Origin of the sequence: Halomonas heilongjiangensis (genome assembly GCF_002879645.1) — a bacterium.
GTDB classification, from domain to species: domain Bacteria; phylum Pseudomonadota; class Gammaproteobacteria; order Pseudomonadales; family Halomonadaceae; genus Halomonas; species Halomonas heilongjiangensis.
In genome coordinates this window covers 1-112,694 of sequence record NZ_PNRE01000052.1, presented here as the reverse complement: position 1 = coordinate 112,694, position 112,694 = coordinate 1, and the positions used below count along the sequence as shown (strand labels likewise).

Below are 112,694 nucleotides of genomic sequence, written 5' to 3'. Positions count from 1 at the left end.
GGCGATGCCGCCACGCGTCGAGGTCAGGCCGGCATCGACGCGCTCGAACTGCTCCTGCTGCCAGGCCTCGATATCGCGATCCGCGTCGACCAGCTCGACAGCGACGTCGGCCAGGGCCTGCCGCGCCTCGGCGGCCACCGGATGCTCGCGCCCCAGCGCCAGGCGCCTCACGCCCTTGGCGGTCAGCACGCCGGCCAGGGCCGTGGTCCAGTCATGCGCAGCGACATGGATCACCTCGCCGTGCACCGAGGTGATCCAGCGCTCGAAACGCGCGAGACGCTCCTCATGGCTCCAGCCGCGGCGGGTCACCACCGCGAAGTCGCTCTCGGGCACCGCCAGGGGGCCGTCCGCCCGCTCGTACAGCCGCTTGAGAATGGCGTCGCGGGCACTCATGGGCGTTTCTCCTCTGCGGCCTTGTCGGCCTGGTGACGCTTGGCCTCGTGCTGTTTCACCAGCGCATGCAGGGTGGTGCCGGCCGGCTTCGGTGCGCTGCGATAGTCGGTCCAGGCGCCCAGTCGCGAGGGCGTCAGCGCCCTGAACTTGCCGGCCATGGAGGTTCCGGCGCGCCAGACTCCCGGGTGGGTGGCCAGCCACTGGAAGCCCTTCCAGGCCGCAGCCTCCTTGCGGGAGCGCTTGACGCCGGCGCCGGGCACGTTGCCACGCCCCTCGCCCACCGACTCGCGGCGCAGGCGCACCAGCAGGTCGGGGATCGGAATCTTCACCGGACACACCTCGCCGCAGGCCCCGCACAGGCTCGAGGCGGTGGGCAGGTCCTTGGTGTCTTCCAGGCCCATCAGGTGTGGCGACAAAATGCTGCCGATGGGGCCGGGGTAGGTGGTGCCATAGGTATGGCCGCCGACCCGAGTATAGACCGGGCAGTGGTTCATGCAGGCGCCGCAGCGGATGCAGCGCAGGGTGTCGAGCAGCTCGTCGTCCTGGTAGATGGCCGAGCGTCCGCTATCGACCAGCACCAGGTGCACCTCCTTCGGCCCATCGTGCTCTTCGGGTTTTCTGGGCCCCGAGATCATATTGAAGTAGGTGGTGACGTGCTGGCCGGTGGCCGAGCGGGTCAGCAGGGCATAGAGCGGCGGCACGTCGCGCAGGTGCTCCACCACCTTCTCGATGCCGGTCACCGCGATGTGCACCGGCGGCACCGTGGTGGTCATGCGGCCATTGCCCTCGTTCTCCACCAGGCACAGGGTACCGGTCTCGGCCACCGCGAAGTTGACGCCCGAGATGCCCACGTCGGCGGCCATGAAGCGCTCGCGCAGCTGGGCGCGGGCGGCGGCGGTCATGGTATCGACATCGCGGGTCCGTTCGATCCCCGTCCGGTCGTGCATGATCTCGGATATCTCATCGGTATTGAGGTGAATCGCCGGCATGATGATATGCGAGGGCGTCTGCTCGTTGAGCTGCACCAGGTACTCGCCGAGATCGGATTCCAGCGCCTCGATGCCGGCTTCCTCCAGCCGGGCATTGAGATGCATCTCCTCGGAGACCATGGACTTGCCCTTGATCACCGCTTTCGCGCCGCGCGCCTCGCACAGCTCGCGGATGATCCGGCACGCCTGGTCACCGTCCTCTGCCCAGTGCACCTGGATGCCGTTGGCCTGGCAGTTGGCCTCGAGCCGCTCGAGGAGACTCGGCAACCTGGCCAGCGCCCGCATACGGATGTTGGCGCCCAGCTCACGCAGGATCTCCAGGTCCCAGTCGCCGAAGCTGTCGCGCCGCTTGGTCATCAGGCCATCCATGGCCTTGCGGAAATTGGCACGGATCTGCGGGTTACCCAGGGCATCATGGGCCTGGCGGTGGAACTCGCGGGGGCTGTAGGTTTGTACGGGATGGGTCTGGACCGAATCGCTTTGTACGCTCATGAGGTCCTCCGCCACAGGTAACTGGCGATATGCTCGCCCTTGACCGGCTTCTTCTGATGCGCGAAGCGCCCGCTGATGTTCATCATGCAGCCGCAGTCGGAGGTAACGAAGCGGCGCGCACCGGTGGCCTCGATGGCCTGGGTCTTGTCCTCGACCATGGCGGCGGAGACCTCCGGATGGCGCACCGCGAAGGTGCCACCGAAGCCGCAGCACTCGGCCGCCCGCGCCTGCTCCACCAGCTCGACCTGGCCGAGCTGGGCCAGCAGCGCCGGACCGGTGTCGGCCAGCCCCATCTCGCGACGGGCGCCGCAGGAGGTATGCATGGCCACCTTCTCGGGCTCGCCACGATCCTCGAGCCTGAGATGACAGACATGCACCAGGAACTCGGTGAGCTCGAAGACCCGATCGGCTACCCCCTTCGCCTGGGCTTCACGCTCGCTGCCGGCGAACAGCTGAGGGTAGTGGGTACGCATCATCCCCCCGCAGGAGCCGGACGGCACCACGATCGGCCAGGGCTCGGGGAAGAGCTCGAGCTGTGCTGCCGCCACCGCCCGGGCCTCCTGCTGGTAGCCCGAGGTATAGGCGGGCTGGCCACAGCAGGTCTGATCCTCGGGGAAGACCACCTCGATGCCCTCCCGCTCCAGAAGGCGAATACCATCCAGCCCCGCTTCGGGGTAGAACAGGTCGATCAGACAGGTGCCGAAGAAGTAGACCTTCTCCGGTTTCGACGGGTAACACTTGACTGGCGTCATCGGCAGGATCCTCGACGATGCCAGGGGCCGTGTCCGGCGAAGGCATCGGGATGGTGGTCGTTCAGACTGGTAAATTGGTAAAACCAATTTACGGCAGCGGTGTTGCCGCACCTTAGGAGGCGCCCCTCACAGTGTCAAACCCCGCCCCGGTTTTTTCTCATCCATCGTTGCTATACTTTGGTAGGGCATCACGAATGACGACAGCAACCCCTTGATCAAGCTGGGAATTCAGGGCCTCCTACTGACCAGGACATCTCGCCGAGATTGGTAATACCAATTAAGTGGCGTTACCATGATGTCCGCTTCATGCTCCCAGGAGGCAACCATGGCCTACCAACCCGTCCGACAGCCCCGCCTCGCCGACGTGATCACCGAACGCCTCGAGGCCCTGATTCTGGAAGGCAGCCTCAAGCCCGGCCAACGCCTTCCCCCCGAGCGAGAGCTGGCGGAGCGTTTCGGCGTCTCGCGTCCCTCGTTGCGCGAGGCGATCCAGAAGCTGGCCGCCCGCGGCCTGCTGTCGAGCCGTCAGGGCGGCGGCACCTTCGTCACCCAGGAGCTCAACAGCAGTTACAGCGATCCGCTGCTGGAGATGCTCGCCCGCCATGGCGAGTTCAACCTGGACCTGCTCGAGTTTCGCGATGCCATGGAAGGCATCTCCGCCTACTATGCCGCCCTGCGCTCCACCCCCACCGACAAGGCGATGCTGATCAATCGCTTCGAGGAGCTCGAGGCCTGTTTCCAGGGCCGTGATCCGATGCTCGAGGCCAAGGCCGACGCCGCCTTCCACATGGCCATCGCCGAGGCCGCCCATAACGTGCTGCTGCTGCACACCATCCGCGGCATCTTCCACCTGCTGGAACGCAGCATCGTCGACAACCTCGCCCACCTGTTCGAGAAGCCCGACTCCCGGCCCCTGCTGATGCAGCAGCACCGGGCCCTGCTCGACGCCATCCTCGAGGGCCGCGCCGAGGACGCCAGGGCCCGGGCCCACGAGCACCTGGTGTTCGTGGAGGAGAACCTGCTGGAACTGGAGCGGGCCGAAACCCGCGCCCAGCGCGCCCTGCGCCGGGCCCAGGGGATGCCCTCCCCGCAGCGGGACCCGGTGAGATGAAGGCCCGCACACGGCCACCGCGACTCTCCCGGGCCTGGCGGCGCCTGCTGATCCTGCTGGTGCCCCTGGGGCTCGCCCTGAGCATGTGGCAGGCCGCCCAGTTGGCCCGCGAGCAGGCCCTGCAGAGCCTGGTCCGCGAAGCAGAGAACGAGCTGCGCCTGTCGGCGGCGGGGCTCGATGGCCACCTCTCACGGCATGATTACCTGCCACGGCTGCTCGCCTCCCGCGAGGAGGTCAAGCGCTTCCTGGCCGGCCACGGCCATCAAGACCCCATACCGCTTAATCGGATGCTGAACCGCTTCCGCGCCGTCGCCGACGTCTCCGACGTCTACCTGCTCGACCGCGACGCCAATACCCTGGCCGCCAGCAACTGGCAGCATCTCAACACCTTCATCGGCCAGAACTATGGCTTCCGCAGCTACTATCAGGATGCCATCGCCGGCCACCGTGGCCGCTTCTTCGGTCTCGGCACCCAGTCCCTGGAGCGTGGCTACTACTTCTCCGCGCCGGTGTGGCTCGACGACACCTCCCCCGACGCCACCCCCGACGGGGTGATGGTGGTCAAGGTGCTGCTCGACGCCGTGGAGGAGAGCTGGGCCGAGCAGGACGCCGAGCTGCTGGTCACCGACGAGGACGACATCATCTTCATGGCCAGCCGCCCGGAGCTGCGCATGGCCGCCCTCCACCCGCTCTCGGACACCGAGCGCCAGGCCCTGCTCGATACCCGCCGCTATGCCGATGAGCCGCTGTCGCCCTCGGGCATCGAGGTCCTCGATTCCCGCGGCGACCAGAGCCGCCTGGTGAGCTTCTCCCGCGGGCCGCTGGACGAAGGCAGTTACCTCAGTCTGTCGCGCCCTCTCGAGGACCTCGGCTGGGAGATGCACATCCTCAAGCCCCTGACCCCGGTGATCCGTGCCCAGTGGCTCTCTGCCCTGCTCGCCGGCGGGCTCTACGGCGTGGTGGTCCTCGGCGGTGGCATCGGCTGGCAGCGCCTGCGCCTGCGTCGCGAGCGGGAGCAGTTCGCCGAACGTGAGCGCCAGACCCTCGCCAACGCCCGGGACCAGCTCGAGCGTAGCGTCGAGCGCCGCACCCGCGACCTGGTCGAGACCAACCGGCGCCTCTCCGACGAGATCGAGGAGCGTCGCCGCGCCGAGGCCAACCTGCGCCAGACCCGTGACGAGCTGATCCAGGCCGCCAAGCTCGCCGTGCTCGGTCAGCTGGCCGCCGGCATCAACCATGAGCTCAACCAGCCGCTGGCGGCGATCCGTGCCTACGCCGAGAACGCCCGCGCCTTCCTCGAGCGCCAGCGTCTCGAGGCGGCGAGCAGCAACCTGGAGCAGATCATCGAGCTGACCGCCCGCATGGCGGAGATCAGCTCCCAGTTGCGACAATTCTCGCGCAAGTGTGGCGACAGCCTGACCGCCGTCTCGGTGCCCTCCTGCTTCGACTACGCCCTGCGGCTCTTCCAGGCCCGGCTGCGCGAGGCCGGGATCGCGGTGGAGCGCCACTGGCCCGAGGGCGACGTCTGGGTGCGGGCCGACCTGGTCCGGCTCGAGCAGGTGCTGGTCAACCTGATCGGCAACGCCCTCCAGGCGATGAGCGAGGCACCCGACCCGCGGCTGACCCTCTCTATCGACCAGGACGCCGAACGCGTCACCATCGGCGTGGCCGACAACGGCCCCGGCATCGCCGACGAGAACCTGGCCCGCATCTTCGAGCCGTTCTTCACCACCAAGTCACCGGGCAGCGGCCTGGGGTTGGGGCTGTCGATCTCCTCGCGCATCATCGACGACCTGGGCGGGCGCCTCAGCGCCGGCAACCGCCCTGGCGGCGGCGCCCAGTTCACCATTATCCTGCCCCGCGACAGGGACGCCCATGGCACCGACCGGACCCACGACCAGGAGAGTTCATCCCATGCATGACCAGGCGGCCACGCCGGTAATGATCATCGATGACGAACCCCATCTGCGCATCACCGCCGGCCAGACCCTGGAGCTGGCCGGCTACGCACCCGTTCCCCATGCCAGCGCCGAGGCGGCGCTGGAACACCTCGCCCCCGACTTTCCCGGCGTGGTGGTCAGCGATATCCGCATGCCCGGCATGGACGGCATGACGCTGCTGCGTGAGGTGCGAAGTCGCGACCCGGACCTGCCGGTGATCCTGATCACCGGCCACGGCGACATCTCCACCGCCGTGGAGGCGATGCGCGACGGTGCCTGGGACTTTCTCGAGAAACCCTTCGCCGGCGAGCGGCTGGTGGAGGTGGTGCGGCGCGGCGTCGAGAAGCGCCGCCTGAGCCTCGAGAACCGCCGCCTCAAGGCCGAACTCGAGGCCCAGCAGAATGCCCCGGGGCCCCGCCTGGTCGGCCGTACCGAGACGATGCAGCGCCTCGCCTCGATGGTCCAGCGCATCAGCCAGGTGGAGACCGACGTGTTGCTGTTCGGCGAGACCGGCGCCGGCAAGGACCTGGTGGCCCGCGCCATCCACGAACGCAGCCGTCGCGGTGGCCGCCCCTTCGTCGCCATCAACTGCGGCGCCGTGCCCGAGAGCATCATCGAGTCGGAGCTGTTCGGCCACGAGAAGGGCGCCTTCACCGGCGCCGTGGAGCGTCGCATCGGCAAGTTCGAGCATGCCGAGGGCGGCACCGTCTTCCTCGACGAGATCGAGTCGATGCCGCTGGCGCTGCAGGTCAAGCTGCTGCGGGTGCTGCAGGAACGCTGTGTCGAGCGCCTCGGCTCCAACGTGCCGGTGCCCCTGGACATCCGCGTGATCGCCGCCACCAAGGTCGACCTCAAGGTCGCCGCCGAGGCGGGACGCTTCCGCGAGGACCTCTACTACCGGCTCAACGTCGTCACCCTGCCGATTCCCGCCCTGCGCGAGCGGCGCGAGGACATCCCGCTGCTGTTCCAGCACTTCGCCGTGGTCGCCGCCAACCGCAGTGAGCTGGAGTGCCCGCCGCTGGACGCCGCCGGCATCTCGGCGCTGCTGGCCCACGACTGGCCGGGCAATGTGCGCGAGCTGCGCAACCTGGCCGAGCGTTATGTGCTGCTCGGGGCCACCTGCGACTATCGCCTCGATGCGCTGCTCGAGGGGGTCGAGAGCGACACCGGCGACATGGCCCTGCCCCAGCAGGTCGAGCTGTTCGAGAAGAGCCTGATCAGCCAGTCGCTGGCCCGTCACCGCGGCCGCATCGGCGAGATCTGCGAGCAGCTCGGGCTACCGCGCAAGACCCTCTACGACAAGCTGAAGAAGTACGGGCTCAAGGCCGAGGACTACCGCCAGAGCGCCGAGCCCTGAGCGAGCAGCTCGCGCAGCGGCGGCCAGGGTGGCAGCCAGGGTATCAGGGCGGCGGCGGACGCCAGCATGAGCACCGAATTGACCGGCTCGCGATAGTCGAACAGCTTGAACGCCGTGCCGAAGGAGCGCTTGAGCCGCGCGCCGGTGAGATCGACGCTGTAGAGCTCGTCGAGCAGCAGGTGGATCAGCGTACCCAGGATCAGCGCCAGCCCCTGGGCCCAGGCCAGCCAGGCGCTCTGCGAGAACCACTGATAGCCGGCCGCCGTGGTCGCCAGCCCGCACAGCAGCGATGCCAGCAGCGAATGCCAGATCCCGCGATGCACGGAGAAGCGCTTGAACACCGCACTCAGCGCATAGCGCACGCCGATATACAGCCCGCCGCAGGCGACGACGATCGCCCCGGGGCTGAGCCGCCCCTGCAACAGCAGTGCGCCACCCACCACCGTCAGCACGGCAAACAGGTTGAAGATCAAGCGGATGGCATGGGAGTTGTCGGCGTCGATATCCGGCAGTATCCCGCCGACGGCGGTCAGCACGGCCAATGAAGCGGCTTCGGTGGCCGACAGCTCGGTGGCCTGCCAGCCAGCGAAACCAAGCAGCGCGCCACCGGCCACGGCGACGCCGAGGTGGGTACGAAAGTCGGCCATGTGTCGAGATCCGTGAAATACTGGATGAAAATCCAGATTATGCGCAACATGGCCTGAAAAAACAAACAGTTGCCAATTAGCGACAGGCTCAGGCGGACAGGTAGTCGTCCTTGAGCCTGACGTAGTTGCCGGCGGTATAGGGGAAGAAGGCGCGCTCCTGCTCCTTGAGCGGGCGCAGCGCCTTGGCCGGGTTGCCGGCATAGACGTGGCCGCTCTCCAGCCGCTTGCCCGGCGTCACCACGGCACCGGCGGCGATGATCACCTCGTCCTCGACCACCGCGCCGTCCATGACGATGGCGCCCATGCCCACCAGGATACGGTTGCCCAGGGTGCAGCCGTGGAGGATCGCCTTGTGGCCGATGGTCACCTCCTCGCCGATGGTCAGCGGAAAGCCATCGGGGTTGAAGTCGCTGGCATGGGTGATATGCAGCACGCTGCCGTCCTGCACGCTGGTGCGCGCGCCGATGCGGATCCGATGCATGTCGCCGCGGATCACCGCCATGGGCCACACCGAGCAGTCGTCGCCCAGCACCACGTCGCCCAGCACCACGCTGGCCGGGTCGATATAGACCCGCTCACCCAGTTGCGGCTCGACGCCCTTCCAGGACCGGATCGCCCCGGCCCGACTCTCGACTGCCTCACTCATCGCTCACCTCCGGTCGTCAGATAGGCGCTTCACCACAGGCCCGCCACCAATACTACCAGCGTCAGGGGAATCGACACCCAGCGCACCAGGACGCGCCAGGCACGGAACCCCGCCGGCCCCGCATCGAGTGCCCGCAGCGCGCTCTGTGCGGGCATCACCCAGGCGGCGAAGATGGCGATCGCGAGTCCGCCGACGGGCAGGAAGATCTCGGTGGGCACCGTGGTCACCAGGTCGAAGAAGTTCATGCCGGCCAGCGGGCGCCACTCGGCCAGGGTCGAGAAGGAGAATACCGAGAGCAGCCCCACCAGCCACACCGCCACGGCGATCACCGCCGTGGCCGGGCCGCGCTTGAGGCCGATGCCCTGCAGGGTGGCGACCATCGGCTCGGCCAGGTTGATCGACGAGGTCCAGGTGGCGAGCAACAGCAGCAGGAAGAAGACGCTCAGCCACAGTGCCCCCCAAGGCAGCTCGGCGAAGGCGATCGGCAGGGTCACGAACATCAGCCCGGGCCCCTCGCCGGGGTCCATGCCCTGGGCGAAGACCACCGAGAAGATCGCGATCCCGGCCAGCAGCGCCACGCCGATGTCCAGCAGGGCGACCGCCCCGGCGGCCCGGGGCAGGCTCTGGTGGTCCGGCATGTAGGCGCCGTAGGCCATCAGGGCGCAGGCCCCCACCGCCAGGGTGAAGAAGGCATGGCCCATAGCGTGCAGCACCACCAGCGGCGTCACCGCCGCGACGTCCGGCATGAACAGCCAGGCCAGCGCCTGGCCGAAGCCGTCGGTGGTGGCGGCATAGCCGGCCAGCATCAGCAGCAGCAGGTAGAGCAGCGGCATCAGCAGGTTGTTGAGTTTCTCCAGCCCCTTGGCGACCCCGGCGGCCACCACCGACATGGTCATGAACAGGAAGAAGGTGTGGTTGAGGGTCATCCGTCCGGGATCGGCGAGAAAGGCCTCGAAACCGGCACCGATCTCGGCCGGGCTGGCGCCGACGAAATTGCCGTTGACCGACGCCACCAGGAACTCGATGGACCAGCCCGACACCACCGAGTAGAACGACAGGATGCAGAACACCGTGAAGGCGCCGAACAGCCCCAGCCAGCGCCAGTGACGACTGCCCCCGGCCAGGGCGGCCAGGTGCCCCAGCGATTGCATCGGGCTTCTGCGTCCGGCCCGGCCGATCATGATCTCGGCCATCATCACCGGCAACCCCAGCAGCAGCACGAAGGTCACGTAGAGCAGCAGGAAGACGGCTCCACCGTTCTCGCCGGCGATGTAGGGGAAGCGCCAGATGTTGCCCAGCCCCACGGCGGCCCCGGTCACGGCCAGAATGAAGGCGCGCCGGGTGGTCCAGCGCTCCAGCGTCTCGTTCATGGTGTCCTCTCCCGCTCCGCGGGCCCGGCAAAGGCAGCAAGACTAGCAGGCCGCTCGAAGGGGGCCAAACGCTTCCCGCCCCCGGGGCGACATTGAAACCCTCGCCCGGCGCCCGCATCTAAGGTCACGATCACTCTCCTGACCCCGAGGTGCGCATGTCCCGCAACCCGCTGCTCGAACCCCATGTCCTGCCCCCCTTCGCCGAGATCCGGCCCGAGCACGTGGTGCCCGCCATCGACGAGCTGCTGGCGGAGAACCGCACCGCCGTCGAGCGGCTCGTCGCCGAGGCCGAGCAGGGCGAGCGCCCGCCCACCTGGGACAGCCTGGCCGCCCCGCTGGAGGCGCTCAACGACCGCCTCTCCCGGGCCTGGTCGCCGGTCTCGCACCTCAACGGCACCATGAACAACGAGGCCCTGCGCCAGGCCTACCAGGCCTGTCTCGCCAAGCTCTCCGACTACAGCACCTGGCTCGGCCAGCACGAGGGGCTGTTCCGTGCCTGGCAGGCGCTGAAGGACGGCCCCGCCTGGGCCGATCTCGACGAGGGACGGCGCCAGGCGGTGGACAACACCCTGCGCGACTTCCGCCTGGCCGGGGTCGACCTGCCGGCAGAGCAGAAGCAGCGTTACGGCGAGATCCGCGCCCGTCTCTCCGAACTCGGCAACGCCTTCTCCAACCATCTGCTCGACGCCACCCAGGCCTGGCACCTCGATCTCGCCGACGACGGCCGCCTGGCCGGCCTGCCCGAGAGCGCCCTGGCCATGCTCAAGGCCAATGCCGAGGCCAAGGGCCTCACGGGTTACCGCATCACCCTGGACTTCCCCAGCTTCTTCCCGGTGATGACCTATGCCGAGGACCGCGAGCTGCGCAGCGAGGTCTATACCGCCTTCGTCACCCGTGCCTCCGACCAGGGGCCCCACGCCGGGCAGTTCGACAACGCCCCGATCATGGAGGAGACCCTGGCGCTGCGCCATGAGCTCGCCGGGCTGCTGGGCTTCGCCACCTACGCCGACTACTCGCTGGCCACCAAGATGGCCGAGACGCCCCGCGAGGTGCTCGGCTTCCTCGAGGACCTGGCCCGACGCGCCGTGCCCCAGGCCCGCGAGGAGTACGCCGAACTCGAGGCCTATGCGCGGGACGAGCTGGGCATGGGCGAGCTGGCCCCCTGGGACGTGGGCTACGCCAGCGAGAAGCTGCGCGAGGCGCGTCACGCCATCTCCCAGGAGCAGCTGCGCCCCTATTTCCCGGCCCCCCGGGTGGTCGACGGCCTGTTCCGGGTGGTCGAACGCCTCTACGGCGTGACCTTCGAGGAGGACACCAGTGCGCCGCGCTATCACCCCGACGTGCGCTACTTCCGCATCATGGAGGACGCGGCCCCCATCGCCGGCTTCTACCTCGACCTCTACGCCCGCGAGGGCAAGCGCGGCGGCGCCTGGATGGACGAGTGCCGGGTGCGCCGCCTGGAACTGGGCGAACTGCAGCTGCCGGTGGCCTACCTGACCTGCAACTTCACTCGCCCGGTGGGCAACCAGCCGGCGCTGCTGACCCACGACGAGGTCACCACCCTGTTCCACGAGTTCGGCCACGGCCTGCATCACATGCTGACCCGACAGACCATCGCCGATATCTCCGGCATCAACGGCGTGGCCTGGGACGCCGTGGAGCTGCCCAGCCAGTTCATGGAGAACTACTGCTGGGAGCGCGAGGGGCTCGACCTGATCGCCGGCCACGTGGAGAGCGGCGAGGGGCTTCCCGCCGAGCTGCTCGAGAAGCTGCAGGCGGCCAAGAACTTCCAGTCGGCCATGGGCATGGTGCGCCAGTTGGAGTTCTCGCTGTTCGACTTCCGCCTGCACCATGAGCTCGCGGCGCCTTCCGCCGCCGAGATCCAGGCACTGCTCGACGCGGTACGCGATGCCGTCGCCGTGGTGCCCCGCTCCGACTTCAACCGCTTCCAGAACGGCTTCGGCCACATCTTCGCCGGGGGCTACGCCGCGGGCTACTACAGTTACAAGTGGGCCGAGGTGCTCTCCGCCGATGCCTGGAGCGCCTTCGAGGAGGCCGGGATCTTCGATCCCGAGACCGGGCGACGCTTCCGCACCGAGATCCTCGAGCGGGGCGGCTCCCGCGATGCCGCCGAGCTGTTCCGCGCCTTCCGTGGCCGCGAACCCAGCGTCGAGCCGCTGCTGCGTCACAGCGGCATTCGTGCCGCCTGACGCCCCGCTCCACCGCCACGGTGCCGCCGGGGACGTCTCCCGGCGGCGCCTCATCAGGAGGCCTCATGGCCGTTCAGAAACGCTTTATCGCCGGTGCCATCTGCCCGCGCTGCGCCGAGATGGACCGCATCCGTGCCTGGGAGCAGAACGGTATCCGCTACCGGGAGTGCGTCAGCTGCGACTTCTTCGAACAGCTACCGATCGAGGACGAGGCACTGCCCGAGCTGGAGACCCGGGTCAGCCGCCCCCGTGACGACCAGACCCGACAAGACTTCCAACCGGTGAAGATCCTCGATCCCAAGGGCCGCTGAGGTGCCCGGCCAGGGAATGGCCCTCGTCCCCCCTGATCGCTGGCTGCACGCCGCGACCCCCCATCCGGCCGCCTGACGACAGACCTGAGGAGTGCCGCATGCCGCCCAGCCCACGCGGCCGTCTCACTCCGACCAAGGCATGGAGGCGTTTCCTCACTCATGGCTATGTTAGTAGAAGACGCTGAAGGCTCAGCCCCACACGGTGCCGACGCGGGCCCCGGTCCTCCCCGGCCAGTTGGACATGAGTGCGACCACCTCAATGGAGTCATGCCATGCACCACACCACTACCAAGCTGCTCGCCGGCCTGCTGTGGGTCGCCGCCACCGCCGCCCTGGCCGACCGCAGCGACTGGCCGTCGGACTTCATCGTGGGCACCGCCAGCCACGACAGCACCTACGACGTCTACGGCTCCGGCTGGGCCAACCTGATCGCCGACGAGCTGGGCCTCTCCGGCAGTGGCGCAGTGACCGGCGGCCCGCTCCAGAACCTGGCGCTGGTCAACGGGGGTGACCTCGCCTTCGGCCTGACCACCCTGGGCCCCGCCGCCGACGCCGTGGCCGGCCAAAGCCCGCTGGCACCAGGCGTACCCATGGACAATGCCTGTGCCCTCTTCCCGATGTACGCGACGCCGTTCTCGATCACCGCGCTGTCGAGCTCCGGCATCACCTCCATCGCCGGAATCCCGGACGGTACCCGCATCGGCTTCGGCCCTTCGGCCTCCACCGCTGACGCCTACTTCTCGGCCATTCTGGAAGCGCTCGGTGTAAGCTTCGAACGCCGCAACGGTAGCTGGAACGAGCTGAGCGCTCAGCTTCAGGAGGGGCAACTGGATGTGATCGCCTTCGCCGCCGACCTCCCGATTCCCGTCGTCAGCCGGCTCGCGGGCCAGACCGACGTGAACATCATCGCCTTCACCGAGGAGGAGCAGGCCCGGGTGCTCGAGACCTTCCCGGTCTCCGAGTACTGGATTCCCGCCAGCGCCGACACCACGCTCGAGGAAGATGTCAGGGCCGTCGCCATGTGGAACTTCGCCATCGCACGTTGTGACCTGCCGGAGGACTTCGTCTACGAAGTGACCAGGGTCACCATGGAAAACAACGACAAGTTGCGCGACGTGCATCACGTCGCCGAGACCACCATTCCGGAAAACATCGTGCACAACGCCGTGCTGCCCTTCCATCCGGGTGCCGCACGCTGGTACACGGAGCATGGCTACGAGATCGATGAGTCACTGATCCGGTAGCTCCGTCCCTCCTGGTCCGGCATGTGCGGATTTCCGCACAACCGTTGACAGGCAGCGTGCGGACTTCCAGCCAGCACCTCTCGGCCAGTCCTCGACTTTGGTCGCACACCAGTACCCCAACGCATTGAAAGAAAATACCCATCCAGGAAATGGCATGAATAATGCCCGTGGGTACTGCGTTAGACAACAAGCCTTGCCGGGGCGAAGCGCGATGGATCAAGTGCAGCCATACTGATGTACAGCCACCCGCGCTAGCCCCCGGCGGCCAACGCCAATCGGGGCGTGAACAGGATGACAATCAACAACGCAATGTGGAGAAACGCCATGCGCAACTCAACCATCGTGATGACCGGTATCGTGGCTGGTGCCATGCTGATGGCCGGCACCGCCAATGCTGACCGTGACGACTGGCCCCGCAGCCTGACCGTGGGTACCGCTAGCCAGGGCGGCACCTACTACATCTACGGTTCCGGCTGGGCCAACCTCGTGGGCGACGCCATCGGCGTTTCCTTCGGCGCCGAAGTGACCGGCGGCCCGGTGCAGAACGCCACCCTGGTGCAGATGGGCGAGCATGACTTCGGCATGGTTACCATGGGGCCGGCCTACCAGGCCTGGATCGGCGAGAGCGAGCTGGCGCCCGGCGTCGAGCACACCGACATCCGTGCCGTCTTCCCGATGTACCAGACCACCCTGCAGATCATCAGCCTGGAAGGTTCCGGCATCAACTCGGTGGCCGACCTCGACGGCAAGACCGTGGGCGTGGGCCCGGCCGGCGGCACCTCCGACATGTACTACCCGCAGCTGTTCGACAAGCTCGGCATCGACGTCACGACCCGCAACGGCGGTGCGGCCGACCAGGCCGGCCAGCTCCAGGACGGCCTGCTCGACGCCTTCGCCTTCGCCGCCGGCATCCCGATCTCCGCCTTCAACCAGCTCGAGGCCCAGGCCGACGTCAACATCTTCTCCTTCTCCGAAGCGGACATGGAGCAGGTGCTGGGCGACTACCCCGAGCTCTCCCCGGCCACCATCCCGGCTTCCGTCTACACCAGCATGGAAGAGGACCTGCCGGCCATCTCGATCTGGAACTTCGCCATCACCCACAAGGACATGCCGGAGTCGCTGGTCTACGAAGTGACCAAGACGGTGATGGAGAACAACGAGCGCATGGTGCAGATCCACGGCGCCGCCAGTGAGACCCTGCCCGAGAACGTCGAGCACAACACCTTCCTGCCCTGGCACCCGGGTGCGGTACGCTGGTTCGAAGAGAACGGCTACGAGATCCCGGAAGACCTGCGCGGCTGATCCGCCTTCCGACGCCGGCCGACAGGCCGGCGTCAACGCCCGTCCCCCGGGCACCCGTAACCCTCAAGGCATCCCGGCATGACCCAAGACACCCAACCCCACGAGGCAACTCCGAAGCTCGGCACCGAAGGGGTCGCCGATATTCCCATTGCCCATAACGAGCGCGCGCTCTCCGGCCTGGTGGGCCAGACGGTATTCGCCGCCTGCGTGCTGTTCACCGCCATGCACCTCTATGCGCTCAACGTATCGCCCATCGAGACCTGGGCCTTCCGGATCATTCACGTGGCCGGCGGCCTGGCCGTCGGCTTCGCCATCACCGCGGCCATGACCCTGGACCGCAGCCCCGGTGATCTCCGTATCGGGCGCTCCGAGTGGTTTGCCCTGATTCCCTCGGCCGTCGCCATCGGCTACGCCAGCTTCTGCATTCTCTACGCCTGGTTCTTGCGCGAGGCCAGGGGCACGGCCCCCGCCGACTGGGTGATGGTGCACCTGAGCTGGTCGCTGGTCGTGGCCACCGCCATCGCCATGCTCAGCAGCTGGGTGTGGCGCAGCTCCAGTCGCTCGATCCACTGGGCCGATGCGGTGCTGATCGTCGCCTCGCTCATCGTTGCCGCCTACCTGCTGTTCGTGCTCCAGCGCTGGCGCATGTCTGCCGGCACGCCCTTCGCCGGCCAGACCGAGTTCCTGGTTGCCGCCGTGGGCGTGGCGCTGATCATGGAGCTGACCCGCCGGGTGGCCGGCCTGGCGCTGATCGCCATCACCGGGGTGTTCCTGGTCTACGCCTTCGCCGGCCCCTATCTGCCGGGCCTGCTGGAGCACCGCGGCTACTCTGCCGCGCGCTTCTTCACCTATCTCTATACCGACAACGGTATCCTCGGCGCCACCACCGCCGTGTCGTCCACCTACATCATCCTGTTCATCACCTTCGCCGCCTTCCTGCAGGCCTCCCGCGTGGGTGACTACTTCGTCAACTTCGCCTTCGCCGCCGCCGGCCGCGCGCGCGGTGGCCCGGCCAAGGTGGCGGTGTTCGCCTCGGGCCTGATGGGCATGATCAACGGCACCTCGGCCGGCAACGTGGTCGCCACCGGCTCGCTGACCATCCCGCTGATGAAGAAGGTCGGCTACCACCCGCGCAGCGCCGGTGGCATCGAGGCCGCGGCGTCCACCGGTGGCCAGATCGTGCCGCCGATCATGGGCGCCGGTGCCTTCATCATGGCCGAGATCACCGGTATCCCCTATACCGAGATCGCCGTGGCCGCGCTGATTCCGGCCGCCCTCTACTTCCTCTCCATCTACCTGATGGTCGACCTGGAAGCGCGTCGTGGCGGCATGCAGGGCCTGCCCCGGGACCAGTTGCCGGTGTTCAGTCAGATGGTCAAGCAGGTCTACCTGTTCCTGCCCATCATCATCCTGATCGGCACCCTGTTCATGGGCTACTCGGTGATTCGTGCCGGCACCCTGGCGATGATCAGCGCCGCCGTGGTGTCCTGGTTCACCCCGCACTGGATGGGCCCGAAGGCACTGCTCAACGCCCTCTCACTGGGCGCGCGCATGGCCATCCCGCTGATCGCGGTGTGCGCCTGTGCCGGCATCATCGTCGGCGTCATCGCGCTGACCGGGGTCGGCGCCCGCTTCGCGTCCATGCTGCTGGGCATCGCCGACACCAGCCACCTGCTGGCGCTGTTCTTCGCCATGTGTATCAGCATCCTGCTGGGCATGGGCATGCCCACCACCGCGGCCTATGCGGTGGCCGCCTCGGTGGTCGCCCCGGGCCTGCAGCAGATCGGCATTCCGCCGCTGGTGGCACACTTCTTCGTGTTCTACTACGCGGTGCTCTCGGCGATCACCCCGCCGGTGGCCCTGGCCGGCTACGCCGCCGCCGCGATCTCCGGCACCGATCCGCTGAAGACGGCCATGACCTCCTTCAAGTTCGGTCTGGCCGCCTTCATCGTGCCCTTCATGTTCTTCTACAGCCCGGAGCTGTTGATGCAAGGCAGCTGGGGAGGGATCCTGCGCGTGGTCATCACCGCCAGTCTCGGTATCTACCTGCTGGCGGCTGCCGTGCAGGCCTGGTTCCTGAACGGCAGAGTCAACCTCATCCAGCGTGCCTTGCTGCTCGTGGCCGCGTTGTCGATGATCGCCGGTGGCTGGATGACCGACCTGGCCGGCCTCGGCATCGGCGCCCTGGTCTTCGCCTGGCAGGCGGCGGCCCTGAAGACCAAGCCCAAGACCTCGGCCTGAACCGAGCTCGGGCGCGAGCCAAGGTGGCCTCGGCCACCTTGGCTTCACCGCCCACCGCATCGACAGGAGGTACGCCATGAGTGCTGGACGGTTCCCAACCCTATGTCCGCTAGTCACCGCCTGCGCCCTGCTGGTCGGGAGTGTCGCCACCCTGGCCGACGACCGGGCGGGCTGGCCGGAGGAGGTCCTGCTGGGTACCGCCTCCCTCGGCGGCACCTACCAGGTCTACGGCGACGGCCTGGTGACCCGTCTCATCGACGAGCTCGGCGTCGAGGCCGTCTCCCAGGCCACCGGCGGGCCCTACCACAACATGACGCTGGTCCATACCGGCGTAGCGGATCTCGGCCTGGTCACCCTGGGCCCGGCCCGCGAACTCTGGGACGGCGAGGCCGAATTCGCCCCCGGTGAGGAAATGCGCGACGTGCGCGCCCTCTTCCCCATGTACCAGACGCCCTTCCATGTGGTGACGTTGGCCGGCTCGGGCGTCGAGAGCATCGCCGACCTGAGTGGCAAGCGAGTCGGGGTCGGCCCCATGGGCGGCACCTGTGCCGCCTACTGGCCGCAGTTCCTGGAAGCGCTGGGCGTCGAGGACGTGCACCTGCAGTATGCCGGGGCCAACCACCTGACCGACTACCTGACCTCGCGGCTCAGTGACGCCTTCGCCTTCTGTGCCGGCCTGCCGATCGGCGCCTTCGAGCGCCTCGAACGGCGTCGTGAGGTGCACATGTTCGGTCTGACGGAGCAGCAGCAGGCCACCCTGCTAGAGAGCTTCCCGGTCTCGCCCTTCGAGATCCCCGCCGATGTCTATGCGTCGATGGACGCCCCCCATGCGTCGGTGGCCTTCTGGAATTTCGCCATCGGCCACAAGGACCTGCCGGAGAGCTTCGTCTACGAGGTGATGAAGCTGGTGCTGGACCACCCCGAAGCCATGGAGGCGATCCATCCCGCCGCGGCCGAGACCCGGGCGGAACACCTCGACAAGAACAGCGTGATCTGGTTCCACCCCGGGGCGGTACGCTATTACGAGGAGCAAGGCCTCGAAGTGCCGACCGCCATGCTGCCACCCGAGATGCGCCCGGACGAGGAAGCCGAGGATGCGGCCGACGTCGCCGCCGATGACGCCAGCGACGAGACGCCAAGCGACACCGCCGACTAACCACCGGCTCCAGTGCCACCAAAGGATGCGGCCCCGCCTTGGCGGGGCCGTCTGCGTTCTCGGCCATGCTGCCGGCCGTCAGGACTCGACCACGCCACACGCCATGCGTCCACCGCCGCCACCCAGCGGCTCGGGGTCGTCGGCGTAATTGTCGCCCCCTTCATGAATCATCAGGCTGCGCCCGTGCATGTCGGCGAGGCTGAGTCGCGGCGCCAGCACCGGCAGCGTCGCCTGGCCGTCCCGGTCGACGGTCAGCACCGGTAAATCCCCGAGGTGACCGTCCCCGTAGGGGCCCTCGTGGCGGCCGGTACCGTCGGGATCGTAGTGTCCACCGGCCTGACGGGCGGCCCCCATTTCCCCCGCATCGTCCTCACCTGGCTCACAGCTGGCGTGCTCGTGTACGTGGAAGCCATAGATGCCGGGCGGAATCTCGCTCAGCTCGGGGGTCAACAGCAGGCCGTGGTCGGTATCCTGTAGGGTAATGGTGCCGATGGAGGCTTCGATGCCATCGGCACTGACCCAATGCATCTCGACCTCAAGGCTGTCTTCGGCATGGCTGGCGGCGGCCGCCAGCAAGAGGGAGGCGGTGGCGACTCCCGAAAGAATGGCATGGCGCATCTAGCGTCTCCTGTTCCCGATTCCATGGATAGGCAGGGACAAGGCTAGACACTGACGCCTGAGGCCGCCAGGAGAGGATCCGCTCAGGTTGTCGAGGCCCCCCCGGGTCAGCCACAGATGTTATCCAGCACCCGCAGGGTCGGCCTGGCCTGGTTGAGGCCGGTGTAAAGAGGGAAGTGCAGCCGGACGGCACGCCCGGCCACGCCTGGGTCAGCCACAGATGTTATCCAGCACCCTCAGGGTCGGCCTGGCCTGGTTGAGGGTATAGAAGTGCAGGCCCGGGGCACCACCATCGAGCAGCCGCTGGCACAACCGCGACACGACCTCCTCGCCGAAGTCGCCGATGGCCTCGCTGTCGTCGCCATAGGCCTCGAGCTGCTTGCGGATCCAGCGCGGGATCTCGGCGCCACAGGCATCGGAGAAGCGCGCCAGCTTGGTGTAGTTGGTGATCGGCATGATGCCGGGCACGATCGGCGCCTCCACGCCCAGGGCACGGGCACGCTCCACGAAGTGGAAATAGGCATCGGCGCTGAAGAAGTACTGGGTGACGGCGAAGTCGGCCCCGGCCTTCATCTTGCGCGCGAAGTTCGTGAGGTCGTGCTCGAAACTGGGCGCCTGGGGGTGAGATTCCGGGTAGGCGGCCACGGCGATCTCGAAGTGGTCGCCGGTCTCCTCGCGGATGAACTCGACCAGCTCGTTGGCGTAGCGCAGCTCGCCGATGCCGCCCATGCCCGAGGGCAGGTCGCCGCGCAGCGCCACCAGGCTGTCGATACCCGCCTCACGGTAGCGGGCAAGCAACTCACGCAGCCGCGCCTTCTCGCTGCCGATACACGACAGGTGGGGCGCGGTGGTGATGCCCGACTGGCGAACGGCCTGCACGGTATGCAGGGTGCGCTCCTGGGTGGAGCCACCGGCACCATAGGTGACCGAGAAGAATCGAGGCCGCCGCTCGGCCAGGGCATCGCGCACCCCCATCAGCTTGTCGCGCCCGGCCTCGGTGTTGGGCGGAAAGAACTCGAAGCTGATACCCAGCGGATGCTCTTGTGCACTCATCGATTCAACCCTCGTCGGTCGCCGGTCTCGGGCGACGCTGCTCTGTCATTGACGTAACCGTATAGGTGATAGGGTCGCATTGTGCCGACCGGGTGTTCCCCCGGCCAATGAAAGTTTCCGGGCAGCTGTATCGATTTCATTCATACAGCCGGCCAGAAGACCATCAGCCGGCCCGTGGCCAGCGCAACCACCCGCTACCGACCAGCATCCCCAGGGTGATCAGTATCGCCGCCAGCGCCAGCAGCGGCGAGGCCGTGGCATAGCCCGCCGCGATCAACACCAGGGTCGAGAGCAGTGGCGTGAAGTAGGCCAGCAGCCCCAGCAGGCGCAGGTCGCCATGTTTCACGCCCAGGTCCCAGGTGAAGAAGGCACTGCCCACCGGGCCCAGGCCGAGGCCGATCACCCCCAGCCAACCGATGCCCTGCGGCCAGCGGCTCGGCTCGAAGAGCAGGTGGCACAGCGCCGCCAGCAGCGCCGTGGCCAGGCAGAAGCCGCCTACCGCCGCGGTCGGCACGCTGCGCGTGGCCCGCGACAGCACCGAGTAGCCGCTCCACACGAAGGCACAGGCGAAGGCCGCCACGTAGCCCAGCGTACTGCCGCCGACATCGACATCGCCACCGACCAGCAGCGCCGCCCCGGCGAAGCCCAGCAGCGCGCCGACGAGATGAATCGCCTTCAAGCGCTCTCCGGGCAGCAGCGCCACGAAGATCACGATCAGCAGCGGCCACAGGTAGCTGATCAGCCCGGCGTTCGCCGGTGGCGCGTTCTGCTGGGCGACGAAATAGAGCGCGTGATAGCCGAATAGCCCACCCACGCCCAGCGCCCAGACCGCCGGCGGCTGCCTGAGCGGCGCCACCAGCGACTCGCCGCGCAGCCCGAGCCACACCGCGAAGCAGGCGAAGGCGATGGCAAAGGCCAGGGCGGTGAGCAGGAAGGGCGGCACCGGACCGGCGAGCTGGGTCAGCGTCGCCAGCAGGGCCCAGTTGAGCACGGTGGTGGCGCCGATGGCGGTGGCACGGGAGTCGGGAACGGGGACGCTGGTCGTGGTCATGGGGGCATCGTGCGACAGACAGTGGAAGAGACAGCCTGCCAGATGTGGCACGCCGGGACTTGTCGAATCCTGACTTCCGGCCCCTGACAGCCTGGCCGCCAGCAGGCATGATGGGCCTCTTTACATGAGAGAATTGCGATCGTGGAACTCGACCTCGGCGCCACCCTGCTGGGCCCCCTGTGGATGCTGCTCGCCTTCGTCGGCCTGGGCTGGCTATGTTCACGGCGGCTGGCCATCGACCCGCGGCCCATCGCCACCCTGCTGATCTACATCGTCGCCCCGCTGACCTTCTTCCGCGGCCTGACCCTGGGCGGGCCCACGCCGGGTTACCTGCTGCTGACCCTGGGACTGTTCGCGACGGCCAGCCTGATCGCCATCGCGGTCGGCCGCCTGGCAAGGCCCGTCTTCCCCGCCCAGGAGGCCGCCGTGCTGGCCTTTTCCGCCGGCACCGGCAATACCGGCTACTTCGGGCTGCCCATCGCCATGGTGCTGCTGCCGCCGGAGGGCGTGACCCAGTACCTGTTCTGCCTGCTGGGCATCACCCTCTATGAATTCACCGTGGGCTTCTACCTCAGCGCCCGAGGGCAGTTCTCGGTGCGCCAGAGCCTGGTCAAGATCCTCCGCCTGCCGCTGATCTATGCCTTTCTGGCGGCGCTGCTGGTCAGTGGCCTCGGGCTGACGGTGCCGGCGGCGGTGATGGATGGCCTCGACGTCTTCCCGTCGACCTACACCCTGCTCGGCATGATGATCATCGGCATGACGCTGGGCCGGGTCTCCATCCGGGAGTTCGACATGCGCTTCATCGGCGCCTGCGTGGTCGTGCGCTATGGCCTGTGGCCGCTGCTCGCCGGCGTCGCGGTGCTCGCCCTGCAGGCCACCCTGGGCATCTCTGCGGAGCTGGCCCTGGCGCTGCTGCTGGTCGGCGTGGTGCCGATGGCCGCCAACGTGGTGGTGGTGGCCATGGAGCTCGCGATCCGCCCGGAGAAGGGCGCCATCGCCGTGCTCCTGACCACCCTGGCCGCGCCGCTGCTGATCCCGCTCTACCTGGCGGGGCTGCTGGGGCTCACCGGGCTGCGCTGAAGGCCGCGCCACTGGCGGGGGGAGAGCGCATGCCGCGCGCGGAAGACCCGCGAGAAATGCGCCGCATCGGCGAAGCCGCAGGCCAGGGCGATCTCGGTGAGACTGGCGGTCGACGCGCGCATCAGTTCCCGCGCCCGCCCCAGGCGCCGCTCCACCAGCCAGGCATGCGGTGAACGACCGGTGAGCGCGCGGAACTGGCGGGCGAAGGCGGCCTCGGCCAGGTGACAGCGGGCCGCCCAGTCACGCACCCGCCAGGGCCTGGCCAGGTCGGCCTCGATCTCGGGCAGCAGCCGCAACAGCCGCAGCCGCGGCTCGTGCACGAACGGTGCCGCCTCGCACAGCACCGCGCTCAGCCAACCCACCAGCGCCGGGGCGCCGGTGGCCCCGAGGTGCCGCCCCCGGGCCACCAGCGTCGCCGGCAACCGCCGAGGCCGGCCCTCGAACAGCGCCTCCAGCTGCAGCGCCTGGCACCAGGCCGGAGGCAGGTCCAGCACCAGGGTGGCGTTGTCGCGTGGCGCCAGGTAGTGATGCTCGTCGCCCGCGCCGATGGGGGCCAGCACCCCCGGCTCGACCCGCACGCCACGACCGCCGACCTCGAGCTCCACGCCCCCCTCCAGCCCCAGCAGCAACTGGTGGAAGGCGTGGCGATCGGTCAGCACGCGGTCGGGGTAGGCGCGCGTCTCGATGACGGGGCGAGCCACGCTCATGGGGCAACCCTCTGATGATCAGCCGAACGAGAAAACAACGGGCACCATGTGGCACCCACTGCCTTATTCTGGCACAGCTCACCGACGGAGGCGCCCCATGGGGGCATCCCGGCAGGGCAATCGCAGTTGGACATGACGAGAGGCGCCGGGGACAGGTCGGAGAGGAGGTCATTTGCCATGGATGGCAAATGTAGCGCCCAAGGACGGGTTTACAGCGCCTCCTCGCAGACCTGTCGACGGATCAGCCTCGAGTGCAAACTAACAGCGATAGTCCTGGGCCCGCCTTGCAGCTCACCCGGGTGCGGCTAGCCTGAAGGAACACCCACAAGCGGAGGACTCGAGCATGCGACGGCGATCCTTGTTGCTGGCGGCCTTGAGCGCCCTGCTGCTGGCCATCGCCCCGGCCCAGGCCCACCACGGCTGGACCGGCGGCGAGACCATCGAACTGACCGGCACCATCACCGCGGCGCGCCTGGGCAACCCCCACGGCGAGCTGACCCTCGACGTGGAGGGCGAGCAGTGGACGGTGGAGGTGGGCCAGCCCTGGCGCAATGCGCGGGCCGGGCTGGAGGACGGCGACCTCGCCGAAGGCGTCGAGATCCGGGTCTCGGGCGAGCACGCCGGCGAACGGCTGATGAAGGCCGAGCAGTTGTGGATCGGTGACGCCCACTACGTGCTCTACCCCGGGCGCATCTGAGCCCCGCGGGTGGAAGAGCTGCTCGCCCGGCTGGCCGGCACCTCGCTCGCCGAGTGGATGCGGCTGTCGCGCTGGGGCTATGCCGGCGTCAATGCGCTGCATGTACTGGGCATCGCCCTGCTGGTCGGCGCCATCGTGCCCCTCGACCTGCGCCTGCTGGGGTGGCGACGCCGGCTCCCGCTGGCGGCGCTGGGGCAAGCGCTGCAGCCGGTGGCCATCGCCGGGCTGCTGCTGGCGCTGACCACCGGCGCGCTGCTGTTCCTCGCCGATCCCACCGGCTATGCCGCCACGCCGCTGTTCCTGGTCAAGCTGACGCTGATCGGCCTGGCCGTCGCCAATGCGCTCGCCCTCAACCTGGGTCCGGGGCTGGCCGGTGCCGCCCCCCGGCGGCTGCGCCTCGCCGGGGCGCTGTCGCTGGGGCTGTGGCTCGCCGTCCTGGCGGCCGGACGCTTCCTGGCCTTCGTCTGAGCCCCTAGGCATTGTCCGGAAAGTGTCTGCGCTCGGCCATACGGCGTTAAAAATCAGCTCAAAGTACTCATTTACACCCCGTAAACTCCGTCTTTTCGCTGATTTTTGCCTTGTCTGACCATCGCTCGCCGACTTTTCAGACAGTGCCTAGTAGCGGTAGGAATCGGGCTTGAAGGGCCCCTGGGCCGGCACGCCGGTGTAGCGCTCCTGGGCCTCGCTCATGCGGGTGATCACCCCGCCGAAGCCCGCGACCATGTAGCGGGCGACCTCCTCGTCGAGATGACGCGGCAGCACGGTGACCGCCAGCGCCTCGCGCTTCTCGTCGTCGGGCAGCTCGGCGAAGCGCCGCTCGAAGAGGTGGAGCTGCGCCAGCACCTGGTTGGCAAAGGAGCCGTCCATGACCCGCGACGGATGGCCGGTGGCATTGCCCAGGTTCACCAGGCGCCCCTCGGAGAGCAGGATCAGGTAGTCGTCGCTCTCGGGGTCGAAGTCGCCTGGGGTGCTGTCGCGGTAGATCTTGTGCACCTGGGGCTTGACCTCCTCCCAGTGCCACTCGCGGCGCATGTGGGCGGTGTCGATCTCGCTGTCGAAGTGGCCGATGTTGCACACCACCGCGCCCTTCTTCAGCACCTCGAGCATGGCGGCGTCGCAGGCGTCGATGTTGCCGGTGGCGGTGACCACCAGGTCGATCCTGGCCAGCAGGGCACGGTCGACGCTCTGCGCCCCGCGGTTGATGCCGTCGACATAAGGCGAGACCACCTCGAAGCCATCCATGCAGGCCTGCATGGCGCAGATCGGGTCGATCTCGGCGACCTTGACGATCATGCCCTCCTGGCGCAGCGAGGCCGCCGAGCCCTTGCCCACGTCGCCGTAGCCCACCACCAGCGCCTGCTTGCCGGCCAGCAGGTGGTCGAGGCCGCGCTTGATGGCGTCGTTGAGCGAGTGCCGACAGCCGTACTTGTTGTCGTTCTTCGACTTGGTCACGGCGTCGTTGACGTTGATCGCCGGGACCCTGAGGGTGCCGTCGCGCCGCATCTCCTGCAGGCGATGCACCCCGGTGGTGGTCTCCTCGGAGATGCCGTGGATGGCCTCGAGCAGCTCCGGGCGCTTGTCGTGCAGCAGCGCCGTCAGGTCGCCGCCGTCGTCGAGCACCAGGTTGGGCGCCCAGCCGTCGGGGCCCTCCACCGTCTGTTCGATGCACCACCAGAACTCCTCCTCGGTCTCGCCCTTCCAGGCGAACACCGGGATGCCGGCGGCGGCGATGGCGGCGGCGGCGTGGTCCTGGGTGGAGAAGATGTTGCACGACGACCAGCGCACCGTCGCGCCCAGGTCGATCAGGGTCTCGATCAGCACCGCGGTCTGGATGGTCATGTGGATGCAGCCGGCGATGCGTGCGCCGGCCAGCGGCTGCTGCTCGCGATACTTCTCGCGGATCGTCATCAGCGCCGGCATCTCGGACTCGGCGATGCGGATCTCGCGTCGGCCCCAGTCGGCCAGGGCGATATCGGCCACCTTGTAGTCCTGGGCCTGCAAGGCGGATACGGCGGACTGACTCATGCGTCACCTCTTTTCCGAGCGAAAAGCGAGACCTTCACTATAGGCAGGGAACCCAGGCACCGACAATCAACGCGCAAAGCCCTCGATGCCGGCCTCGCCGAGCCGCCCCGCCAACCGCTGCACCTCGGGATGGGCGAAGAAGTCGGCGAGTGCCCGGGCCCGTTGCGGCCCGACTCCCGGTAGCGCGAGCCAGTGCGCCTCGTTGCGTTCAACCAGTGACGACCAGGACGCGCCTTGCCCTGCCTCGAGGCCGGGTGGCACTCCCAGGGCCGACAGCCAGGCGGCGAAGGCGCGCTCCCGGGCCCCGTGGAAGGCCACCGCCAGGCGCTGGGCGCGGGCCTCGCCGATGCCCGGCACCTCGACCAGGGCCGCGGGGTCGAGCGTCATCCAGGCCAGCAGGCCATCGAGCAGGCCGGCGTCGAACAGCGCCTGCCAGGTACCGGGCCCGACGCCCGGCAGGTCGAGCCCCTGCCGGCCGCCGAGCCAGGCCAGCCGCTCGAGGAACTGCCCCTCGCAGCCCGGGGTCGGCCGCCAGCAGCTCAGCGCATGGAACGCCGCCTCGTCGGGCGGCGTCACCGCCAATCGCTCACTCCCCCGCCAGACCACGCCCTCGAGACGCGGGATGGTCAGGCCCGCCAGGACGATGGCCACCTGGTCGCCGGGGCGAATGTCCAGCTCGCGCCAGCGCGCGAGCGAGCCGACACCGACCCGGCGGATGACGCGATCGTCCAGTTGGACGGGGACCAGGTGCAGCAGCGGCGTGATGCGTCCCGTGCGGCCGACCCGGAACTCGACGCCGCGCACCTCGGCCAGGGCCTCCCGGGGAGGGTGTTTCCAGGCCACGGCCCAGTCGGGCGGCTCGGCTCGCCACTGGCCACCCGCCGGGCGGCTGCCCTGGCGCAGCACCACGCCGTCGCTGGCGAAGGGGAGCGGCCCCCGGTACCAGGCCTCCCGCCAGCGCCGAACCTCGTCGAGGGCACCGACCGGATGGGTCAACGTCGTGCTGTCGGTGAACCCCATGGCGGCCAGCCCCTCGAGACGTTCGCCCAGGGCCGCCGGGCCGTTCGGCCAGTCCCAGACGAAGAGCCCGATACGGGCGGCATCGGTGTCGTCGAGGGTATCCCTGGCCATCAGCCCGGCCACCGCACTGCGCGCCCCGGCACTGCCCTGCTCGGCCTGCACATGGGCATCCCGACGGAGGAAGAGCTCGCCCTGGAGTAGCGGCGAGCCATGCGCCGCGAGCCGCTCCGGCACGGCCGGGATCCGCCGCGCCTGCGCGGTCCAGTCCTGGCCATGGCGGCCATCGCCGCGACTGATCGCCCGAACCAGCCGGCCCTGCTCGTAGACCAGGGTCACCGCCACCCCGTCCACCTTGGGCTGGATCCAGGCGTCGGTGCGGCGCGCCAGCCAGGCCCGCACCGCGCGCTCGTCCGTCAACTTGGCCAGCCCCGTCTGGGGCACCGGGTGGCGGAGCTCGCCGCCCTCCCGGGGCGGCTCGGCCGTGGCGGCCGGCGCCACCTCGGGAAAGCAGCGCCGCCAGAGGTCGAAACGGCCCCGCGCCTGGTCGTAGAGGTCATCGCTGACCGGCGACTCACCGTGGCGATAGTAGGCGTCGTCCCATTCGGCCAGGCGGCGTTCCAGGGCGACCAGCTCGTGCTCGGCGCGGGCCGCGGGCCAGTCGGGGCAGGCATCGGCCGGGCCCGATGCGGCCGCCGGCGTGGCCAGCAGCCAGACGACAAGACTCAGCAGGACAGGCATGGCGGGCATCCTCGGCGAGACGATGCCCCGACCATAGCAACAGGCCCCGCGCGACGATGCCGGCGGGGCCTGTCATTCGCTGTAGGCGATCGCCTACAGACCGGCGGCCTCGCGCAGGACCAGGGCCTTGTCGGTCTTCTCCCAGGGGAAGGCCAGGAAGGTCTCGGTCTGCTCCTGACCCTGGGTATCGGTCCAGGTGTAGCTGGTCTCGAAGGGCTCACGGCCGAAGTGACCATAGGCCGCGGTCAGGCGATACATCGGATGCAGCAGGTCGAGCATGCGGGTGATGGCGTTGGGCCGCAGGTCGAAGTGTTCGCGCACCAGCTCGATGATGCGTTCGTCGTCGATGCGGCCGGTACCGAAGGTGTTGATCGACACCGAGGTGGGCTCGGCGACGCCGATGGCGTAGGAGACCTGGATCTCGCACTTGTCGGCCAGCCCCGCGGCGACCAGGTTCTTGGCCACGTAGCGACCGGCGTAGGCGGCGCTGCGGTCGACCTTGGACGGGTCCTTGCCGGAGAAGGCCCCGCCGCCGTGGCGCGCCATGCCGCCGTAGGTGTCGACGATGATCTTGCGCCCGGTCAGCCCGCAGTCGCCCACCGGGCCACCGATGACGAACTTGCCGGTGGGGTTGATGTGGTATTGGGTCGATTCGGAGAGCCACGCCTCGGGAATCACCTGCTCAATGATCTCGCGCTTGACCATCAACCGCAGCTCCTCCTGGTCGATGCCCGGATCGTGCTGGGTGGAGAGCACCACGGCGTCCACGCCGCAGGGCTTGCCGTTCGCATCGTAGCGGAAGGTCACCTGACTCTTGGCGTCCGGGCGCAGCCACGGCAGCAGGCCGTGCTTGCGCAGCTCGGCCTGGCGCTCCACCAGCCGGTGGGCATAGTGGATCGGCGCCGGCATGTAGGAGTCGGTCTCGTTGGTGGCGTAGCCGAACATCAGGCCCTGGTCGCCGGCGCCCTGGTCCTCGGGCTTGGCCCGGTCCACACCCTGGGCGATGTCCATGCTCTGCTTGCCGATCAGGTTGAGCACCCCGCAGGTCTCGCCGTCGAAGCCGACATCCGATGAGGTGTAGCCGATGTCCAGGATCACCTGGCGCACCAGTTCCTCGAGATCGACCCAGGCCGTGGTGCTGATCTCGCCGGCGACGATGGCCACGCCGGTCTTCACGAGGGTCTCACAGGCCACCCGGGCGTGCTTGTCGCGGGCGATGATGGCGTCGAGCACGGCATCGGAGATCTGGTCGGCGATCTTGTCCGGATGGCCCTCGGAAACGGACTCGGAAGTGAACAGGGAGTATTCGCTCATGGCGTCCTCGACCCTTCTTGTAACGGCAATTAACGGCAATAGGCAGTCGCGAAGTCTACACTCTACCGTTCTCCGTCGACAGCCGCCATTTGATGCCGAACGTCAAGTCGGCGACAATAGGCGCCCGATTTCGATCACGCCGCCCCGTCCCGCGGCGTCACCCAGCCAGAGCGCGCGCCCGGCCAGTCCCCTTGGCCCGGCAGCGCCATTGCTTATTCTGCCGCAGGCGAGGAGCTTCCCCATGCCGTCCCGTTTCGAACTGGCCAATGCCATTCGCGCCCTCTCCATGGATGCCGTCCAGAAGGCCAACTCCGGCCACCCGGGCGCCCCCATGGGCATGGCCGACATCGCCGAGGTGCTGTGGAACGACTACCTCAAGCACAACCCGGCCGACCCGGCATGGCCCGACCGCGACCGCTTCGTGCTCTCCAACGGTCACGGCTCCATGCTGCTCTACTCGCTGCTGCACCTCACCGGCTACGAGCTGAGCCTCGAGGAGCTGCAGCACTTCCGCCAGTTGCATTCGAAGACCGCCGGCCACCCGGAGTTCGGCTATGCCCCGGGCATCGAGACCACCACCGGCCCGCTCGGCCAGGGGCTCGCCAACGCCGTGGGCATGGCCATCGCCGAGCGCACCCTGGCCGCCCAGTTCAACCGCCCCGGCCATACCGTCGTCGACCACCACACCTGGTGCTTCGTCGGCGACGGCTGCCTGATGGAGGGCATCTCCCACGAGGTCGCCTCGCTGGCCGGCACCCAGCAGCTCGGCAAGCTGATCACCTTCTACGACGACAACGGCATCTCCATCGACGGCGAGGTCGAGGGCTGGTTCACCGACGACACCGCCCAGCGCTTCGCGGCCTACGGCTGGCACGTGGTGCCCAACGTCGACGGCCACGACCCCGACCAGGTCAAGGCCGCCATCGAGCTGGCCAAGACCCACGACGACCGGCCCAGCCTGATCGTCTGCAAGACCGTGATCGGCTTCGGTGCCCCCAACAAGCAGGGCAAGGAGGAGTGCCACGGCGCGGCACTGGGCGAGGACGAGGTCGCCGCGGCGCGCGTGCGGCTCGACTGGCCCCACGCCCCCTTCCACATCCCCGAGGAGATCTACCGCGGCTGGGACGCCCAGGAGCAGGGCCAGGCCCGCCAGGCCGAGTGGCAGGCGCGCTTCGCGCGCTACGCCGAGGCGCACCCGGAGCTCGCCCGCGAGTTCCTGCGCCGCCAGAAGGGCCAGCTGCCCAGCGAGATCACCAGCGAGGCGTTGATCGAGCAGGCCCAGGCCAAGGGCGAGAGCGTCGCCTCGCGCAAGGCCTCGCTGGGCTGCCTCAACGCCCTCGGCCCGCAGCTCCCCGAGCTGCTCGGCGGCAGCGCCGACCTGGCGCCCTCCAACCTGACCTTCTGGGACGGCGCCCAGGCCATCTCGGCCGAGGCGCCTGGCGGCAACTACCTGCACTACGGGGTGCGCGAGTTCGGCATGGGCGCGATCATGAACGGCATCGCCCTGCACGGCGGCTTCGTGCCCTACGGCGCCACCTTCCTGATCTTCATGGAGTACATGCGCAACGCGGTGCGCATGGCGGCGCTGATGGGCACCCGGGCGATCTACGTCTTCACCCACGACTCCATCGGCCTGGGCGAGGACGGCCCCACCCACCAGCCGATCGAGCAGCTCACCACCCTGCGCGCGACGCCCAACCTCGCCACCTGGCGCCCCTGCGACGCCGTGGAGACCGCCGCCGCCTGGGATGCCGCCCTCAAGCGCCAGGCCGGCCCCACCGCCCTGGTGCTGTCGCGCCAGACCCTGCCCCACCAGGCGCGCACCAAGCCGCAGCTGGCCGAGATCCAGCGCGGTGGCTACGTCTTGAAGGAGTGCGACGGCACCCCCGAGCTGATCCTGATCGCCACCGGCTCCGAGGTCGGCCTGGCCATGGACGCCGCCGCCGAGCTCGCGCAGGCCGGCCGTGCGGTGCGCGTGGTGTCGATGCCGTCGACCGACCGCTTCGACGCCCAGGACGCCGAGTACCGCGAGCGCGTGCTGCCCCGGGCGGTGACCGCGCGGCTGGCCATCGAGGCCGGCCATGTCGACGCCTGGTACAAGTACGTGGGCCTCGACGGCCGGGTGATCGGCATGACCACCTACGGCGAGTCGGCCCCGGCCGGCGACCTGTTCAAGCACTTCGGCTTCACCGTCGACAACGTCGTCGCCCAGGCCAAGGCGCTGCTCGACGCCTGACCGCGGACAGCCGGTAATGAAGAAAGGGCACGGCCGGTTGGCCGTGCCCTTTGCTTTTCCTGCCCCTCTACCGGGCCTCAGGCGATGGTGACGTCCTTCGACAGGTAGACGTCCTGGATCGCATTGAGCAGTTCGACGCCCTCGGCCATGGGCTTCTGGAACGCCTTGCGCCCGGAGATCAACCCCATGCCGCCGGCACGCTTGTTGATCACTGCGGTACGCACCGCCTGGGTCAGGTCGCCGGCACCGCTGGAGGCCCCCCCCGAATTGATCAGCCCGGCGCGCCCCATGTAACAGTTGGCCACCTGGTAGCGGGCCAGGTCGATGGGATGGTCCGAGGTCAGCTCGCTGTAGACCTTGTCGTGAGTGTGGCCGAAGCCGATGGCACGATAGCCGCCATTGGTCTCGGGCAGCTTCTGCTTGACGATATCGGCCTTGATGGTGGCGGCCATGTGGATCGCCTGGCCGGTGAGGTCCGAGGCGACGTGATAGTCGGTGCCGTCCTTCTTGAAGGCCGGGTTGCGCAGGTAGGACCACAGCACCGTGACCATGCCCAGTTCGTGGGCGCGCTCGAAGGCCTCGCTGACCTCCATGATCTGGCGACGGCTCTCCGGCGAACCGTAGTAGATGGTCGCCCCCACCGCCACGCAGCCCATCTCGTGGGCCTGCTCGACCTGGGCGAACAGCGTCTGGTCGTAGACCGCCGGATAGGTCAGGGTCTCGTTGTGGTTGAGCTTGAGCATCATCGGGATCTTGTGGGCGTAGCGGCGCGCCACCGAGGCGAGCCCGCCCAGCGTCGAGGCCACGGCGTTGCAACCGCCCTCGAGCGCCAGTTCGACGATGTTGGCCGGGTCGAAATAGATCGGATTGGGGGCGAAGGAGGCCCCGGCCGAGTGTTCGATGCCCTGGTCCACCGGCAGGATGCTCAGGTAGCCGGTGCCGGCCAGCCGGCCATGGTCGAACAGTGCCTGCATGTTGCGCAGGACATTGGGCCGGCGGTCGCTGTCGGCCATCACCCGGTCGATGAAGTCCGCCCCGGGGAGGTGGAGGCGCTCTTGCGGGAAGCCGGTGCAGATGTGGCCGAGCAGGTCGTCGGCCTCGTCGCCCAGCAGCTTGGCGATATCGGTCATGTCGTTCCTCTCCTTGGGTCATCGAAGACGCTATTCCCAGCGTAGTGTAGGACCCTACCGAGCGGATGCCGACCTTGCAAACGGCAGCGCCCTCCCTTTCGGGGAGGGCGCTCGACGGCTAGCGACCACTCACGCCGGCTGGACCTCGATGCGCCGAGTCCGGTGGGTCTCCTTCTTGGGCAGCACCAGGTGCACCACGCCATTCTCGATCCGCGCCTGGATGGCATCGGTATCGATCTCGTGGCTCAGGGTGAAGCGGCGCACGAAGCGCTGCGCACGCACCTCGGCGTAGATGGCCGCGAGCCCCTCGGGCATCTCGATGCGGACCTCACCCTCGAGACTGAGCACGTTGTTGTCCACCTCGATACTCAGCGACTCGTGCGTCACCCCGGGCATGTCGGCGATGACGTGCAGGGCGTTGCCCTGTTCGAAGATGTCCACCGGCGGCAGCAGGGCCTCGGCCCGCTGTTCGCGACTGGTCGGCACGCTGGCGCCTTCGTCACGCTGGGCAACATCGTTCATGACAGATCACCTCCTCGCGGTTGACCGGGCATCATCACGCCGCCCGGATCTCGATACGGCGTGGCTTGAGCTCCTCGCGCTTGGGCAGCAGCACCTCGCAGACACCATGACGGAAGCGCGCCTCGGCACGCTCGACATCCAGGCCATCCGGCAAGGCGAGCGAACGGCTGAACGCGCCGCGGTATCGCTCGCGACGGAAGTCGGTGCGTCGCTCCTCGCCTTCCGTCTCGGGTACCACGGCCTCGCGCTTGCCGCTGACGGTCAGGACGTTGTCCTGAATGCTGACCTCCAGGTCGCCCGCCGAGAGCCCCGCGGCGAACACATAGACACGCACGGCGTCGTCGGTACGACCGACATTGATCATCGGGTAACTGCCCCGCGGCACCGCACGGATATCCGCGGCACCACCTTCCGTGAAGAACTCATCCATCAACTGCCGGAACCAGTCCACCCCCTGGAACGGACCGGTATCGAAACGCCTGAGATCGTCGAACATTGCAACCACCTCCTGCTGCAGACAGGTTGTCGGAAGGGGCCATGCCGGGGCCGACAGACCCCCGTAATCTGCAAAATAGGAACGCTCGGTGGCGTTTCAAGTGCCTCCCGAGCAAATTTTTCCGCCCCCCTCACGACGCCCGCGACACCACTCGCGGCGTGACGAGCGCGCCCTGGTCGCTGCCGAGTTTCGCGGCTCGACCGGTGGGCCTGCCGGTCGCAAATGCGCTAGAATCGCCGGTTCGTGTTTCACGGCTCCGGGAGACTTCGCCACCACCATGGCCCATCGTATCGCCATCAACGGTTACGGCCGCATCGGCCAGTGCGTGCTGCGCGCGCTCGTCGAGCGCATCGAGCCGGAGCGTGAGCCCGAACTCGAGATCGTGGCGATCAACGAGCTCTCCGACCTGGCCACCATCGCCTACCTGACCCGCTACGACACCACCCACGGCCGCTTCCCCGGCCGGGTGGAGGTCGAGGGCGACCACCTGGTGGTCAACGGTCGGGCGATCCGCCTGCTCTCCGAGTCCGACCCCGCGACCCTGCCCTGGGCCGAGCTCGGCATCGATCTGGTGCTCGAGTGCTCGGGCAGCTTCAAGGACCGCGCCACCGCCGAACGTCACCTGGCGGCCGGCGCCGGCCGGCTGCTGTTCTCCCAGCCGGCGGAGAGCGACGTCGACGCCACCATCGTTACCGGCATCAACGATCACGAGCTCGAGCCTGGCCACCGCATCGTCTCGGCGGCCTCCTGCACCACCAACTGCCTGGTACCGGTGCTCACCGTGCTCGACGAGGCGCTGGGCGTGGAGCATGGCGTGACCACCACCGTGCACTCGGCGATGAACGACCAGCCGGTGATCGACGCCTACCACCACACCGACCTGCGCCTGACCCGCTCGGCGATGCACTCCATCGTGCCGGTGGACACCAGCCTGGCGCGCGGCATCAATCGCCTGATGCCGCACCTGGCCGGGCGCTTCGAGTGCCTGCACATGCGCGTGCCGACCATCAATGTCTCGGCCATGGACCTGTCGATCTGCGTGCGGCGCGATACCAGCGCCGCCGAGGTCAACGCCCTGCTGCACACCGCGAGCCGCGGGCGGCTGGCCGGGCTGCTCGGCTATACCGAGGAGCCCATGGCCTCCATCGACTTCAACCACGACCCGCGCTCCGGTATCGTGGACGCCACCCAGACCCGGGTGGCGGGGGACCGCCTGATCAAGCTGCTGTGCTGGTTCGACAACGAGTGGGGCTTCGCCAACCGCATGCTCGACGTGAGCCGGCGCCTGGCCGCCCTGCCCCCGCCCGCCCCATGATTCTGCTTCGATGCCCCTGCTTCGGTTTCTCCAGATGAGGAAGACGCCCCGATGAACGTGCACAAGATGACCGACCTCGACCTCAGCGGCCAGCGCGTGCTGATCCGCGAGGACCTGAACGTGCCCGTCAAGCACGGCAAGGTGACCAGTGACGCCCGCCTGCGCGCCGCGCTGCCGACCATCCAGGCGGCCCAGGACGCCGGCGCCAAGGTGATGCTGATGAGCCATCTGGGCCGCCCCACCGAGGGCGAGCCGGCCGCGGAGTTCTCGCTGGCCCCGGTGGCCGAGCACCTCGGCGAACTGCTCGGTCGCCCGGTCACCCTGGTCAGGGACTACCTGGGCGCCGCCCTGGACCTGGCCGACGGCGAGGTGGTGCTGCTCGAGAACGTGCGCTTCAACGCGGGCGAGAAGAAGGACGACGAGACGCTGGCGAAGCAGTACGCCGCGCTGTGCGACATCTTCGTGATGGACGCCTTCGGCACCGCCCACCGCGCCCAGGCCTCCACCCATGGCGTGGCGCGCTTCGCGCCCACCGCCTGCGCCGGCCCGCTGCTCGCCGCCGAGCTCGACGCCCTGGAGCAGGCACTCGCCGCCCCCAGGCGCCCGATGACCGCCATCGTCGGTGGCTCCAAGGTCTCCACCAAGCTCGAGGTGCTCAATGCGCTCTCCGAGAAGTGCGACCAGCTGATCGTCGGCGGCGGCATCGCCAATACCTTCATCGCCGCGGCCGGGCACAAGGTCGGCAAGTCGCTGCACGAGGCCGACCTGATCGACAAGGCCAGGGAGCTGATGGGGAGGGTCGAGATCCCGCTGCCCAGCGACGTGGTGGTGGCCACCGAGTTCTCCGAGTCGGCCGACGCCGTGGTCAAGCCGGTCGATCAGGTGGGCGACGACGAGATGATCCTCGACATCGGTCCCGAGACCGCGGCACGCCTGGCCGGCCTGCTCAAGGATGCCGGCACCATCCTGTGGAATGGTCCGGTGGGCGTGTTCGAGATCGACCAGTTCGGCCGTGGCACCGAGGTGATCTCGAAGGCCATCGCCGAAAGCCCGGCGTTCTCCATCGCCGGCGGCGGCGATACCCTGGCGGCCATCGACAAGTACGGCATCGCCGACCGGGTCTCCTACATCTCCACCGGCGGCGGCGCCTTCCTCGAGTACGTCGAGGGCAAGACGCTGCCGGCGGTGAAGGCCCTGGAAGACGCCGCCGCTCGCTGAGACACCACAAGCCCCGCCCCCATCTCGGCGCGGCCCGGCCGCGCCGTCATTGCGAAGACACAGACAGGACACTTCATGGCACTGATCAGCATGCGCCAGATGCTCGACCACGCCGCCGAGCGCGGCTACGGCATCCCGGCCTTCAACGTCAACAACCTCGAGCAGATGCGCGCCATCATGGAAGCCGCCGACGCCACCGACTCGCCGGTCATCGTCCAGGCCTCCGCCGGCGCCCGCAAGTACGCCGGGGCTCCCTTCCTGCGCCACTTGATCCTCGCCGCCGTCGAGGAGTTTCCGCACATCCCGGTGGTCATGCACCAGGACCACGGCACCAGCCCCGCGGTCTGCCAGCGCTCCATCCAGCTCGGCTTCTCCTCGGTGATGATGGACGGCTCGCTGGGCGAGGACGGCAAGACGCCCATGGACTACGACTACAACGTCGACGTCACCCGCCGCACCGTCGAGATGGCCCACGCCTGCGGCGTCTCGGTGGAGGGCGAGCTGGGCTGCCTCGGCAGCCTGGAGACCGGCATGGCCGGCGAGGAGGACGGCATCGGCGCCGAGGGCAAGCTCGACATGGAGCAGCTGCTCACCGACCCCGAAGAGGCCGCCGACTTCGTCAAGGCGACCGGGGTGGACGCCCTGGCCATCGCCATCGGCACCAGCCACGGCGCCTACAAGTTCACCAAGCCGCCCACCGGCGATACCCTCTCCATCCAGCGCATCAAGGAGATCCACGAGCGCATCCCCGACACTCACCTGGTGATGCATGGCTCCTCCTCGGTACCCCAGGAGTGGCTGGCGATCATCAACGAGTTCGGCGGCGAGATCCCCGAGACCTACGGCGTGCCGGTCGAGGAGATCGTCGAGGGCATCCGCCACGGCGTGCGCAAGGTCAACATCGACACCGACCTGCGGCTGGCCTCCACCGGCGCGGTGCGCCGCTTCCTGGCCAGCAACCCCGCCGAGTTCGACCCGCGCAAGTACCTCAAGGAGACCGTGGCCGCCATGCGCGACGTCTGCATCGCGCGCTACGAGGCCTTCGGCACCGCCGGCAACGCCTCGCGGATCAAGCCGATCAGCCTCGAGGCGATGTTCGAGCGCTACGCGCGCGGCGAGCTGGATCCCAAGGTGAAGTGATCTCCTCGTATCCCTTTGCGCATCTCTTTGCGAAAGACGAGTTCGGGCGGCCATCTGGCCGCCCGAATCGTGTCGGGGCCTTCACTCCGGCGCATGGGCAACTAGGCTAGAGGAGGATGCCCCTCCCGACACAAGGACGTCACGACCATGCGTACCCTTATCTTCATCATCGTCGGCCTGGCCATACTGGGCGTGGCCCTGGCCCTCAGCCGCCCGGCCTGGCGTCCCCGCGTCGCCCTGGGCTTTATCGTCCTCTGGCTGGCGGTCAGCGCCGTCAACCTCGGCATGGGGCTGGCGGCGGGCTACCCGCTGGCCGAGGAATTGCTGGTGCACCTGTTCCTGTTTGGCATCCCGGCCCTGGCAGCGGCATGGGCGTGGCGGAAATTTCATGCTGGCCCTGACACCTAGGGGTAACAACGTTCGAGAGAATCGTCGATGTCCCATCCCCTCCGACCGCCGCACCTGCGCCACCGGCTCCCCGAGCACGAAGCGGCCAAGCCCACCTGGCTGGAGCTCTTCTACGACTTGGTGTTCGTCGCCGTCTTCATCCAGATCGGCGACCAGTTGAGTCACGATCTCAGCGCCTCGGGCTTTCTCAAGGTGCTGGTGCTGTTCGCGCCGCTGTGGTGGGTATGGGCGAATGTCGCCTGGTACATGAACCGCTTCGCCGCCGACGATGCCGTGCACCGCTTGCTGCTGCTGGTGCAACTGTTCTTCATCGCCTGGATGGGCCTGAGCGTGCCGAATGCCTTCGGCGACGCCAGCACCCAGTTCGTGGTCTGCTATATCGGCTTCCGCCTCACCATGATCGTTATGTATGCGCGATCGCTGCGCCACGCCCCGGAACAGCGCGAACTGCTGGTGCGCCATATCACCCACTTCCACCTGCCCGGCGCCCTGCTCTGGGCCGGGTCGCTGCTGCTGCCCGTGGAATGGCGCCCCCTGGTCTGGGTGGCCACCTTCCTCTGGGAGGCCTACAGCGCCGTGGCGCCGCGCTTCCTCGCCCTGCTGCGGTGCTTCCCGGTGCATACCCACCACCTGGTCGAACGCTTCGGCACCCTGATCATCCTGGTGCTGGGCGAGACTTTCATCAAGAGCATCTCCGTCGACCCGCCGCCGCCCTTGTCGATGGATACCGCGCTCTTCTCCGCGCCGGCCATCGCCACCTTCTTCGGCCTCTGGTGGCTCTATTTCGCCGCCATCGATGGCGAGCATGCCGCGGCGCGGGTGCTGCGCGAGGATAACCCGGTGCCCTGGATCTTCGCTCATCTACCGCTGGCTCTGGTCTTGATCACCTCCGCGGTGGCCAAGACCAAGCTGTTCGAATCCGTCTTCAGCGATTACACCGACCCACTTTACCCGGCCCTGTATCTCGGCTCGCTGGCGCTGTTCTTCGTGCTGCTCTGCTGCGTCGCCGGCGACCGTCGGCGTAGTGCCATGCGGGCACGGCTGGCGGCGGCGGCGGCCTTTGCGCTGCTGATCCCGGTGGGGATCGTCTGGCCGTTCCCTCCCACCCTGGTCGCGGGGCTGGCCACCGGTATCGTCGCCGTCCTGATCCTGCGCGATACCCTGCGGCTCCCGGCAAAGGAGAACGCATGATCCCGACATCGAGAGGGCGCCCGCCGTCCTGGTCTCGGGCGGCCTGGACACAGCACCGGCGCTGAGGCGAGCACGAAAAAAACCGCCACCGGCAGAGCCGGAGGCGGTCGAGGCGGCTGACGCCAGCGACGTCAGCCGATGGGAGAACCCGCTGCCCCTCCCTGGGCAGCGTCAGGGCTTACCAACCCTGGCCTTCATCATCCTCTTCTTCCCACTCTTCCTCTTCATTCTCCTCTTCGTACTCGAACTCTTCCTCTTCATTCTCCTCTTCGTACTCGAACTCTTGCTCCTCGTTCTCGTACTCGGTGGTGGTATCAAAGCCAGCATCAGCCTCGGCATTACCGCCAGTATCCGGTGCAGGCTCTTCCTGGGGAATCCCCTCCTGCCCCTCTTCCTCATGGAAGTCGGCAAAGGCCAGCGGGCTGGCAGCCAGGCCGAAAGTAATACCGACGATACCGAGTTTCTTGAGGAATTCCTTGGACATCATGTTCGCACCTCCAATGGCGTCTGAACTTGAGTTTCCTTGTGAAGCCTGAGGCTTCGCTCGTCATGCCGGTGAGGGGCCGATTGCCACTTGGCGTGTCTGCGGTCTCGGCCGGCATGTCTTGCTCGCCCTGACTGCTGCAGGGAGCGGGCCAAGGCGGGGCCAGAAACAAATAAAAAACCTTTAAATCAATCGTTTATAAAATACACCGACATCCAGAATCACGGCCGAGCCCCCCTGAACGAGTGGTGATATCTGACACATGGGCCCCGCAGGCACAGCCACACGGGCCGGAGCCGACGACGACCCGCCCCGGGTTGCGTCTTCTTGCCGAACGCATCCGGCCGCACTAGGATGGGAACGTTCCCATCCGAAATCACCGGGGATCATGACGACACCATCATTGCCACGACGAGCCACCATCCTTGAGGTCGCCAGGGCCGCCGGCGCCTCCAAGACCAGTGTGTCGCGCTACTTCGGTGGCGAGCGCGAGCGGCTCTCCCGGGAACTGCAGGGCCGCATCGCCGAGGCCGCCCGACGCCTGGGTTACCACCCCAACCAGATGGCCCGGGGACTCAAGGGCGGGCGGTCGCGACTGATCGGCATGCTGGTGGCGGACATCCGCAACCCCTTCTCGGTGGCGGTGATGCACGGCGTGGAGCAGGCCTGTCGCGAGCAGGGCCTGTCGCTGCTGGTCTGCAACACCGACAACGACCCGGCCCAGGAGCGGGACCACCTGGCGCTGCTCGCCTCCTATCGGGTCGAGGGGCTGGTGGTCAACGCCGCCGGCAGCCCGGACCGCGAGCTGCAGGGGCTGGCGGAGCAGGGCATTCCCCTGGTACTGCTCGATCGCGAGCTGGGCGAGGTCGAAGCCGAGGTGGTGGGGCTCGACAACGCCCGGGCCGTCGACCTGGCCCTGGACCACCTCCAGGGCCAGGGCTATCGAGAGCTGCTCTATGTGAGCGAACCACCGGAACAGGCCAGCCCCCGCCAGGCCCGCCTGAGTCGCTTCCGGCAGGGCATCGAGGCGCGCGACCTCGCCGGCACGGCGCACTGTCAGCCGCTCGATGACGGCGAGTCACTGCAACGCACCATCGCCGACTTCCTGGCCCGCCCCGGCGGGGCCCCCGGGGCGCTGCTCTGTGCCAACGGCAATGCCACCCTGGCGGCGACCCGCGCCCTGCAGGCCCTCGGCGCCCGACTCGGCGAGACGGGCCTGCTGGGCATCGACGAGCTCGACTGGTGCGCGCTGGTCGGCCCCGGCATCACCACCCTGGCCCAGCCCACCGAGGCGATCGGCCGCGCCGCGGTGGAGTGCCTGATGCATCGCCGCGAGGCCGGTGACCGCACGACGCCGGCGCGCCGGGTGCATTTTCAGGCCAGCCTGATCCCGCGCGGCTCCACCCGCCGCTAGCGCCTCCCCTCTCAGAAGGAGCTCCCATGTCCCTCGCTTCCGCCAACGCCATCGCCACCCCGGAAATGGTACCGTTCCCAAGACTCTCTCTTGGAGCCTCGCCGGGTCCCGCCACCCTGGTTGCCACCTCCGCCTATGGCCGCACCCTGATCGAGGCCCGCGGCCAGGCGGCGGTACTGCCCTGGCTCACCGAGGCCGGGGCCGACGGGGTGGAGATCCGCCGCGAGCTGCTGCCGGCGGGCTTCACGGACTTCGTCGCTCTGGGCCGCGACTGTGCCGCCCAGGGCCTGACGGTGGTCTATTCCGCCGCCGATCTCCTCTGGGACGGCACGCATCCCGCCACCGGCCTGGACGCGCGGCTGCGCGAGGCCGTCGCCCTGGGCGCGGCGGCGGTGAAGGTCTCCCTGGGGCACTACGCGGGCGCCGATGAAGCCGCCTGGACGGCACTGCGCACGCGGCTCGCGGCCGCCCCGCCGCTGCTGGTGGAGAATGACCAGACCCCGGAGGGCGGCACCCCGGAACCCCTGGCCGCCTGCCTGGAGGACGCCGCGGCGGCCGGCTGCCCGCTGGCCATGACCTTCGATATCGGCAACTGGCACTGGACCGGCAGCGATCCGCTGGCGGCGGCCCGGCGCCTGGGTCGCTTCGTACGCTATCTACACTGCAAGGGGGTCGCCCATGACGCCGATCGCCCTCGTGCCCGGGTTCCCGACGACGCCGAGCTGGCGGCCTGGGAAGCATTGCTGGCGCACTTCCCGGCCGACCTGCCGCGCGCCATCGAATATCCGTTGGAGGCCCCGGATCCCGTGGCCCTCACCGCCGAGCAGCTGAGCCGGTTGCGCCGGCTCTGATCCCCGGCGACCCTCCCCAACCGTCATCACCAGAACTCTTCACACAGCACAAGAGGACACGCCATGTCGATACCCCCTAGCGCCCCCGAGATCCTCGCCTTCGGCGAGGCCATGACGATGTTCGTCGCCGAGACCCCCGGCGCCCTGGCCGAGGTCGAGCACTTCCAGCGCCGCATCGCCGGCGCCGATACCAACGTGGCCATCGGCCTGGCCCGCCTCGGCTTCCGGGTGGGCTGGCTGAGCCGGGTCGGCGCGGACAGCTTCGGCACCTACCTCCGCCGGGCCCTGGAGGCCGAGGGGCTGGACTGCCGCCACCTGCACGTCGACCCCGAGCACCCCACCGGCCTGGTGTTCAAGGAGCGCGCCCTGAGTGGCGCCGACCCCCATGTGGAGTACATCCGCCGCGGCAGCGCCGCCAGCCATCTGGCACCGGCCGATGCCGAGGACGTCGACTTCTCGGCGCTGCGCCACCTGCACGCCACCGGCATTCCCCCGGCGCTCTCGGCGAGTTGCCGCGAGCTGGCCGAGACCATGCTCGACCGGGCCCGGGCCGCCGGCGCCAGCCTCTCCTTCGACCCCAACCTGCGCCCCAGCCTGTGGAAGAGCGAAGCCGAGATGCGCGACACCCTCAATGCCCTGGCGGCCAGGGCCGACTGGGTGCTGCCGGGGCTGGCCGAGGGCCGCCTGCTGACCGGCCAGGACACCCCCGAGGCGATCGCCGACTTCTATCTCGAGCGCGGCGCCCAGGCGGTGATCATCAAGCTCGGGCCGGAAGGCAGCTACTATCGAGGGAGCCTCGACGGCGTGGAGGAGAGCTTCACCGTGCCCGGGGTGCCGGTGGCCGAGGTGGTCGACACCGTGGGCGCCGGCGACGGCTTCGCGGTGGGGGTGGTCAGCGCCCTGATCGACGGCCGCTCGCCCCGCGAGGCACTGAAGCGCGGCAATCTGATCGGTTCGCTGGCCGTGCAGGTAGTAGGCGATATGGAGGGTCTGCCCGAGCGCGCCCGTCTGAACGAACTGGAATCCTGAGGAGACACCCATGAGGAAGCGTATCCTGGCCTACGGCCGCCTGAGCGAGGCCCAACTGGCCCAGTTGGCCCGGGAATTCGAGGTGCAGACCTTCCCGGGCCTCGAGTCGGCCGACGACCCGGCCTTCCGCGCCGCCCTGCCCGAGGCCCATGGCCTGATCGGCTCGAGCCTCAAGATCACCCCGGAGCTGCTCGACGAGGCGCCCAAGCTGGAGGTGATCGCCAGCATCTCGGTGGGCTACGACAACTATCCCGTCGAGGCGCTGACCGAGCGCGGCATCCTGCTCTGCAACACCCCGGACGTGCTCACCGAGACCACCGCCGACACCGGCTTCGCGCTGATCATGGCCAGCGCCCGCCGGGTGGTGGAGCTGGCCGACTTCGTCAAGCGCGGCGACTGGCAGAAGAGCATCGGCCCCGCCCACTTCGGTAGCGACGTGCACGGCAAGACCCTCGGCATGGTGGGCTTTGGGCGCATCGGCGCCGCCGTGGCACGCCGCGGCGCCCTGGGCTTCGGCATGCGGGTGCTCTACAGCGCCTCGCCCAAGCCGGCCCTGGAGGCGGAGCTCGGCGCCGAGCGCCGCGAGCTCGACGAACTGCTCGCCGAGGCCGACTTCGTCTGCGTCACCGTGCCGCTCACCGCAGCCACCCGCCACCTGATCGGCGCCCATGAGCTTGCGCGCATGAAGTCCTCGGCGATCCTGGTCAATATCGCCCGCGGCCCGGTGGTCGACGAGGCGGCGCTGATCGAGGCCCTGGAGATGGGACGGATCCGCGCCGCCGGCCTCGACGTCTTCGAGCAGGAGCCGCTGTCGCCGGAGTCGCCGCTGCCCCATATGGCCAATGTGGTGGCCCTGCCGCATATCGGCTCGGCGACCCACGAGACCCGCGATGCCATGGCCCAGCGCGCGGTGGACAACCTCGGCCTGGCCCTGCGCGGCGAGCGGCCCATCAGCCTGGTCAACGAGGACGCTTGGGACACACGCCGCGGCCGCTAGGACAGCGATCTTAGACTAAAGGCGATTGGCATGGGCCGGTCGCCTGCTCTATTTTTGGATCAATCCAAAAGCACTTCACCGGAGCTCCCATGTCCCAGGATGCCGCCCCCCGCAAGGGCCAGCGCGACACCGTCAGCGTGACCCTGCAGGACATCGCCGCCCACGCCGGCGTGTCCCGCTCCACGGTGTCGCTGGTGCTGCGCGAGAGCCCGCTGGTGGCCGAGCGCACCCGGCGCAAGGTGCAGCGCTCGATCAAGGCCCTGGGCTACGTCTACAACCGCGGCGCGGCGGCCCTGCGCGGCAGCCGCACCGCGACCCTGGGGGTGGTGGTCTACGACATCGCCAACCCCTTCTTCGGCGCCATGGTGGCGGGCATCGACGCCGCCCTGCACCGCCAGGGCTATGTCTCCTTCCTGGCCAACAGCGAGGACTCGCCCGAGCGCCAGCAACGCTTCCTGGAGCGCATGCGCGAGCACCGCGTCGACGGCATCCTGCTGTGCCCGGCGGAGGGCACCGACCCGGCCCTGATCGCCACCCTGGCCGACTGGGGCCTGCCCTGCATCCAGGTGCTGCGCCACGTGGGTGAGCCGCCCTTCGACTACGCCGGCACCGACTTCCGCCAGGGCGTCTGCCAGGCCATGGATCACCTGGTGGCCCTGGGACACCGGCGCATCGCCTTCCTCGGCGGTCACCGCGAGCACTCGGCGACCCGCGAGCGCTGGCAGGGCTACCGGGAATCGCTGGAGCGTCACGGCCTCGACTACCAGCGCCTGCTGCGCGCCACCGTGACTCGTCGCGACGGCTTCACGCTGATCCAGCAATTGATGGCCGAGTCGCCGGCCCCGACCGCCGTGGTCTGCCATAACGACCTGGTCGCCTTCGGCGCCATGCTCGGGCTGAAGCGCATGGGCCTCACGCCCGGCGTCGACTGCGCGGTGATCGGCACCGACGACCTCGAGGAAGCCGCCCTGGGCGATCCGGCGCTGACCAGCGTCGCCACCCATCCCTATGCCATCGGCGAGGAGGCCGCCCGCCTGGCGCTGCGGCGCATCGCCGATCCCGCGGGGGCCCGGGAGCAGGTCGTGCTCGCCCCCCGCCTCCAGGTTCGTGACTCCTGCGGCGCCCCGGCGTCGTCCGGACCCGCCGCCTCCTCCGGCGGCCATTACTAGCGCGCCTTCCGCGCCGGCTCACTGACCGCCGCTCGATGCGGCGACAACAACAAAGGTGTCATCATGACCAAGAAATGGATCGATCCAAAACAGCCCTCCCGCACCACCCGCACCCTGCTGGGTGGCGCCCTGTTCGCCGCCACCCTGGGCCTGGCCACCACCGCCCAGGCCCTGGAGCTGCGCTTCGGCCACGGCGGTACCGAGGACACCGCCTACCATCTGGGTGCCGAGCGCTTCAAGGCACTGCTCGCCGAGGCCAGCGACGGGGCCATCGAGGTCACCATCCTCGGCAACTCGGTGCTCGGCCACGAGACCGAGATGTTCGAGCAGCAGATGGCCGGCGCCCTGGACGTCTCCATCATCAACCCCGGCCTGATCACCGACTTCTCGCCCACCGCCAACGTCTTCTCGGTGCCCTTCCTGTATCGCGACGTGGCCCATTGGCAGACCGTGCTGGACGGCGAGGTGGGCCGCGAGATCGCCGATCGCATCAGCGAGGAGACCGATGTGCGGGTGCTGGCCTTCTACGGCGGCGGCAAGCGCCAGGTGGTCAGCCGCAACCCCCTGGAGAGCCTCGACGATCTGGCGAGCATGAAGCTGCGCACCAACCCCACCCCGCCGCTGATCACCGCCTGGCAGGCACTGGGCGCCGACCCCACGGTGATGGAGTGGCGCGAGATCTACACCGGCCTGCAGCTGGGCGCCATCGACGGCCTGCTCAACGAGGCGGAGTGGATCCATCGCATGCGCTTCCACGAGGTGGCTCCGCACATCGGCCTCTCCGAGCACGACATCACGGTGCGCCTGCTGACCCTCTCCGAGCAGACCTGGCAGCGCCTCGACGACACGCAGCGCGAGCAGGTGATGGCCGCCGCCGCCGCTTCCGCCGAGTACGCCCGCCAGGTGCAGCTCGAGCAGGACGCCGAGGCCCTGGAGCTGCTGGTCGCGGAGGGTGCCACCCTCCACGAGATGGACCGCGAGGCCATGATGGCGGCCGTCGCCGGTCCCCAGGAAGGCGTGATCGCCGAGATGGGCCTGACCGAGCTCCACCAGATGATCGTCAACGCCCAGTGACCCGGTGCCGGCGCGCCCTCGCGGCGCGCCGGCCACCCTCTCCACACGCCCACCACTCACCCTCACAGGTAATCGCCATGTCCCTGCTGCTTCATGGCCTGGCCCGCCTCAACCGCGTCCTGGAGCGCCTGCTCCACCTGCTGCTGCTGGCGCTGCTGTTCGGCTTCATCCTGCTGATCGTCTACCAGGTGGCCAGCCGCAACCTGCCGCTGCTGCCGCGCCTCTACTGGACCGAGGAGTTCAGCCGCTTCGCCTTCCAGTGGATGATCATGCTGGGCACCGCCGTCGGCGTGCTGCATGCCGACCACTTCGTGCTGGAAGCCTTCCCGCGCGGCTCCCGGGCCGACCTGGCCACCCGGCTGATCCGTGACCTGGCCTGCCTGGCGGTGGGGGTGATCTTCATCGTCTACGGCCGCGACTTCGCCCTCTCCGGACTGCGCCGCAGCGCCACCGCCTCGGGGCTGTCGATGGTCTACGTCTACTCGACCTTCCTGATCAGCGGCGCCTTCATCCTGTTGTTCAGCGTCCAGCGCCTGCTGCACACCGCCCTGCACGGCATGACCGCCATGGAGGCCGCCCTCAACACCCCCGACGAGGTCGTCGAGGCCCTCGAGCACGCCGTCCACCAGGGCGATCCCCTGGCCACCCCCTCAACCCAGCCTGGAGGACGCCCCTGATGCTGTCGATGGATTGGGTCTTTCTGCTGCCCTGGCTGCTGTTCGCCCTGCTCGGCGTGCTGATCGTCGCCGGGGTACCCATCGCCATGGCCCTGGTGCTGACCGCCTTCGGGGTGATCTGGCTCGACCCCCGGCTCACCCACTGGGTGATGTTCCAGCGCATGTACAACGGCATGGACTCCTTCGTGCTGCTCGCCGTGCCGCTCTTCCTGCTGGCCGGCAACCTGATGAACGCGGCGCGCATCACCGACCGCCTGATCACCCTGTGCATGCGCCTGGTGGGCCATATCCGTGGCGCCCTGGCCCATGTCAACGTGATGGTCAGCATGCTGTTCGCCGGCGTCTCCGGCTCCTCCACCGCCGACAGCGCCGGAGTCGGCACGGTGCTGATCCCGGCCATGAAGCGCGAGGGCTACCCGGTGCACTTCGCCGTGGCGGTGACCGCCGCCTCCTCGGTGATGGGCATCATCATCCCGCCCTCCATCAACATGATCGTCTGGGGGGCGCTGACCAACACCTCCATCGCCGGCCTGTTCCTCGGCGGCATCCTCCCCGGGATCCTGATCGGCGTCGCCCAGCTGGCGCTCAACATGGGCTACGTGCGCCGCTACGACGTCCCGGTCCGCAAGCGCGCCTCCCTGGCCGAGCTGATGAGCTCCGGCAAGGACGGCCTGCTGGCGGCGGGCATCCCGGTGGTGATCATCGGCGGCATCACCCTGGGCATCGTCACCCCCACCGAGGCGGCGGTGATCGCGGTGCTCTACGCCCTGGCGCTGGGCTTCCTGGTCTATCGCGAGCTCAAGCCCCGCCAGGTGCTCGAGGCCTCCACCGACACCGTGCGGCTCTGCTCGCTGTCGCTGTTCAGTCTGGTGGGCGCGGCGATCTTCGGCTACCTGATCAGCTTCTACCAGATCCCGCCCAAGCTGATGGCCGGGGTGAACATCACCGACCCCATCGTGCTGCTGCTGATCATGACCCTGGTGATGCTGATCATCGGCACCTTCATGGACTCCCTGCCGGCCATGGCGATCATGGCGCCGATCTTCCAGCCGCTGGCCATGCAGGCCGGGGTGCACCCGGTGCAGTTCGGGGTGATCGCGGTGATGGCCCTCGGCCTGGGGCTGATCACCCCGCCCTACGGCCTGTGCCTGATGATCTCGGCCAAGATCGGCGGCATCCCGCTGCTCAAGGCACTGGCCACCACCCTGCTCTACCTGGCCATCATGCTGGGGGTGATCCTGCTGCTGATCGTCTACCCCGACCTGGTCCTGGCGATTCCCCACGCCCTGGTGCCGGACTTCGTCTGAGGCGGGCCCGTCACATCACCCGACGCCGGGCCCTGTTAAGATGGGCCGGCGTCGCTCACTTTTCCTCCTGCCCCCTGTTCCCGACCGCGAGGCCCCCATGACCCCACCGCTCTGCCTGCTCTTCGACTCCGACGGCACCCTGGTCGACAGCGAGATCCTGCTCGCCGAGGTGATGGGCGAGATCCTGCCGGCCTTCGGCCTGCCCTTCTCCGCCCGGCAGTACATGGAGGAGTTCCGCGGGGTGCGCTTCAAGACCATCATCGAGGCCCTGGAAGCGCGCCACGGCGCCTTGGTCGACGGGCGCTTTCCGGTGATGGAGGACGAGATGCGCGGCCTGATGGAGCGGCGCATGCGCGCCGAGCTCCAGCCCATCGCCGGCATGCCGGCGGCCCTCGACGCCCTGAGCGCCCATCCCAAGGCGGTGGTCTCCAACGGCCCGGAGCCCAAGATCCGCTGCGCCATGGAGAGCACCGGCCTGGCACCCCACTTCGGCGACAACCTGTTCAGCGCCTACACCCTGCAGGTCTGGAAACCCGACCCCGACCTCTACCGCCAGGCCGCCGCGGCCATGGGCCAGGCCCCCGAGCGCTGCGTGGTGATCGACGACGCCACCGTGGGCGTCGCCGCGGGCCTGGCCGCCGGCATGCACGTGGTGCACCTCAACCATTTCCCCGAGGAGGAGGCGACGCCGGAAGGCGCCATCGCCATCCGTCACGCCAGCGAGCTACCGGCGGTGGTGGCCCGGTTGGCCGACTCGGCGTAAGGGAAACGCCTAGAAGCAGGTCGCCAGGTTCTCCTTGACCCGGAGATCCTCGTCCACCAGCAGCAGCCGGCGCCACTTGTCGAAGGTCAGGCAGGGGTGGGAGGTGCCGAAGGCGATCACGTCGCCGACGGCGATCTCGGCATCCTGCGGAATCGCCAGGAAGACGTGCTGGTCCATGATATGCGTCGTGCGCCAGGCACTGATGTCCACCGGCGTCGTGGCCGCCGCCGGCTGCGAGACCAGCGGATGGAGCCGCAGCGGCAGCGGCAGATCCGGCTCGTGACCGATATCGCGCTTGCCCAGGGCGATGACGGCCAGCCCCGGCTCGGGCAGCGACTGCACATGGGCGAAGACCTCCAGCGCCGGCCGTAACTCGTCCTGGAGGTGCGGATGGCGCGCCTTCACATCGGCCATGGCGCCGGCATAGAGCTTGTGATCATGCACCACATAGCAGCCCGGCCGTAGCACCGGCGTGTAGTGCTCGCGCAACTCCGCCTCGTCGAAGGCCTCGGCGATCAGGTCGAACCACTTGGAGCCGGACGCGGTGACGATCGGCGCCTCGCTCTCGAGCACGCCGCTGGCGCGTAGCATCCGGACGGTCGCCACCAACCGCTCGCCATAGGCGCGTACCGCGGCGACCTCGTCACCGCCGGCGATCATGCCCTCGTAGCCTTCGATGCCCACCAGCCTCAGGGCCGGCTCCTCGGCGATCGCCGCCACCAGCGCCTCGACCTGAGCAGCATCGCGGCAGCCGCAGCGCCCACCCGGCACGCCCAACTCGATCAGTACCTGGAGCTCGAGCCTCCGGGCGGCGAAGAAGCGCCCCAGTTGGCGCACGTTCTCGGCGCCATCCACCACGCAATAGAAATCGGCACCCGCCTCCAGGAGATCCGCCACGATGGCCATGTTGGCCTCGCCCACCAGTTGGTTGGCCATCAGCAGCCGCGTCACCCCATGAACGAAGGCGGCGCGACACTGGGGCGCCGTGGCCAGGGTGATGCCCCAGGCGCCGGCCTCGAGCTGACGCCGGAACAGCGCCGGGGTCATGGTGGTCTTGCCGTGGGGCGCCAGCCGGGCGCCATGGGCCTCGGCGAAGCGCTGCATCCACGTCAGGTTGTGGGCCAGCGGCGCCTCATGGAGCACCGCCGCCGGCAGGCTGACCCCCGCCAACAGCTCGGGCCCGGCCTCCTCGGTCCCCTTGTCGCAGCACATCTTCGCTTCGCTCATCGCTCCCTCCCCTCCTGGCGGCGGTCCGCCCGCCATGTCGGATATTTTCAAACATACTTGACGATTGGTTAGAAATTAACATACTTTTCAGCCAAGGCAAGTCACAGGAGCCCTCCAGTGAGCCAAGAAGAGATCGACATCCTGTCGCGCATCACGGCGAACTTCGCCAGCCTGCGCGACGCCGAGAAGAAGGTCGCCGAGCTGATCTACGCCGACATCGACTTCGTCACCGAGGCCACCATCAGCGAGATCGCCGCCCGAGCCGGGGTCAGCGACGCCAGCGTGACCCGCTTCGCCCGCGCCGTGGGCTGCACCAATGTGCGCGACCTCAAGACCCGATTGACCCGCGCCCTGGCCGCCGGCCGGCGCTTCATCCAGGAGGCCGCCCCCGAGGACGGCCCCGGCGCGGTCTACGAGATCGCCACCCAGACACTGGCGCTGAACCGCGAGCTGATGGCCCAGGCCGACGTGGCCGGGGCCACGGACCGCCTGGACGGCGCCCGCCAGATCCTGGTGTTCGGTGCCGGCGGCGGCTCCAGCATGCTCTCCCAGGAGCTGCAGTTCCGCCTGGTGCGCCTGGGCTATGCGGTGAGCGCCTATCCCCAGGCCCTGCTGCCGCGCATGGTGGCCTCGACCCTGGAGCCCGAGGACGTGGTGGTGGTGCTTTCGGTGACCGGCTACACGCCGGAGATGGTGGAGTCGGCGCGCATCGCCCGACAGTACGGCGCCCAGGTGGTGGCGATCACCGCCCAGGGCTCGCCCCTGGCGGAGACCGCCGACGTGGTGCTGCCGGTGGCGGCCCGGGAGACCGACTTCATCTACCACCCGTCCGCCTCCCGCTACGCCATGCTCGCCGCCATCGATGTCCTGGCCCTCGAACTGGCGCTGCGCCACCGGGAACGCAGCCGCGACAAGCTGCGCCGCCTGAAACTCACCCTGGACGCCCACCGCGGCGGCGACAACCGCCAGCCGCTGGGAGACTGAGATGACCTACGACCTGCTGATCCGCAACGCCCGGATCCTCGATGGTACCGGCGACCCAGCCTTCCGGGCCGACGTGGCGGTGCGCGGCGAGCGTATCGCCGCCGTGGGCGAGCTGGCCGGGGCCGGGGCCGAGGCCGAGACCGTCATCGACGCCGCGGGCCGCTATCTGGCACCGGGCTTTATCGATGTGCACACCCACGACGACACCAACGTGATCCGCACCCCGGAAATGCTGCCCAAGCTCTCCCAGGGGGTGACCACGGTGGTGGTGGGCAACTGCGGCATCAGCGCCAGCCCCGTGACCCTCGCAGGCGAGGTCCCCGACCCCATGAACCTGCTGGGCCGGGTCGAGGACTTTCGCTACCCGAGCTTCGCCGCCTATGCCAAAGCGGTGGACACGGCGGCGCCCAGCGTCAACGTCGCCGCCCTGGTGGGCCACACCAGCCTGCGCAGCCAGGTGATGGACGACTTCGCCCGCCCGGCCAGCGCCGCCGAGATCGCCACCATGGGACGCCTGCTGCGCCGGGCCCTGGACGAGGGCGCCCTGGGGCTCAGCTCGGGGCTCGCCTACCGCAACGCCTTCCACGCCCCCACGGCGGAGATGGAGCCGCTGGTGGCCGCGGTGGGTGAGGCCGGCGGCGTCTATACCACTCACCTCCGCGACGAGTTCGCCGGCCTGCCGGGCGCCATGGACGAGGCCTTCGCCACCGCCCGCCACGGCCGGGTACCGCTGGTGATCTCGCACCTCAAGTGCGCCGGCGCCGGCAACTGGGGCGGCGCCCCCCGCGCCCTGGCCAAGCTGGAGGACGCGGCCCGCCACCAGCGCGCCCACTGCGACTGCTACCCCTATACCGCCGGCTCCTCGACCCTCGACCTGGGCCAGGTCACCGACGAGATCGAGATCACCATCACCTGGTCCGAGCCGCATCCCGAGCAGGCGCGCCGCCCGCTCACGGCAATCGCCGAGGAGTGGAACCTGTCGCTGCTGGAGACCGCCGAGCGGCTGCAGCCGGCCGGGGCCGTCTACCACAACATGAGCGAGGACGACATGCGCCGGGTGCTGGCCCACCCGTTGTCGATGGTCGGCTCCGACGGCCTGCCCAACGACCCCCATCCGCACCCGCGGCTGTGGGGTGCCTTCCCCCGGGTGCTGGGCCACTACAGCCGTGACCTGGCGCTGATACCGCTGACCGAAGCGGTACGCAAGATGACTAGCCTCTCGGCGGCCAACTTCGGCCTTATCGACCGCGGCGTGATCCGCGCGGGCGCCTATGCCGACCTGACGCTCTTCGATCTCGCGACCCTGGAAGACACCGCCGACTACGCCACCCCCGTCGCCGCGGCCCGGGGCATCGAGCTGGTGGTGGTCAACGGCGTCATCGGTTACCGCCAGGGCGCGGCCACCGGCGAGCGCGCCGGGCGCATGCTGCGCCGCACCCAGCGCATTCCCAATTCCCTGACCCAACACGATATGGAGAACACCCCATGAGCATTACCCGTTACGGCGTCGAAGGCGGCGTCGGTACCGGCGGCCAGAAGCTGCCCTTCGCCCGCGCCGTGGAGGCCGGCGGCTGGCTCTACGTCTCCGGCCAGACGCCGATGACCGATGGCGAAGTCGTCGAGGGAGGCATCATCGAGCAGACCCGGCTGGCCTTCGACAACTGCCTGACGATCATGCGTGAGGCCGGCTACGACGTGGAGGACGTGGTGCACGTCACCACGGTGCTCACCGACGCCCGCTATTTCTCGTCCTTCAACAAGGTGTTCCGCGAGATCTTCGGCGACCACCCGCCGGCACGCATCTGCAGCGTCCAGGACCTGGTGGTGGACTGCAAGGTAGAGGTGGACGTGAAGTGCTTCCGGGCCGACCGGGCCTGAAGAAGAGGGTGCCGTGCTCCCGGCAAGGAGCACGGCACCAGACCGTCGGCGGATGTTTCCTGACAGACGACGCCCGCCGACGATCGAGACATTGCTTACCCTCGGCCGCGGTAACGGCCGGGCAAACAACGACAAGAGGCTACCATGAATAGTCAAATCTTCCTCGCCACCTTCGTGGCCTACATCGTCGCCATGATCGGCTTCGGCTGGTGGATCTCCCGCCACAAGCGCGGCAACGGCGACGACTTCCTGCTCGGCGGGCGCAGCGTGCCGCTCTTCCTCACCATCGGCACCACCGTGGCCACCATGGTCGGCACCGGCTCGAGCATGGGCGCGGTGGGCTTCGGCTACGCCAACGGCTGGGCCGGCGCCCTCTACGGCATCGGCGGCGCCGTGGGCGTGCTGCTGCTGGCCCTGCTCTTCGCCCCGGTACGCCAGCTGCGCTTCATGACCATGAGCGAGGAGCTCGCCTACTACGTGGGCGCCAACCGCCTGGTGCGCAACCTGGTGGCGCTGCTGATCTACATCGCCTGCATCGGCTGGCTGGGCGCGCATATCCTCGGCGGCGGCCTCTACCTGTCGTGGATGGCCGATATCGACCTGACCACCGCACGCATCCTGGTGGCGCTGGGCTTCGGTGTCTACTGCGTGATCGGCGGCTACTTCGCGGTGATCTGGACCGACACCGTCCAGGCGGTGGTGCTGTTCGCCGGCTTCCTGCTGATGGCGGTGCTGGCGCTGGTGGAAGTGGGCGGCTTCGCCGGCCTCACCGCCAGCATGGATGCCGGCGCCGCCAGCTTCCTCGGCATCGACAAGATCGGCGGCCTGCCGGCGCTGTCGCTGGCCGCGGTGATCGCCGTGGGCGTGCTGGCCACCCCCTCCTTCCGCCAGCGCATCTATTCCGGCGAGTCGGTGAGCTCGGTGCGTCGCTCCTTCGTGATCACCGGCGTGCTCTACCTGGGCTTCTCGATCATCCCGGCGATCATCGGCATGGCCACCCACGCCCTCAACCCGGGACTGGAGAACAGCAACTTCGCCTTCCCCTTCCTGGCCACCGAGATCCTGCCGCTGGGCCTCGGCCTGCTGCTGCTGGTGGCGGGGCTGTCGGCGACCATGTCCAGCGCCAGTTCGGATGCCATCGCCGGGGTCTCGACGCTGATGCGCGACCTCTACGTGCTGGCCACGGGACACACCCCCTCGGCCCGCAACGTGGTGCGCTACTCGCGGATCGCCCTGGTGGCCACCATCGGCCTGGCGCTGGTCTTCGCCCTGACCTCCGACAACGTGATCACCTATATCACCCGCATGATCGCCACCATCATGGCCGGACTCTTCGTCTGCGCCCTGCTGGGCCGCTTCTGGCCGCGCTACAACTGGCAGGGCGCCGTGGCCACCCTGGTCAGCGCCTCGGCCACCTCGCTGGCGATCATCGCCAGCGCCGACTGGAGCGCCTACTGGGGCAATCCCAGCATACCGGCGGTATCGGTGGCACTCGTTGTCGGGGTGGCGGTCAGCCTGCTCACGCCGGCTTCCCGGGTTACGCCCGAGCAGGCACTGGAAGTGCTCAACGAAGAGCGTCGGCGCATGGAGCAGGCCCCCGACGCGGCCCTGTCGGAAGGTCAGATCGCCGCACCCGGCCAGTAAAGGCTCTTCCGACAAACGACACGGCCCCGCCGAGCGATCGGCGGGGCCGCTTCTTCATGGCGAGAGACGGTGGGGTCAGGTGAGCTGGCGCACCGCCAGCTCCACCCCACGCAACTCGGCCAGGCCGCGCAGCCGGCCGTAGAGCGGATAGCCCGGGGCGGTGTCGCGCTGCAGGTCGTCGAGGATGTGATGGCCGTGGTCGGGGCGCAGCGGCAGGCGCGGGCCGCCCTCGCGCTCGCGGCGGCGCTGCTCCTCCACCAGCGCCTGGATCACCGCCACCATGTCGACATCGCCGTCGAGATGCGGCGCCTCATGGAAGGAGCGCGGATCCGGCGCCTCGCGCCGGGTCGAGCGCAGGTGGGCGAAGTAGACTCTCGGGCCGAAGCGCCGCGCCATCGCGGCCAGGTCGATGTCCGCCCGCACCCCGTAGGAGCCGGTGCACAGCGTCAGGCCGTTGGCCGGGCTGGGCACGACGTCGAGGAGCCACTGGGCGTCCTCCGGCGTGGAGACCACCCGCGGCAGCCCGAGCATGGGGCGCGGCGGGTCGTCGGGATGGATCGCCATGCGGATGCCGACCTCCTCGGCCACCGGGATCACCGCCTGCAGGAAATAGCCCAGGTGCTCGCGCAGGCGCGCGGCGTCGATCCCGGCGTACTCGGCCAGCACGTCGCGGAACTGCGCGAGCGTATAGTGCTCCTCGGCCCCCGGCAGGCCGGCGATCAGGGTATCGACCAGCGTGTCGCGCTCGGCCGCCTCCAGGCCGTCGAGGTAGCGCCGGGCCTCGGCCCGCTCCTCGTCGCCGTATTCGGCCTCGGCACCGGGGCGCGCCAGCAGATACAGATCGAAGGCGGCGAAGGCGACCTGATCGAAGCGTAGCGCCAGGGCCCCATCGGGCAGGCGATAGCGCAAGTCGGTGCGGGTCCAGTCGAGCACCGGCATGAAGTTGTAGCAGACGGTGTCGATGCCGCAGGCCGCCAGGTGGCGCAGGGTCTGGCAGTAGGTGGCGATCAGGGCATCGCGTTCGGGTCGGCCCTGCTTGATCGCCTCGTGGACCGGCACGCTCTCCACCACCGACCAGGTCAGGCCGGCGGCCTCGATCAGCGCCTTGCGCTCGGCGATCGCCTCCAGCGACCAGACTCGGTCGTTGGGCACCTCGTGCAGCGCCGTGACGATGCCGGTCGCCCCGGTCTGGCGAATCTCGTCGAGACGGATGGGGTCCTTCGGGCCGAACCAGCGCCAGGTATGCTCCATGAAGGTCTCCTCGTGTCAGGTCCGCTCCAGGGCGGCGAGCGCCCCGGCAAGCCCCTCTCGTGTCAGTGTCCGATAGGCACCGAACACCGCTGTGACAAAGGACGGCTGTCGGGCCAGCGCAGGCGGTATCACGTCGTGCATGGCCAGGAAGGCATTCACCAGGGCTTCGGCATCCTGGCCATACTGCCCATGCAACTCGGCGAAACGCGCGGCCAGCGGGTCGTCGATCGGATAGCGGGTCCCCTGCAGGTCTTGGCTCGCGGTATAGCGGATCCAGGCGGCCACGCCCAGGGCTATGCAGGGGGCGTCGTGGCCGGCCTCGAGGCGCGCCAGGGTGCCGAGCAGCCAGCGCTGGGGAAGCTTCTGGCTGCCGTCCATGGCGATCTGCTGCAGCCGATGGCGCAGGCTGTCGTTGGCGAAGCGCGCCAGCAACGACTCGCCATAGGCGGCCAGGTCGGTGCCCGCGGGCATCGCCAGCGTCGGCGCGGCCTCGGTCAGCATATAGCGGCGCAGCAGCGTGCCCAGGTCCCGGCGGTTGACCGCCTCGAAGACCGTCTCGATGCCCGCCAGGGCACCCAGGTAGGCCAGCAGCGAGTGGCTGCCGTTGAGCAGGCGCAGCTTCATGGTCTCGAAGGGGGCGACGTCGGCGACCATCTCCACCCCATCGGCTTCCCAGGCCGGCCGGCCCTGGGGGAAGTCATCCTCCACCACCCACTGGCTGAACGCCTCCCCCACCACCGCGTTGGGATCCTCGACGCCCAGCTCAGCGAGGCGAGCGAAATCGGCGTCGGTCATGGCCGGCACGATGCGATCGACCATGCTGCACGGGAAGGCCACCTCGCGCTCGATCCAGGCGGCCAGTTCGGCATCGCGCCGTGCGGCGAGCTGGATCACCGCGGCGCGGGTGCGCCTGCCGTTGTCCGGCATATTGTCGCAACTGAGTACCGCGAAGGGGGCCAGGCCTGCCGCCCGGCGACGCGCCAGTGCCTCGACCAGCAGCCCGGGAGCGGTACGCGGCGTGTGTGGCGTGGCGATATCGGCGGCGACCATGGGGTCGTCGGTGAGCAGCTCGCCGCTCGCCGGGTTGAGGAAGTAGCCCTTCTCGGTGACGGTCAGGGTGACGATACGCACCGACGCATCGCTCATCCGCGCCAGCAGCGGCGCCAGGTCGCGCCCCCACTGGCCGTCGGCGTCGCGGCCCATGCCCTTGTCCTGACCCGTGAAATGCGTCTCCTCGAGCACCCCGATCTCGCGCAGGGTGACGGTCTGGCTGTCGGCGTACTCGGCGACATGATAGCGATGGCCGGCGGCTGCCAGGCTATCCACCAGGCCGACATTGCCGCGCAGGTTGGCGCTGCACACCCCCCAGGTGTCATCGCCGCTGCGCTGGCGGTAGCGCTCCAGGTAGACCGCCTGGTGGGCACGATGGAAGGCCCCCAGGCCGAGATGGACGATGCCGATGGCCCCACGCCGTGGCGCCGCCGGGTAACGGGTGATGGCCATCATCTCTCCTTGTAGTGGGTCATTCGCCCATGATCAGGGTCGGCAGCCACAGCGACACCGCCGGCACATAGGAGACCAGCAGCAGCACGGCGATATTGCAGACCAGGAACGGCACGATGGCCCGGGCCACGGTCAGCATCGGCAGCTTGCCGATGCCCGACACGACGAACAGGCAGACGCCCACCGGCGGCGTGGTCAGGCCGATCATCAGGTTGAGCACGGCCATGACGGCGAAGTGCACCGGATCGAGACCGACACCGGTGGCGACACCGAGCAGCGCCGGGAACAGGATGATCAGCGCGGCGATGGTCTCCATGAAGGCGCCGACGAACAGCAGGATCAGGTTGAGGATCAGGATCACGATGAGCGGGTTTTCGCTGATCGACAGGATCAGGGCGGCGATCATCTGCGGCACCTGCTCGCTGGTCAGTATCCAGCCGAACAGGTTGGCCAGCCCCACCAGCAGCAGCAGTGCCGAGGAGGTGAGCACCGTATCGCTGAGGATGCCCGGCAGCTTGCGCCAGGAGAGCCCCTTGTAGATATACATGCCCACCACCAGCGCATAGAGGCTCGCCACGATCGACGCCTCGGTGGGCGTGAAGAAGCCGCCGATGATCCCGTAGAGGATGATCACCGTCATCAGCAGCGCCCAGAAGGCGGTGCGCCCCTCGCGCAGCAGCTCCAGGAAGGTGGCCCGCTCGCCCCTGGGATAGCCACGCCGCACGGCGAGGATATACACCGTGATCATCATCGCCAGGCCCAGCAGCAGGCCGGGAACGGCGCCGGCCAGGAACATCCGCCCCACCGAGACGCCGGACAGCGAACCGGCGATGATCATCGGCACGCTGGGCGGGATGATGGGCCCCACCGTGGACGAGGCAGCCGTCACGGCCGCCGCGAAGGGCTTGTCGTAGCCGGAACGCGCCATGCCGGGGATCATCACCGAACCGATGCTCGCCGAATCGGCGACGGCGGTGCCCGAGATGCCGCCGAAGATCATCGATCCCCCCACGTTGGCCAGCCCCAGGCCACCGCGGATATGCCCCAGCAGGGCATTGGAGAAGCGAATGATATGTTCGGTGATGTTGCCGACGTTCATCAGGTTGCCGGCCAGTACGAAGCCGGGAATGCACAGCAGCACGAAGGTATCGATACCGGCGTACATGCGCTGCGGCACGATGGTCAGGGAGATGCCTTCCAGCAGCAGATAGACCAGCGAGGCGATGCCCAGGGCGAAGGCGATCGGCAGGCCGACGACCAGCAGTACCAGAAAGGTGGTGAACAGCAGGATGACTTCCATTCAGCGTGCCTCCGCGTCGTGGTCGGCGGGCCGGCGCAGCATGGCGGCCATGCCCTCCAGAAAACCGATGGCGCTGTAGACCAGCAGCAGCACGAACATCACCACGGTGGAAAAGAAGATGTAGAGCATGGGCACCTTGAGCGTCGGCGAGGTCTGCCAGGCGCCGTTCTGGGCGTACTGCCAGGCATAGGGCAGCACGATCCAGGCGAAGCCGCCGATCAGCAGACACACCAGCGCCTGGTAACCGGCCCGGGCCCGGGGCCCCAGGCAGTGATGGAACAGCTCGACGTTGACGTTGCGGTTACGGCGCAGCACCACCCCCGCCGACAGCGCCACCATGTAGACGAACAGGTAGCGCGACAGCTCCTCGGTCCAGGCCATCGGGAACGGCAGGAACAGGCGGCCGGAAATCTGCAGCAGCACGGTGCCGGCGATCGCCACCAGGGCCATCACCGCCAAGCCGGTGAATAGCGCATCGATCCAGCCGATCAGGCGCCCCACCTGCCCTCGGAAGGCGGGCACCACCGAGAGGGTGTCGAGGCTGTCGATGGCCTCCTGCTCGAGGGCCTTGTGTTCGGGTGTCGTCATTGGCGTGCCCCTCGCGGGGCGGGCAACGCCGTGCCCGCCCCCATGGCTCACAGGTCCTGGATGGCGTCGAACAGCGCGCGCTGCTCGTCATCCAGCGCTTCCAGCACCGCCGGCCGCGCCTTCTCGGCGAAGGCCTCGATATCGACCTCGACGAACTCCATGCCGCGATCGGTCAGGGCCTGCTCGAGACGCCGCTGGTCCTCCTCGAACAACTCGGCCTGGTAGTCCTGCATCACCTCGGCGGCATCGAAGACCACCTGCTGCAGGTCGTCGGGCATGCTCTCCAGGGTATTGCGACCGATCACCACATAGATCCAGCTACGCACATGGCCGGTGAGGTTCACGTAGTCCTGCACCTCATAGAAGCTGGCGCTCTCGATCAGGCTGAGCGGGTTTTCCTGGGCCTGGATGGTGTTCTGCTGCAGGGCGGTGAACACCTCGCTGAAGGCCATCGGCGTCGGCCGCGCGCCCAGCGCCTCCCAGGTATCGACGAACAGCGGCACGTTGGGCACCCGCAGGCGCATGCCGTCGAGGTCGTCGGGATGCTCGACACGGCGATTGGCGGTCAGCTCGCGGGGACCGCGCTCGAACCAGGCCAGCGGCACCAGGTTGGCCTGCTCGGTGATCTGCGCCTCGATCTCCTCGCCGATCTCGCCACTCACCGCGGCCTGCAGATGCTCGGAATCGCGGAAGGCGTAGGGCACCGCCATCATCGCCGCCTTGGGCGCCCAGTTCTGCAGGCTCTCGCCGGTGATGGTCATCTCGGCGGTACCCAACTGGATGCTGTTGATCACATCCATCTCGCTGCCGAGCTGCTCATTGGGATAGATGCGTACCTCGATGCGCCCGTCGGAGTTGGCCTCGACCTCCTCCTTGAACTTCTCGGCGGCCTGGTGCCAGATGTTCTGCTCGTTGGCCAGGTGGCCGAAGCGCAGCGTGTAGTCGGCGGCCAGGGCGGCCTGGCTGCCGATCAGGGCGGCGCCGAGTACGGCACCGGTGATGAGTCGCTTGATCATGGCGTTGACTCCTGCACATGCGGTTTGTGAGTTGTGATGGCAGTGCTTGCGGCATGGCATATGCCGTTGGTCCTCAGATGCCGATCTCGATCAGCACCTTGCGGGCCCTTTCGGGATGGTGGTCGAGCATCTCGATGGCGCCGGGCATCTCGTCGAACGGCAGCCGATGGCTGACCAGCGCCGCACCATCGAGGGCACCGGACGCCAGCAGCTCGAGCACCTCCGGAAACTTGCGGTTGTTGAGCCGCGACCCGACCAGGGTCAGCTCCTTCTTGATCACCTCGAGCTGCACCAGGTCGCTGGGGGTGGGGTTGAAGCCGAGCAGGCCGATGCGCCCCGCCGCCGAGGCCAGGCGCAGCATCTGCGGCAGCAGTGCCGGCACGCAGGCGGCATCGGCGATCAGCGGCACGCCCTCGCCGTCGGTGAGGCGCATCACCTCCGCCTCGACGTCGTCGCGGCTGCCGTCAAGGGTGCGCCACGCGCCCAGCTCACGGGCCGTGGCCAGGCGCTCGTCGATGACGTCGCTGACGATCACCTCCTCGATCCCCCTGGCCCGCGCCATCTGCAGCACGGTCAGGCCGATCACCCCGGCGCCGTACACCAGCAGGCGATCGCCCGGCTGCGGCTGCATGCGGTCGAGCACGTTGGCGGCGATGCTGTAGGGCTCGACCAGGGCGGCGACATCCAGCGCCAGGCCGTCCGGCAGCCGGTGCAGGTTGGCCGCCGGCACGGCGACGCGCTCCCCGAAGCCGCCATCGCGATGCACGCCGATCACTTCCAGCGAGGTGCAGACGTTGGGCCGCCCGATGCGACAGGGGTAGCAGTGGCCACAGCTGATCACCGGATCGATGCAGACGCGATCGCCCACCGCCACCCCGTCGACGCCCTCCCCCACCGCCTCGACGATCCCGGCGAACTCATGGCCGGTGATGCGCGGAAAGCGCACGAAGGCGTTGTCGCCATGGATGATATGCATGTCCGACCCGCAGATACCGGCATAGGCGACGCGGACCAGCGCCTCGCCGGGGGCGGCCGTGGGAACCGCCACGTCGGCGATCCGATAGTCCAGCGGCGCATTGACCTGGAATGCCTTCATGTTCGTCTCCTCACCAGTGCCATAGGGTGCCGTCTTCCAGCCGGTTGACCGGCAGGCTGGCACGCTTGTAGGGGTACTGCTTGGCCAGCGCCTCATCGATGTCGACGCCGTGTCCCGGCGCCTCGCCGACCAGGAAGTGGCCGTCCTCGAAGCGGTAGTCGTGGGGAAAGACCGCATCGGTCTCCGCGGTGTGGGGCATGTGCTCCTGGATGCCGAAGTTGGGCACCCAGGTATCGAAGTGGATGGCCGCGCCCAGGCACACCGGCGACAGGTCCGTCGGCCCGTGGAAGCCGGTGCGCACGTGATAGAGCCCGGCCAGGTCGGCGATGCGCCGCACATGGGTGAGGCCGCCGCCGTGGGAGAGCGGCGTGCGGATGTAGTCGATCCACTGGTTCTCGAGCAGCTCGCGGTAGTCGTGGATCGAGTTGAACACCTCGCCCACCGCCAGCGGCGTGGTGGTGTGCTGGCGAATCAGCCGGAAGCTCTCCTGGTTCTCGGCCGGCACGCAGTCCTCCAGCCAGAACAGGTGGTAGGGCTCCACCGCCTTGCCCAGGCGTGCCGCCTCGATGGGTGTCAGCCGATGGTGAACGTCGTGCAGCAGGTGGATGTCGTCGCCGAAGCGCTCGCGCACCGCGGCGAACAGCTTGGGCACGTGATTGAGGTACTTCTCGGTGCTCCACACGTGCTCGGCGGGCAATTCGGCGTCGGCGGGCTCGTAGCGCTCGCCTTCGCGCTTGGCCACGCCGTAGATGGTCGGAATCCCCGGCACCCCGGCCTGAACCCGGACCGCCCGGTAGCCCAGCGCAATATGTTTCTCGACCTCGTCCAGGCAGCCGTCGATGTCGCGTCCGGTGCAGTGGGCATAGGTCATCACCCGCTCGCGGCTCTTGCCGCCGAGCAGTTGGTAGAGGGGCATGTTCGCCGCCTTGGCCTTGATATCCCACAGCGCCAGGTCGACGGCCGAAATCGCCGCCATGGTCACCGGGCCGCGGCGCCAGTAGGCGCCGCGATAGAGATAGTGCCAGATGTCCTCGATGCGGCTGGCGTCGCGGCCGATCAGGGCAGGCAGCACGTGCTCCTCGAGATAGGCGACCACGGCCAGCTCCCGGCCGTTGAGGGTGGCGTCGCCGATGCCGTAGACGCCCTCGTCGGTGACGATCTTGAGGGTGACGAAGTTGCGTCCCGGCGAGGTGACGATCACATAGGCGTCGCTGATCTTCATGGGCGCGCCTCCGCGACGAGTGACGGGGTCTGCCGGGTGTCGAACATCTCGGGAAAGCGCCGCATCAACTCGGGCAGCGACTGCAGGATCTCCTGCTGATGGAGGCCCATCGCCCGGGCAGCGAGGTCGGGGTCCCGGGCGGCGATGGCATCGACGATCGCCTGGTGCTGGTCGGTCAGCTTGAGGATCGGCGTCGAGTCCGGGATGCTCAGGTAGCGAACCCGGTCGAGCTGTGCCTTGACGTCCTCGGTGACCCGCCACGCAGTGGTATGCCCCGTGCCCAGCGCCAGGGCGCGGTGGAAGGCCTCGTCGAGCAGGAAGAAGCGGTCGTGGTCCTGCGGCTCGATGCAGTTCCGCTGGCGCTCGATCAGCTCGTTCAGCTCCCCCAGGGTGCGCGGCGCCAGCCCGCACTCGGCGGCCTCCCGGGCCACCGCCACCTCGACCGCCTCACGGACGAAACGCGCCTCGAGCACGGCCTGGCGGGAGATCCTCACCACGTAGGTACCGCGCTGTGGCCGCACCTCCACCAGGCCGGCTTCGGACAAGCGGATGAAGGCTTCCCTGACCGGCTGGCGGCTCACCGCGAAGGTCTCGGCGATCTCCTTTTCGGAGAGCGCCTGGCCCGGCGCCAGCACCATGCGAATGATCGACTGGCGCAGCACCTGATGAAGACGCTGGCGCACCGAGCCCTCGTCTCGTGTGTCCTGCCACAGGGCCTGCAAGCTGGTATTCATGGCGACTCCCCGACCATGTTGTGCGTTGCCGGTACTCATCGGCTGATATGACTAGTATGGTAGTATGGCGAAAAAAATAGAAGCCCGGATGAATTCGACCTTGGTCGCACCTTGAAGAACCGGGAAAATACGGCAATACTGTTTGGAAACAGCGTTCGTAAAGATATGTGGCGCACCAGCCCTCAATGAAAGCCGAGGCCTGCCGATATCAGTGACACTGTTTACTGTCCGTCCATGACCTGCGCGAGATGACCGGCGATGGCATACGCTCCCTGCCTGCTCTTCGATTGTGATGGCACCCTGGTCGACAGCGAACCGCTGCTGGCCGCCGAGATGGCCAACGCCCTGAGTGCCGTCGGCCTGCCCTTCCTCGCCAGCGACTACATGGGCGAATTCCGCGGCACCCGCTTCCGCCATATCGTCGCCGAGCTGCAGAGCCGCCATGGCCAGGTCGACCCCGACCACCTCGAGACCATGGAAGTCGAGATGCGCCGCAACCTGATGCGTCGCCTGGAGACCGAGCTGCTGCCGGTACCCGGTGCCCCCGAGGCCCTCGCCGCCCTGGCCGGCCACCCGATGGCGGTGGTCTCCAACGGCCCGGAAACCAAGATCCGCGCCTCGCTGAAGAGCAGCGGCCTGGCCGAATGCTTCGACGATCGCCTGTTCAGCGGCTACACCGCCAAGTGCTGGAAACCCGACCCCTGCCTCTTTCTGCATGCCGCCAGCGTGATGGGCCATGCGCCGGAAGACTGCGTGGCCATCGATGACTCCATCGTCGGCGTCAGGGCGGCACTGGCGGCCGGCATGACGGTGATCCACCTCAACCGCTACCCGGATGCGGAGGAGACCCCGGAGGGCGCCATCATGATCAGCAGCATGTTCCAGCTGCCGACGATCGTCGCCCGGCTGGTCAAGGCCCGCCGCATGGCCGTCTCGTTTTCCTGAGTGCCCGCACGCCATGCAAGCCGGCGCCGCGGGCGCTATCATCGGGCCGACACTCTCGAAGAAAGGAGCCCGGCATGGCCTCCCTGCAGGACCAGCTTCGCGGCCTGGTGTATTCCACCGAGCATGGCGACATCTGCCCCGACTGCCGCCACCCCCTGGATGACTGCCGCTGTGCCGAGCAGGCCGATGCGGCCCGCCTGGCGGCGCTCGACGGCATCGTGCGTATTCGCCGCGAGACCAGCGGTCGCAAGGGCAAGGGCGTGACCACCGTCTCGGGCGTGCCACTGGCGGAGGCCGAGCTCAAGGCACTGGCCAAGGCACTGAAGAAGCGCTGCGGCACCGGAGGAGCGGTCAAGGAGGGCATCATCGAGATCCAGGGCGACCACCGCGAGGTACTCAAGGCGGAGCTGGAAGGCCGCGGTTTCACCGTCAAGCTGGCCGGCGGCTGAGGAGGGTGCAGACCATGATAGCGACCCGATCCCTGACCCGGCCCCTCGTCATCGCCCTGGGGCTGGTGGCGACACTGGCACTCGCCGGCTGCGCCGGCACACCCGATTTCGAGCTGTTGCGTACCCAAGTGGCACCGGAAGCGCCGCTGTCACCGGCGGCCGATGCCGAGCTGAGGGTGCGCCTCGAGGCCAGCGATGGCAGCGGCACCCTGGCCGAGACCAGCGCCAGCGGGCTCGGGGGCTCTCCCTGGCCGGTGGTGCTGCAGGTCGACCGCCGCGCCCTGGAGCGGGCCGGTGCAGCACGGCTGCATGCGGAACTTCGCGAGGCGGGCCGGGTGACCCACGCCAGCCCGGAACCGGTATCACCGAGCGAGCGGGACGCCGAAGGCGTCATCGAGCTGCCGCTGGCACCGCGCCGCTGAGGGCCGCCACCAGCGCCGAGAGCCCCTCGTCGGCGGGCGCCTCGACCTTGAGTGCATAGAGGTCGTCCGCCCGGGTACGCCCCAGGTTGAGGCAGGCAACCGGCTTGCCGGCTCGGACCGCGGCCCGGGCGAAGCGAAATCCCGAATAGACCATCAGCGACGACCCCACCACCAGCAGGGCCTCGCTGGCGTCGAGCAGCGCCTGGGCCGCCGCCACCGTCGCCTGCGGCACGCTGTCACCGAAGAACACCACGTCCGGCTTCCAGATCCCGTCGCCGCAGCGCGTACAGCTCGGCACCTCGAAGCTCGAGAAGTCCCGCTCCAGGTCGGCATCGCCGTCCGGCCCGACGCTGCCCCCCGTGGTCGCCCAGCGAGGGTTGCAGCGCGCCAGCTCATCATGCAGGACATGGCGCATGCGCCGGGCGTTGCAGTTCATGCAGCGCACCAGGTCGGCCCGCCCGTGCAGGTCGATCACCCGGCGCGATCCGGCCGACTGGTGCAGGCCATCGACATTCTGGGTGATCACCCCCTCCACCAGCCCCATCGCCTCGAGCCGGGCCAGGGCCCGATGGGCCGCGTTGGGCCGCGCCTCGCTGAGCGCGCGGAAGCCCACCAGGGCCCGGGCCCAGTAGCGCTGCCGGGCCGCATGGCTGGTCATGAACCGCTGGTGCTGCATCGGCGGCGAACGCTTCCAATCGCCCCGCTCGTCGCGGTAGTCGGGGATGCCGCTGGCGGTACTGACACCGGCCCCGGTGAGCACCGCCAGGCGCGGGTGGCGCGACACGAAGGCGGTCAGCGCCGCCAGATCGGAGACCCTCGCCGCGGAGAGAGGCTGTTGCATGAAGACACCCTGCCGCTACCGTATGAGTCCCGAGCATGGCCCCGAGGGGGCGAGGTTGTCTAGAATGGGTGGGTCCCCCCCTTGGGCAAGGAAACCCGATGGCCTGGCTGGAATACCTGCTTCCCCTGATCTTCCTCTTCCCCCTGGCCGCCACGGCGGTGATCGTGCTGGCGCTGCGCAACCTGCATGACGCCCGGGTGCGCTCGCCCTTCGATGCCCACACCCTGCGCGAACCGGGCCAGGCACTGCGCGACCGGCTCGATCGCGCCTTCGCCGGGCTCTTCCTCGACGGCGCCCTCGGGCCCATCGTCACCCTGGCGCCGCTGGTCTACGGCATGGGCCGGATGCTCTTCGCCAGCCAGCAGAACTGGATCGAGTGGGCCCTCTACGGGGCGCTCAGCACCGTGCTGGTGCTGGTGTTCTGCCTGCTGCTGATCCGCGACTTCCAGCGTATCCGGCGGCTCAAGCTGGGGCTGGCCTGTGAACTGGCGGTGGGCCAGGAGCTCGAGACGCTGATCCGCCCCGAGGCCCATCCCTACTATGTCTTCCATGATGTCCCCACCGACAGCTACACCATCGACCATGTGGCGGTCACGCCCCACGGGGTCTTCGTGGTCGAGACCCGCGCCCGCACTCGTCCCTTCACCCCCGACGGCCGCGAGATCAACGTGGTCAGCGTAGAGCGCGAGCGCCTGCGCTTCCCGGGCTGGAGCGAGCGCCAGCCGCTGCTGAAGACCCGCCAGGCCACCCGCTGGCTGGCCGCCTGGCTGCAGAAGCGCACCGGCCGGCAGGTGGCGGTGATGGGTGTACTGACACTGCCCGGCTGGGACATCGACACCAGCGGGGCGGCGAGCGACTTGATGGTGATCAGTGGCGAGGACCTCTCGGCCCGACTCATCCGCACCCACCTGGGCGAGATCGACGACGCCACCCACGGCGCCGTGATCGCCGCGCTGCTGGAGCGGGCCGCCCAGCTCGACGACGGGCAGTTGCAGGGCCCATCGATCTGATCAGAACGTCGCGATACGCACCCGCGCCGCACAGCGCCCGCGGTCCTGGCGGGCCAGGCTCCCGGCGGCCGGAAAGTCCGCGAGGCGATCGGTCGCGATGGCGATACGCACCTCGGTCAGCAGGCGATTGCCGCGCCCGCGGCACTCCAGTCGCAGCGCCCGGCCGCTGCCCTCGCCGAAGGCCGCCTCGAAGGCGTGGATCAGGTCGTTGCGCCCTACCTCGCCGCCCTGGTTGAGCGCCACGAAGGCGCCGAAGGCACTCGCGTTGACCGCCTCGACCAGCGCCACGGAAGCGGCGAAGTAGTCCGCCTCGGGAAGGTCGAGGCAGGCGGCATGCTTGGCGAATTGATAGCGCTCCAGGCAGCTGGCACGCCCCGGCATGGCAGCATCGAGGGACTCGTCGAGCGCCTCGGGCAGCTCCAGCGGCGGGTGGGCCCGGCAGAAACTCCCGTCGGCACGTGGCCGCTCGAGGAAGCAGCCCTCCTGCCACCAGCGCCGCCGGTCGACGCCCTGGGCGGCGAAGCGCTCGGGCAGCGAGGGCCACAGGCCATGCAGCACGAAGCCCCGCTCGGCGCCCCGGCGCAGTGCGGGCTCGCGACACTCCCGTGGCGGACGCGAGCGGCTCTCGCAGAACCCGGGGTGCCAGGTCAGCGCCAGGGTGTAGTGTGCGAAGCCTTCGCCCTTGAGCGGGCTCTGCGGTGCGTCGGCCGCGGCGGCTACCGCCAGCAGCAGGATTGCCAGCGCGCCGAGCGTGCGCCGCATCCAGCTCGTCGCCATCGGCTCAGTCCCCCCTCAGCCGCCCGCCCATCTCCTGGGCCAGGTCCACGGCGTAGTGGTCGGTCATGCCACCGATGAAGTCGAGCATGCGCCGGTAGCTGTCGTACAGAGGCCAGGAGGGCCGCGGCGTGTTCTCGCCGATCAGTGCCAGCACCCGCTGGTGCTTGAAGGTGGAGCGGCCGGTGTGGTGCAGCTCATGGGCCGCGCCGATGAAGGCCTCGAGCAGAATCCCCAGCGTCGTGTAGGCGCCGATCTCCAGCTTGGCCTTGCGCTCGTTCTGGAAGATGCGCTCCCGGGCGAGCTGCTTGGCCGCCTTGACGCCCCAGCCCAGGTCCGGGTGGCAGAGTTCCAGCAGGTCCTCCTGCAGGCGCCCGCCCAGCAGCTCCGCCTCGTGCTGGACGAAGACCGCCCCCACGTCGTTCACCGCCCGCTCCATGGCCGCCCCGCGCAGGGCGGCGATGCGCCGCCGCTGGGAGACGCCGTCGCGCTGCATCTCGGCGTAGTCGGGCGGCGCGCCCCCGGCGATCTGGGTCAGCACCTCGGCCACCTCGTCGAAGCGCAGGATGCCCATCTCCAGGCCATCCTCCAGGTCGAGCAGGGCATAACAGATGTCGTCGGCGGCCTCCACCAGCCAGGCCAGCGGGTGGCGGCACCAGCGCCCCTCGCCGCGGGGCAGCAGGCCGAGGCGCTCGGCCACCTCGGCGAGCAGCGCCCGCTCGCTCTGGTAGCAGCCGAACTTGCCGGCCACCCCGCCGTGCTCCACGGTCCACGGATACTTGAGCAGGGTGCCCAGGGTCGCCGTGGTCAGGCGCATGCCGCCGCGAAACTGGTTGTACTCGACCTGGGTGACGATGCGGAAGCCCTGGGCGTTGCCCTCGTAGGTCAGCAGATCCTCGCGCTCGAGCTCGGAGAGCCCCTCGAGCAGCCCGCTGCCATCGGCCTCGGCACGCTTGAACCAGTCGCGGATGGCGTACTCGCCGGCATGACCGAAGGGCGGGTTGCCGATGTCGTGCCCCAGGCAGGCCGCCTGGACGATCACCCCCATGTCCGCCGGGGTGATCCAGTCGGGGAGCCGGTCGCGCAGCAGCTCGCCGACGATCATGCCCAGCGAGCGGCCCACGCAGCCCACCTCCAGCGAGTGGGTCAACCGGGTGTGGATATGATCGTTGTCGGTGAGGGGGTGAACCTGGGTCTTGCGCCCCAGGCGGCGGAAGGACCCGGCGAAGACGATCCGGTCGTGGTCCTTGTGGAAGGGGCTGCGGCCGATCTCGTCGCGGGCCCCGCCGGGGCGTTCGCCACGCTTGTCGTGCAGGCGACTCGGATCGAGCAGCCGCTCCCAGTTCATCTGCGTCATGGGCGGTCTCTCCTTGAGAGCCCCATTCTGGCAGCCCCGGCAGCCGTCGCCCAGCCCGATCGGCTCAGTCGCCGTCGGCCAGCGCCGGCAGCAGCGTCTTGAGCTTTCGCGTCAGGGTATTGCGCCCCCAGCCCAGCAGCTCGGCGGCCTCGCCCTTGCGCCCCCCGGTGTGCTTGAGCGCCGTCTCGATGAGGATCTTCTCGAAGTCCGGCACGGCTTCCTCGAGCAGGTGGGTGTGCCCCGCGGCCAGCGCCCGGTCGGCCCAGTCGCGGAAGGCCGCGCGCCAGTCGCCGGTGGCGGCCTCACCGCCGCCGTCGCGCAGCTCCGGCGGCAGGTCCTCGATCAGCACCTCACGGCCCGAGGCCATCACCGTCAGCCAGCGGCAGGTGTTCTCGAGCTGGCGCACGTTGCCCGGCCAGGAGAGCCGGGTCAGGTGCGCCTCGGCCTCGGCGGTCAGCACCTTGCCGTCGGTCGAGAGCTCCTTGGCCGCCTCGGCCAGGAAGTGGCGTGCCAGCCGCGGGATGTCCTCGCGCCGCTCGGCCAGCTTCGGCAGGTGCACCCGGATCACGTTGAGGCGGTGAAAGAGGTCCTCGCGGAAGCGACCATCGTCCACCAGCGTCTCCAGGTTCTGGTGGGTGGCGGCGATGATCCGCACGTCGACCTTCACCGGGGTGTGGCCACCGACCCGATAGAATTCGCCGTCGGCCAGCACCCGCAGCAGCCGGGTCTGGGTCTCGGCGGGCATGTCGCCGATCTCGTCGAGGAACAGGGTGCCGCCGTTGGCCTGCTCGAAGCGCCCCTGGCGGCTTGCCGTGGCACCGGTGAAGGCGCCCTTCTCGTGGCCGAACAGTTCGGACTCGATCAGGTCCCGGGGAATCGCCGCCATGTTCAGCGCAATGAAGGGCTGACCGGCACGCGGGCTGTGCTGGTGCAGGGCGCGCGCGACGCGCTCCTTGCCGGTCCCCGACTCGCCGTTGATCAGCACCGTGATGTGCGAGTGCGACAGCCGGCCGATGGCGCGGAACACCTCCTGCATCGCCGGCGCCTCGCCGATGATCTCGGCATCGAGCCCCTCGGGCACGCTCACCGGGCGCTTGCGTTCGCGGGCATGGGCCACGGCGCGGCGCACCAGGGCCAGCGCCTCGTCGACGTCGAAGGGCTTGGGCAGGTACTCGAAGGCGCCGCCCTGGTAGGAGGCGACGGCACTCTCGAGGTCGGAATGGGCGGTCATCACGATGACCGGCAGGTCGGGATGGGCCTCGCGCACCCGCGACATCAGGTCCAGGCCATCGATGCCCGGCATGCGGATATCGGTGACCAGCACGTCGGGGGGATCGTCGAGCAGGCGGCCGAGGGCGGTATCGGCGCGCTCGATGCACTCGACCTCCAGGTCGGGCTGGGCCAGGGCGCGCTCCAGCACCCAGCGAATGGCGCGATCGTCGTCGACGATCACGACACGTGCGACATCAGTCATGGCGCTTCTCCAGCGGAATCAGCAATCGGAATTCGGTATGGCCGGGCGAAGAGTCGCACTCGATCAGCCCCTGGTGCTGGTGCAGGATCGACTGGGCGATGGACAGCCCCAGGCCACTGCCGTCGGCCCGTCCCGAGACCATCGGGTAGAACAGCGTCTCGCGCAGCGCCTCGGGGATACCGGGGCCGTTGTCGATGATCGCCACCTCGCAGACCAGCCGGTGGCGTTCGGCGCCCAGGGTGAACTGGCGGCGGGCCCGGGTCCGCAGCACCAGCCGCGGCTCGGGAATGCCGGCCTCGGTCATCGCCTCCACGGCGTTGCGGGCCACGTTGAGCGTCGCCTGGATCATCTGTGCCTCGTCGCCGGCGAGATCGGGCAGGCTGGGGTCGTAGTCACGCTCGATCTCCACCCCGGGCTGCTCGACGGCCAGCAGCGAACGCACTCGCTCCAGCACCTTGTGGATGTTCAGCGGCTCATGGCGGGTCAGCCGGTTGGGGCCGAGCATGGAGTCGACCAGGTCGCGCAGGCGGTCGACCTCCTCGACGATGATATGGGTGAATTCCCTGAGCCCTGGATCGTCGAGGTCACGCTCCAGCAGCTGGGCGGCGCCACGGATGCCGCCCAGGGGGTTCTTGACCTCGTGGGCCAGCCCGCGGGCCAGCACCTTGATGGTCTCCTGGCGGGACAGCAGGGCCTCCTCCCGGGAGATACGCATCAACCGGTCACGCGGCTCGATCTCCAGCAGCAGCTCGTCGGCGCTGAGCGGCGTGACCGTGTAGTCCACCGTGAGCACCTCGCCCCCGACCACCAGCCGCGCCTCACGCTGGGTGAAGGGGTGGAACTCGTTGCGGGCCTTGCCCAGCACCTCGCCGATGCCCTCCTCGCTGCCCACCACGCTGGTGAACTCGATGCCCTCGACCCGGCTCAGGCTGACGGCCAGCAGGGCCTCGGCCGACGGGTTCATCCAGCACAGGCGCAACTGGCCATCCAGCAACAACACGGCCGTGGTCAGGTGCTCCATCAAGCGTTGATACATCGGGCCTTCTCGAATCATGGCGTTGTCCCGCTCACCGTCCATGGAAGGGCAGTGATCCTTCGACTCCCACCGCCCCGTCCGGACATGGCAGGGCGTGTTGCCAATAGCACTGCAAGAAGCGCGCCAGCACCAGAAAGGGCGCCCTGGCGCCGTTTCGGTGCCCTGATGCACCCCCTTAGTGCACCACAATAGTGCATGACACCAGGAGACGCACGAAAGCAGGCCAGACTGTCGCCCCGTTGCACCAGTAGCGGGAATGAAGGCTCGAGGCAGGCGACCGCCGTGGCCTCAGGGGTGATGGGGGGCGATGCGTCGTTGCCTGTCGAAGCGGGGAGGCGGGTGCCGCTTGAATTCGTCACGGACGGGCGAACGGCGCTCGAGGCGACGCCTCTCGCGACGCCGCTCCTGCGGGTCGAGGGATTGGAACTCCAGATCGACGCGGCGGCGAATCCGCTCGGCGCGATCCATGGGATCGACGACCCTGTCGTCACGGGACACGTCACGACAGGGCCTCGGGCTGCCGTCCGGGCACAACGGCCGGGGTGCCCGGCGAAGGGGCAGCTAATCGGGGCGGTTGGGGTTCTGGGGCAGGTTGACGCTGGCCCGCTGCACGTAGAGGGTCACCGGCGAGGTGCGGTGGCGGACTTCACCCCCGGCATCGAGCAGTTCGGCCTGCAACTGATGCTCACCGCGGTCGAGGTTGGTGAGCATGAAGGCGCTGGTGTGCATCGCCGACTGACTGACCTGGCCATTCAGCAGCAGCCGCACCCGGTGGTCCTCGCGCAGCTCGGGCACGATGCCGAGCTCGACCTCGACATTGCCGGCATGGCCGGTGGGCAGCGTCTCCTCATGGGCCGGCGCGAGGATCCGGAAGCTGTCGTAGGGCATGAAGGGCTGCCCCGGCGAGGCCGCCGCGGCACGGCTGCCGTCGACCCGCGGCACGACCTGCTCCTGGCGCACCTCGCGGGAGGGCACCACGGTGAGCGGCGTCAGTTCGACCTCTTCACCGCCGCGTTCGGGATTGTCGGTGAAGGTCACGTTGCCCTGGGCATCGGTGGTGCGGTAGATGGTCTGGGCCTGGGCCGCAAGACTCACCGCGAGCCCGAGCGCCAATACCCCGAGTACCTTGTTCATGCCTCTCCCCCTGCGTCGATGCCGATGTCATCCGGGGACACCGGCCTGGTCGCTCATTTGGGTTGCCCCTGCTGCTTCTTGGATAGTGTACGAAAGAAAGGGGTTCCGCCATGGCGGAACCCCTTTACGGTCAATGCATCAGGCGTCGTCGCACCGTCCGGCCCCGCAGGGCCGGACGGTCGGCCGCACGCCGTATCAGCAGCTGTAGTACATGTCGAACTCGACCGGATGGGTGGACATGCGGATGCGTTCCACGTCTTCCATCTTCAGTTCGATGTAGGCATCGATCATGTCGTCGGTGAAGACGCCACCCTCGGTGAGGAAGGCACGATCGGCGTCCAGCGCCTCCAGGGCCTGATCCAGGCTGTTGGCCACGGTCGGCACGGCCTTGCCCTCTTCCGGCGGCAGGTCATAGAGGTTCTTGTCCATGGCATCGCCAGGATGGATCTTGTTCTTGATGCCATCGATGCCGGCCATCAGCATCGCCGCGAAGCACAGATAGGGGTTGGCGGTCGGGTCCGGGAAGCGGCACTCGACGCGCTTGCCCTTGGGGCTGGCGGTGTAGGGAATGCGGATGGAAGCGGAACGGTTGCGGGCGCTGTAGGCCAGCATCACCGGCGCCTCGAAGCCCGGCACCAGACGCTTGTAGGAGTTGGTGGAGGCGTTGGTGAAGGCGTTCAGCGCACGGGCATGCTTGATGATGCCACCGATGTAGTAGAGCGCCATCTCGGAGAGACCGGCGTACTCGTCACCGGCGAACTGGTTGACGCCGTCCTTCCAGAACGACTGGTGGACGTGCATGCCGCTGCCGTTGTCGCCGACCAGCGGCTTGGGCATGAAGGTGGCGGTCTTGCCATAGGCGTGCGCCACGTTGTGCACGACGTACTTCATCTCCTGAAGCTCGTCGGCCTTCTTCACCAGGGTGTTGAACTTGACGCCGATCTCGTTCTGGCCGGCGTTGGCCACCTCGTGGTGATGCACCTCGACGCTCTGGCCGATGGCCTCCAGGGTGTTGCACATGGCGCCACGGATGTCGTGGAAGCTGTCCACCGGGGGCACCGGGAAGTAGCCACCCTTGACCCGCGGGCGGTGCGCCAGGTTGCCGCCCTCGACCTGGCGGTCGGTGGCCCAGGCACCTTCTTCGGAGGAGATCTTGTACATGGCGCCTTCGATGTCGGCCTTCCAGTGCACCTCGTCGAAGATGAAGAACTCGGGCTCCGGGCCGAAGAAGGCGGTATCGCCCAGGCCGCTGGACTGCAGGTAGGCCTCGGCCCGCTTGGCGATGGAGCGCGGGTCACGCTCGTAGCCCTGCATGGTAGCCGGCTCGATGATGTCACAGCGCAGCACCAGGGTGGCATCTTCGGTGAAGGGGTCGAGGAAGGCGGTACCGTCTTCCGGGCGCAGGATCATGTCCGACTCGTTGATTCCCTTCCAGCCGGAGATGGAAGAGCCGTCGAACATCTGCCCGTTCTCGAAGAACTCCTCGTCGACGTCACGGGACGGAATGGTGACGTGCTGCTCCTTGCCTTTGGTGTCGGTGAAGCGCAGGTCGACCCACTTGACGTCATGTTCTTCGATCAGGGCGAGAGTCTTGGCAGACATGTTGTCCTCCACTGTGAGCTTGGCTCGATATGTTGGGATGATGATCCACTGGCGCTGGTCGTCCCAGCGAGAGTTTTAGCACGTCGCAGGCCTACTGCCCACGACCGCCATGCGCGAACATGGCACTGGCCAAATCAATGCAGACAGCGTGCCAGAATTGCACCAGCATGGCGTGGGCAAATAGCAACCAGACGATTTCATTGAATATTTTTCCGAATCACGGAGCACGCCTCTGCACCAAGACAGCCACGCCCGCCCAGCAGAAGCCCCTTGAGCCCCCTCACAGGCACCAAATTGGCGCACAAAAGCACCCATGCGCACCAACATGGGGCGAGGCGCATTCCCAGCCGAAGCTGCCTTCTTCTGATGCCGCGGCTCATGCGACGACAGGGCAGAACTCCTGCTCGCTCTTCAGGATTTCCACCCAGAAAACACATTGATACGTTCAACAACCAAAAACTACACTCTATTACATGAAGGCACCGGTCAGGGAACGCCCGCGTTTCGACCCCGGCGCCATGGCATGGTGTCCAGCCCAGCGGAGCGCGCCCGAGCATGTTCGCCTGCAGCATTTTCCTCGATGCCCGCGCCACGGGCACCGTACTCCCTCGACGCCTGGCGGCTCTCCACAAGCTGCTGAAAGGCCGGGACGGTCGTATCGAGCTGTTGCTGGTCGACGACACCGGTGATCCGCGGCTACCGGGCCTCGCCTCTCGCTTCGGCGCCCGCCTGCTACCCCGCGAGGACGGGCCGTTGGGCGACCGCCTCAATGCCGCGGTGGCGCGCAGCCAGGGGGCGGTGCTGGTCTTTCTCGCGTCGGCCCTGCCCCTTCCTGCCGACTGGCTCGACGCGGTTGCCGAAGGGCTCGAGCATCACCGCTGGGATGTCCTGGTCTTGCCCGCACGGCCCCGCGGCCCGGCGCCCCGCCTCTGGCGATGGCTAAGCCGCTCGTCCCCCGCCGATACCCTGTGCGTGGCCCGGGAATGGTTCGACCGTATCGGCGGTTTCGACCCCTCCCTGGACGCCAAGGCCCTCCCCGAGCTGCTGGAGCGGCTGCACGCCTGCCAGGCTCGGGTCCAGTACCGATGAGGCTGACGCCGCGGCAGCGTCGGCGGGCGGCATGCACGGCCATCACTGATAGGTCACGACCAGGAAGCCCACCAGTTCCTCGTCGCTGATGTTCTCGATGGTGTGTTCCTGGTCGGCATGGTAGTGGGCCGAATCGCCGGGACTCAACGCACAGCGATTGTCGCCGGCCTGCACCCGGGCACAGCCTCGGGTGATCGTCAGCAGCTCGCGGGTGCCCTCGAAGTGCGGCGCGCTGTGCAGCCGGGCACCGGGCGCGATGCGCAGTTCGTAGAACTCCACGCTCTTCTCCAGATGCAGCGGGGACAGCGTGCGGATCCGGCACTCCTGGTCGTCACGAAACATCTGGTTGGCATCGTCACTGCGCACGATCTCGATCCGCGAGGCGGTCCAGGGCTGATCCACCAGGTCGCCGATGTTCAGGCCGAAGGCCTGGGCGATGCGCAGGGTCACCGCCAGGGTAGGGTTGGCCCGGCCACGCTCGATCTGGCTGAGCATCGAGCGGCTGACCCCCGAGGCGGCCGCCAGCTGCTCCAGGGTCAGGTTGCGTTTCTTGCGCAGCTCGGTCACGCGGCTGGAGAGCACCTGGCTGCCCGTCTCGCCGTGCTGATCCCGAGAGACTGTTCTACCGTTCAATCAAGGCACCTCTTGCTCGTGCGGCGCTTGCCTCATGCCGCAGGGTCTCGTGTCCGCAAGGCGCGGGCTCGTTCACGACGGAAATCCACTATGCAAGAAAATATTCTTGTATGTGATACTTATTCTGCGATACTGGAAACTGTTCCTTCATACTAAACGCCTTGCGACGGATTGCCAGGGCCCTGACGCACACACATCCAGGAAGGGGGTAGGGTCATGAAAGCACTGATCAAGCGAGAGGCCGCACCGGGCCTGTGGCTGGAGGAGGTCCCCGACCCCGAGATCGGCATCAACGACGTGCTGATCCGGGTCAAGCGCACCGCCATCTGTGGCACCGACGTGCACATCTACAACTGGGACAGCTGGGCGCAGAAGACCATCCCCGTGCCCATGGTGGTGGGCCATGAGTTCGTCGGCGAGATCGTCGAGGTCGGCTCCAACGTCAACGACTTCCATCCGGGGCAGACCGTCTCCGGTGAGGGCCACGTGGTCTGCGGGCGCTGCCGCAACTGCCTGGCCGGCCGCCGCCACCTGTGCGCCCATACCAGTGGCGTGGGGGTCAACCGCCCCGGCGCCTTCGCCGAGTACGTGGCCCTGCCGATGTCCAACGTCTGGGAGCACAAGCCGGGTATCGACCTCGACGTGGCCGCGCTGTTCGATCCGCTGGGCAATGCCGTGCATACCGCCCTGCAGTACGACCTGCTCGGCGAGGACGTGCTGATCACCGGCGCCGGGCCGATCGGTGCCATGGCCGCGGCGGTGTGCCGCCATGCCGGTGCGCGCCACGTGGTGGTCACCGACCTCAACCCGGGGCGCCTCGAACTGGCCAAGCGCCTGGGCGCCACTCGCACCGTGGACGTGCGCCACGAGAAGCTCCCCGACGTGCAGCGTGAACTGGGGCTCTCCGAGGGCTTCGACGTGGGCCTTGAGATGTCCGGCAGCCCCGCCGCCTTCCGCGACATGCTGGCCAACATGTGCCACGGCGGCAAGGTGGCCATGCTCGGCATTCCCACCGAGGAGATCGCCATCGACTGGAACACCGTGATCTTCAACATGCTGACGCTGAAGGGGATCTACGGCCGCGAGATGTACGAGACCTGGTACAAGATGTCGGTGATGGTCGAATCCGGGCTCGACATCTCGCCGGTGATCACCCATCGCCTGCCCTACACCGAGTTCCAGCGCGGCTTCGATGCCATGCTGAGCGGGGAAGCGAGCAAGGTCGTTCTCGACTGGGAGTCATGACATGTACGGATCCTTTCAACAGCACCTGCGCGATGAGCTCGACGCCATCGACGCGGCCGGGCTCTACAAGCACGAGCGCCAGCTGACCACCCCCCAGGGGGCCCATGTCGGCATCGATGCCGGCCAGGAGGTGCTCAACCTCTGCGCCAACAACTACCTGGGCCTGGCCCAGCACCCGGCGGTCAACGCCGCCGCCGCGGAGGGCCTCGCACGGTGGGGCTACGGCATGGCCTCGGTGCGCTTCATCTGCGGCACCCAGACCCTGCACAAGCAGCTGGAGCACAAGCTCAGCGAGTTCCTCGGCACCGAGGACACCATCCTCTACCCCTCCTGCTTCGACGCCAACGGCGGGCTGTTCGAGACCCTGCTCGGGCCGGAAGATGCGGTGATCTCCGACGAGCTCAACCACGCCAGCATCATCGACGGCGTACGGCTCTCGAAAGCCAGGCGCTACCGCTATCGCAACAGCGACATGGCCGACCTGGAAGCGCAGCTCCAGGCCGCCGACCGCGACGGGGCCCGCTTCAAGCTGATCACCACCGACGGCGTGTTCTCCATGGACGGCTACATCGCCCGGCTCGACGAGATCTGCGACCTGGCCGAGCGCCATGGCGCCCTGGTGCACTTCGACGACTGCCACGCCACCGGCTTCCTCGGCGAGGGCGGACGCGGCACGCACGAGTACCGCGGCTGCATGGATCGTATCGACATCACCACCGGCACCCTGGGCAAGGCACTGGGCGGCGCCAGCGGCGGCTACACCAGCGGCAAGCGCGAGGTGGTCGAGCTGCTGCGCCAGCGCTCACGCCCCTACCTGTTCTCCAACACCGTCGCGCCGCCGGTGGTGGCCGGCGCCCTGAAGGCGCTGGAGCTGGCCTCCGAGTCCGCTGAACTGCGCCGCCGGCTCAAGGACAACACCGCCTTCTTCCGCGAGGGGCTCGAGCGGCTCGGCTTCGAGCTGCTGCCCGGCGAGCATCCCATCGTGCCGGTGATGCTGCACGACGCCGCCGTCGCCGGCCGCTTCGCCGAGGCCATGCTCGAGGAGGGCATCTACGTCACCGCCTTCTCCTACCCCGTGGTCCCCAAGGGCAAGGCGCGCATCCGCACCCAGATGTCCGCCGCCCTGACCCGCGACGACCTGGAGTTCGCCCTGGCGGCCTTCGGCCGGGTCAAGCAGCGCCTGGCCATCGACGGCGGCTGACCCCGCGACTCCGCCCCCTCGGTGGGGCGGGGCGTTTTTCCTCGGCAGCGACATTTTCGGCCATCGCCAAGCCACTGAATTCCCGTGCCCCGGCCCTCGTGTCGCACGATTCACGCCGACAGAGCTGGTAGGGGCCACCGCCCTGGCTCTATAATGCGTCCCCACTTTTTCCCAGCAGGATCGCGTCGTGATCGAGAAACTTCGCAACATTGCCATCATCGCCCACGTCGACCACGGCAAGACCACCCTGGTCGACAAGCTGCTCAGCCAGTCCGGCACCCTGGACCGCAAGGCCGAGGGGCAGGAGCGCATCATGGACTCCAATGACCAGGAGAAGGAACGCGGCATCACCATCCTGGCGAAGAACACCGCGATCCGCTGGGAAGACGCCTCCGGCACCCCCTATCACATCAACATCGTCGACACCCCGGGACACGCCGACTTCGGCGGCGAGGTCGAGCGCGTCATGTCCATGGTCGACTCGGTACTGCTGCTGGTCGATGCCGTCGACGGCCCCATGCCGCAGACCCGCTTCGTGACCCAGAAGGCCTTCGACCAGGGCCTCAAGCCGATCGTGGTGGTCAACAAGATCGACCGCCCGGGCGCGCGCGCCGACTGGGTCGTCGACCAGATCTTCGACCTGTTCGACAACCTCGGCGCCACCGACGAGCAGCTCGACTTCCCGATCATCTACTGCTCGGCCCTCAACGGCATCGCCGGCATGGACCCCGAGGCGCTGGCCGACGACATGAGCCCCATGTTCCAGGCCATCGTCGACATCGTCGAACCGCCCAAGGTCGAGCTCGACGGCCCCTTCCAGATGCAGATCTCCGCACTGGACTACAACAGCTACGTCGGCGTCATCGGCCTCGGCCGCATCAAGCGCGGCGCGGTCAAGCCCAACCAGCAGGTCGTGATCGTGGGGACCGACGGCCAGACCCGCAAGGGCAAGGTCGGCCAGGTGATGACCCACATGGGCCTGGAGCGCGTGCAGACCGACGAGGCCACCGCCGGCGATATCGTCTGCATCACCGGCATCGACAACCTGTCGATCTCCGACACCCTCTGCGATCCGGCCGCCGTCGAGGCCCTGCCGCCGCTGTCCGTGGACGAACCCACCGTCTCCATGACCTTCCAGGTCAACGATTCACCGTTCGCCGGCAAGGACGGCAAGTTCGTCACCAGCCGCAATATCAAGGACCGCCTCGACCAGGAGCTGATCCACAACGTGGCACTGCGCGTCGAGCAGGGCGAGACGCCGGAGAAGTTCAAGGTCTCCGGCCGCGGCGAGCTGCACCTCTCGGTGCTGATCGAGACCATGCGCCGCGAAGGCTTCGAGCTGGCCGTGGGTCGCCCCGAGGTGATCATCCGCGAGATCGACGGCGTCAAGCAGGAGCCCTACGAGGAAGTCATCATCGACTGCGAGGAGCAGCACCAGGGCGCCATCATGGAGGAGCTCGGCTACCGCAAGGGCGAGCTGACCAACATGAACCCCGACGGCAAGGGCCGGGTGCGCCTGGACTTCATGATCCCGGCGCGCGGCCTGATCGGCTTCCGCGGCCAGTTCATGACCCTGACCTCGGGCACCGGCATCCTCACCAGCCGCTTCGACCACTACGGCCCGCTCAAGCCCGATGCCTCCATCGAGCGGCGCAACGGCGTGCTGGTCTCCATGGTCCCCGGCAAGGCGCTGGCCTACGCCCTCTACGCCCTGCAGGAGCGCGGCAAGCTGATCATCGACCACGCCACCGAGGTCTACGAAGGCATGCTGGTGGGCATCAACAGCCGCGCCAACGACATGGTGGTCAACCCCACCAAGGGCAAGAAGCTCGATAACATGCGCGCCTCGGGCAACGACGAGAACATCGTGCTGACGCCGCCGGTGAAGTTCACCCTGGAGCAGGCCATCGAGTTCCTCGACTCCGACGAGCTGGTCGAGGTCACCCCCAACCATATCCGCCTGCGCAAGAAGCACCTCACCGAGAACGAGCGCAAGCGCGCCAGCAAGAAGTAACGCTGGATACCCCGATAGGCCCGCCTCCCCGGCGGGCCTTTTGCTGTGCCCTACCGTAAGCGACGCCCCCTTGGCATTCCCGTCTGCTCGGCTAGGCTCAGGGAAGCGGGGTCGCATGGCCACCGCACGCCATCCGCCAGCAGAGGAGACCGCGTCATGCACAAGCATGTGGACTGGGACGACCCCGGTGCCGACAGCGTCATGCACCACTTCGAACGGGACCCCGCGGGCCACTCCGACCCGGGGCCCGGCGACATCCTCTCGGCCCGTCACGAGGGCGCCATCGTGCGGGTCAGGGTCGAGGCCTACGTCGACGGCACCAGCATCGGCGAGGTAGTCGCCATCATCGCCCTGGGCAACGGCCGGCGCATGAAGTCCCACGGCAAGCTCGCCCTGGGCGACACCGTGCGCCTGCCCGACGCCAGCCGTGCCCTGGAGCCGCATCGCGAGACCCGCGAGGGCGATGATGACGCACAGGACTGATCCCCGGGGCGATACCATAGCGTGCCCTTAACGCACCCTAAACGATCGGCCACTAGTCAGGCGCCCGGGTAATGCCGCAAAGTTGCGCCAACGTCGGGGCATGCCCCGCTGCGGAACGCTCCGGCCCACGAGGCCACCCCAGGGCCCACAAGGCCGATCAGGACACCCGGAATCCTCATGAGCACGCACAACGTCTGGACACACAAGGGCACCTTCCTGCTGGCCGCCGTCGGCTCGGCGGTGGGGCTCGGCAATCTATGGCGCTTTCCCTACCTCACCGGCGAGAACGGCGGCGGCGCCTTCATCCTGGTCTATGCCCTGACCATCTTCGCCGTCGGCATCCCGATCCTGATCGCCGAGACCATGCTCGGACGCAACAGTCGCCGCAGCCCGATCATGGGCATGCGCCACCTGACCGTGACCCACCGCACCTCCCGGGCCTGGGAGTCGATCGGCTGGCTGGGCGCCACCTCGGCGTTCCTGATTCTCAGTTTCTATTCGGTGATCGCCGGCTGGGCGCTCCACTACACCTGGCAGATGCTCACCGGCTCGCTCGCCGGGGCCGATGCCGAGACCATCGGCGCCGGCTTCGATGCCCTGCTCGCCTCGCCGGGCCTGCTGACCCTCTACCACACCCTGTTCATCATCGCCTCCGGCCTCATCGTCGGCATGGGCATCCACAAGGGCATCGAGAGCAGCCTGCGCATCATGATGCCCTCGCTGTTCGTGATCCTGCTGGTGGTGCTCGCCTATGGCATCGCCAACGGCGACTTCGGCGCCGCGGCCAGCTTCCTGTTCACCTTCAACATTGCCGACCTGAGCCTCGAGGGCTGGCTGCAGGCCATGGGCCAGTCGTTCTTCACCCTGAGCCTCGGCATGGGCGCGATCATGGCCTATGGCGCCTACATGTCCAGCGAGGCCTCGCTGACCCGCACCGCCATCGCCATCGCCATCGTCGACACCGCCGTGGCCATGGTCGCCGGCCTGGCGATCTTCTCGCTGGTGTTCGGCGCCGACCTGGCCCCGGGGCAGGGCCCCGGCCTGATGTTCGTCACCCTGCCGCTGGCCTTCGCCGAGATGCCCTTCGGTGCGCTGATCGGCGGCGTCTTCTTCATCCTGGTGCTGGGGGCGGCGATCAGCTCCTCGATCTCGCTGATCGAGCCGGTGGCCGCCTACCTGGTCGAGCGCTTCGACCTGACCCGCCCCCAGGCGGTGTTCGCCATGGTGGTGGCCAGCTGGGCACTGGGCCTGCTCACCGTGGTCAGCTTCAACCTCTGGGCCGAGGGCTCGCTGTTCCACGCCCTGTTCGGCCGCAGCGCCTTCGACTTCATCGAGCTGCTCACCAACATCTTCATGCCGCTGGGCGGCCTGCTGATCGCCCTGTTCGCCGGCTGGGCCCTGACCCCCTCCGAGGTGATGAAGGAGATGCGCACCAGCGAGACCTGGTTCACCGCCTGGCGCTTCCTGGTGCGCTTCGTGGCCCCGGCGGCGGTCTCCTTCGTGTTCCTGCGCACCATCCCGCAGGTCGACGGCTACCTGATCCCGACCATCGGCGCCCTGGTGATCGTCGGCGCCTTCGCCGCCGGCCGCACCTTCCTGACGGAGAGCAGCCAGGAACAGTGATCCGTCATGCCTGCGGTACGACAGCGACGCCCGGGTAGCGGACTCCGGGCTCGCCACAGAACAACAACGGAGCCGGTCATGGCAGCCATCATCGACGTTCGACACGTGCACAAGGCGTTCGGCGGCCTCAAGGTCATCGACGACTGCTCGCTCCGGGTGGAGGAGGGCTCGATCACCGGGCTCATCGGCCCCAACGGGGCCGGCAAGTCCACCCTGTTCAACATCATCGCCGGCGCCCTGCCGCTGGACAGCGGCCAGGTGCTGTTCGACGGCGAGGACATCACCGGCCTGCCCGCCAACACGCTCTTCCACAAGGGGCTGCTGCGCACCTTCCAGATCGCCCACGAATTCTCCCAGTTGACGGCGCTGGAGAACCTGATGATGGTGCCGTCCTCCCAGGCCGGCGAGAGTCTCTTCGATGCCTGGTTCAAGCCCGGCCTGGTGCGTCGGCAGGAAGACGAGGTGCGCCGCAAGGCGCTCGAGGTCGTCGACTTCATCGGCCTGCACCAGGTGCGCAATGAACTGGCCGGCAACCTCTCCGGCGGCCAGAAGAAGCTCCTCGAGCTCGGCCGCACCATGATGACCGACGCCAGGATAGTACTGCTCGACGAGATCGGCGCCGGGGTCAACCGCACCCTGCTGGGCGACCTGATGGGCAACATCGAGCGCCTCAACCGCGAACTCGGCTACACCTTCCTGGTCATCGAGCACGACATGGACATGATCGCGCGGCTCTGCAACCCGGTGATCGTGCTGGCCCAGGGCAGCGTGATGGTCGAGGGCACCATCGCCGAGATCCGCAACGACCCCCGGGTGATCGAGGCCTACTTCGGTTCCCGCGTGGCCTGAAGGGCGCCGGCGCCGCCTGACGGCCTCCCCAGGGCGATCCCCCCGGACAACAACAAGACAGACAGGACGCAGGGAACATCGATGCCACTACTCGAAGCACGCGACGTCTACGGCGGCTACGGCGGCATGAACATCCTCAACGGGGTGAACTTGGCGATCGAGGCCGACGAGATCGGCGTGATCGTCGGCCCCAACGGCGCCGGCAAGTCGACCATGCTCAAGGCCGTGTTCGGCCTGCTCGCCGTCAGCCAGGGCGAGATCCTGCTGCGCGGCGAGCCGATCCACAACCTGCCGGCCAACAAGCTGGTGCAGAAGGGCATGGGCTTCATCCCCCAGGAGCACAACGTCTTCCCGAGCCTGACGGTGCAGGAGAACCTGGAGATGGGGGCCTACCTCAAGCCCGAGAACGTCAAGCGCATGCTCGAGGAGGTCTACGCGTTCTTCCCGCCGCTCCGCGACAAGCGCCACCAGAGCGCCGGCGAACTCTCCGGCGGCCAGCGCCAGATGGTCGCCATGGGCCGGGCGCTGATGGCCGAGCCCAGCCTGCTGCTGCTCGACGAGCCCACCGCCGGCCTCTCGCCGCTCTACATGAACGAGATCTTCGAGCGCGTGAAGGAGATCAATGCCGCCGGCGTCGGCATCCTGATGGTGGAACAGAACGCCAAGCAGGCGCTGGCCATCGCCGACAAGGGCTTCGTGCTGGCCGCCGGCCAGAACCGCTTCACCGACACCGGCGCCGCCCTGCTGGCCGACCCCGAGGTCGCCAGAAGCTTCCTGGGTGGCTGAACGCCGATCCTAGCGTGGAGAGAACGCCTTGAACGAACTGGTCTTCTTCATCAACAACGTGATCGTCGCCGGCAGCGTGACCGGCTCGATCTACGCCATCGGGGCCGTCGGCGTGACGCTGATCTTCAGCATCATGCGCTTCGCCCACTTCGCCCATGCCGACATGATGACCTTCGGCGCCGCCATGGTGCTGCTGCTGACCCTGGCCTTTCCCGGTGTCGGCAGCGCCGTGGGGCTGCCCACCGCCGTCGTGATGCTGCCGCTGGCCATGGCGCTCACCGCCCTGCTGGCCGTGGGCGTCGACCGCGCCTTCTACAAGCCGCTGCGCGCCCATGGGGTCAAGCCGATCGTCATGGTGATCGCCTCGCTGGGCGTGACCCTGATGCTGCAGGGGGTGATCCGGCTGTTCGCCGGCACCAGCGGCCGGAGCCTCTACATCGGCGAGCGCAAGGAGATCTACCGGCTCGAGCTGCCCTTCGAGGCGATCACCCGCCCGGTGATCGTCACCGAACCGCAGGTGATCCTCTTCGTGCTGACCATTGCCGCGGTGGTCGGGCTGCACCTCTTCCTCAGTCGCTCGCGGCTGGGCAAGGCGATGCGCGCCATGTCCGACAACCCCGACCTGGCCCTGGCCTCGGGCATCAACACCAACACCATCGTGGCGGTGACCTGGGTGATCGCCGGGAGCCTGGCCGCCATCGCCGGCACCCTGCTGTCGCTGGACGTGACCTTCAAGCCCGACCTGAGCTTCTTCCTGCTGCTGCCGATCTTCGCCGCGGCCATCGTCGGTGGCGTGGGCCACCCCTATGGGGCCATCGCCGGCGGCTTCGTGGTCGGCTTCGCCGAGACGCTCGCGGTGTTCAACTGGACGGTGCTGCTGCGCCCCTTTCAGCAGCACTTCCCCGGGTGGCTGGAGCTGCCGCGCAACCTGGCCTTCGTCGGCACCGAGTACAAGATCGTGGTGCCCTTCTTCATCCTGGTCGCCATCCTGGTGTGGCGCCCCACCGGACTCTTCAAGGGCAAGGTGATCACATGACCGACACGCCCCGATCCCAGCCCCCCGCCCGCCGCTTCCCGCGGCGCGAGGTGATCCTGTTCGCCGCCCTGCTGGTGGCCGTGCTGGGCGTCTACGCCATGATGGGCGTCGCCTACAGTACCCGCATGCTGGTGGAAGCCGCCTGCTACGCCATCCTGGCGCTGGGGCTGACCATCCAGTGGGGCTATGCCGGCCAGTTCAACGCCGGGGTGATGGGCTTCGTCGCCCTGGGCGGCTTTGCCGCCATGTTCTTCAGCATACCGGTCAACGACGCCTTCTGGGACAGCGAGCTGCCCGGCGAGCTCGGCCTGGCGCTGCTCTATCTGCTCGGTGCCGCCCTGGTGGTCTATGGCGCCACCAAGCTCGACCGCCTCGGCGTGCCGAAACGGCTGCGCACGGTGATCGCCATCGTGCTGGCGGTGGTGCTGTATCTCGCGGTGATCAGCGTGCTGCGCGGGGTCACCGGCGAGATCGAGTCGCGCGCCGGCTTCATCGGCGGCCTGGGCCTGCCGGCCTGGACCGGCTGGATCGTCGGCGGGATGCTGGCCGGCGGCATCGGCTACTTCATCGGGCATATCTGCCTGGGACTGCGCAGCGACTATCTGGCCATCGCCACGCTCGGCATCGCCGAGATCATCAAGGCCTTCCTCAAGAACTCCGACTGGCTGACCCGCGGCACCGCCACCGTCTCGCCGCTGCCCTGGCCGACCCCCGGCGCCGGCGACCTCGGCTTCGTGTTGTCCCGCTCACTCTACCTGTCGGTCACCGCGGTGATGATCGCGGCGATCTTCTTCCTGCTGCACCGCGCCTATCACGCCCCCTGGGGCCGCATGATCCGCGCCATCCGCGACAACGAGGTCTCCGCCGCGGCCATGGGCAAGGACATCAACCGTCGCCGCCTGGAGATCTTCGTGCTCGGCTGCATCCTGATGGGCATCGGCGGGGCGGCGCTGACCAGCTTCAACGGCATCTTCGACCCCCAGGGTTTCCTGCCGCTCAACCACACCTTCCTGGTGCTGGTGATGGTGATCCTCGGCGGGCCGGGCAACAACCTCGGCACCATCTTCGGCGCCGTGGCGGTCTACCTCATCTGGATCATGTCCGAGCCGCTGGCACTCTTCCTGATGCAGCTGGCCGTCAGCTTCGGCGAGGGCGTCTTCGGCTGGGATGCCCCCGGCCACCTGGGAAGCCGCGCCCTGCAGGCCCGGGTATTCGTGATCGGCCTGCTGATCACCCTGGTGCTGCGCTTCGCACCCAAGGGGCTGTTGCCGGAGAAGGTCCGGCACCACGGGTAGCGAGTACGGAGTTATGCTCGCGTCACAACGCTGCACTCTCTACATGATGGCTGTATGAATAAAGGCCTCGGCAATGCCGAGGCCTCTCTGGTGACGAGGACTGGATCGGTCAGCGATCAGGGCTCGATGAAGCCCCGGCTGACGAAGGCGCCCCCCTCGACCGCCATCTCGACCACCACGCCGGGCACGTCGCCGTTCTCGTCGAACTCGTGGCTGCCGGAGGCGCCCTCGTAGTTGATCTCGGTGCCGGCGGCGATCAGCTCCACGGCCTTCTCCCACTCGCCGGGCAGGACCATCTCGCCGGGGGCGGAAGAGACGCTGCGCAGCGCCTCGGCGAGCCCCGCACGCTCGGCGCTGCCGTTCTGCTCGATGGCCAGGGCCAGCAGGAAGGCGGCATCGTAGGCCTGGGCGGCGAACACCGCGCTGGGGTCGAAGCCGGCCGCCTCGGCGGCCTCGTTGAAGATCTCGGTTCCCGGCAGGTCGGGGCTGCCCGGGCGGGTGGCGATCATGCCCTCGAGCACGTCGGCACCGACCGCCTCGACCAGCCTGTCGCCCACCATGCCGTCGGCGCCCACGTACTGGGTGAACATGCCGCCCTCGTAGGCCTGGCGCAGCACCGTCTGGCCGGAGCCGTCGGCATAGGCCAGCACCACCAGGGTCTCGGTGCCGGTGGCCGACAGCGAGCCCAGTTCCGAGCGGTAGTCGGCACGGCCATCCTCATGGGCCAGGTTCTCGGCCACCAGGCCGCCGCCGGCCTCGAAGGCCTCGCCGAAGGCATCCGCCAGGCCCCGGCCATAGTCGTTGTTGACGTAGGTGACCGCCACCTCCTCGATGCCCTGGTCGAGCAGCAGCTTGGCCAGCATCTCGCCCTGGAAGGCGTCGGAGGGCACGGTGCGGAACACCAGGTCGTTGTCGTCGAGCTCGCTCACCGCCGGGGCCGTGGAAGCCGGCGAGACCATCACCACGCCGCCGGGGATCGCCGCGTTGTTGGCCGCGGCGATGGTCGCCCCGGTGCACAGCGCCCCGACGATGGCGGTGACCTGCTCGGTGTTGACCATGCGGTCCGCCGCATTGGTCGCCGCCGAGGCGTCGGCACAGGTGGTATCACCGCTGGGCATCACCAGTTGCTGACCGCCCAGGATGCCGCCCTGCTCGTTGATCTGCTGTACCGCCAGCTGGGCGCCCTCGTAGATCGGCGGCGTCAGGCTCTCGATCGGCCCCGTGAAGCCGCCCAGGAAGCCGATCTTCACTTCGGCCTGGGCCGCTCCGGCCAGGGCCAGGGCGGAGGCCGCCACGGCCGTCACCAATACACGCTTCTTCATGGTGGTTCCCCTTCGTATGACTGCGTACATGATTGAAATTGTAGCGGGTGCACTGGAGTACGTGAGGATTCCGCGCACCGCGCAACGCAGCGATTTGCCCGCGCAGGCCTTTGTACAGCGTTTTCTAAATCTGGAAGGCAACGGCCCAAAATACAAGCTCTCGCTACCAACGTTAGGCCGCCCCGATGCCCCGCCACTCATACCCTTTTCCTACCGTGGCGAGCGCCTCAACCTTACAACGCTCATGGATCGCCGGCCGCGGCGGGTGCCTATACTGACAGGTCGGATCCTCACGCCCCCGACTGGAGTTCCCATGCGCCCCCCCATCGCTTTCGCCGTGCTGCTGGCCGCCCTCGGCCTGGCCGCCCATGCCCACGCCTTCACGCCCGCCGGCGACGACATCGTCTACGAGGTCGGCGACGAGGCCTTCGAAGGCTATCTCGCCAGCGCCGAGGGCGAGGCGCGGGGCACCGTACTGATCATTCACGACTGGGACGGCCTGGGTGACTATGAGCGCCAGCGCGCCGACATGCTCGCCGCCGAGGGCTATGACGCCTTCGCCGTCGACCTCTTCGGGCAGGGCAACCGCCCGGCGACCACCGAGGGCCGCCAGGCCGCCACCCGCGCGCTCTACGAGGACCGCGACCGCATGCGCTCGCTGACCCTGGCCGGCCTGGCCGAGGCCCGCAACCAGGGTGCCGCCGAGCCCACGGTGGTGATGGGCTACTGCTTCGGCGGTGCCGTGGTCCTGGAGATCGCCCGTTCCGGCGGGGCCGAGGGCGTGGCCGGCTACACCAGCTTCCATGGGGGGCTGGGCACCCCGGAGGGCCAGGCATGGCCGGAGGAGGTCCCACCGCTGCTGATCGCCCACGGCGGCGCCGACAGCGCCGTGCCCATGGGCGATGTCGTCACCCTGGCCGAGGAGCTCGAGGCCGCCGGCGCCACCTACGAGATCCAGGTCTACTCGGGGGCCCCCCACGGCTTCACGGAGTTCGACAGCGACCGCTACCAGGAACGCGCCGACGAGAAATCCTGGGCCGCCTTCCTCGCCGGCCTCGACGAATGGCTCTGACCGGAGGGTCCCGTGCCGGCCCGGCGCCGGCATGGTCCCGGACCCGCCGCATGCTAAAGTGACGGCATCGGGCACATCGACTCGCGAGGTCGTCATGCAACTCACCACGCTTTCCGGCAACCGCCACGAGATCGGCGAGGCCCATGGCCTGGCCCATGCACGGCTCATCCACCGCAGTATCGAAGTCTACGACCGCCTGTTTCTCGACTTCGTCGGCATCCGCTGGAAGGCGGCCCGGGAGGAGGCCGACCGCTTCTCCGCCATGATCGAGAGCGGCTTTCCCGAGATCCTCGACGAGATGGCGGGCATCGCCCGCGGCGCCGGGGTCGACCTCGCCGACATCCTGACCCTCAACTGCCGCAGCGAGATCTCGCTGACCCGGGCCAGCGGTGGCTGCTCGGCCTTCGCCCTGCAGCGCGCCGGCCAGCAGTGGCTGGCCCAGAACTGGGACTGGCGCACCGACCAGCTGCACAACGTCGTGGCGCTGAAGATCACCGGCGAGCAGGCCGCCCCGCTGCTCAGCATCGGCGAGGCCGGCATGGTGGCCAAGATCGGCATGAACGCCCACGGCATCGGCGTCTGCCTCAATGCCATCCGCTCCCGGACCTGTGGCGAGGGCCTGCCGATCCATGTCGCCCTGCGCAAGATCCTGGAGAGCCCCGACCTGAAGAGCGCCGTGGCCGTGGCCACCCGCGACCGGGTCTGTTCCCCCGCCCACTTCCTGATCGCCAGCGCCGACGGCCAGGCGGCCGGCCTCGAGGTCCACCCCGGCGAACCCGGCCGACTGGTCCCCGAACAAGGCGTGGTCACCCACACCAACCACCTCTACGCCCGCAGTGCCACCTGCCAGGTCGAGGACTTCCCGCGGCCCGACTCCCGGCCGCGCCTGGCGAGGCTCGACCAGCTGCTTCGCGACCAGTTGCCCGGCCAGCTCGAGGTCGACGAGGCCGCCCTGTTCGAGATCCTTAGCGACCACCACGGCGCCCCGCTGTCGATCTGCCGGCACTTCAACCCCGACCAGCCGCCGGAGGAGCGCATGGAGACGCTGTTCGCCGTGGTCATGAACCTCGGCGAGCGGCGCCTCACCCTGCGCCACGGCAAGCCCTGCGAGACCACCGACATCCTGAGCACCACCCTCGACCCCGCCTAGCTCAGCGGCGACCCGCGTGCCGCCAGCGCCAGGCACCCAGCGCCGGTGCCTCGTCCAGCTCGCCCTTGAGGTACTGCTCGGTGGTCAGCAGGAACAGGCGGCGGAAGAGGTCATGGATCGCCTCCTCGCGCCGGAGCTGCAGCAGCTCGAGTTCTTCCGCCGAGAGGTGGGGGTCGCGACGGGGGTACTCCCAGGCCACCCGCACGGAGCCCGAGCTGGCATCGCAGATCTGCAGGGTCGGGTTGGAGCCCTTGAGTCCGGTATTGATGCGGTACGGCATGCTGTCCTCCTTGATCACTCCGGCAAATGACAACAATTATCATTTGCAACTGGCAATCTAGGCGCCATGCCGCGCCTTGTCAAACCCTGCGCCGGGTCAACGAAACCGTTCGCGGTAACGCCTTCGCAGACGCGGCGCTTGCGGCGGGCGGGGGGAAGGGATAGCCTCACGAATGCTAATCACTATCATTTGCATGAGAGACCCCACCCCATGAAGCAACCGATCACCGCCCTGCTGCTCGCCGGCCTGCTGGCCACCACCGCCGTCCAGGCCGAGGAGCGTACCGACCACTTCGAGGGCGAAACCTCCGCGACGCTCGAACAGGCCGTCAGCAACTTCTCCGCGACCAACCGGCAACTGGCCGAACTGCTCGCCCAGCCGGAGCTCGAGCCGAGCGACCTCGGCACCATCCACGAGCTCACCTATACCCTCGAGAACGCCCTCGAGAAGATCAACGAGGAGGTGGCCGACATGGCCATCGCCCTGGAAGAGGTCCACCAGGGCTCGGAGACCGGCGACGTCGAGCTCGTACGCGCCAACGGCGAGACCTACCTCGGCGCCGCCCAGACCCTGGTGCCGTGACCCGCCCCGCCGCGGTGCCACCGGCACCGCGGCGATCTCCCGGCCCGCCAGGCCCCCCGACCGGCGCCCGCGCCATGGGCTGCCGGGTGCAGACAGCCAAGCCAACTTTTCGTATACTTTATGCAATCATGACGAAAAATTGGAACCGACAAGCATGTACAAGACTCGTGCGCAATTCGTGACCAACGACCTGCGACGGCGAATCCTCAGCGGCGAATTCCAGGGCGGTGCCCAGTTACGCCAGGATGGCCTGGCCAGCGACTACGACGTCAGCCGTATCCCGGTACGCGAGGCCCTGCTGAACCTGGAAGCCGAGGGGCTGGTCGAGTTCATTCCCCATCGGGGGGCCTTCGCCACCGAGCTGTCGGTGGACACCATACGCGAGCTGTTCGACCTGCGCGTGCTGCTGGAGAGCTACCTGCTGGAGCGCGCCATCCCCAACATGACCGAGGACAGCCTCACCACTGCCGCACATGTCCTCGCCGAGTACGATGCGGCCCTGGACAGCGGCAGCCAGATCGATAACTGGAGCGAGTACAACTTCGCTTTCCACAAGGCGCTGTATGCCCCCGCCTCGTTGCCCGAGACGATGAGCATGGTGACCCACCTCAACACCAAGTCGGACCGCTACATCCGCATGCAGCTGCTGTATACCAAGGGCATCGAGAAAGCCGAACGCGAGCACCACGCGCTGCTGGACCTGTGCCGCGAGCGCAAGGCCAAGGAAGCCTGCGAGCTGCTGCGTCAACATATCCTCGGCGCCTGCGAAGGCATCGCGACGCTGCTGGAGCAACAGCAGTTGGAGAGCGCGGCCGGTGCCGATCAGCGCTGATAGGGCACGACGCCCGACGACAGCGAACGTCGTACGTCATGGCCTCAGCGAGGTCAGAACCCGACGACCCTGTCGGGCAACCACGTGGCAATGGCCGGGAAGGACGCGACGATCGCCAGTGTCAGCAACTGCGCCATGATGAAGGGGACGACCCCGCGGCACATCTGCCCATAGGTGATATCGGCAGGCGCTATCGACTTCAAGTAGAAGATGGAGGACGCCATGGGCGGTGTCAGGTAGCTCGTCTGTATCGTCACCAGCACCATCACGGCAAACCATATCGGATCGATGCCGAGGCTGCGGACAATCGGAGTGAAGATCGGTACGCAGATCAGTACGATCGAGGTCCAGTCCAGCACGAAGCCAAGCACGAATGTCACCGCGAGAAAGAACAGGATCACGCTCAACTGCCCACCGCCGAAGCTCCCGGCGATCTCCGCCACCATCCTGTCGCCGCCATTGACGGCGAAGATGCCGGTGAACATGGTGCCGCCGGCGACGATCAGCAGGATCATCGCGGTGATTCTCACCGTCATGGCGAGGGAGTCGTTCAGCGACCTGGCACTCAACCCGCCATTGATCAGGGACAGGATCAAGGCCCCCGCCACGCCAACGGCCGCCGCCTCCGTCGGAGAGGCGATGCCACCGAGCAACGACCCCAGCACGGCAATCATCAGCACGATCGGCGGCACCAGGGCCTTGAACGTGATGCCGAGCTTCTCCCCGAGCGGACGCTCGACGTCCTGCGCAGCGACCGCAGGCCCGTCCTGGGGCCGGAGCAGGCACCGTCCAAGCACATAGAGGGCGAACAGGGACAGCATGATCAAGCCAGGGAAGATGATGGCGGCGAACAATGCACCGATGGAGAGCTGAGCCAGAGCCGCGTATACCACGACGATGACCGTCGGTGGAATGATCGTCCCCAGCGACCCGCCCGCGCATATGGTCCCCGAGATCAAGGCATTGTTGTATCGATATGCCTGCATCGCCGGGATCGCCATCAACCCGATCATGATCTCCACCGCACCGACCACGCCCGATGCCGCGGCAAACACAGCCGCCATCGCGATGGTCGTCAATGAAAGGCCGCCGGGCAACTTGCCCATCCACATCTGGATGGCATCGAACAGGTTCTTGGCGATCCCCGACTTCTCGAGTATCGCCCCCATCAGCACGAACAGCGGAATGGAGGAAAGCACATAGTTGGATGCCGCACTATAAATACTGCCATACAGTTGCTGAAACACCATCGGACCAAAAGCAAACCAGCCTGCCATCACGGATATGACAGCCAATGAAAAAGCAATGGGAATACCCAGGAATATCATCAGGAATAGCCCGGGAAACATCAAGGCGGCGATTATTATATCCATCAGCGCTGCTCTCCCGAGGCATTTTCTCCCTGCAGGAAGCGAATACCCTGCACCACGACCTGCAAGGTGAAGATCGTCAGCCCGACGGCGATCACCGAGTAGAAAGGCCACATCTTCGGCGCCCAGATGCTGACGGTTTCCACCTCACCGGACGTCAGCGCCCTGGCGGCGCGGCGCCAGCCATACCAGGTCATGCAGGCCATGATAGGGGCGACCATGCCCAGGTAGACGGCGGCGTTGATCGCGCGTGACATCCTCACGGGCAGCCTCTGGCTGAGAAAGTCGACACGAACATGGCCATCTATCCTGGCCGTCCACGCCACGCCGAGGATGAATGCCGCCCCAGTGGCCATATATGACAAATCGAAGGCCCAGATGGTCGAGGCATTGAAGACGTATCTCGCGACCACCTCGTAGAGCATGGCGACCACGAGGACAAGCAACAGCCCCCGACTCACCAGGGACAGCAACACGGAAACCCGGTCGATCAGTTTTATTATCATGTTTCCTCCTTCGGGGAGGCCCACGGGCCTCCCCACGGAACGAGTCATTCTGTAATCAAGTAACCGCTTTCCGAGATCCAGAGATCGCGATAGGTGAAATAGTCGTCGAGAATTTCCCCCATCAATGGCCTACCGTCGCCCTCCTCGGCTTGCGCTTTCGCCGTGATCCAGTCGCGGCCGCTGCTGCCGAGTTCGTCGACGAACGCCTCATCCAGGGCAATGACCTCATTGCGTCCCGAGCGATAGGTCACCATGGCCTCCCGATCATGACGGTAGAAATAGCTGAGCCCTTCGTAAGTCGTCAGCTTGGCCGCCGCCTCGAGCAGCGGCTTGAGCTCATCGGGCAGCTTCTCCCATGTGTCCTGCGTCACCACCACTTCCCACAGGAAGGTCGGCTGGTGGACACCTGGCACGACGATATAGCGGGCGGCCTCATGGAAGCCCTCCGGCAGGTTGCCGGAGGGCGTCGCCCATTCGACGGCATCGACGCCTTTGCGCTGGAGCAGGGTATAGGTGTCGCCGGGCGGGACGACGGTAGGCACGGCGTTGTAGTAATCCTTCATGACCTCGGCCCAGGGCCCCGAGGTACGATATTTCAGTCCATCGAGGTCTTCCGGACCGGTGATCGCGACGTTGGAGTGCGCGAAGATCTCCGTCGACCCGATACCGACCACCAGCGAATGGAGCCCTTCGCCTTCGCGAATCTCCTTGAGCCGTTGCTGGCCACCGCCTTCGTATATCCAGTTGATGTAAGCATCCGGGCCCATGCCACCCGGGAATCCGGCGAATATCGCATTGATCGGGTCCTGGTTGACCAGGTAACTAGGGGTCGAATGCCCCGCCTCTACCGTTCCTTCCTTGACCGCATCGTAGACTTGCAGGGCCGGCACGATGACGCCCGCGCCGAAGGGCCGGATATCGACCCTGCCCTCGGTGAGGGTGGCGACATTGTCGGCAAATCGCTCCAGGAAGTTCTCATAGAACGGGGAGCCCGCCGGAACCGATGTCGGCACCCGCCATGTCACCTCCGCCGCGACGGCATGGGTGCTGACGACGGCGGCCGCCGCCAGGGCTGCTACTGCTGTTTTCATTGTTCTCATTGTCTGATTACCTCGTCGTGCTTCTTGATTCAGCCAAGGCTGCCCAGCCGTCACGGCCGGGCCCCGAGGCGCGGATGGGTCAGTTCACGTACCACACCGTCTTGGTCTGCACGTACTGCTCGAAGGCTTCCAGCCCGTTGTCGCGCCCACCGAAACCGGAGAGCTTGTAGCCGCCGAACGGGGTGGTAATGTCACCCTCGGAGAAACCGTTCACCGAGACGGTGCCGGCGCGGATGCCGAATGCCAGGCGCTGGGCGCGCTTGATGTCGGCGGTATAGAGCGAGGCCGCCAGCCCGTAGGCGGTGTCGTTGGCGAGGCTCAGGGCTTCCTCCTCGCTGTCGAAGGCGGTCACCGCCAGCAGCGGACCGAACACCTCCTCCCGGAACAAGCGCATGGCGGGGGTCACGTCGGCGTAGATGGTCGGCTCCACGAACCAGCCACTGCCCTGGGCAAGGGTCCGGCCGCCATGCACCAAGCGGGCACCCTCTTCCCTGGCGGATTCGAGGAAGCCACGCACCTTGTCGAAGTGCACCTGCTCGATCATCGGGCCGATACGCGTGTCGGGGTCGGTGGGATCACCGACCTTCCAGGCCGCGAGCCCAGCGACCAGCTTCTCGATCAGGGCACCCTGGATACTGCGCTCGACGATCAGCCGCGAACCGCAGCTGCAGTTCTCGCCCATGTTCCAGAAGGCGGCGCCGAGCACGTCATCGACGATGGCATCCAGATCCGGCACGTCGGCGAACACGATCTGGGGGCTCTTGCCACCGCACTCGAGGACGATCTCCTTGAGATTGCTGCGCGCGGAATACTCGAGGAACTTGCGCCCGACCTCCGTGGAGCCGGTGAAGGACACCACATCCACGTCGGGATGCAGGCCCAGCGGCTGGCCGGCATCCTCGCCGTGGCCGGTCACCAGCAGCAGTGCCGATGCCGGCACGCCGGCCTGGTGGGCCAGTTGCACCATGCGGTAGGCGCTCAACGAGGTCTGCTCCGCCGGCTTGACGATCACCGAGTTGCCGCTGGCCAACGCCGGGCCGACCTTCCAGGCGAACATCTGGGCCGGGAAATTCCAGGGCAGCACGGCGCCCACCACGCCGACGGGTTCCTTGACGATCAAACCCAACGCATCACCGCCGGTGGGGGCAACCTTGCCGTAGAGTTTGTCGACGGCCTCGGCATACCAGACCAGGGTATTGAGGGTTTCGGGAATATCGGTCTCACGACATTCGGTGATCGGTTTGCCACCATCGATGCAGTCCAGCGCCGCCAGCTCCTCGGCATGCTGTTCGAGCAAGGCCACCCAACGCAGCATGACCCGCTTGCGCTCCGCGGGCGCCAGCCGCGACCACTCGCCGGCGACGAAGCCGGCTCGGGCGGTGCGCACGGCGGTGTCGACGATCTCGGCACCGCCATGGGCCACCTGGCCTATTTCCGAGCCATCATGCGGCGCCAGGGTAGCGAAGCTCGGCGGCGCTTCCGGTTGCAGGCCGGGCACCAGGTGACCGGCCCATAGCCGGCCTTCACGGGCACGTGCGAAGACCTGCTCCACCGTCAGAGGTTGATTGCTCATGGTCACGCTCCCTTCTGCTTGGTCTCGAAAGCGTCCAAGGCATCGAGGAATGCCTGGGCAGCGACTGGCGAGAGTGGGCGAAGCGGCGGGCGCACCTCACCGGCGTCGACGCCGTGGCGGCGGCAACCCAGCTTGGCCTTCTGGTTGTAGTCGGCCGCCTCCATGTTCTGGATCGCCGGCAACATGTCGCGCATCAGGTCGCGCACCCGATGCCAGTCTCCGTGCTTGGCGGCCTCGAGCATGGTGACCTGCTCGGCGGGGAAGACGTTGGCGCCGCCGCTGATCCAGGAGCGCGCGCCCCAGAACAGGTAGTCGGCGGCCTGATCGTCGGAGCCGCAGACGACCTGGAACGCCGGGCCGGCCATTTGCATCAGCGCCAGGGCACGGGTGAAGTCCCCGCTGCTCTCCTTGATGCCGATGATTCCTGGCATCCGCGCCAGGCTGGCGACGGTCTCCCGTTCGAGATTCACCCCGGTTCGGGCGGGGAAGTTGTAGAGGACGATCGGCAGGTCCGTGGCCGCCGCCACGTCGCGGTAGTGCGCGATGACTTCTTTCTGGTTGGGCAGGCTATACGCCGGTGGAGCCAACATCAGGGCCTGATAGCCCAGTGCCGCGGCCTGCTCCGCACGCTCGATCGCCGCGGCGGTGGAGAGCGAGTTGATCCCGGCGATCGCCAGTGCCTGATCGCCCAGCGACTCACGCACGGTGCGCAGGACCGCCTCGCGCTCCTGCTCATCGAGGGCGTAGTACTCGCCGGTAGTGCCACAGGCGACGATGCCGCGCACACCAGCGTCCATGAATCGGGCGACCAAGGCCCGTAGTCCCTCCAGGTCAACTCGCCCCTGGGCATCGAAGGGAGTGACGATCGGTACCAATACACCATCGAGTTGCATAAATGTCGCTTCCTGTCTTAGTGAATCGTCTTGGTGAGCCGTCCTGGCAAATGAGTCGCTCAGGAGTTGGCCGTCGAGATTGCGGCGCGGGAAGGCGCGTCTTGTGTGTCGTCACTGCTCGCCGTGCGCCAGATGGCGATATTGGCGAAGCCGTAGAACAGCGAGATCAGGATCACCAGCATGTGGTACCAGAGGAACGGTAGGTAACCGAGGGTGGAGACTCCGAGGGTGGTGGCCATGAATACCCCGCCATCGGTCCAGGGCACCATCGGCGTGGTGATGGTGCCGCCAGCCTCGGCGTTGCGTGACAGCACGCGACGATCGATGCCCTGCTGGTCGTAGTTCTTCTCGGTGATGGTGCTGGCCGTGATCAGTGAGACATAGGCCGCGCCACCGAAGAAGTTGCCGAAGAAGCCGCCCAGCATGGTGGAAACCGTCAGCCGGCCGGGATTGTTGGCCCAGCGCAGGAAGCCGTTGCAGATCGCCTGCAACACGCCGACTCGCTCCATCAGGCCACCGAGGCCCAAGGCAAACAGGATCAGTGCGATCACGCCCAGCATCGATTCGATGCCGCCGCGGTTGAGCAGGGTATTGAGGAAGTCGACATCCGACTGCATCGCATTGCCGAAATAGGCGGTACGCACCGCGTCCAGCAGTTCGACGCCCTGAGCCAGCCAGGCGCAGACCGCCCCCATCACCGCTCCCAGGGTGATCACCGGGATGGCGGGATAGCGGCGTATCAGCAGGGCGATGACCGCCGCCGCCGGCAGCAGCAGCCAGCCATTGATGGTGAAGTGGGCATTCAGCGCCTGCATGGCCTGCTCGGCGCGCTGAATATCGGCGCCCTCCTTGACATAGAAGAAGCCGACCACCAGGAACAGCAAGGCGGCGATCAGGGCTGCCGGCCCGCTGACCAGCGCCATGGAGCGAATATGGTCGACCAGGCTGACCTTGCACAGCGATGCCGTCATCACCGTGGTGTCCGACAGCGGGGACATCTTGTCGCCAACATAAGCACCGGAGATCACCGCACCGGCCACCAGAGGCAGCGGGATGCCGAAGCTGTAGCCGATCCCCATCATCGCGACCCCGGCGGTACCGGCGGTCCCGAAGGAAGTGCCGGTGGACAGGGAGGTGATGGCGCAGATCAGGAAGGCCGCGCAGAGGAAGATCTGCGGGTTCATTACCGAGAGGCCGTAGTAGATGATGCTCGGCACGATACCGCCGGCAATCCAGGTGCCGATCAGGGCACCCACAGTGATCAGGACCAGCACCGCTTCCATGCCGTTATGGATGCCGTCGATCAGCCCCTTCTGCATGCTGTCGTAGGAGAGCCCCAGCCTCAGCCCCAACGCCATCACCAGGAACCAGGAGGTGAACAGGGCCAGTTGGATGGGGAGATCGAAGACATTGATGTACAGGAACATGATGGCGATGAAGCCGACCATCAGCGCCAGCACTTCCTGCATGGTGGGTAGTCGGGTCGCTTGCCTTTCCTTCATGGTTCTCTCCGATTGTTGTTGTACCGCCTATGAATGAATTGGCTGCCGGAAGACCTTTCCGGCCATGTCAGGCAAAGCGTCCCAGCCGGTAAGGCACCAGGGACGGCAATGCCGAATCGATCGTGTCGTCGTGGAAATGGCGCACCAGGCGCGCGGTGATGGCCGCCTGGGTCAGGCCAAGGTGGTGATGACCGAACGCCAGCCATACCCGACCTTGGGGGCCGATCCGGTCGATGACCGGCAACGAGTCGGGCAGCGAGGGCCGAAAGCCCATCCAGGAAGTGGCGTCTTCGGTATTCAAGGGACGCCGGAACAGCCCCTGCGCCAGCCGCTCGAGTTGCCACGCGCGCTGCATGTTCGGTGGTCGTTGCAGGCCGGCGAATTCCACCGTACCGGCCAGCCGCAGCCCCTCGGCCATCGGCGTCATGATGAAGCGGCGCTCCAGGGAGGTGATGGCTACCGGCAGGCGCTCGACTTCCCGCGGCAACATCAGGTGGTAGCCACGCTCGGTATCCAGCGGCACAGGCTTGCGGCACGCCCCTTCGACGAGCGGGGCGGAGTGGGCACCGGCAGCCACCAGCACTCGTGGCACCGTCAACGCTCCCTCGGACGTTTCAAGCCGCACGCCCTCCTCGCTGGCCCGCACCGACGCCACCTTGCAGGTCGAGAAGCGCACCCCCTGCCGCTCGGCCGCCTCGCAAAGCGCCAACACCACCTGGTGGGGATCGCTGACATGGCCGGTGGCAGGGAAGAACAGCCCGCCTTGCACCTTTTCCGTCAGGGCCGGCACCTGGCTCAATACCGCCTGACGCGATAGCCGCTCGACCGGCACCCCCTGGGCTTGCATGCGTCGGGCCACGGCTTCCAGCGCCTCAGTCGTCACCGAGCGTTCATGGATCAGCAGCGACCCCTCGTCCTTGAGCAGCTCGCGCCTGCCGATGCTGTCGAGCAACGCCTGCCAGGCCGGCAGGCTGGCTTCGTTCAGCGCACGGAGTCCCGCCGTGCTGGCCTGGTAGGGAGCCTGGCGCATGTTCCACAGCAGCTTCACGAACCACGGCATGGCCCTGGGCAGGTAGCGCCAGTCCAGGCGCAACGGCCCCAGGGGGTCGAGCAACATGCCGGGAATACGCTTCAGCAGGCCGGCATCGGCGATCGGGAAGACCTGCTCGGTGGCCATATGACCGGCATTGCCGTAGGAAGCCCCCAGCCCCGGCGCCTGGCGATCCAGCACCAGCACCTTCATCCCGGCGCGTGCCAGTTCCAGCGCACAGGCTGCGCCGACGATGCCCGCACCGATCACGGCGATATCCGCTGCCGGCCGGTCGGTGGTGGTTGTCGGGGTGGTGGCTGAGGCCATCATCGGGGTCTCTCCATCTGGCGTTCCGTTGATTGTATAAAATATAAAATCTATATTGGCAAGTATCGAGAACCGGCTCCCCGACGGAATCACCACACCTCAAGAGGACGGCAGGCACATGAAACGAATCCAGGTCATCGACTCCCATACCGGTGGTGAACCCACCCGCCTGGTGCTGGATGGCTTCCCCGACGTGGGCCACGGCACCATGGCCGAGCGCCTGGCCACCCTGCGCGACCACCACGACCACTGGCGCCGCGCCTGCATGCTGGAACCGCGCGGACACGACGTGCTGGTCGGCGCCCTGCTCTGCCCCGCGGAGAGCGAAGACGCCACCTGCGGCGTGATCTTCTTCAACAACACCGGCTACCTGGGCATGTGCGGCCATGGCACCATCGGCGTGGTGGCATCATTGGCCCATCTCGGCGAGATCCAGCCCGGCCGGCACCGGATCGATACCCCGGTCGGCACGGTGGAGGCCACGCTGCACGAGGATGGCGAGGTGACGGTGCGCAACGTACCGGCCTACCGCCACCGCCAAGGCGTGACCCTGGACATACCGGGCCAGGGTCGCGTGACAGGCGATATCGCCTGGGGCGGGAACTGGTTTTTCCTGATCGCAGAGCATGGCCAGCGCATCGCGCTGGACAACGTGGAGGGCCTGACCGACTACGCCTGGGCGGTACGCCAGGCGTTGGAGGGGGAGGGAATCACGGGAGAGGAGGGTGGCGTCATCGACCATATCGAATTGTTCGCCGATGACCCGCGGGCGGACAGCCGCAACTTCGTGCTGTGCCCGGGCAAGGCCTACGACCGCTCCCCTTGCGGCACCGGCACCAGTGCCAAGCTGGCCTGCCTGGCGGCAGACGGCAAACTGAGCCCCGGCACGGTCTGGCGCCAGGCCAGCATCACCGGCAGCGAGTTCCAGGGGTACTACGAGTTAGAGGGCGACAGGATCCGGCCCTACCTTCGTGGCCGCGCCCATATCAGTGCCGAGGCCACGCTGGTCATCGACGCGGACGACCCGTTCGCCTGGGGGATCACCGGCGACTAGCCGCCTGCCATCACAAGGCACCGGCCCGGGAGGGGCCCTGCTCCACCGGCCTGGTGGCCTACCACTTATGTCGCATTGTCGCCGGCGGCCTGAACCAACATCCTACCCGCCAGCTTGAGCACATAAAAAAGGCCCCCCGAAGGGGACCAGGTGGAGCACGCCAGCTCACACGTTGCCTCGCCGCCGCCACAGCGGCGAGCCTACCAAAGACAATGCGAATCCCGCGCCAGGCCGCACAAACAACACCAATAACAATGGCTTGCCAATAACTACAATACCTGGCGGCCTGGATTTCGCAACGCCACTCCCTTATGTTGCACCACAGCAGCGCCTTCCGGTCGCGGCGTGCGCCATCCCTGCGCCGCCAGGCAACGCCACCTTCCGGCCTCGCCTCGGTCTGCCCGGCCACGACTCCGCTTGCCCGGCCCGGCTTTCGCCCATTGCCCACCTGCGCGACCTCGATCCGAGGTGTCATGTCGCTGCCAAGCCACTGTCATGGCGCCCTGCCAGGATGCCTGGGTCTTCCCCCATCCTCAGGAGCTAGCCATGCACTTGACGCGACGGAACCTGTTGGGCCTGGGCCTGAAGGGCGGTGCCGCCCTGGGCGCCACCCTGGCCGCCCCCTCCATCATCCTGGCCGAGAGCCGCCGCCCCCTGATCACCAGCGGCGTGATGAGCGGCGACATGCTCGCCGACCGCGCCATGCTCTGGTCGCAGGTCGACCGGCCGGCCCGCATGTTGCTCGAGATCGCCGACAACCCCGAGTTCCGGGGGGCTCGCCAGTTGCTTGGCCCCGAGGCCCTGCCGGTCACCGGCCTGACCGCCAAGCTCGACGCCACCGGGCTCTCCGGCATGGACACCGCCCACTATCGTGTCCGCTTCGAGGCGCTGGACGACCGCCGCGCCGTCAGCGAGCCGGTCACCGGCCAGCTGCGCCTGCCCCCGGCGACCCGCCGCGACGTGCGATTCGTCTGGTCCGGCGACACCGCCGGCCAGGGCTGGGGGATCGACGAATCCCGCGGCGGCATGACCACCTACGACACCATGCTGCGCCAGCGGCCGGACTTCTTCATCCACTCCGGCGACACCGTCTACGCCGACGGCCCCCTGGAGGAGCGCGTGGCGCTGCCCGACGGCGAGCTGTGGCGCAATCGGGTGACACCCGCCAAGGCCAAGGTGGCCGAGACCCTGGACGAGTTCCGCGGCCAGCACGCCTACAACCTGCTCGACGCCAACGTGCGCCGCTTCAATGCCGCCGTGCCCATGCTCGCCCAGTGGGACGACCACGAGGCCGTCAACAACTGGTACCCCGGCGAGCTCCTCGACGACGACCGCTACACCGAGAAGAACGTCTCGCTGCTCGCCGCCCGCGCCCGGCGCGCCTTCCTCGAATACATGCCGCTGCGCCAGCGCCCCGAGGCCCCCGGGCGGATCCATCGCCGCTTCGCCTACGGCCCCGGCCTGGAGATCTTCATGCTCGACATGCGCTCCTACCGCGCGGCCAACAGCCGCAACCAGCAGGCCGGCGGTGATGCGGCCACCTTCCTCGGGCAGGAACAGCTGCGCTGGCTGCTCGACGGCCTGCGCCGCTCCCCGGCGACCTGGAAGATCATCGCCTCGGACATGCCCATTGGCCTGGTCGTGCGCGACGGCGACGACTTCGAGGCCATCGCCAACGACCACCACGGCGACCCCCTGGGTCGGGAGCTGGAGATCGCCGAGCTGCTCAGGGCGATCCGCGACGACGCCATCCACAACGTGGTGTGGCTCACCGCCGACGTGCACTACACCGCCGCCCATCACTACTCGCCGGAGCGCGCCAGCTTCCAGGAGTTCGCCCCCTTCTGGGAGTTCGTCAGCGGCCCCCTGCACGCCGGCACCTTCGGCCCGGGCGAGCTCGACGACACCTTCGGCCCCCGGGTGGTCTTCCAGAAGGCACCGCCCGAGGGTCGCGCCAACCTGTCACCCGCCGAGGGCTACCAGTTCTTCGGCCAGGTCGACCTGGACGGCGAGAGCGAGACCCTCACCGTCACCCTGATGGACTCGGCCGGCGAGGCCCTGCATCGGCAGGTACTCGAGCCGCAGCGGGCTTGAGGCACAGGGCTTGAGGGCAGCGCAGTGCCTGGGCCGGCTACCCAGGCCGCGCGGTCACCCGGCCAGGGCTTCTTCCACCAGCGCCCGCGCCTCGGGCGCCATGGGCAGCCCCAGCGCCAGCTCGTGGGCCCGCGGCGACATCTTCTTCCAGGTCATCTGCACGATGCGGATCAGGTGGTCATGCTCCACCTGCTTCGAGAAGTCGGCGAAGTAGTTCTCCAGGAACACCAGGCAGGCGCAGTCCTCCACCGCCTGGGTGCCCTCGTCACGCCCCAGCCCCTGCTTGCGGATCAGCTGCGCCACCCGCTCGGCCTGCTCGGCCGCATAGCCGGCCTGCTGCATCAGCCGCGCCGTGGTCTCGCCGGCGCGCTTGCCCTGGTCGCGCCGCCAGGTGAGATAGCCCACCCGCCCCTCGGGGTAGTCGCCACGCGGCACCTGCCAGCGCTGCAGGTGCTGCGCCCGCACCGCCAGCTGCACCAGCTCGTCCGGAGCCTCCATCAGCCGCTCTAGCCAGGCGCTCATCCGCCGACCATGCCACAGCTCCAGCGGCAGCGACTCGCCCTCGACCTCGACGCGGCGCGGGTCCTCCGCGTGCAGGGCATCGAGGGCGGCGAGGGTCTTGTCGAAGGGGGTATCGGGGGTCATGGAACGGTTCCTTGCGATAGATGGGGCCTGCCCAGAGGGTAACAGCAACGGGGCTCCGCCGCCGGGGGCAGGAACCTAGCCGAAGAAGGCCAGGGTGCGGACCTCGATACTCTCGCGCGGCGGGGCGCCCGGAGGCGTAGTAGGGTCCTGGAAGGCGGTATGGGGGGTGAAGCGGGCACGGCCGTCGCGACGCGAGTCATACCCCTTGATCAGCAAGGCCTCGTCACGGCGCATGTCGGGAAAATAGTACCAGCGCTGGTGCGGATGGTAGGCCAGGTGGTAGATCTCGCCGAGGCGATCCGGGTAGACCAGATCGGTGGCCATCAGATCGCCGGGGGCGAGCGTCGAGGCGTCCAGCACGGCCAGCGGCGAACGCTTGACGGGCCCGCGGATCGGGCGCCACAGGTTGATCTGGGCCGCCGGCACCGCTGCCAGCGCGGCGGCCTCGTCCCTGCCCAGCACGTCGCGGATCCGCTCGGGGCCCGAGTGCTCGGTGTAGTCGTTGTGCACACGGCTGGCCGGGCCGCGGATATCGCGCTGCTCGGCGTCGCTGCGCCGGGTGTGATCGAAGATGACGACCCGGCTCGCGCCGGTCAGCTCCTTGATCAAGGCCTCGACCTCGGCATAGTAGGCGGTTTCGACCGACGCATCATCGTAGAGGTCGTCGACCGCCGTCTCCCGCCGGTGCAGCTCGAACCCCTGCCTATCCAGGGACAAGCCGTCCGCCAACGGACGGCCGTTGTGTAGCGTGACCTCGCGCGCCTCCTGCTCGGCAAAGTAGTGCGGCTCACTGTCACCGGTCAGCGCCTCGGTATGCACGTAGGGTTTCGCATCACCCTTGACCAGATAGGTGAGCGTCGCGGTGACGCTGGCGGGCATGTCGGTCGTACGCTGCATGGAATGCCTCCCGGTTGACCGCATCCGGTGGGGTATCACCGTGGCGGCGCGGTAGCTTGCCTGTCGGCTCCTTCCCTATCAGGTATATGGCTTCCAGCGGGCGCTTTCAAATGCGCCCGGAGGCGCATGGCCCCACCGGGGCGAGCGACGACGGCGCAGTGACATGCGGCTTGTTGTTATTCCCGAGGGTTGCGGGGGGTGCGGAGATCAGTTCATTCCCGTAGGCGTGGAGAACGCTGCTGAGCTGCCTAGGCCCTGGGGATCCCTCAGAGCCTGCCCCCAGGGCCTCCCGGCGCTGGCGGCCCGGCCGGAATCGCCCGGTCGGTAGGAGTCTCTGCCTTGCGATCCCCTACCCCGCCTCGGCATGATGAAGCGCTACCGCCACCGGCCCTGCCGGTGCGCCTTTTCCCTGCCCCCTGACCAGGAGTCTCCATGTCGACCGTCTTCGCTCGCTTGAAGGAAGTGGCCTCGCCCAGCATCGGCCTCGGCTGCATGAACCTCTCCCATGCCTACGGCAGCCCGGTGCCCGAGCCCGAGGCGCTACGTGCCCTGGATCAGGCGTTCGACATGGGCTATCGCCACTTCGATACCGCGACCCTGTACGGCAAGACGGCCAACGAGCGGCTGGTGGGCAAGGCCCTCGCGGGCAGGCGGGATCAGGTGCTGCTGGCCAGCAAGTGCGGCATGGCCTTCGATCCCGAGCTCGGCCGGAAGGCGATCGACGGGCGCCCCGAGACGCTGCGCCGGCAGTGCGAGGCGAGCCTCGCGCGCCTGGGCACCGACCACCTGGACCTCTACTACCTGCACCGCCTGGATCGCCGGGTGCCCATCGAGGAGAGCGTCGGGGCGCTGGGGCGCCTGGTGGAGGAGGGCAAGATCCGCGCGGTCGGGCTCTCCGAGGTCTCCGCGGCCACCCTGCGCCGCGCCCGGGTCGAGCGCCCCATCGCCGCGGTGCAGTCCGAGTACTCGCTGTGGACCCGCAACCCCGAGATCGCGCTGATCGAGGCGTGCCGGGAGGCGGACACGGCGCTGGTGGCCTTCAGCCCCCTGGGGCGCGGCTTCCTGACGGGCACCATCACCGAGGTGGAGAGCCTGGAAGCGAAGGACATTCGCCGGAACATGCCGCGCTTCAGCGCCGAGAACCTGCCCCGCAACCTGCGCCAACTGGAGGCGGTGCGGGCGGTGGCCGCGGAGCTGGAGGCGACCCCCGCGCAGCTGGCGCTGGCCTGGCTCAGGGCGCAGGGGGACGACGTCATCCCGATCCCCGGCTCCCGCTCCGTGGCGCATATGCGCGAGAACCTGGCCGCCGAGGAGCTGAGCCTGGAGGCCGCCACCGTCACCCGCTTGAACGCCATGATGACGCCGGAGCAGGTGGCGGGCGAGCGCTACAGCGAGGCCCTGCAGGGGGAAATCGATACCGAGGAGTTTGCCTAGGCATTGGCCTGGCCCGAAACCAGCGCCCCCGCCGACGGGCGGGGGCGTGCTGGTCGTCACGAAAGCGGCAGCGCCGCGTCGGGCGGGAATCTGGCCCCGCTTCAGTTGTGGTCGACCAGCCCGGTCTCACCGGCCATTTCGGCACAGTGGGCGCAGCAAAAGATCGTGTCGTCGTGCTGCACCCCGTGCCCGACCACCCGGCAGCCGCACTGCACACAGGTCGGCGCCAGCTTGTGGATGGCGCATTCGAAGGAGTCGAAATCGAAGCTCTCACCGTCCTTGCTGACCGTGAAAGTGTTGTCGTAGTGATTACCGCAAGTGGCACAGGTACCCATCACACACCTCCTGTCTTCGGCAAGTGAACCTGCACTCGAGCCCCGCCACCGCGACTTCCCACGCCGCGGCCTCCCCTGGCTCACCCTCAAGCCTAGTGGACAACAGGCGCGGTCGCGATCTCCCCTCGGCGGCGCGCGTGTCGGCACGCCCACGGGCCCCGTTCATCGAGTGCGCCGGGGCCCCAGGGGCCGATCGCTCACAGCACTTCCGCCACCTCATCGAAGGCCAGCCGCGGCGCCCGGGGGCGGGTCGCCTGGGGGTCGGCGACGCCCAGGTTGACCAGGAAGTTGCTCCGGTAGCGGCCGTCGGGGAAGAACTCCTCGTCGACCATGGCGTTGTCGAAGCCGCTCATGGGGCCGGCGTCCAGGCCCAGGGAGCGGGCGGCCAGAATCAGGTAGCCGCCCTGCAGGGTGGCATTGCGCAGGGCGGTTTCACGGGCCTTGTCGGGGTTGGCGGCGAAGCGCTCGCAGGCATTGGGCGAGTGGGGGTACTGGGTCGGCAGGTGCTCGTAGAAGCGGGTGTCGGTGGCCACGATCACGGTGGCGGCGGCCCGGACGCTCTTGTCGCGGTTGCCATCGGAAAGCGCCGGGACCAGCCGCGACTTGGCCTCGAGACTGGTGACGAAGACATAGCGCGCCGGCTGGCAGTTCATCGAGGTGGGGCCCCACTTCAGCAGGTCGTAGAGCCGCCGCCAGGTGGCCGGGTCGACGGGCTCGTCGAGAAAGTCGTGGGCGGTGTGCGCCTCTCGAAAGAGGGTATCGAGGGCAAGGTCGTCGAGAGACGGGCGCATGGGGTCCTCCTCGTGGCTGCGCCCCTCGACTCTACGACATCCGCCGGTGAGCGGTCACTTCCGCGCCCGGCGGTGTCGGCTCACTCCTCGTCGTCGCCCTCGAGGGGGAAGTCGAGGTCCTCCAGCCGCCCCGTCACGGCGGTGGCGATGTTGGCCAGGTGGGAGGCCACGCGCTTGTAGTGCCGCGCCAGCAGCGAGTAGGCCACGGCCTCGTGGAACTCGATCTGGCTCTCCTCGCGCAGCAGCGCCTCGATGAGCCGGTCGCAGTGGCTGCGGATCTCCCCCGTCGTCGCCAGTACCTGCTGGGCCTGGCCCTCGTCGCCGTCGCGGGTGGCCTCGATCAGCAGGTCGAACGTGCCGCTCAGCTGCTCGGCCATGCGGTCGAGCGGCTCCTGGTAGCCGGGCACATGGAAGCCCTCGGTGTAGAAGGCGCCCACCTCGAACACGTTCTTGCAGTAGTCGCCGATGCGCTCGGCGTCCTTGCCCACGCTCATCAGCGCCAGGCAGATGGCGACATCGTGCCCCGGATTGACGGTGAGGTGGCGCAGCACCTTGCGGCGGATCGAACGCTCGAGCTCGTTGATGGCGCGGTCGCGGTCGTAGAGCGGCTGGCGCACCTGCTCGGCCGACACGCTGCTGTTGAGCACCTCGTCGGCACGGGCGAACATCCAGGCGCCGTGTTCCAGCATCAGGGTCAGGTCCTCGAACGCCTTGTCGAGGGTGTTCTCGGAGGTCAGGGCGCTGTAGAGCTGTCGAAACATGAGGGGAACCTCCCGGTTGGCCGCGCTCAGCGCAGGCTAATGAACAGTTCGGTGGCGGCGATGCCGACGAGCGGTATCACCAGGAAGACGCCGAGCAGGAAGAGGAACGCGTAGCGCGTCTGCTTGCCGGCCAGGCGGCCATACCAGGTCGCCACCCTGAGGGGAATGCGCCGCAGCGGGTACCAGATGGCGGTGCCGGTCAGGTTGAAGATGACGTGGAACAACGCCACCGTCATCGCCGCGGCGACGGGGTTGGCGGTGGCGGCCAGCACGCTGGTGATGGTGGTGCCCAGGTTGGCCCCCATCATGAAGGGTAGCACCCGACGAATGCGCACCACCCCGGCCCCGGCCAGCGGCACCATCAAGCTGCTGGTGATGGTGCTCGACTGCACCAGCACGGTGGAGACCAGCCCCACGCCGTAGGCCCGCAGGTCGGTGCGGAAGAAGTAGGTGCGGAACAGGCCGTCCATGTGGCGCAGCAGCGCGCCGCGCAGGTTCTGCACCATGAACACCAGCGCCACGAACATCAGCAGCAGGCCGATACCGGCCACGAGCAGCCCCTGGGCGGCGGCGCCGGGCATCAGCGCCCCGCCCAGCCAGTCGGCGGCGTCGACCACCGGGGCGGTGATGACCTTGATCGGGCTGTTCGGCTGCGCCACCTCCTCCAGCCCGATCAGGTCGGCCAGCCAGCCAGCCAGGCGGGTGAAGATCCCGTGGCCGCTGGCGTGGAACAGGCCGCTGAGCCACTCCAGCGGGAACACCAGCGCCACGGTCAGGATATTGAAGAAGTCGTGCAGCAGCGCCGCGGTGAAGGAGCGGCGGAAGTTGCGCCGGATGCGCATGTTGGCCAGGGCCACGATCACTCCGGTGACCGCCGTGCCGATGTTGGCCCCCATGATGGCGAACACCGCGGTGCCGAGCGTCATCTCGCCGCTGGCCACCAGGGTCACGATCAGCGCCGAGGTGAACGACGAGCTCTGCACCACCATGGTCACCAGCACGCCGGCGAGCAGGGCGACGAAGGGGTTCTCGCCGTAGGCGAAGAGCTGGGTCAGCACGTCGCTGGCCTTGCCGAAGCCCCCCAGCCCGGCACCGAGCACGTTGAGGGCGGCCAGGAAGAGATAGAGACAGAACCCGGCATAGAGGCCGCGCAGCCAGGCGGGCGTTTCGCGTTGGGGCTGGCGGGCCAGGGCTCGGCTGTCGGCAGAAGTGGACAGATCGGTTCTCGACATGATGGGCCTGCTGAGTGGCGGCACGGGCATTGTGACGGTTGCATGACAACTTCGTGTCAGTGCGCGCACCGTAACGCCCCTTCATGACAATTTGGTTACAGCCTGGCGACTCCGTCCGTCTCGCGGCTCGATCGACCACGCCGCCCGGACGGCCCGCCGGTGCTACGCTTGGAAAGCCCACCCCAGCCCTGCGGAGACCACCATGCCATCGACTCGCCTGCTTGCCTGCCTGCTGGCCCTGCTGCTGACCGGGCTTGCCGCCCCTACCCTGGCCCAGACACCCGGGCAGGAGTTGCAGGCCTACGAGGACGCCCTGGCCCGGGGCGAGCGCCACGCCAACCTCTGGCAGGCGGGCTGGACCGGGGTCTATGCCACCAGCCTGGCGGTGAATGCCTGGCAGGCCAGCGAGGCGAGCGACCGCGACGACCGCTACGACGCCCGGGTGGGGGTGGTGAAGTCCGCCCTGGCGCTGGGCGGCATGTTCCTGGATCGTCAGCCGCACCCCCGGGCCCATCGCGAGCTGCGCGACGGCGGGGGCGATATCGAGAGCGCCCGACGGCTGCTCCAGGCCGTGGCCGAGGAGGAGCGCCAGCGGCGCAGCCTGGAGGCCCGCCTCGGGTCGCTGGCGGTGAACGCCGCGGCGGGGCTGCTGATCGCCGTGGGCGATGGCCGCGAGCGCGACGGGGCGATCAACTTCGCCACCGGCATGCTGGTCAGCGAGCTGCAACTGCAGACCCAGCCGCGCCAGGCCACGGCGGCGGTGAACCGCTTCCAGCCGGCGCGGGTATCGATCGGCGATATCCACCTCGAGGGCGAATACGCCTTCCTGGTGGGGCCCAATCAGTTGGGGGTGGCGCTGCGCTACTGACCGGCCCGGTGCCATTTTGCGCGAAATGCGGGATACTGCCGTTCCGGGCGGCCGTCTCGCCCGGGAAAATGATGCCCGCGTGGCTGTGCTCTCGCCGCGCATTTGTTATGTTATATCTTAATCCTGATACCAGATAGGAGCCGTGTCATGGCACACCGCTCACACACCCACCGGCATCGCCCGGAGGGACCTTGTCATTTCTCCCTGATGTCGCTGTCCGCCACGCGCCGGCTGCTGCTGGCAACGATGCCGCTCGCCCTGCTGTGGCTGACGGTATCCTGGGCGGCGGGCTGGTGGTCCTGATGTCCCGGACAGCGTCGACCCGACTGCGCCTGCACGACCTGCAGCTGGCCCAGGGCAACCGCACCGTGCTCGAGCATGTGGAGGGCAGCTTCCGCGACGGCGCCGTCACCGCATTGATCGGTGCCAACGGCACCGGCAAGAGCACCCTGATCCAGGGCATCATGGGCATGCTCAAGCCGATCACCGGCCGTGTCGAGTGCTCGGTGCCCAAGGAGCGGCGTGCCTGGCTGCCCCAGCAGTTGGCCCTGGACCTCAGCTTCCCGATGAGCGTGGAGGAGCTGGTGATGACCGGCAGCTGGCCCAGCCACGGGGCGCTGACCGGCTACTGCGCCTCGCACTATCGCCGCGGCCGCGAGATCATGGCGCGGCTGGGCATCTCCCACCTGGCCCATCGGCCGCTGGGCGAGCTCTCCGGTGGCCAGCGCCAGCGCGCGCTGATCGGCCGCACCCTGATGCAGGAAGCGGAGCTGCTGCTGCTCGACGAGCCCTTCGCCAACGTCGATGCCGAAACCGTCGACGTGCTGATGACCGTGCTGCGCGACATGGCCCAGGCCGGCGCCACCATCATCGTGGTGCTGCACGACATGGAGCAGCTCTCCCGGCTGGCCGACGAGGTCGTGGTGCTGGCCGGCGGCCACGTGCAGTGGTCATCCCCCGACGCCATCCTCAAGACCCAGGCACCGTTCCCGGCGGCCGCCTCGCTGTCGGTCGCGATTCCGGGGGTCGGCACATGCTAGCGCTGCTCCAGGAGTGGCTGATCGCCCCCTTCGACTACGGCTTCATGCGTCGCGCCCTGGTCGCCGGCCTGGCCCTCTCCCTGGCCGCCCCGCCCATGGGCGTGTTCCTGGTGCTGCGTGGCATGAGCCTGATCGGCGATGCCATGGCCCACGCCATCCTCCCCGGGGTGGCGCTGGGGTTCCTGGTCGCCGGCTTCTCGCTGCCGATCATGAGCCTCGGCGGCGTGCTCTCCGGGCTGCTGGTGGCGGTGCTGGCGGGCAGCGTGTCGCAGATGACCGGCCAGCGCGAGGACGCCGCCATGGCCAGCTTCTTCCTGATCTCGCTGGCCGCCGGGGTGATGCTGGTGTCGCTGGGCGGCAGCAGCGTCGACCTCACCCATGTGCTGTTCGGCTCGATCCTCGCCGTCAACAGCACCTCCCTGGTCCTGATCGCCGCCATCAGCAGCCTGATCGTGGTGATCCTCGCGGGCATCTTCCGCGCCCTGGTGGTGGAGTGTCTCGACCCGCTGTTCCTGCGCGGCCAGGGGATCCACGGCGGCCTGGTCCACGGCATCTTCCTCGGCCTGGTGGTGCTCAACCTCACCGCCGGCTTCCAGACCCTGGGCACGCTGATGGCGGTGGGCCTGATGATGCTGCCGGCCACCGCCGCACGGTTCTGGAGCAAGCGCCTGGAGGGACTGATCGGCGTCGCCATCGGCATCGCCATGGTCGCCAGCAGCGGCGGCCTGCTGCTCTCCTACCACCTCGGCATCCCCTCCGGCCCGGCGATCATCCTGCTGGCCGGCGTCGGCTACATGCTTTCCGCCCTGTTCGGGCGACATCACAGCCTGCTGGCGCGCCTGCGCCGGCAGGCCGCACCGCTGGGCGCCCCCGAACCCCACTGACCATCGTTACCGACCCCCACCGACATCATTCCAAGGAGCCCATTCATGCTGCGCAGTCTCAGACCCTCCACCCTGGTGATAGGCGCGTCCGCCATGCTGGCACTGCCGGCCGCCTTCGCGGCCGAACGCATCCAGGTGATCGCCAGCTTCAGCATCCTCGCCGACATGGTCGAGAATATCGGCGGTGAGCACGTCGACGTCATGTCGCTGGTCGGCCCCGACAGCGATACCCACGTCTACTCACCGAGCCCCGGCGACGCCAGGGCCCTGGCCGACGCCGACCTGGTGGTGTTCAACGGCCTGCGCTTCGAGGGGTGGATGGAGCGACTGATCGACTCCAGCGACTATGCCGGGCCGCGGGTGGTCGCCAGCGAGGGCGTCGACAAGCTGGACTATCACGGCCATGCCGCTGACCAGGCCCACGGCCATGACGACACCCCCGATGAGCACGGCCACGACGATCACGGCCATGGCCACGATGATGACGACCATGGCCACGATGATGACGATCACGGGCATGACGAGCATGGGGATGAGGGCCATGACGATCACGACCATGGCGACCAGGACCCCCACGCCTGGCAGGACCTGGCCATGGCCCAGGTCTACGTGGTCAATATCCGCGACGGCCTGATCGAGGCCGACCCGGCCAACGAGCCCACCTACAACGAGAACGCCGAGCGCTATATCAACGAGATCGAGGCCACCGAGGAGGAGATCCGCGAGCTGCTGACCGAGATTCCCGCCTCCACCAGCATGATCACCGGCCACGACTCCTTCGGCTACTTCTCCAATGCCTACGGCCTGCGCTTCCTCTCGCCGGTGGGGCTCTCCTCCGAGGCCGAGCCCAGCGCCGCCGACATGGCACGGCTGATCGACGTGATCCGCGAGCAGAACGTCCAGGCCCTGTTCCACGAGAACATGACCAGCCCGGCGATCATCAACCAGCTCGCCGAGGAGACCGGCCTGCCCGTCGCCGGCACCCTCTACGCCGACGCCCTGGCCGCCGAGGGCGAAGCGAGCACCTATCTGGGCATGATGCGCCACAACGCCAAGACCCTGCATGACGCCCTGGCCGAGCCGGGCCACGACGATCACGGCGATGACGACGACGACCATGGCCACAGCCACGGCCACGGCCACGGCCACGGCCACGGCCACGACGATCACGGCCATAGCCACTGACCCTCGTCCCCGACGACGGTTTTCGGCGCCACCTTCGGGTGGCGCCTTTTTTGTGGGACCATCGAAGCCTGAACACGACGGGAGCCCTTCATGCTCGAGTTCCACCGGGTCCGCAAGGCCTACGTCACGCCCCAGGGGCCGCTGACGGTGCTGGATGGCGTCGACCTGACGCTGGACGCCGGCGCGAGCCTGGCGCTGATGGGCGAGTCGGGCAGCGGCAAGTCGACCCTGCTGCACCTGGCCGCGGGGCTCGACCTGCCCGATGCCGGCGAGGTGCGGCTCGCCGGCCGCGCGCTCTCGACGCTTGCC

General features: G+C 68.1%; 108 protein-coding genes (1 of these 108 running past the window's edge). 58 read left to right on the top strand and 50 right to left on the bottom strand.

Annotated elements, in window-relative coordinates:
• The 3 genes in view from C1H66_RS12405 to C1H66_RS12395 are tightly spaced (each overlapping or abutting the next) and all read right to left on the bottom strand, a layout consistent with a single transcriptional unit that may run on beyond the window.
• On the bottom strand, window positions 1–393 hold the 5' portion of the coding sequence (locus C1H66_RS12405) for a LutC/YkgG family protein (protein ID WP_102628197.1). It extends 288 nt beyond the left edge of the window; the window shows 393 of its 681 coding nt (coding positions 1–393); it begins with the start codon at window positions 391–393; the stop codon falls past the left edge of the window.
• Entirely contained in the window at window positions 390–1,874 is a 1,485-nt protein-coding gene (locus C1H66_RS12400; RefSeq protein ID WP_102628196.1) for a LutB/LldF family L-lactate oxidation iron-sulfur protein, read from the bottom strand. Before C1H66_RS12400 ends, C1H66_RS12405 begins: the two co-directional genes overlap by 4 nt.
• The gene (locus tag C1H66_RS12395) at window positions 1,871–2,626 is read right to left on the bottom strand and encodes a (Fe-S)-binding protein (RefSeq protein ID WP_102628195.1); all 756 of its coding nucleotides are present in this window, start codon (window positions 2,624–2,626) and stop codon (window positions 1,871–1,873) included. Before C1H66_RS12395 ends, C1H66_RS12400 begins: the two co-directional genes overlap by 4 nt.
• Before the next feature lie 325 nt (window positions 2,627–2,951).
• Here C1H66_RS12395 and C1H66_RS12390 point away from each other — a divergent pair, with 325 nt between their 5' ends.
• From C1H66_RS12390 to C1H66_RS12380, 3 genes are read left to right on the top strand one after another with little or no spacing between them, the layout of a single operon-like run.
• Window positions 2,952–3,737: a GntR family transcriptional regulator gene (locus tag C1H66_RS12390; RefSeq protein ID WP_102628194.1), complete on the top strand. Its 786-nt coding sequence runs from the start codon at window positions 2,952–2,954 to the stop codon at window positions 3,735–3,737.
• On the top strand, window positions 3,734–5,659 hold the full coding sequence (locus C1H66_RS12385) for a sensor histidine kinase (RefSeq protein WP_102628193.1): 1,926 nt from the start codon (window positions 3,734–3,736) through the stop codon (window positions 5,657–5,659). The genes C1H66_RS12390 and C1H66_RS12385 overlap by 4 nt, the downstream gene beginning before the upstream one ends.
• Window positions 5,652–7,034 (top strand): sigma-54-dependent transcriptional regulator, encoded by a 1,383-nt coding sequence (locus C1H66_RS12380; RefSeq protein WP_102628192.1) that lies wholly within the window; start codon window positions 5,652–5,654, stop codon window positions 7,032–7,034. Before C1H66_RS12385 ends, C1H66_RS12380 begins: the two co-directional genes overlap by 8 nt.
• Here the strand turns inward: C1H66_RS12380 and C1H66_RS12375 are convergent.
• From C1H66_RS12375 to C1H66_RS12365, 3 genes are all read right to left on the bottom strand, one after another.
• Entirely contained in the window at window positions 7,010–7,681 is a 672-nt protein-coding gene (locus C1H66_RS12375; RefSeq protein WP_102628191.1) for a metal-dependent hydrolase, read from the bottom strand. The two genes, C1H66_RS12380 and C1H66_RS12375, sit on opposite strands and share 25 nt — an antisense overlap.
• Window positions 7,682–7,769: 88 nt before the next feature.
• Complete coding sequence (locus C1H66_RS12370; RefSeq protein ID WP_102628190.1) at window positions 7,770–8,327, bottom strand: gamma carbonic anhydrase family protein; 558 nt, start codon at window positions 8,325–8,327, stop codon at window positions 7,770–7,772.
• 29 nt (window positions 8,328–8,356) lie between these two features.
• Window positions 8,357–9,697, bottom strand: a complete 1,341-nt coding sequence (locus C1H66_RS12365) for a sodium-dependent transporter (RefSeq protein ID WP_102628189.1) — start codon at window positions 9,695–9,697, stop codon at window positions 8,357–8,359.
• A gap of 155 nt (window positions 9,698–9,852) precedes the next feature.
• Between C1H66_RS12365 and prlC the strand changes: the two genes are divergently transcribed.
• The 6 genes from prlC (at window position 9,853) to C1H66_RS12335 (ending at window position 18,161) form a co-directional block, all read left to right on the top strand.
• A complete protein-coding gene (gene prlC, locus C1H66_RS12360) occupies window positions 9,853–11,907 on the top strand; it encodes an oligopeptidase A (RefSeq protein WP_102628188.1) in 2,055 nt (684 codons plus the stop codon).
• Window positions 11,908–11,972: 65 nt separating this feature from the next.
• On the top strand, window positions 11,973–12,218 hold the full coding sequence (locus C1H66_RS12355; protein WP_102628187.1) for a YheV family putative zinc ribbon protein: 246 nt from the start codon (window positions 11,973–11,975) through the stop codon (window positions 12,216–12,218).
• Between the two features lie 272 nt (window positions 12,219–12,490).
• Window positions 12,491–13,462: a TAXI family TRAP transporter solute-binding subunit gene (locus C1H66_RS12350; protein ID WP_102628186.1), complete on the top strand. Its 972-nt coding sequence runs from the start codon at window positions 12,491–12,493 to the stop codon at window positions 13,460–13,462.
• Between the two features lie 324 nt (window positions 13,463–13,786).
• Window positions 13,787–14,764 carry a TAXI family TRAP transporter solute-binding subunit gene (locus C1H66_RS12345; RefSeq protein ID WP_102628185.1) on the top strand — a complete coding sequence of 326 codons (978 nt, stop codon included), beginning with the start codon at window positions 13,787–13,789 and terminating at the stop codon, window positions 14,762–14,764.
• A 78-nt stretch (window positions 14,765–14,842) separates the two neighbouring features.
• Window positions 14,843–17,005, top strand: a complete 2,163-nt coding sequence (locus C1H66_RS12340) for a TRAP transporter permease (RefSeq protein ID WP_102628184.1) — start codon at window positions 14,843–14,845, stop codon at window positions 17,003–17,005.
• Window positions 17,006–17,081: 76 nt separating this feature from the next.
• Window positions 17,082–18,161, top strand: coding sequence for a TAXI family TRAP transporter solute-binding subunit (locus C1H66_RS12335; RefSeq protein ID WP_102628183.1), 1,080 nt, complete (start codon window positions 17,082–17,084; stop codon window positions 18,159–18,161).
• A gap of 78 nt (window positions 18,162–18,239) precedes the next feature.
• Here C1H66_RS12335 and sodC read toward each other — a convergent pair whose 3' ends face one another.
• From sodC to yddG, 3 genes are all read right to left on the bottom strand, one after another.
• Complete coding sequence (gene sodC, locus C1H66_RS12330) at window positions 18,240–18,779, bottom strand: superoxide dismutase family protein (RefSeq protein WP_102628182.1); 540 nt, start codon at window positions 18,777–18,779, stop codon at window positions 18,240–18,242.
• A 210-nt stretch (window positions 18,780–18,989) separates the two neighbouring features.
• A complete protein-coding gene (gene metF, locus C1H66_RS12325) occupies window positions 18,990–19,832 on the bottom strand; it encodes a methylenetetrahydrofolate reductase [NAD(P)H] (protein WP_102628181.1) in 843 nt (280 codons plus the stop codon).
• 163 nt (window positions 19,833–19,995) lie between these two features.
• Entirely contained in the window at window positions 19,996–20,883 is an 888-nt protein-coding gene (gene yddG / locus C1H66_RS12320) for an aromatic amino acid exporter YddG (RefSeq protein ID WP_102628180.1), read from the bottom strand.
• A gap of 183 nt (window positions 20,884–21,066) precedes the next feature.
• Here yddG and C1H66_RS12315 point away from each other — a divergent pair, with 183 nt between their 5' ends.
• Entirely contained in the window at window positions 21,067–21,963 is an 897-nt protein-coding gene (locus C1H66_RS12315; protein WP_102628204.1) for an AEC family transporter, read from the top strand.
• Here the strand turns inward: C1H66_RS12315 and C1H66_RS12310 are convergent.
• A complete protein-coding gene (locus C1H66_RS12310; RefSeq protein WP_102628179.1) occupies window positions 21,924–22,670 on the bottom strand; it encodes a helix-turn-helix transcriptional regulator in 747 nt (248 codons plus the stop codon). The two genes, C1H66_RS12315 and C1H66_RS12310, sit on opposite strands and share 40 nt — an antisense overlap.
• A gap of 343 nt (window positions 22,671–23,013) precedes the next feature.
• Here C1H66_RS12310 and C1H66_RS12305 point away from each other — a divergent pair, with 343 nt between their 5' ends.
• Complete coding sequence (locus C1H66_RS12305; protein WP_102628178.1) at window positions 23,014–23,367, top strand: DUF6152 family protein; 354 nt, start codon at window positions 23,014–23,016, stop codon at window positions 23,365–23,367.
• A 9-nt stretch (window positions 23,368–23,376) separates the two neighbouring features.
• Complete coding sequence (locus C1H66_RS12300) at window positions 23,377–23,835, top strand: hypothetical protein (protein WP_102628177.1); 459 nt, start codon at window positions 23,377–23,379, stop codon at window positions 23,833–23,835.
• A 147-nt stretch (window positions 23,836–23,982) separates the two neighbouring features.
• Here C1H66_RS12300 and ahcY read toward each other — a convergent pair whose 3' ends face one another.
• The 3 genes from ahcY to metK all read right to left on the bottom strand — a co-directional run bounded on the left by ahcY (window position 23,983) and on the right by metK (window position 28,464).
• Entirely contained in the window at window positions 23,983–25,392 is a 1,410-nt protein-coding gene (ahcY, locus tag C1H66_RS12295) for an adenosylhomocysteinase (protein WP_102628176.1), read from the bottom strand.
• A 66-nt stretch (window positions 25,393–25,458) separates the two neighbouring features.
• Window positions 25,459–27,150, bottom strand: coding sequence for an NAD-dependent DNA ligase LigB (gene ligB / locus C1H66_RS12290; protein WP_102628175.1), 1,692 nt, complete (start codon window positions 27,148–27,150; stop codon window positions 25,459–25,461).
• 93 nt (window positions 27,151–27,243) lie between these two features.
• A complete protein-coding gene (gene metK, locus C1H66_RS12285) occupies window positions 27,244–28,464 on the bottom strand; it encodes a methionine adenosyltransferase (RefSeq protein WP_102628174.1) in 1,221 nt (406 codons plus the stop codon).
• A 241-nt stretch (window positions 28,465–28,705) separates the two neighbouring features.
• Between metK and tkt the strand changes: the two genes are divergently transcribed.
• Window positions 28,706–30,700, top strand: a complete 1,995-nt coding sequence (tkt, locus tag C1H66_RS12280) for a transketolase (RefSeq protein ID WP_102628173.1) — start codon at window positions 28,706–28,708, stop codon at window positions 30,698–30,700.
• Between the two features lie 77 nt (window positions 30,701–30,777).
• Here tkt and C1H66_RS12275 read toward each other — a convergent pair whose 3' ends face one another.
• The 3 genes from C1H66_RS12275 to C1H66_RS12265 form a co-directional block, all read right to left on the bottom strand.
• Complete coding sequence (locus C1H66_RS12275) at window positions 30,778–31,830, bottom strand: class I fructose-bisphosphate aldolase (RefSeq protein WP_102628172.1); 1,053 nt, start codon at window positions 31,828–31,830, stop codon at window positions 30,778–30,780.
• A 129-nt stretch (window positions 31,831–31,959) separates the two neighbouring features.
• Window positions 31,960–32,352, bottom strand: a complete 393-nt coding sequence (locus C1H66_RS12270) for an Hsp20/alpha crystallin family protein (RefSeq protein ID WP_102628171.1) — start codon at window positions 32,350–32,352, stop codon at window positions 31,960–31,962.
• Between the two features lie 34 nt (window positions 32,353–32,386).
• Window positions 32,387–32,848: an Hsp20/alpha crystallin family protein gene (locus tag C1H66_RS12265; RefSeq protein WP_102628170.1), complete on the bottom strand. Its 462-nt coding sequence runs from the start codon at window positions 32,846–32,848 to the stop codon at window positions 32,387–32,389.
• 277 nt (window positions 32,849–33,125) lie between these two features.
• On the opposite strand from C1H66_RS12265, the gene C1H66_RS12260 reads away from it, so the two are divergent.
• The 5 genes from C1H66_RS12260 (at window position 33,126) to C1H66_RS12240 (ending at window position 38,120) form a co-directional block, all read left to right on the top strand.
• Window positions 33,126–34,163 carry a type I glyceraldehyde-3-phosphate dehydrogenase gene (locus C1H66_RS12260; RefSeq protein WP_102628169.1) on the top strand — a complete coding sequence of 346 codons (1,038 nt, stop codon included), beginning with the start codon at window positions 33,126–33,128 and terminating at the stop codon, window positions 34,161–34,163.
• Window positions 34,164–34,214: 51 nt separating this feature from the next.
• On the top strand, window positions 34,215–35,381 hold the full coding sequence (locus C1H66_RS12255; RefSeq protein WP_102628168.1) for a phosphoglycerate kinase: 1,167 nt from the start codon (window positions 34,215–34,217) through the stop codon (window positions 35,379–35,381).
• Between the two features lie 75 nt (window positions 35,382–35,456).
• The gene (fba, locus tag C1H66_RS12250; protein WP_102628167.1) at window positions 35,457–36,521 is read left to right on the top strand and encodes a class II fructose-bisphosphate aldolase; all 1,065 of its coding nucleotides are present in this window, start codon (window positions 35,457–35,459) and stop codon (window positions 36,519–36,521) included.
• A 147-nt stretch (window positions 36,522–36,668) separates the two neighbouring features.
• On the top strand, window positions 36,669–36,929 hold the full coding sequence (locus tag C1H66_RS12245; protein ID WP_102628166.1) for a hypothetical protein: 261 nt from the start codon (window positions 36,669–36,671) through the stop codon (window positions 36,927–36,929).
• Between the two features lie 27 nt (window positions 36,930–36,956).
• A complete protein-coding gene (locus tag C1H66_RS12240; RefSeq protein ID WP_102628165.1) occupies window positions 36,957–38,120 on the top strand; it encodes a low temperature requirement protein A in 1,164 nt (387 codons plus the stop codon).
• A gap of 178 nt (window positions 38,121–38,298) precedes the next feature.
• Here the strand turns inward: C1H66_RS12240 and C1H66_RS12235 are convergent, their stop codons facing one another.
• On the bottom strand, window positions 38,299–38,607 hold the full coding sequence (locus C1H66_RS12235; protein ID WP_102628164.1) for a hypothetical protein: 309 nt from the start codon (window positions 38,605–38,607) through the stop codon (window positions 38,299–38,301).
• Window positions 38,608–39,007: 400 nt separating this feature from the next.
• Here C1H66_RS12235 and C1H66_RS12230 point away from each other — a divergent pair, with 400 nt between their 5' ends.
• The 9 genes from C1H66_RS12230 (at window position 39,008) to C1H66_RS12190 (ending at window position 47,885) form a co-directional block, all read left to right on the top strand.
• Window positions 39,008–40,018: a LacI family DNA-binding transcriptional regulator gene (locus C1H66_RS12230; RefSeq protein WP_306417646.1), complete on the top strand. Its 1,011-nt coding sequence runs from the start codon at window positions 39,008–39,010 to the stop codon at window positions 40,016–40,018.
• 26 nt (window positions 40,019–40,044) lie between these two features.
• Window positions 40,045–40,869 carry a sugar phosphate isomerase/epimerase family protein gene (locus C1H66_RS12225; protein ID WP_240618296.1) on the top strand — a complete coding sequence of 275 codons (825 nt, stop codon included), beginning with the start codon at window positions 40,045–40,047 and terminating at the stop codon, window positions 40,867–40,869.
• A 63-nt stretch (window positions 40,870–40,932) separates the two neighbouring features.
• Window positions 40,933–41,898, top strand: a complete 966-nt coding sequence (locus tag C1H66_RS12220; protein ID WP_102628162.1) for a sugar kinase — start codon at window positions 40,933–40,935, stop codon at window positions 41,896–41,898.
• A 10-nt stretch (window positions 41,899–41,908) separates the two neighbouring features.
• Window positions 41,909–42,895, top strand: a complete 987-nt coding sequence (locus tag C1H66_RS12215; protein ID WP_102628161.1) for a 2-hydroxyacid dehydrogenase — start codon at window positions 41,909–41,911, stop codon at window positions 42,893–42,895.
• A gap of 89 nt (window positions 42,896–42,984) precedes the next feature.
• Window positions 42,985–44,064, top strand: a complete 1,080-nt coding sequence (locus tag C1H66_RS12210; protein WP_102628160.1) for a LacI family DNA-binding transcriptional regulator — start codon at window positions 42,985–42,987, stop codon at window positions 44,062–44,064.
• Window positions 44,065–44,127: 63 nt separating this feature from the next.
• Window positions 44,128–45,138 carry a TRAP transporter substrate-binding protein gene (locus C1H66_RS12205; protein ID WP_102628159.1) on the top strand — a complete coding sequence of 337 codons (1,011 nt, stop codon included), beginning with the start codon at window positions 44,128–44,130 and terminating at the stop codon, window positions 45,136–45,138.
• Between the two features lie 77 nt (window positions 45,139–45,215).
• Window positions 45,216–45,815: a TRAP transporter small permease gene (locus C1H66_RS12200; RefSeq protein ID WP_102628158.1), complete on the top strand. Its 600-nt coding sequence runs from the start codon at window positions 45,216–45,218 to the stop codon at window positions 45,813–45,815.
• Entirely contained in the window at window positions 45,815–47,122 is a 1,308-nt protein-coding gene (locus tag C1H66_RS12195; RefSeq protein ID WP_102628157.1) for a TRAP transporter large permease, read from the top strand. The genes C1H66_RS12200 and C1H66_RS12195 overlap by 1 nt, the downstream gene beginning before the upstream one ends.
• 97 nt (window positions 47,123–47,219) lie before the next feature.
• On the top strand, window positions 47,220–47,885 hold the full coding sequence (locus C1H66_RS12190) for an HAD-IA family hydrolase (RefSeq protein ID WP_102628156.1): 666 nt from the start codon (window positions 47,220–47,222) through the stop codon (window positions 47,883–47,885).
• 9 nt (window positions 47,886–47,894) lie between these two features.
• On the opposite strand, the gene C1H66_RS12185 is transcribed toward C1H66_RS12190, so the two are convergent.
• Window positions 47,895–49,112, bottom strand: coding sequence for an amino acid deaminase (locus C1H66_RS12185; protein ID WP_240618295.1), 1,218 nt, complete (start codon window positions 49,110–49,112; stop codon window positions 47,895–47,897).
• A 117-nt stretch (window positions 49,113–49,229) separates the two neighbouring features.
• Between C1H66_RS12185 and C1H66_RS12180 the strand changes: the two genes are divergently transcribed.
• The 4 genes from C1H66_RS12180 to C1H66_RS12165 all read left to right on the top strand — a co-directional run bounded on the left by C1H66_RS12180 (window position 49,230) and on the right by C1H66_RS12165 (window position 53,618).
• A complete protein-coding gene (locus tag C1H66_RS12180; protein WP_102628155.1) occupies window positions 49,230–50,096 on the top strand; it encodes a MurR/RpiR family transcriptional regulator in 867 nt (288 codons plus the stop codon).
• A 1-nt stretch (window position 50,097) separates the two neighbouring features.
• Entirely contained in the window at window positions 50,098–51,585 is a 1,488-nt protein-coding gene (locus C1H66_RS12175) for an N-acyl-D-amino-acid deacylase family protein (RefSeq protein WP_102628154.1), read from the top strand.
• Window positions 51,582–51,974, top strand: coding sequence for a RidA family protein (locus C1H66_RS12170; RefSeq protein WP_102628153.1), 393 nt, complete (start codon window positions 51,582–51,584; stop codon window positions 51,972–51,974). The genes C1H66_RS12175 and C1H66_RS12170 overlap by 4 nt, the downstream gene beginning before the upstream one ends.
• Window positions 51,975–52,118: 144 nt before the next feature.
• A complete protein-coding gene (locus C1H66_RS12165; protein WP_102628152.1) occupies window positions 52,119–53,618 on the top strand; it encodes a sodium:solute symporter family protein in 1,500 nt (499 codons plus the stop codon).
• Window positions 53,619–53,693: 75 nt separating this feature from the next.
• Here the strand turns inward: C1H66_RS12165 and uxuA are convergent, their stop codons facing one another.
• The 8 genes from uxuA to C1H66_RS12125 all read right to left on the bottom strand — a co-directional run bounded on the left by uxuA (window position 53,694) and on the right by C1H66_RS12125 (window position 62,328).
• Entirely contained in the window at window positions 53,694–54,869 is a 1,176-nt protein-coding gene (gene uxuA, locus C1H66_RS12160; RefSeq protein ID WP_102628151.1) for a mannonate dehydratase, read from the bottom strand.
• A 15-nt stretch (window positions 54,870–54,884) separates the two neighbouring features.
• The gene (locus tag C1H66_RS12155; RefSeq protein WP_102628150.1) at window positions 54,885–56,375 is read right to left on the bottom strand and encodes a mannitol dehydrogenase family protein; all 1,491 of its coding nucleotides are present in this window, start codon (window positions 56,373–56,375) and stop codon (window positions 54,885–54,887) included.
• Between the two features lie 16 nt (window positions 56,376–56,391).
• Window positions 56,392–57,672 (bottom strand): TRAP transporter large permease, encoded by a 1,281-nt coding sequence (locus tag C1H66_RS12150; RefSeq protein WP_102628149.1) that lies wholly within the window; start codon window positions 57,670–57,672, stop codon window positions 56,392–56,394.
• Window positions 57,673–58,260, bottom strand: a complete 588-nt coding sequence (locus C1H66_RS12145; protein WP_102628148.1) for a TRAP transporter small permease — start codon at window positions 58,258–58,260, stop codon at window positions 57,673–57,675.
• Window positions 58,261–58,307: 47 nt separating this feature from the next.
• On the bottom strand, window positions 58,308–59,276 hold the full coding sequence (locus C1H66_RS12140) for a TRAP transporter substrate-binding protein (protein ID WP_102628147.1): 969 nt from the start codon (window positions 59,274–59,276) through the stop codon (window positions 58,308–58,310).
• Between the two features lie 73 nt (window positions 59,277–59,349).
• The gene (locus C1H66_RS12135) at window positions 59,350–60,372 is read right to left on the bottom strand and encodes a Zn-dependent oxidoreductase (RefSeq protein ID WP_102628146.1); all 1,023 of its coding nucleotides are present in this window, start codon (window positions 60,370–60,372) and stop codon (window positions 59,350–59,352) included.
• Window positions 60,373–60,382: 10 nt separating this feature from the next.
• Window positions 60,383–61,594, bottom strand: coding sequence for a D-mannonate dehydratase ManD (manD, locus tag C1H66_RS12130; RefSeq protein WP_102628145.1), 1,212 nt, complete (start codon window positions 61,592–61,594; stop codon window positions 60,383–60,385).
• Window positions 61,591–62,328 carry a GntR family transcriptional regulator gene (locus C1H66_RS12125; RefSeq protein WP_102628144.1) on the bottom strand — a complete coding sequence of 246 codons (738 nt, stop codon included), beginning with the start codon at window positions 62,326–62,328 and terminating at the stop codon, window positions 61,591–61,593. The genes manD and C1H66_RS12125 overlap by 4 nt, the downstream gene beginning before the upstream one ends.
• A 258-nt stretch (window positions 62,329–62,586) precedes the next feature.
• Here C1H66_RS12125 and C1H66_RS12120 point away from each other — a divergent pair, with 258 nt between their 5' ends.
• The 3 genes from C1H66_RS12120 (at window position 62,587) to C1H66_RS12110 (ending at window position 64,144) form a co-directional block, all read left to right on the top strand.
• Window positions 62,587–63,273, top strand: coding sequence for an HAD family hydrolase (locus tag C1H66_RS12120; RefSeq protein ID WP_102628143.1), 687 nt, complete (start codon window positions 62,587–62,589; stop codon window positions 63,271–63,273).
• A gap of 74 nt (window positions 63,274–63,347) precedes the next feature.
• Window positions 63,348–63,722 (top strand): translation initiation factor Sui1, encoded by a 375-nt coding sequence (locus C1H66_RS12115; RefSeq protein ID WP_102628142.1) that lies wholly within the window; start codon window positions 63,348–63,350, stop codon window positions 63,720–63,722.
• A 14-nt stretch (window positions 63,723–63,736) separates the two neighbouring features.
• Window positions 63,737–64,144: a hypothetical protein gene (locus tag C1H66_RS12110; RefSeq protein ID WP_102628141.1), complete on the top strand. Its 408-nt coding sequence runs from the start codon at window positions 63,737–63,739 to the stop codon at window positions 64,142–64,144.
• Here the strand turns inward: C1H66_RS12110 and C1H66_RS12105 are convergent.
• Complete coding sequence (locus C1H66_RS12105; protein WP_102628140.1) at window positions 64,113–64,985, bottom strand: NAD-dependent protein deacetylase; 873 nt, start codon at window positions 64,983–64,985, stop codon at window positions 64,113–64,115. The genes C1H66_RS12110 and C1H66_RS12105 overlap by 32 nt on opposite strands.
• A gap of 98 nt (window positions 64,986–65,083) precedes the next feature.
• Between C1H66_RS12105 and C1H66_RS12100 the strand changes: the two genes are divergently transcribed.
• Window positions 65,084–65,995 (top strand): nuclease-related domain-containing protein, encoded by a 912-nt coding sequence (locus C1H66_RS12100; RefSeq protein WP_102628139.1) that lies wholly within the window; start codon window positions 65,084–65,086, stop codon window positions 65,993–65,995.
• On the opposite strand, the gene C1H66_RS12095 is transcribed toward C1H66_RS12100, so the two are convergent.
• From C1H66_RS12095 to glnA, 7 genes are all read right to left on the bottom strand, one after another.
• Window positions 65,996–66,772: a ribonuclease T2 family protein gene (locus C1H66_RS12095; protein ID WP_102628138.1), complete on the bottom strand. Its 777-nt coding sequence runs from the start codon at window positions 66,770–66,772 to the stop codon at window positions 65,996–65,998.
• 4 nt (window positions 66,773–66,776) lie between these two features.
• Window positions 66,777–68,126, bottom strand: a complete 1,350-nt coding sequence (locus tag C1H66_RS12090; RefSeq protein ID WP_102628137.1) for a deoxyguanosinetriphosphate triphosphohydrolase — start codon at window positions 68,124–68,126, stop codon at window positions 66,777–66,779.
• A gap of 64 nt (window positions 68,127–68,190) precedes the next feature.
• Window positions 68,191–69,600, bottom strand: coding sequence for a nitrogen regulation protein NR(I) (gene ntrC, locus C1H66_RS12085; RefSeq protein ID WP_102628136.1), 1,410 nt, complete (start codon window positions 69,598–69,600; stop codon window positions 68,191–68,193).
• Window positions 69,593–70,636 (bottom strand): nitrogen regulation protein NR(II), encoded by a 1,044-nt coding sequence (gene glnL / locus C1H66_RS12080; protein ID WP_102628201.1) that lies wholly within the window; start codon window positions 70,634–70,636, stop codon window positions 69,593–69,595. Before glnL ends, ntrC begins: the two co-directional genes overlap by 8 nt.
• A gap of 288 nt (window positions 70,637–70,924) precedes the next feature.
• The gene (locus C1H66_RS12075; protein ID WP_146010723.1) at window positions 70,925–71,134 is read right to left on the bottom strand and encodes a hypothetical protein; all 210 of its coding nucleotides are present in this window, start codon (window positions 71,132–71,134) and stop codon (window positions 70,925–70,927) included.
• Between the two features lie 63 nt (window positions 71,135–71,197).
• On the bottom strand, window positions 71,198–71,770 hold the full coding sequence (locus C1H66_RS12070) for a DUF4124 domain-containing protein (protein ID WP_102628134.1): 573 nt from the start codon (window positions 71,768–71,770) through the stop codon (window positions 71,198–71,200).
• 195 nt (window positions 71,771–71,965) lie between these two features.
• Window positions 71,966–73,372 carry a glutamate--ammonia ligase gene (glnA, locus tag C1H66_RS12065; RefSeq protein WP_102628133.1) on the bottom strand — a complete coding sequence of 469 codons (1,407 nt, stop codon included), beginning with the start codon at window positions 73,370–73,372 and terminating at the stop codon, window positions 71,966–71,968.
• A 555-nt stretch (window positions 73,373–73,927) separates the two neighbouring features.
• Between glnA and C1H66_RS12060 the strand changes: the two genes are divergently transcribed.
• Window positions 73,928–74,461, top strand: coding sequence for a glycosyltransferase (locus C1H66_RS12060; protein WP_102628132.1), 534 nt, complete (start codon window positions 73,928–73,930; stop codon window positions 74,459–74,461).
• A gap of 42 nt (window positions 74,462–74,503) precedes the next feature.
• Here the strand turns inward: C1H66_RS12060 and C1H66_RS12055 are convergent, their stop codons facing one another.
• On the bottom strand, window positions 74,504–75,094 hold the full coding sequence (locus C1H66_RS12055; RefSeq protein ID WP_240618294.1) for a helix-turn-helix domain-containing protein: 591 nt from the start codon (window positions 75,092–75,094) through the stop codon (window positions 74,504–74,506).
• Between the two features lie 216 nt (window positions 75,095–75,310).
• Here C1H66_RS12055 and tdh point away from each other — a divergent pair, with 216 nt between their 5' ends.
• The 9 genes from tdh (at window position 75,311) to C1H66_RS12010 (ending at window position 85,626) form a co-directional block, all read left to right on the top strand.
• A complete protein-coding gene (tdh, locus tag C1H66_RS12050) occupies window positions 75,311–76,339 on the top strand; it encodes an L-threonine 3-dehydrogenase (protein WP_102628130.1) in 1,029 nt (342 codons plus the stop codon).
• A 1-nt stretch (window position 76,340) separates the two neighbouring features.
• Entirely contained in the window at window positions 76,341–77,540 is a 1,200-nt protein-coding gene (locus tag C1H66_RS12045; protein WP_102628129.1) for a glycine C-acetyltransferase, read from the top strand.
• A gap of 187 nt (window positions 77,541–77,727) precedes the next feature.
• Window positions 77,728–79,554: a translational GTPase TypA gene (typA, locus tag C1H66_RS12040; protein ID WP_102628128.1), complete on the top strand. Its 1,827-nt coding sequence runs from the start codon at window positions 77,728–77,730 to the stop codon at window positions 79,552–79,554.
• A gap of 156 nt (window positions 79,555–79,710) precedes the next feature.
• A complete protein-coding gene (locus tag C1H66_RS12035; protein ID WP_102628127.1) occupies window positions 79,711–80,037 on the top strand; it encodes a hypothetical protein in 327 nt (108 codons plus the stop codon).
• 177 nt (window positions 80,038–80,214) lie between these two features.
• A complete protein-coding gene (locus tag C1H66_RS12030) occupies window positions 80,215–81,660 on the top strand; it encodes a sodium-dependent transporter (RefSeq protein ID WP_102628126.1) in 1,446 nt (481 codons plus the stop codon).
• 78 nt (window positions 81,661–81,738) lie between these two features.
• On the top strand, window positions 81,739–82,509 hold the full coding sequence (locus C1H66_RS12025; protein ID WP_102628125.1) for an ABC transporter ATP-binding protein: 771 nt from the start codon (window positions 81,739–81,741) through the stop codon (window positions 82,507–82,509).
• Window positions 82,510–82,590: 81 nt separating this feature from the next.
• Entirely contained in the window at window positions 82,591–83,295 is a 705-nt protein-coding gene (locus tag C1H66_RS12020) for an ABC transporter ATP-binding protein (protein WP_102628124.1), read from the top strand.
• A 28-nt stretch (window positions 83,296–83,323) separates the two neighbouring features.
• Window positions 83,324–84,331, top strand: coding sequence for a branched-chain amino acid ABC transporter permease (locus C1H66_RS12015; protein WP_102628123.1), 1,008 nt, complete (start codon window positions 83,324–83,326; stop codon window positions 84,329–84,331).
• Window positions 84,328–85,626, top strand: coding sequence for a branched-chain amino acid ABC transporter permease (locus tag C1H66_RS12010; protein ID WP_102628122.1), 1,299 nt, complete (start codon window positions 84,328–84,330; stop codon window positions 85,624–85,626). Before C1H66_RS12015 ends, C1H66_RS12010 begins: the two co-directional genes overlap by 4 nt.
• A 116-nt stretch (window positions 85,627–85,742) precedes the next feature.
• On the opposite strand, the gene C1H66_RS12005 is transcribed toward C1H66_RS12010, so the two are convergent.
• A complete protein-coding gene (locus C1H66_RS12005) occupies window positions 85,743–86,948 on the bottom strand; it encodes an ABC transporter substrate-binding protein (RefSeq protein WP_102628121.1) in 1,206 nt (401 codons plus the stop codon).
• Between the two features lie 313 nt (window positions 86,949–87,261).
• Between C1H66_RS12005 and C1H66_RS12000 the strand changes: the two genes are divergently transcribed.
• A complete protein-coding gene (locus tag C1H66_RS12000; RefSeq protein ID WP_102628120.1) occupies window positions 87,262–88,020 on the top strand; it encodes a dienelactone hydrolase family protein in 759 nt (252 codons plus the stop codon).
• A 94-nt stretch (window positions 88,021–88,114) separates the two neighbouring features.
• Complete coding sequence (locus C1H66_RS11995; RefSeq protein WP_102628119.1) at window positions 88,115–89,170, top strand: C45 family autoproteolytic acyltransferase/hydrolase; 1,056 nt, start codon at window positions 88,115–88,117, stop codon at window positions 89,168–89,170.
• Between the two features lies 1 nt (window position 89,171).
• On the opposite strand, the gene C1H66_RS11990 is transcribed toward C1H66_RS11995, so the two are convergent.
• On the bottom strand, window positions 89,172–89,450 hold the full coding sequence (locus C1H66_RS11990) for a hypothetical protein (protein WP_102628118.1): 279 nt from the start codon (window positions 89,448–89,450) through the stop codon (window positions 89,172–89,174).
• A 210-nt stretch (window positions 89,451–89,660) separates the two neighbouring features.
• Between C1H66_RS11990 and C1H66_RS11985 the strand changes: the two genes are divergently transcribed.
• Window positions 89,661–90,032, top strand: a complete 372-nt coding sequence (locus tag C1H66_RS11985; RefSeq protein ID WP_102628117.1) for a DUF6746 family protein — start codon at window positions 89,661–89,663, stop codon at window positions 90,030–90,032.
• 154 nt (window positions 90,033–90,186) lie between these two features.
• Entirely contained in the window at window positions 90,187–90,864 is a 678-nt protein-coding gene (locus C1H66_RS11980; protein WP_102628116.1) for a GntR family transcriptional regulator, read from the top strand.
• A 53-nt stretch (window positions 90,865–90,917) separates the two neighbouring features.
• Here the strand turns inward: C1H66_RS11980 and C1H66_RS11975 are convergent, their stop codons facing one another.
• The 7 genes from C1H66_RS11975 to C1H66_RS11945 form a co-directional block, all read right to left on the bottom strand.
• Window positions 90,918–92,237, bottom strand: a complete 1,320-nt coding sequence (locus C1H66_RS11975) for a TRAP transporter large permease (protein WP_102628115.1) — start codon at window positions 92,235–92,237, stop codon at window positions 90,918–90,920.
• The gene (locus tag C1H66_RS11970; RefSeq protein ID WP_102628114.1) at window positions 92,237–92,740 is read right to left on the bottom strand and encodes a TRAP transporter small permease subunit; all 504 of its coding nucleotides are present in this window, start codon (window positions 92,738–92,740) and stop codon (window positions 92,237–92,239) included. The genes C1H66_RS11975 and C1H66_RS11970 overlap by 1 nt, the downstream gene beginning before the upstream one ends.
• Window positions 92,741–92,784: 44 nt before the next feature.
• Entirely contained in the window at window positions 92,785–93,831 is a 1,047-nt protein-coding gene (dctP, locus tag C1H66_RS11965) for a TRAP transporter substrate-binding protein DctP (RefSeq protein WP_240618293.1), read from the bottom strand.
• A gap of 88 nt (window positions 93,832–93,919) precedes the next feature.
• Entirely contained in the window at window positions 93,920–95,413 is a 1,494-nt protein-coding gene (locus C1H66_RS11960) for an aldehyde dehydrogenase (protein ID WP_102628112.1), read from the bottom strand.
• Between the two features lie 2 nt (window positions 95,414–95,415).
• A complete protein-coding gene (locus C1H66_RS11955; protein ID WP_102628111.1) occupies window positions 95,416–96,306 on the bottom strand; it encodes a dihydrodipicolinate synthase family protein in 891 nt (296 codons plus the stop codon).
• 59 nt (window positions 96,307–96,365) lie between these two features.
• Window positions 96,366–97,808 carry a Na+/H+ antiporter NhaC gene (nhaC, locus tag C1H66_RS11950; RefSeq protein WP_102628110.1) on the bottom strand — a complete coding sequence of 481 codons (1,443 nt, stop codon included), beginning with the start codon at window positions 97,806–97,808 and terminating at the stop codon, window positions 96,366–96,368.
• A gap of 67 nt (window positions 97,809–97,875) precedes the next feature.
• Entirely contained in the window at window positions 97,876–99,168 is a 1,293-nt protein-coding gene (locus C1H66_RS11945; RefSeq protein ID WP_205738658.1) for an NAD(P)/FAD-dependent oxidoreductase, read from the bottom strand.
• A 115-nt stretch (window positions 99,169–99,283) separates the two neighbouring features.
• On the opposite strand from C1H66_RS11945, the gene C1H66_RS11940 reads away from it, so the two are divergent.
• Window positions 99,284–100,219 (top strand): 4-hydroxyproline epimerase, encoded by a 936-nt coding sequence (locus C1H66_RS11940; RefSeq protein ID WP_102628109.1) that lies wholly within the window; start codon window positions 99,284–99,286, stop codon window positions 100,217–100,219.
• Between the two features lie 546 nt (window positions 100,220–100,765).
• Entirely contained in the window at window positions 100,766–102,313 is a 1,548-nt protein-coding gene (locus C1H66_RS11935) for an alkaline phosphatase D family protein (protein WP_102628108.1), read from the top strand.
• Window positions 102,314–102,367: 54 nt separating this feature from the next.
• Here C1H66_RS11935 and C1H66_RS11930 read toward each other — a convergent pair whose 3' ends face one another.
• Window positions 102,368–102,958, bottom strand: a complete 591-nt coding sequence (locus tag C1H66_RS11930) for a DUF4202 domain-containing protein (protein ID WP_102628107.1) — start codon at window positions 102,956–102,958, stop codon at window positions 102,368–102,370.
• A 75-nt stretch (window positions 102,959–103,033) separates the two neighbouring features.
• Window positions 103,034–103,855 (bottom strand): CmcJ/NvfI family oxidoreductase, encoded by an 822-nt coding sequence (locus C1H66_RS11925; RefSeq protein ID WP_102628106.1) that lies wholly within the window; start codon window positions 103,853–103,855, stop codon window positions 103,034–103,036.
• 432 nt (window positions 103,856–104,287) lie between these two features.
• On the opposite strand from C1H66_RS11925, the gene C1H66_RS11920 reads away from it, so the two are divergent.
• Entirely contained in the window at window positions 104,288–105,289 is a 1,002-nt protein-coding gene (locus C1H66_RS11920; protein WP_102628105.1) for an aldo/keto reductase, read from the top strand.
• Between the two features lie 101 nt (window positions 105,290–105,390).
• Here the strand turns inward: C1H66_RS11920 and C1H66_RS11915 are convergent, their stop codons facing one another.
• The 4 genes from C1H66_RS11915 to C1H66_RS11900 all read right to left on the bottom strand — a co-directional run bounded on the left by C1H66_RS11915 (window position 105,391) and on the right by C1H66_RS11900 (window position 108,408).
• Window positions 105,391–105,624, bottom strand: a complete 234-nt coding sequence (locus C1H66_RS11915; RefSeq protein ID WP_102628104.1) for a hypothetical protein — start codon at window positions 105,622–105,624, stop codon at window positions 105,391–105,393.
• 197 nt (window positions 105,625–105,821) lie between these two features.
• The gene (locus C1H66_RS11910) at window positions 105,822–106,415 is read right to left on the bottom strand and encodes a malonic semialdehyde reductase (protein ID WP_102628103.1); all 594 of its coding nucleotides are present in this window, start codon (window positions 106,413–106,415) and stop codon (window positions 105,822–105,824) included.
• A gap of 80 nt (window positions 106,416–106,495) precedes the next feature.
• Window positions 106,496–107,176: a phosphate signaling complex PhoU family protein gene (locus C1H66_RS11905; protein WP_102628102.1), complete on the bottom strand. Its 681-nt coding sequence runs from the start codon at window positions 107,174–107,176 to the stop codon at window positions 106,496–106,498.
• A 26-nt stretch (window positions 107,177–107,202) separates the two neighbouring features.
• Window positions 107,203–108,408 carry a sodium:phosphate symporter gene (locus C1H66_RS11900; RefSeq protein ID WP_102628199.1) on the bottom strand — a complete coding sequence of 402 codons (1,206 nt, stop codon included), beginning with the start codon at window positions 108,406–108,408 and terminating at the stop codon, window positions 107,203–107,205.
• Window positions 108,409–108,610: 202 nt separating this feature from the next.
• Here C1H66_RS11900 and C1H66_RS11895 point away from each other — a divergent pair, with 202 nt between their 5' ends.
• The 6 genes from C1H66_RS11895 to C1H66_RS11875 form a co-directional block, all read left to right on the top strand.
• Window positions 108,611–109,276, top strand: a complete 666-nt coding sequence (locus C1H66_RS11895; RefSeq protein ID WP_102628101.1) for a hypothetical protein — start codon at window positions 108,611–108,613, stop codon at window positions 109,274–109,276.
• Between the two features lie 147 nt (window positions 109,277–109,423).
• The gene (locus tag C1H66_RS22895) at window positions 109,424–109,579 is read left to right on the top strand and encodes a hypothetical protein (RefSeq protein ID WP_170064143.1); all 156 of its coding nucleotides are present in this window, start codon (window positions 109,424–109,426) and stop codon (window positions 109,577–109,579) included.
• Window positions 109,579–110,316: a metal ABC transporter ATP-binding protein gene (locus tag C1H66_RS11890; RefSeq protein WP_102628100.1), complete on the top strand. Its 738-nt coding sequence runs from the start codon at window positions 109,579–109,581 to the stop codon at window positions 110,314–110,316. Before C1H66_RS22895 ends, C1H66_RS11890 begins: the two co-directional genes overlap by 1 nt.
• Window positions 110,310–111,200 carry a metal ABC transporter permease gene (locus tag C1H66_RS11885; RefSeq protein WP_102628099.1) on the top strand — a complete coding sequence of 297 codons (891 nt, stop codon included), beginning with the start codon at window positions 110,310–110,312 and terminating at the stop codon, window positions 111,198–111,200. Before C1H66_RS11890 ends, C1H66_RS11885 begins: the two co-directional genes overlap by 7 nt.
• Before the next feature lie 45 nt (window positions 111,201–111,245).
• Window positions 111,246–112,385: a metal ABC transporter solute-binding protein, Zn/Mn family gene (locus C1H66_RS11880; protein ID WP_102628098.1), complete on the top strand. Its 1,140-nt coding sequence runs from the start codon at window positions 111,246–111,248 to the stop codon at window positions 112,383–112,385.
• A gap of 90 nt (window positions 112,386–112,475) precedes the next feature.
• A partial coding sequence (locus tag C1H66_RS11875; RefSeq protein WP_146010722.1) for an ATP-binding cassette domain-containing protein occupies window positions 112,476–112,694 on the top strand: 219 nt, incomplete at its 3' end.

Coding starts and splice junctions, on each gene's coding strand:
- C1H66_RS12400 (WP_102628196.1), bottom strand. CDS start 1,874: ATGAGCGTACAAAGCGATTCGGTCCAGACCCATCCCGTACAAACCTAC.
- C1H66_RS12395 (WP_102628195.1), bottom strand. CDS start 2,626: ATGACGCCAGTCAAGTGTTACCCGTCGAAACCGGAGAAGGTCTACTTC.
- C1H66_RS12390 (WP_102628194.1), top strand. CDS start 2,952: ATGGCCTACCAACCCGTCCGACAGCCCCGCCTCGCCGACGTGATCACC.
- C1H66_RS12385 (WP_102628193.1), top strand. CDS start 3,734: ATGAAGGCCCGCACACGGCCACCGCGACTCTCCCGGGCCTGGCGGCGC.
- C1H66_RS12380 (WP_102628192.1), top strand. CDS start 5,652: ATGCATGACCAGGCGGCCACGCCGGTAATGATCATCGATGACGAACCC.
- C1H66_RS12375 (WP_102628191.1), bottom strand. CDS start 7,681: ATGGCCGACTTTCGTACCCACCTCGGCGTCGCCGTGGCCGGTGGCGCG.
- C1H66_RS12370 (WP_102628190.1), bottom strand. CDS start 8,327: ATGAGTGAGGCAGTCGAGAGTCGGGCCGGGGCGATCCGGTCCTGGAAG.
- C1H66_RS12365 (WP_102628189.1), bottom strand. CDS start 9,697: ATGAACGAGACGCTGGAGCGCTGGACCACCCGGCGCGCCTTCATTCTG.
- prlC (WP_102628188.1), top strand. CDS start 9,853: ATGTCCCGCAACCCGCTGCTCGAACCCCATGTCCTGCCCCCCTTCGCC.
- C1H66_RS12355 (WP_102628187.1), top strand. CDS start 11,973: ATGGCCGTTCAGAAACGCTTTATCGCCGGTGCCATCTGCCCGCGCTGC.
- C1H66_RS12350 (WP_102628186.1), top strand. CDS start 12,491: ATGCACCACACCACTACCAAGCTGCTCGCCGGCCTGCTGTGGGTCGCC.
- C1H66_RS12345 (WP_102628185.1), top strand. CDS start 13,787: ATGCGCAACTCAACCATCGTGATGACCGGTATCGTGGCTGGTGCCATG.
- C1H66_RS12340 (WP_102628184.1), top strand. CDS start 14,843: ATGACCCAAGACACCCAACCCCACGAGGCAACTCCGAAGCTCGGCACC.
- C1H66_RS12335 (WP_102628183.1), top strand. CDS start 17,082: ATGAGTGCTGGACGGTTCCCAACCCTATGTCCGCTAGTCACCGCCTGC.
- sodC (WP_102628182.1), bottom strand. CDS start 18,779: ATGCGCCATGCCATTCTTTCGGGAGTCGCCACCGCCTCCCTCTTGCTG.
- metF (WP_102628181.1), bottom strand. CDS start 19,832: ATGAGTGCACAAGAGCATCCGCTGGGTATCAGCTTCGAGTTCTTTCCG.
- yddG (WP_102628180.1), bottom strand. CDS start 20,883: ATGACCACGACCAGCGTCCCCGTTCCCGACTCCCGTGCCACCGCCATC.
- C1H66_RS12315 (WP_102628204.1), top strand. CDS start 21,067: ATGCTGCTCGCCTTCGTCGGCCTGGGCTGGCTATGTTCACGGCGGCTG.
- C1H66_RS12310 (WP_102628179.1), bottom strand. CDS start 22,670: ATGAGCGTGGCTCGCCCCGTCATCGAGACGCGCGCCTACCCCGACCGC.
- C1H66_RS12305 (WP_102628178.1), top strand. CDS start 23,014: ATGCGACGGCGATCCTTGTTGCTGGCGGCCTTGAGCGCCCTGCTGCTG.
- ahcY (WP_102628176.1), bottom strand. CDS start 25,392: ATGAGTCAGTCCGCCGTATCCGCCTTGCAGGCCCAGGACTACAAGGTG.
- ligB (WP_102628175.1), bottom strand. CDS start 27,150: ATGCCTGTCCTGCTGAGTCTTGTCGTCTGGCTGCTGGCCACGCCGGCG.
- metK (WP_102628174.1), bottom strand. CDS start 28,464: ATGAGCGAATACTCCCTGTTCACTTCCGAGTCCGTTTCCGAGGGCCAT.
- tkt (WP_102628173.1), top strand. CDS start 28,706: ATGCCGTCCCGTTTCGAACTGGCCAATGCCATTCGCGCCCTCTCCATG.
- C1H66_RS12275 (WP_102628172.1), bottom strand. CDS start 31,830: ATGACCGATATCGCCAAGCTGCTGGGCGACGAGGCCGACGACCTGCTC.
- C1H66_RS12270 (WP_102628171.1), bottom strand. CDS start 32,352: ATGAACGATGTTGCCCAGCGTGACGAAGGCGCCAGCGTGCCGACCAGT.
- C1H66_RS12265 (WP_102628170.1), bottom strand. CDS start 32,848: ATGTTCGACGATCTCAGGCGTTTCGATACCGGTCCGTTCCAGGGGGTG.
- C1H66_RS12260 (WP_102628169.1), top strand. CDS start 33,126: ATGGCCCATCGTATCGCCATCAACGGTTACGGCCGCATCGGCCAGTGC.
- C1H66_RS12255 (WP_102628168.1), top strand. CDS start 34,215: ATGAACGTGCACAAGATGACCGACCTCGACCTCAGCGGCCAGCGCGTG.
- fba (WP_102628167.1), top strand. CDS start 35,457: ATGGCACTGATCAGCATGCGCCAGATGCTCGACCACGCCGCCGAGCGC.
- C1H66_RS12245 (WP_102628166.1), top strand. CDS start 36,669: ATGCGTACCCTTATCTTCATCATCGTCGGCCTGGCCATACTGGGCGTG.
- C1H66_RS12240 (WP_102628165.1), top strand. CDS start 36,957: ATGTCCCATCCCCTCCGACCGCCGCACCTGCGCCACCGGCTCCCCGAG.
- C1H66_RS12235 (WP_102628164.1), bottom strand. CDS start 38,607: ATGATGTCCAAGGAATTCCTCAAGAAACTCGGTATCGTCGGTATTACT.
- C1H66_RS12225 (WP_240618296.1), top strand. CDS start 40,045: ATGTCCCTCGCTTCCGCCAACGCCATCGCCACCCCGGAAATGGTACCG.
- C1H66_RS12220 (WP_102628162.1), top strand. CDS start 40,933: ATGTCGATACCCCCTAGCGCCCCCGAGATCCTCGCCTTCGGCGAGGCC.
- C1H66_RS12215 (WP_102628161.1), top strand. CDS start 41,909: ATGAGGAAGCGTATCCTGGCCTACGGCCGCCTGAGCGAGGCCCAACTG.
- C1H66_RS12210 (WP_102628160.1), top strand. CDS start 42,985: ATGTCCCAGGATGCCGCCCCCCGCAAGGGCCAGCGCGACACCGTCAGC.
- C1H66_RS12205 (WP_102628159.1), top strand. CDS start 44,128: ATGACCAAGAAATGGATCGATCCAAAACAGCCCTCCCGCACCACCCGC.
- C1H66_RS12200 (WP_102628158.1), top strand. CDS start 45,216: ATGTCCCTGCTGCTTCATGGCCTGGCCCGCCTCAACCGCGTCCTGGAG.
- C1H66_RS12195 (WP_102628157.1), top strand. CDS start 45,815: ATGCTGTCGATGGATTGGGTCTTTCTGCTGCCCTGGCTGCTGTTCGCC.
- C1H66_RS12190 (WP_102628156.1), top strand. CDS start 47,220: ATGACCCCACCGCTCTGCCTGCTCTTCGACTCCGACGGCACCCTGGTC.
- C1H66_RS12185 (WP_240618295.1), bottom strand. CDS start 49,112: ATGAGCGAAGCGAAGATGTGCTGCGACAAGGGGACCGAGGAGGCCGGG.
- C1H66_RS12175 (WP_102628154.1), top strand. CDS start 50,098: ATGACCTACGACCTGCTGATCCGCAACGCCCGGATCCTCGATGGTACC.
- C1H66_RS12170 (WP_102628153.1), top strand. CDS start 51,582: ATGAGCATTACCCGTTACGGCGTCGAAGGCGGCGTCGGTACCGGCGGC.
- C1H66_RS12165 (WP_102628152.1), top strand. CDS start 52,119: ATGAATAGTCAAATCTTCCTCGCCACCTTCGTGGCCTACATCGTCGCC.
- uxuA (WP_102628151.1), bottom strand. CDS start 54,869: ATGGAGCATACCTGGCGCTGGTTCGGCCCGAAGGACCCCATCCGTCTC.
- C1H66_RS12155 (WP_102628150.1), bottom strand. CDS start 56,375: ATGATGGCCATCACCCGTTACCCGGCGGCGCCACGGCGTGGGGCCATC.
- C1H66_RS12150 (WP_102628149.1), bottom strand. CDS start 57,672: ATGGAAGTCATCCTGCTGTTCACCACCTTTCTGGTACTGCTGGTCGTC.
- C1H66_RS12145 (WP_102628148.1), bottom strand. CDS start 58,260: ATGACGACACCCGAACACAAGGCCCTCGAGCAGGAGGCCATCGACAGC.
- C1H66_RS12140 (WP_102628147.1), bottom strand. CDS start 59,276: ATGATCAAGCGACTCATCACCGGTGCCGTACTCGGCGCCGCCCTGATC.
- C1H66_RS12135 (WP_102628146.1), bottom strand. CDS start 60,372: ATGAAGGCATTCCAGGTCAATGCGCCGCTGGACTATCGGATCGCCGAC.
- manD (WP_102628145.1), bottom strand. CDS start 61,594: ATGAAGATCAGCGACGCCTATGTGATCGTCACCTCGCCGGGACGCAAC.
- C1H66_RS12125 (WP_102628144.1), bottom strand. CDS start 62,328: ATGAATACCAGCTTGCAGGCCCTGTGGCAGGACACACGAGACGAGGGC.
- C1H66_RS12120 (WP_102628143.1), top strand. CDS start 62,587: ATGGCATACGCTCCCTGCCTGCTCTTCGATTGTGATGGCACCCTGGTC.
- C1H66_RS12115 (WP_102628142.1), top strand. CDS start 63,348: ATGGCCTCCCTGCAGGACCAGCTTCGCGGCCTGGTGTATTCCACCGAG.
- C1H66_RS12110 (WP_102628141.1), top strand. CDS start 63,737: ATGATAGCGACCCGATCCCTGACCCGGCCCCTCGTCATCGCCCTGGGG.
- C1H66_RS12105 (WP_102628140.1), bottom strand. CDS start 64,985: ATGCAACAGCCTCTCTCCGCGGCGAGGGTCTCCGATCTGGCGGCGCTG.
- C1H66_RS12100 (WP_102628139.1), top strand. CDS start 65,084: ATGGCCTGGCTGGAATACCTGCTTCCCCTGATCTTCCTCTTCCCCCTG.
- C1H66_RS12095 (WP_102628138.1), bottom strand. CDS start 66,772: ATGGCGACGAGCTGGATGCGGCGCACGCTCGGCGCGCTGGCAATCCTG.
- C1H66_RS12090 (WP_102628137.1), bottom strand. CDS start 68,126: ATGACGCAGATGAACTGGGAGCGGCTGCTCGATCCGAGTCGCCTGCAC.
- ntrC (WP_102628136.1), bottom strand. CDS start 69,600: ATGACTGATGTCGCACGTGTCGTGATCGTCGACGACGATCGCGCCATT.
- glnL (WP_102628201.1), bottom strand. CDS start 70,636: ATGTATCAACGCTTGATGGAGCACCTGACCACGGCCGTGTTGTTGCTG.
- C1H66_RS12070 (WP_102628134.1), bottom strand. CDS start 71,770: ATGAACAAGGTACTCGGGGTATTGGCGCTCGGGCTCGCGGTGAGTCTT.
- glnA (WP_102628133.1), bottom strand. CDS start 73,372: ATGTCTGCCAAGACTCTCGCCCTGATCGAAGAACATGACGTCAAGTGG.
- C1H66_RS12060 (WP_102628132.1), top strand. CDS start 73,928: ATGTTCGCCTGCAGCATTTTCCTCGATGCCCGCGCCACGGGCACCGTA.
- tdh (WP_102628130.1), top strand. CDS start 75,311: ATGAAAGCACTGATCAAGCGAGAGGCCGCACCGGGCCTGTGGCTGGAG.
- C1H66_RS12045 (WP_102628129.1), top strand. CDS start 76,341: ATGTACGGATCCTTTCAACAGCACCTGCGCGATGAGCTCGACGCCATC.
- C1H66_RS12035 (WP_102628127.1), top strand. CDS start 79,711: ATGCACAAGCATGTGGACTGGGACGACCCCGGTGCCGACAGCGTCATG.
- C1H66_RS12030 (WP_102628126.1), top strand. CDS start 80,215: ATGAGCACGCACAACGTCTGGACACACAAGGGCACCTTCCTGCTGGCC.
- C1H66_RS12025 (WP_102628125.1), top strand. CDS start 81,739: ATGGCAGCCATCATCGACGTTCGACACGTGCACAAGGCGTTCGGCGGC.
- C1H66_RS12020 (WP_102628124.1), top strand. CDS start 82,591: ATGCCACTACTCGAAGCACGCGACGTCTACGGCGGCTACGGCGGCATG.
- C1H66_RS12010 (WP_102628122.1), top strand. CDS start 84,328: ATGACCGACACGCCCCGATCCCAGCCCCCCGCCCGCCGCTTCCCGCGG.
- C1H66_RS12005 (WP_102628121.1), bottom strand. CDS start 86,948: ATGAAGAAGCGTGTATTGGTGACGGCCGTGGCGGCCTCCGCCCTGGCC.
- C1H66_RS12000 (WP_102628120.1), top strand. CDS start 87,262: ATGCGCCCCCCCATCGCTTTCGCCGTGCTGCTGGCCGCCCTCGGCCTG.
- C1H66_RS11995 (WP_102628119.1), top strand. CDS start 88,115: ATGCAACTCACCACGCTTTCCGGCAACCGCCACGAGATCGGCGAGGCC.
- C1H66_RS11990 (WP_102628118.1), bottom strand. CDS start 89,450: ATGCCGTACCGCATCAATACCGGACTCAAGGGCTCCAACCCGACCCTG.
- C1H66_RS11985 (WP_102628117.1), top strand. CDS start 89,661: ATGAAGCAACCGATCACCGCCCTGCTGCTCGCCGGCCTGCTGGCCACC.
- C1H66_RS11980 (WP_102628116.1), top strand. CDS start 90,187: ATGTACAAGACTCGTGCGCAATTCGTGACCAACGACCTGCGACGGCGA.
- C1H66_RS11975 (WP_102628115.1), bottom strand. CDS start 92,237: ATGGATATAATAATCGCCGCCTTGATGTTTCCCGGGCTATTCCTGATG.
- C1H66_RS11970 (WP_102628114.1), bottom strand. CDS start 92,740: ATGATAATAAAACTGATCGACCGGGTTTCCGTGTTGCTGTCCCTGGTG.
- dctP (WP_240618293.1), bottom strand. CDS start 93,831: ATGAAAACAGCAGTAGCAGCCCTGGCGGCGGCCGCCGTCGTCAGCACC.
- C1H66_RS11960 (WP_102628112.1), bottom strand. CDS start 95,413: ATGAGCAATCAACCTCTGACGGTGGAGCAGGTCTTCGCACGTGCCCGT.
- C1H66_RS11955 (WP_102628111.1), bottom strand. CDS start 96,306: ATGCAACTCGATGGTGTATTGGTACCGATCGTCACTCCCTTCGATGCC.
- nhaC (WP_102628110.1), bottom strand. CDS start 97,808: ATGAAGGAAAGGCAAGCGACCCGACTACCCACCATGCAGGAAGTGCTG.
- C1H66_RS11945 (WP_205738658.1), bottom strand. CDS start 99,168: ATGATGGCCTCAGCCACCACCCCGACAACCACCACCGACCGGCCGGCA.
- C1H66_RS11940 (WP_102628109.1), top strand. CDS start 99,284: ATGAAACGAATCCAGGTCATCGACTCCCATACCGGTGGTGAACCCACC.
- C1H66_RS11935 (WP_102628108.1), top strand. CDS start 100,766: ATGCACTTGACGCGACGGAACCTGTTGGGCCTGGGCCTGAAGGGCGGT.
- C1H66_RS11930 (WP_102628107.1), bottom strand. CDS start 102,958: ATGACCCCCGATACCCCCTTCGACAAGACCCTCGCCGCCCTCGATGCC.
- C1H66_RS11925 (WP_102628106.1), bottom strand. CDS start 103,855: ATGCAGCGTACGACCGACATGCCCGCCAGCGTCACCGCGACGCTCACC.
- C1H66_RS11920 (WP_102628105.1), top strand. CDS start 104,288: ATGTCGACCGTCTTCGCTCGCTTGAAGGAAGTGGCCTCGCCCAGCATC.
- C1H66_RS11915 (WP_102628104.1), bottom strand. CDS start 105,624: ATGGGTACCTGTGCCACTTGCGGTAATCACTACGACAACACTTTCACG.
- C1H66_RS11910 (WP_102628103.1), bottom strand. CDS start 106,415: ATGCGCCCGTCTCTCGACGACCTTGCCCTCGATACCCTCTTTCGAGAG.
- C1H66_RS11905 (WP_102628102.1), bottom strand. CDS start 107,176: ATGTTTCGACAGCTCTACAGCGCCCTGACCTCCGAGAACACCCTCGAC.
- C1H66_RS11900 (WP_102628199.1), bottom strand. CDS start 108,408: ATGTCGAGAACCGATCTGTCCACTTCTGCCGACAGCCGAGCCCTGGCC.
- C1H66_RS11895 (WP_102628101.1), top strand. CDS start 108,611: ATGCCATCGACTCGCCTGCTTGCCTGCCTGCTGGCCCTGCTGCTGACC.
- C1H66_RS22895 (WP_170064143.1), top strand. CDS start 109,424: ATGGCACACCGCTCACACACCCACCGGCATCGCCCGGAGGGACCTTGT.
- C1H66_RS11890 (WP_102628100.1), top strand. CDS start 109,579: ATGTCCCGGACAGCGTCGACCCGACTGCGCCTGCACGACCTGCAGCTG.
- C1H66_RS11885 (WP_102628099.1), top strand. CDS start 110,310: ATGCTAGCGCTGCTCCAGGAGTGGCTGATCGCCCCCTTCGACTACGGC.
- C1H66_RS11880 (WP_102628098.1), top strand. CDS start 111,246: ATGCTGCGCAGTCTCAGACCCTCCACCCTGGTGATAGGCGCGTCCGCC.